This window comes from Halorubrum aethiopicum (assembly GCF_001542905.1).
Taxonomy (GTDB): Archaea; Halobacteriota; Halobacteria; order Halobacteriales; family Haloferacaceae; genus Halorubrum; species Halorubrum aethiopicum.
Genome location: NZ_LOAJ01000001.1, coordinates 2,747,903 through 2,859,535, shown reverse-complemented (window position 1 = coordinate 2,859,535; position 111,633 = coordinate 2,747,903). Strand labels below are relative to the sequence as shown.

At 70.2% G+C, this 111,633-nt stretch carries 107 protein-coding genes, 3 tRNA genes and 1 pseudogene; 58 read left to right on the top strand and 53 right to left on the bottom strand.

Features of this window, described 5'->3' with window-relative positions:
• Window positions 1-64: 64 nt before the first annotated feature.
• The 3 genes from AXA68_RS13670 to AXA68_RS13660 all read left to right on the top strand — a co-directional run bounded on the left by AXA68_RS13670 (window position 65) and on the right by AXA68_RS13660 (window position 2,547).
• Window positions 65-1,519, top strand: coding sequence for a sulfatase (locus tag AXA68_RS13670; RefSeq protein WP_066417862.1), 1,455 nt, complete (start codon window positions 65-67; stop codon window positions 1,517-1,519).
• Window positions 1,520-1,948 (top strand): GtrA family protein, encoded by a 429-nt coding sequence (locus AXA68_RS13665; protein WP_066417860.1) that lies wholly within the window; start codon window positions 1,520-1,522, stop codon window positions 1,946-1,948.
• Window positions 1,949-2,022: 74 nt separating this feature from the next.
• Entirely contained in the window at window positions 2,023-2,547 is a 525-nt protein-coding gene (locus AXA68_RS13660; RefSeq protein WP_232745139.1) for a YqaA family protein, read from the top strand.
• Between the two features lie 53 nt (window positions 2,548-2,600).
• Here the strand turns inward: AXA68_RS13660 and AXA68_RS13655 are convergent, their stop codons facing one another.
• A complete protein-coding gene (locus AXA68_RS13655; RefSeq protein WP_066417858.1) occupies window positions 2,601-2,981 on the bottom strand; it encodes a DUF7522 family protein in 381 nt (126 codons plus the stop codon).
• A gap of 125 nt (window positions 2,982-3,106) precedes the next feature.
• Between AXA68_RS13655 and aglJ the strand changes: the two genes are divergently transcribed.
• The 6 genes and pseudogenes from aglJ to purK all read left to right on the top strand — a co-directional run bounded on the left by aglJ (window position 3,107) and on the right by purK (window position 9,668).
• A complete protein-coding gene (gene aglJ / locus AXA68_RS13650; protein ID WP_080505264.1) occupies window positions 3,107-4,165 on the top strand; it encodes an S-layer glycoprotein N-glycosyltransferase AglJ in 1,059 nt (352 codons plus the stop codon).
• A 54-nt stretch (window positions 4,166-4,219) separates the two neighbouring features.
• Window positions 4,220-5,323 (top strand): annotated as a pseudogene (locus AXA68_RS13645) (AI-2E family transporter); the annotation flags it as partial.
• A 175-nt stretch (window positions 5,324-5,498) separates the two neighbouring features.
• Window positions 5,499-6,656 carry a cell division protein FtsZ gene (locus AXA68_RS13640; protein WP_066417856.1) on the top strand — a complete coding sequence of 386 codons (1,158 nt, stop codon included), beginning with the start codon at window positions 5,499-5,501 and terminating at the stop codon, window positions 6,654-6,656.
• 45 nt (window positions 6,657-6,701) lie between these two features.
• A complete protein-coding gene (locus AXA68_RS13635) occupies window positions 6,702-7,445 on the top strand; it encodes a hypothetical protein (protein ID WP_066417854.1) in 744 nt (247 codons plus the stop codon).
• Between the two features lie 64 nt (window positions 7,446-7,509).
• Entirely contained in the window at window positions 7,510-8,427 is a 918-nt protein-coding gene (locus tag AXA68_RS13630) for an NAD(P)-dependent oxidoreductase (RefSeq protein WP_066417846.1), read from the top strand.
• A 71-nt stretch (window positions 8,428-8,498) separates the two neighbouring features.
• A complete protein-coding gene (purK, locus tag AXA68_RS13625) occupies window positions 8,499-9,668 on the top strand; it encodes a 5-(carboxyamino)imidazole ribonucleotide synthase (RefSeq protein WP_066417837.1) in 1,170 nt (389 codons plus the stop codon).
• 34 nt (window positions 9,669-9,702) lie between these two features.
• Here the strand turns inward: purK and AXA68_RS13620 are convergent, their stop codons facing one another.
• Together AXA68_RS13620 and AXA68_RS13615 are read right to left on the bottom strand one after the other, a co-directional pair.
• A complete protein-coding gene (locus tag AXA68_RS13620; RefSeq protein WP_066417836.1) occupies window positions 9,703-11,424 on the bottom strand; it encodes a histidine kinase N-terminal 7TM domain-containing protein in 1,722 nt (573 codons plus the stop codon).
• A 176-nt stretch (window positions 11,425-11,600) separates the two neighbouring features.
• The gene (locus AXA68_RS13615; RefSeq protein ID WP_066417833.1) at window positions 11,601-13,142 is read right to left on the bottom strand and encodes a hypothetical protein; all 1,542 of its coding nucleotides are present in this window, start codon (window positions 13,140-13,142) and stop codon (window positions 11,601-11,603) included.
• 124 nt (window positions 13,143-13,266) lie between these two features.
• On the opposite strand from AXA68_RS13615, the gene ligA reads away from it, so the two are divergent.
• From ligA to AXA68_RS13560, 11 genes are all read left to right on the top strand, one after another.
• Complete coding sequence (gene ligA, locus AXA68_RS13610; protein WP_066417830.1) at window positions 13,267-15,159, top strand: ATP-dependent DNA ligase LigA; 1,893 nt, start codon at window positions 13,267-13,269, stop codon at window positions 15,157-15,159.
• A gap of 63 nt (window positions 15,160-15,222) precedes the next feature.
• Complete coding sequence (locus tag AXA68_RS13605; protein WP_066417827.1) at window positions 15,223-16,086, top strand: hypothetical protein; 864 nt, start codon at window positions 15,223-15,225, stop codon at window positions 16,084-16,086.
• 35 nt (window positions 16,087-16,121) lie between these two features.
• Complete coding sequence (locus AXA68_RS13600; protein WP_066417826.1) at window positions 16,122-16,853, top strand: MBL fold metallo-hydrolase; 732 nt, start codon at window positions 16,122-16,124, stop codon at window positions 16,851-16,853.
• A gap of 322 nt (window positions 16,854-17,175) precedes the next feature.
• Window positions 17,176-18,435: a BMP family lipoprotein gene (locus AXA68_RS13595; protein WP_066417823.1), complete on the top strand. Its 1,260-nt coding sequence runs from the start codon at window positions 17,176-17,178 to the stop codon at window positions 18,433-18,435.
• Between the two features lie 66 nt (window positions 18,436-18,501).
• Window positions 18,502-20,067: an ABC transporter ATP-binding protein gene (locus tag AXA68_RS13590; RefSeq protein WP_066417819.1), complete on the top strand. Its 1,566-nt coding sequence runs from the start codon at window positions 18,502-18,504 to the stop codon at window positions 20,065-20,067.
• Window positions 20,064-21,197, top strand: a complete 1,134-nt coding sequence (locus AXA68_RS13585; protein ID WP_080505262.1) for an ABC transporter permease — start codon at window positions 20,064-20,066, stop codon at window positions 21,195-21,197. Before AXA68_RS13590 ends, AXA68_RS13585 begins: the two co-directional genes overlap by 4 nt.
• Window positions 21,194-22,249, top strand: a complete 1,056-nt coding sequence (locus tag AXA68_RS13580) for an ABC transporter permease (RefSeq protein ID WP_066417817.1) — start codon at window positions 21,194-21,196, stop codon at window positions 22,247-22,249. The genes AXA68_RS13585 and AXA68_RS13580 overlap by 4 nt, the downstream gene beginning before the upstream one ends.
• A gap of 84 nt (window positions 22,250-22,333) precedes the next feature.
• Window positions 22,334-22,936, top strand: coding sequence for a GNAT family N-acetyltransferase (locus AXA68_RS13575; RefSeq protein ID WP_066417816.1), 603 nt, complete (start codon window positions 22,334-22,336; stop codon window positions 22,934-22,936).
• A gap of 57 nt (window positions 22,937-22,993) precedes the next feature.
• Window positions 22,994-23,395, top strand: coding sequence for a cytidine deaminase (cdd, locus tag AXA68_RS13570; protein ID WP_066417815.1), 402 nt, complete (start codon window positions 22,994-22,996; stop codon window positions 23,393-23,395).
• Between the two features lie 89 nt (window positions 23,396-23,484).
• The gene (locus AXA68_RS13565; protein ID WP_066417814.1) at window positions 23,485-24,327 is read left to right on the top strand and encodes a nucleoside phosphorylase; all 843 of its coding nucleotides are present in this window, start codon (window positions 23,485-23,487) and stop codon (window positions 24,325-24,327) included.
• Window positions 24,328-24,415: 88 nt separating this feature from the next.
• Window positions 24,416-25,597, top strand: a complete 1,182-nt coding sequence (locus tag AXA68_RS13560; RefSeq protein WP_066417812.1) for an NAD(P)/FAD-dependent oxidoreductase — start codon at window positions 24,416-24,418, stop codon at window positions 25,595-25,597.
• Window positions 25,598-26,306: 709 nt separating this feature from the next.
• On the opposite strand, the gene AXA68_RS13555 is transcribed toward AXA68_RS13560, so the two are convergent.
• Both AXA68_RS13555 and AXA68_RS13550 read right to left on the bottom strand, forming a co-directional pair.
• A complete protein-coding gene (locus AXA68_RS13555) occupies window positions 26,307-26,840 on the bottom strand; it encodes an Rrf2 family transcriptional regulator (protein WP_066417811.1) in 534 nt (177 codons plus the stop codon).
• A gap of 85 nt (window positions 26,841-26,925) precedes the next feature.
• Window positions 26,926-27,222: a hypothetical protein gene (locus AXA68_RS13550; RefSeq protein WP_066417810.1), complete on the bottom strand. Its 297-nt coding sequence runs from the start codon at window positions 27,220-27,222 to the stop codon at window positions 26,926-26,928.
• A 92-nt stretch (window positions 27,223-27,314) separates the two neighbouring features.
• On the opposite strand from AXA68_RS13550, the gene rocF reads away from it, so the two are divergent.
• Together rocF and AXA68_RS13540 are read left to right on the top strand one after the other, a co-directional pair.
• Window positions 27,315-28,220 (top strand): arginase, encoded by a 906-nt coding sequence (rocF, locus tag AXA68_RS13545; RefSeq protein ID WP_066417809.1) that lies wholly within the window; start codon window positions 27,315-27,317, stop codon window positions 28,218-28,220.
• 82 nt (window positions 28,221-28,302) lie between these two features.
• Window positions 28,303-29,391, top strand: a complete 1,089-nt coding sequence (locus AXA68_RS13540) for a sensor histidine kinase (RefSeq protein ID WP_066417807.1) — start codon at window positions 28,303-28,305, stop codon at window positions 29,389-29,391.
• 26 nt (window positions 29,392-29,417) lie between these two features.
• On the opposite strand, the gene aroA is transcribed toward AXA68_RS13540, so the two are convergent.
• On the bottom strand, window positions 29,418-30,755 hold the full coding sequence (aroA, locus tag AXA68_RS13535; protein WP_066417805.1) for a 3-phosphoshikimate 1-carboxyvinyltransferase: 1,338 nt from the start codon (window positions 30,753-30,755) through the stop codon (window positions 29,418-29,420).
• Between the two features lie 123 nt (window positions 30,756-30,878).
• Between aroA and AXA68_RS13530 the strand changes: the two genes are divergently transcribed.
• Window positions 30,879-32,012: a metal-dependent hydrolase gene (locus tag AXA68_RS13530; RefSeq protein WP_157884842.1), complete on the top strand. Its 1,134-nt coding sequence runs from the start codon at window positions 30,879-30,881 to the stop codon at window positions 32,010-32,012.
• Here AXA68_RS13530 and trmB read toward each other — a convergent pair.
• The gene (gene trmB, locus AXA68_RS13525) at window positions 31,970-33,022 is read right to left on the bottom strand and encodes an HTH-type sugar sensing transcriptional regulator TrmB (RefSeq protein ID WP_066417804.1); all 1,053 of its coding nucleotides are present in this window, start codon (window positions 33,020-33,022) and stop codon (window positions 31,970-31,972) included. The genes AXA68_RS13530 and trmB overlap by 43 nt on opposite strands.
• A 98-nt stretch (window positions 33,023-33,120) precedes the next feature.
• A complete protein-coding gene (locus AXA68_RS13520; RefSeq protein ID WP_080505261.1) occupies window positions 33,121-33,996 on the bottom strand; it encodes a proteasome assembly chaperone family protein in 876 nt (291 codons plus the stop codon).
• 140 nt (window positions 33,997-34,136) lie between these two features.
• Here AXA68_RS13520 and AXA68_RS13515 point away from each other — a divergent pair, with 140 nt between their 5' ends.
• From AXA68_RS13515 to AXA68_RS13505, 3 genes are all read left to right on the top strand, one after another.
• Window positions 34,137-34,910, top strand: coding sequence for a hypothetical protein (locus AXA68_RS13515; protein ID WP_066417799.1), 774 nt, complete (start codon window positions 34,137-34,139; stop codon window positions 34,908-34,910).
• A 79-nt stretch (window positions 34,911-34,989) separates the two neighbouring features.
• Complete coding sequence (locus tag AXA68_RS13510; protein WP_080505260.1) at window positions 34,990-36,123, top strand: mechanosensitive ion channel family protein; 1,134 nt, start codon at window positions 34,990-34,992, stop codon at window positions 36,121-36,123.
• A gap of 67 nt (window positions 36,124-36,190) precedes the next feature.
• A complete protein-coding gene (locus tag AXA68_RS13505) occupies window positions 36,191-37,756 on the top strand; it encodes an MATE family efflux transporter (RefSeq protein WP_232745121.1) in 1,566 nt (521 codons plus the stop codon).
• A gap of 28 nt (window positions 37,757-37,784) precedes the next feature.
• Here AXA68_RS13505 and AXA68_RS13500 read toward each other — a convergent pair whose 3' ends face one another.
• Both AXA68_RS13500 and AXA68_RS13495 read right to left on the bottom strand, forming a co-directional pair.
• Window positions 37,785-38,012, bottom strand: coding sequence for a DUF7385 family protein (locus tag AXA68_RS13500; protein ID WP_066418624.1), 228 nt, complete (start codon window positions 38,010-38,012; stop codon window positions 37,785-37,787).
• Window positions 38,013-38,107: 95 nt separating this feature from the next.
• Window positions 38,108-38,899 (bottom strand): DUF7117 family protein, encoded by a 792-nt coding sequence (locus AXA68_RS13495; RefSeq protein WP_066417797.1) that lies wholly within the window; start codon window positions 38,897-38,899, stop codon window positions 38,108-38,110.
• Between the two features lie 161 nt (window positions 38,900-39,060).
• Here AXA68_RS13495 and AXA68_RS13490 point away from each other — a divergent pair, with 161 nt between their 5' ends.
• From AXA68_RS13490 to AXA68_RS13480, 4 genes are all read left to right on the top strand, one after another.
• Window positions 39,061-40,371, top strand: a complete 1,311-nt coding sequence (locus AXA68_RS13490; protein WP_198530060.1) for a DUF7544 domain-containing protein — start codon at window positions 39,061-39,063, stop codon at window positions 40,369-40,371.
• A 162-nt stretch (window positions 40,372-40,533) separates the two neighbouring features.
• A complete protein-coding gene (locus AXA68_RS13485; protein WP_066417795.1) occupies window positions 40,534-42,786 on the top strand; it encodes an NADP-dependent malic enzyme in 2,253 nt (750 codons plus the stop codon).
• A gap of 301 nt (window positions 42,787-43,087) precedes the next feature.
• Window positions 43,088-43,630: a hypothetical protein gene (locus AXA68_RS16845; protein ID WP_157884841.1), complete on the top strand. Its 543-nt coding sequence runs from the start codon at window positions 43,088-43,090 to the stop codon at window positions 43,628-43,630.
• Window positions 43,631-43,810: 180 nt separating this feature from the next.
• A complete protein-coding gene (locus AXA68_RS13480; RefSeq protein WP_066417792.1) occupies window positions 43,811-44,629 on the top strand; it encodes a polysaccharide deacetylase family protein in 819 nt (272 codons plus the stop codon).
• Window positions 44,630-44,691: 62 nt separating this feature from the next.
• Here the strand turns inward: AXA68_RS13480 and AXA68_RS13475 are convergent, their stop codons facing one another.
• The gene (locus AXA68_RS13475) at window positions 44,692-46,119 is read right to left on the bottom strand and encodes an MATE family efflux transporter (RefSeq protein WP_066417790.1); all 1,428 of its coding nucleotides are present in this window, start codon (window positions 46,117-46,119) and stop codon (window positions 44,692-44,694) included.
• Window positions 46,120-46,332: 213 nt separating this feature from the next.
• Between AXA68_RS13475 and phoU the strand changes: the two genes are divergently transcribed.
• Both phoU and AXA68_RS13465 read left to right on the top strand, forming a co-directional pair.
• On the top strand, window positions 46,333-47,007 hold the full coding sequence (phoU, locus tag AXA68_RS13470; protein WP_066417788.1) for a phosphate signaling complex protein PhoU: 675 nt from the start codon (window positions 46,333-46,335) through the stop codon (window positions 47,005-47,007).
• Window positions 47,008-47,076: 69 nt separating this feature from the next.
• The gene (locus AXA68_RS13465; RefSeq protein WP_066417786.1) at window positions 47,077-47,472 is read left to right on the top strand and encodes a thioesterase family protein; all 396 of its coding nucleotides are present in this window, start codon (window positions 47,077-47,079) and stop codon (window positions 47,470-47,472) included.
• Window positions 47,473-47,997: 525 nt separating this feature from the next.
• On the opposite strand, the gene AXA68_RS13460 is transcribed toward AXA68_RS13465, so the two are convergent.
• The 3 genes from AXA68_RS13460 to AXA68_RS13450 all read right to left on the bottom strand — a co-directional run bounded on the left by AXA68_RS13460 (window position 47,998) and on the right by AXA68_RS13450 (window position 49,161).
• Window positions 47,998-48,276 (bottom strand): DUF7553 family protein, encoded by a 279-nt coding sequence (locus AXA68_RS13460; protein WP_066417785.1) that lies wholly within the window; start codon window positions 48,274-48,276, stop codon window positions 47,998-48,000.
• Between the two features lie 115 nt (window positions 48,277-48,391).
• On the bottom strand, window positions 48,392-48,925 hold the full coding sequence (locus AXA68_RS13455) for a cob(I)yrinic acid a,c-diamide adenosyltransferase (protein ID WP_066417782.1): 534 nt from the start codon (window positions 48,923-48,925) through the stop codon (window positions 48,392-48,394).
• Window positions 48,922-49,161, bottom strand: a complete 240-nt coding sequence (locus AXA68_RS13450) for a glutaredoxin family protein (RefSeq protein ID WP_066417779.1) — start codon at window positions 49,159-49,161, stop codon at window positions 48,922-48,924. The genes AXA68_RS13455 and AXA68_RS13450 overlap by 4 nt, the downstream gene beginning before the upstream one ends.
• 107 nt (window positions 49,162-49,268) lie before the next feature.
• Between AXA68_RS13450 and AXA68_RS13445 the strand changes: the two genes are divergently transcribed.
• Both AXA68_RS13445 and asd read left to right on the top strand, forming a co-directional pair.
• Window positions 49,269-49,343 (top strand) — tRNA-Val (locus AXA68_RS13445).
• 601 nt (window positions 49,344-49,944) lie between these two features.
• Complete coding sequence (gene asd, locus AXA68_RS13440) at window positions 49,945-50,988, top strand: aspartate-semialdehyde dehydrogenase (protein WP_066417777.1); 1,044 nt, start codon at window positions 49,945-49,947, stop codon at window positions 50,986-50,988.
• 458 nt (window positions 50,989-51,446) lie between these two features.
• Here asd and AXA68_RS13435 read toward each other — a convergent pair whose 3' ends face one another.
• Together AXA68_RS13435 and AXA68_RS13430 are read right to left on the bottom strand one after the other, a co-directional pair.
• The gene (locus tag AXA68_RS13435) at window positions 51,447-52,217 is read right to left on the bottom strand and encodes an SDR family NAD(P)-dependent oxidoreductase (protein ID WP_066417775.1); all 771 of its coding nucleotides are present in this window, start codon (window positions 52,215-52,217) and stop codon (window positions 51,447-51,449) included.
• Between the two features lie 79 nt (window positions 52,218-52,296).
• Window positions 52,297-54,294: a 3-hydroxyacyl-CoA dehydrogenase/enoyl-CoA hydratase family protein gene (locus AXA68_RS13430; protein WP_066417772.1), complete on the bottom strand. Its 1,998-nt coding sequence runs from the start codon at window positions 54,292-54,294 to the stop codon at window positions 52,297-52,299.
• A gap of 178 nt (window positions 54,295-54,472) precedes the next feature.
• Here AXA68_RS13430 and AXA68_RS13425 point away from each other — a divergent pair, with 178 nt between their 5' ends.
• Entirely contained in the window at window positions 54,473-55,069 is a 597-nt protein-coding gene (locus AXA68_RS13425; RefSeq protein ID WP_066417770.1) for a DNA-3-methyladenine glycosylase family protein, read from the top strand.
• Between the two features lie 2 nt (window positions 55,070-55,071).
• Here the strand turns inward: AXA68_RS13425 and AXA68_RS13420 are convergent, their stop codons facing one another.
• From AXA68_RS13420 to AXA68_RS13410, 3 genes are all read right to left on the bottom strand, one after another.
• Window positions 55,072-55,395 carry a DUF3784 domain-containing protein gene (locus AXA68_RS13420; RefSeq protein ID WP_066417769.1) on the bottom strand — a complete coding sequence of 108 codons (324 nt, stop codon included), beginning with the start codon at window positions 55,393-55,395 and terminating at the stop codon, window positions 55,072-55,074.
• Window positions 55,396-55,545: 150 nt separating this feature from the next.
• Window positions 55,546-55,962, bottom strand: coding sequence for a Rieske (2Fe-2S) protein (locus AXA68_RS13415; protein ID WP_066417766.1), 417 nt, complete (start codon window positions 55,960-55,962; stop codon window positions 55,546-55,548).
• A gap of 9 nt (window positions 55,963-55,971) precedes the next feature.
• Window positions 55,972-57,324: a putative ATP-dependent zinc protease gene (locus tag AXA68_RS13410; protein ID WP_198530059.1), complete on the bottom strand. Its 1,353-nt coding sequence runs from the start codon at window positions 57,322-57,324 to the stop codon at window positions 55,972-55,974.
• Window positions 57,325-57,444: 120 nt separating this feature from the next.
• Here AXA68_RS13410 and AXA68_RS13405 point away from each other — a divergent pair, with 120 nt between their 5' ends.
• Both AXA68_RS13405 and AXA68_RS13400 read left to right on the top strand, forming a co-directional pair.
• Window positions 57,445-58,464 (top strand): succinylglutamate desuccinylase/aspartoacylase family protein, encoded by a 1,020-nt coding sequence (locus tag AXA68_RS13405; protein WP_066417764.1) that lies wholly within the window; start codon window positions 57,445-57,447, stop codon window positions 58,462-58,464.
• 142 nt (window positions 58,465-58,606) lie between these two features.
• Window positions 58,607-59,434, top strand: coding sequence for a hypothetical protein (locus AXA68_RS13400; protein WP_066417762.1), 828 nt, complete (start codon window positions 58,607-58,609; stop codon window positions 59,432-59,434).
• A 36-nt stretch (window positions 59,435-59,470) separates the two neighbouring features.
• Here the strand turns inward: AXA68_RS13400 and AXA68_RS13395 are convergent, their stop codons facing one another.
• Window positions 59,471-59,947 (bottom strand): hypothetical protein, encoded by a 477-nt coding sequence (locus AXA68_RS13395; RefSeq protein ID WP_066417760.1) that lies wholly within the window; start codon window positions 59,945-59,947, stop codon window positions 59,471-59,473.
• A 130-nt stretch (window positions 59,948-60,077) separates the two neighbouring features.
• Between AXA68_RS13395 and AXA68_RS13390 the strand changes: the two genes are divergently transcribed.
• Together AXA68_RS13390 and AXA68_RS13385 are read left to right on the top strand one after the other, a co-directional pair.
• Window positions 60,078-60,929, top strand: coding sequence for a TatD family hydrolase (locus AXA68_RS13390; protein ID WP_066417757.1), 852 nt, complete (start codon window positions 60,078-60,080; stop codon window positions 60,927-60,929).
• 84 nt (window positions 60,930-61,013) lie between these two features.
• On the top strand, window positions 61,014-61,592 hold the full coding sequence (locus AXA68_RS13385; protein WP_066417755.1) for a DUF2150 family protein: 579 nt from the start codon (window positions 61,014-61,016) through the stop codon (window positions 61,590-61,592).
• 142 nt (window positions 61,593-61,734) lie between these two features.
• On the opposite strand, the gene AXA68_RS13380 is transcribed toward AXA68_RS13385, so the two are convergent.
• The 3 genes from AXA68_RS13380 to AXA68_RS13370 form a co-directional block, all read right to left on the bottom strand.
• Window positions 61,735-62,580 carry a DUF63 family protein gene (locus AXA68_RS13380; protein ID WP_066418621.1) on the bottom strand — a complete coding sequence of 282 codons (846 nt, stop codon included), beginning with the start codon at window positions 62,578-62,580 and terminating at the stop codon, window positions 61,735-61,737.
• Window positions 62,581-62,597: 17 nt separating this feature from the next.
• The gene (locus tag AXA68_RS13375; RefSeq protein WP_066417753.1) at window positions 62,598-63,047 is read right to left on the bottom strand and encodes a universal stress protein; all 450 of its coding nucleotides are present in this window, start codon (window positions 63,045-63,047) and stop codon (window positions 62,598-62,600) included.
• A gap of 91 nt (window positions 63,048-63,138) precedes the next feature.
• Window positions 63,139-64,068 (bottom strand): DNA adenine methylase, encoded by a 930-nt coding sequence (locus tag AXA68_RS13370; protein ID WP_066417751.1) that lies wholly within the window; start codon window positions 64,066-64,068, stop codon window positions 63,139-63,141.
• A gap of 96 nt (window positions 64,069-64,164) precedes the next feature.
• Here AXA68_RS13370 and AXA68_RS13365 point away from each other — a divergent pair, with 96 nt between their 5' ends.
• Both AXA68_RS13365 and AXA68_RS13360 read left to right on the top strand, forming a co-directional pair.
• Entirely contained in the window at window positions 64,165-64,422 is a 258-nt protein-coding gene (locus tag AXA68_RS13365) for a DUF5789 family protein (protein WP_066417745.1), read from the top strand.
• Window positions 64,419-64,604, top strand: coding sequence for a DUF7130 family rubredoxin-like protein (locus AXA68_RS13360; protein ID WP_066417743.1), 186 nt, complete (start codon window positions 64,419-64,421; stop codon window positions 64,602-64,604). The genes AXA68_RS13365 and AXA68_RS13360 overlap by 4 nt, the downstream gene beginning before the upstream one ends.
• 24 nt (window positions 64,605-64,628) lie before the next feature.
• Here the strand turns inward: AXA68_RS13360 and AXA68_RS13355 are convergent, their stop codons facing one another.
• The 7 genes from AXA68_RS13355 to AXA68_RS13325 form a co-directional block, all read right to left on the bottom strand.
• Entirely contained in the window at window positions 64,629-64,874 is a 246-nt protein-coding gene (locus AXA68_RS13355; RefSeq protein WP_066417742.1) for a hypothetical protein, read from the bottom strand.
• Window positions 64,871-66,862 (bottom strand): TRAP transporter permease, encoded by a 1,992-nt coding sequence (locus AXA68_RS13350; RefSeq protein ID WP_066417733.1) that lies wholly within the window; start codon window positions 66,860-66,862, stop codon window positions 64,871-64,873. The genes AXA68_RS13355 and AXA68_RS13350 overlap by 4 nt, the downstream gene beginning before the upstream one ends.
• A gap of 69 nt (window positions 66,863-66,931) precedes the next feature.
• The gene (locus AXA68_RS13345; protein WP_066417731.1) at window positions 66,932-68,077 is read right to left on the bottom strand and encodes a TAXI family TRAP transporter solute-binding subunit; all 1,146 of its coding nucleotides are present in this window, start codon (window positions 68,075-68,077) and stop codon (window positions 66,932-66,934) included.
• A gap of 255 nt (window positions 68,078-68,332) precedes the next feature.
• Window positions 68,333-68,761, bottom strand: coding sequence for a universal stress protein (locus AXA68_RS13340; protein ID WP_066417723.1), 429 nt, complete (start codon window positions 68,759-68,761; stop codon window positions 68,333-68,335).
• A gap of 63 nt (window positions 68,762-68,824) precedes the next feature.
• Window positions 68,825-69,646 carry a fumarylacetoacetate hydrolase family protein gene (locus tag AXA68_RS13335; protein ID WP_066417720.1) on the bottom strand — a complete coding sequence of 274 codons (822 nt, stop codon included), beginning with the start codon at window positions 69,644-69,646 and terminating at the stop codon, window positions 68,825-68,827.
• Complete coding sequence (locus tag AXA68_RS13330) at window positions 69,643-69,996, bottom strand: cupin domain-containing protein (protein ID WP_066417717.1); 354 nt, start codon at window positions 69,994-69,996, stop codon at window positions 69,643-69,645. Before AXA68_RS13330 ends, AXA68_RS13335 begins: the two co-directional genes overlap by 4 nt.
• 117 nt (window positions 69,997-70,113) lie before the next feature.
• Entirely contained in the window at window positions 70,114-71,415 is a 1,302-nt protein-coding gene (locus tag AXA68_RS13325) for a DUF362 domain-containing protein (RefSeq protein ID WP_066417716.1), read from the bottom strand.
• A gap of 370 nt (window positions 71,416-71,785) precedes the next feature.
• Here AXA68_RS13325 and AXA68_RS13320 point away from each other — a divergent pair, with 370 nt between their 5' ends.
• Window positions 71,786-72,463 carry a MogA/MoaB family molybdenum cofactor biosynthesis protein gene (locus AXA68_RS13320; protein WP_066417715.1) on the top strand — a complete coding sequence of 226 codons (678 nt, stop codon included), beginning with the start codon at window positions 71,786-71,788 and terminating at the stop codon, window positions 72,461-72,463.
• Window positions 72,464-72,489: 26 nt separating this feature from the next.
• Here the strand turns inward: AXA68_RS13320 and AXA68_RS13315 are convergent, their stop codons facing one another.
• Window positions 72,490-72,696, bottom strand: a complete 207-nt coding sequence (locus tag AXA68_RS13315; protein WP_066417712.1) for a hypothetical protein — start codon at window positions 72,694-72,696, stop codon at window positions 72,490-72,492.
• Between the two features lie 76 nt (window positions 72,697-72,772).
• A complete protein-coding gene (locus AXA68_RS13310; protein ID WP_066417707.1) occupies window positions 72,773-73,090 on the bottom strand; it encodes a BolA family protein in 318 nt (105 codons plus the stop codon).
• Between the two features lie 161 nt (window positions 73,091-73,251).
• Here AXA68_RS13310 and AXA68_RS13305 point away from each other — a divergent pair, with 161 nt between their 5' ends.
• On the top strand, window positions 73,252-75,603 hold the full coding sequence (locus AXA68_RS13305) for an amino acid permease (RefSeq protein WP_066417705.1): 2,352 nt from the start codon (window positions 73,252-73,254) through the stop codon (window positions 75,601-75,603).
• Between the two features lie 12 nt (window positions 75,604-75,615).
• Here AXA68_RS13305 and deoC read toward each other — a convergent pair whose 3' ends face one another.
• From deoC to AXA68_RS13290, 3 genes are all read right to left on the bottom strand, one after another.
• Window positions 75,616-76,254, bottom strand: coding sequence for a deoxyribose-phosphate aldolase (gene deoC / locus AXA68_RS13300; RefSeq protein ID WP_066417702.1), 639 nt, complete (start codon window positions 76,252-76,254; stop codon window positions 75,616-75,618).
• Window positions 76,255-76,340: 86 nt separating this feature from the next.
• Complete coding sequence (locus AXA68_RS13295) at window positions 76,341-77,261, bottom strand: DMT family transporter (protein ID WP_066417699.1); 921 nt, start codon at window positions 77,259-77,261, stop codon at window positions 76,341-76,343.
• A gap of 55 nt (window positions 77,262-77,316) precedes the next feature.
• A complete protein-coding gene (locus AXA68_RS13290; protein ID WP_066417696.1) occupies window positions 77,317-77,976 on the bottom strand; it encodes an ArsR/SmtB family transcription factor in 660 nt (219 codons plus the stop codon).
• Between the two features lie 136 nt (window positions 77,977-78,112).
• Between AXA68_RS13290 and gpmI the strand changes: the two genes are divergently transcribed.
• Both gpmI and AXA68_RS13280 read left to right on the top strand, forming a co-directional pair.
• On the top strand, window positions 78,113-79,690 hold the full coding sequence (gene gpmI, locus AXA68_RS13285) for a 2,3-bisphosphoglycerate-independent phosphoglycerate mutase (RefSeq protein WP_066417694.1): 1,578 nt from the start codon (window positions 78,113-78,115) through the stop codon (window positions 79,688-79,690).
• A gap of 70 nt (window positions 79,691-79,760) precedes the next feature.
• Window positions 79,761-80,948 carry a thiolase family protein gene (locus tag AXA68_RS13280; protein ID WP_066417692.1) on the top strand — a complete coding sequence of 396 codons (1,188 nt, stop codon included), beginning with the start codon at window positions 79,761-79,763 and terminating at the stop codon, window positions 80,946-80,948.
• 24 nt (window positions 80,949-80,972) lie between these two features.
• Here the strand turns inward: AXA68_RS13280 and AXA68_RS13275 are convergent, their stop codons facing one another.
• The 3 genes from AXA68_RS13275 to AXA68_RS13265 form a co-directional block, all read right to left on the bottom strand.
• Entirely contained in the window at window positions 80,973-82,013 is a 1,041-nt protein-coding gene (locus AXA68_RS13275) for a dipeptide epimerase (protein WP_066417691.1), read from the bottom strand.
• A complete protein-coding gene (locus AXA68_RS13270) occupies window positions 82,010-83,065 on the bottom strand; it encodes a DUF1611 domain-containing protein (protein ID WP_066417688.1) in 1,056 nt (351 codons plus the stop codon). Before AXA68_RS13270 ends, AXA68_RS13275 begins: the two co-directional genes overlap by 4 nt.
• 130 nt (window positions 83,066-83,195) lie before the next feature.
• Window positions 83,196-83,513: a DUF5785 family protein gene (locus AXA68_RS13265; protein ID WP_066417686.1), complete on the bottom strand. Its 318-nt coding sequence runs from the start codon at window positions 83,511-83,513 to the stop codon at window positions 83,196-83,198.
• A 177-nt stretch (window positions 83,514-83,690) separates the two neighbouring features.
• Here AXA68_RS13265 and AXA68_RS13260 point away from each other — a divergent pair, with 177 nt between their 5' ends.
• Both AXA68_RS13260 and AXA68_RS13255 read left to right on the top strand, forming a co-directional pair.
• The gene (locus AXA68_RS13260) at window positions 83,691-86,132 is read left to right on the top strand and encodes a methyl-accepting chemotaxis protein (RefSeq protein ID WP_080505259.1); all 2,442 of its coding nucleotides are present in this window, start codon (window positions 83,691-83,693) and stop codon (window positions 86,130-86,132) included.
• A 47-nt stretch (window positions 86,133-86,179) separates the two neighbouring features.
• Window positions 86,180-86,656: a hypothetical protein gene (locus AXA68_RS13255; RefSeq protein WP_066417684.1), complete on the top strand. Its 477-nt coding sequence runs from the start codon at window positions 86,180-86,182 to the stop codon at window positions 86,654-86,656.
• Between the two features lie 41 nt (window positions 86,657-86,697).
• On the opposite strand, the gene AXA68_RS13250 is transcribed toward AXA68_RS13255, so the two are convergent.
• The 3 genes from AXA68_RS13250 to AXA68_RS13240 all read right to left on the bottom strand — a co-directional run bounded on the left by AXA68_RS13250 (window position 86,698) and on the right by AXA68_RS13240 (window position 88,622).
• A complete protein-coding gene (locus AXA68_RS13250; protein ID WP_066417682.1) occupies window positions 86,698-87,198 on the bottom strand; it encodes a cupin domain-containing protein in 501 nt (166 codons plus the stop codon).
• Window positions 87,199-87,298: 100 nt separating this feature from the next.
• Window positions 87,299-87,373: transfer RNA gene (locus AXA68_RS13245), tRNA-Glu, on the bottom strand.
• Window positions 87,374-87,557: 184 nt separating this feature from the next.
• Window positions 87,558-88,622 carry a M20/M25/M40 family metallo-hydrolase gene (locus AXA68_RS13240; protein ID WP_066417679.1) on the bottom strand — a complete coding sequence of 355 codons (1,065 nt, stop codon included), beginning with the start codon at window positions 88,620-88,622 and terminating at the stop codon, window positions 87,558-87,560.
• A 132-nt stretch (window positions 88,623-88,754) separates the two neighbouring features.
• On the opposite strand from AXA68_RS13240, the gene AXA68_RS13235 reads away from it, so the two are divergent.
• From AXA68_RS13235 to AXA68_RS13225, 3 genes are all read left to right on the top strand, one after another.
• Window positions 88,755-89,063 (top strand): hypothetical protein, encoded by a 309-nt coding sequence (locus tag AXA68_RS13235; protein WP_157884840.1) that lies wholly within the window; start codon window positions 88,755-88,757, stop codon window positions 89,061-89,063.
• Window positions 89,064-89,162: 99 nt separating this feature from the next.
• Entirely contained in the window at window positions 89,163-90,122 is a 960-nt protein-coding gene (locus AXA68_RS13230) for a zinc-dependent metalloprotease (RefSeq protein WP_066417675.1), read from the top strand.
• Window positions 90,123-90,202: 80 nt separating this feature from the next.
• Window positions 90,203-90,733 (top strand): pyridoxamine 5'-phosphate oxidase family protein, encoded by a 531-nt coding sequence (locus AXA68_RS13225; RefSeq protein WP_232745119.1) that lies wholly within the window; start codon window positions 90,203-90,205, stop codon window positions 90,731-90,733.
• A gap of 6 nt (window positions 90,734-90,739) precedes the next feature.
• Here AXA68_RS13225 and tgtA read toward each other — a convergent pair whose 3' ends face one another.
• The 10 genes from tgtA to AXA68_RS13175 all read right to left on the bottom strand — a co-directional run bounded on the left by tgtA (window position 90,740) and on the right by AXA68_RS13175 (window position 100,604).
• Window positions 90,740-92,221 (bottom strand): tRNA guanosine(15) transglycosylase TgtA, encoded by a 1,482-nt coding sequence (gene tgtA, locus AXA68_RS13220; RefSeq protein WP_066417673.1) that lies wholly within the window; start codon window positions 92,219-92,221, stop codon window positions 90,740-90,742.
• An 83-nt stretch (window positions 92,222-92,304) separates the two neighbouring features.
• Entirely contained in the window at window positions 92,305-93,738 is a 1,434-nt protein-coding gene (gene arcD / locus AXA68_RS13215) for an arginine/ornithine antiporter ArcD (RefSeq protein ID WP_066417670.1), read from the bottom strand.
• Between the two features lie 224 nt (window positions 93,739-93,962).
• Complete coding sequence (locus AXA68_RS13210; RefSeq protein WP_066417668.1) at window positions 93,963-94,730, bottom strand: SIMPL domain-containing protein; 768 nt, start codon at window positions 94,728-94,730, stop codon at window positions 93,963-93,965.
• 123 nt (window positions 94,731-94,853) lie between these two features.
• Window positions 94,854-95,618: a Nif3-like dinuclear metal center hexameric protein gene (locus AXA68_RS13205; protein ID WP_066417666.1), complete on the bottom strand. Its 765-nt coding sequence runs from the start codon at window positions 95,616-95,618 to the stop codon at window positions 94,854-94,856.
• A 37-nt stretch (window positions 95,619-95,655) separates the two neighbouring features.
• Window positions 95,656-97,005 carry a glutamyl-tRNA reductase gene (gene hemA, locus AXA68_RS13200; RefSeq protein ID WP_066417664.1) on the bottom strand — a complete coding sequence of 450 codons (1,350 nt, stop codon included), beginning with the start codon at window positions 97,003-97,005 and terminating at the stop codon, window positions 95,656-95,658.
• Window positions 97,002-97,664, bottom strand: a complete 663-nt coding sequence (locus AXA68_RS13195; RefSeq protein WP_066417662.1) for a precorrin-2 dehydrogenase/sirohydrochlorin ferrochelatase family protein — start codon at window positions 97,662-97,664, stop codon at window positions 97,002-97,004. The genes hemA and AXA68_RS13195 overlap by 4 nt, the downstream gene beginning before the upstream one ends.
• A 26-nt stretch (window positions 97,665-97,690) precedes the next feature.
• Window positions 97,691-98,776, bottom strand: a complete 1,086-nt coding sequence (ahbB, locus tag AXA68_RS13190; protein ID WP_066417661.1) for a siroheme decarboxylase subunit beta — start codon at window positions 98,774-98,776, stop codon at window positions 97,691-97,693.
• A 111-nt stretch (window positions 98,777-98,887) separates the two neighbouring features.
• Window positions 98,888-99,355 carry a DUF7112 family protein gene (locus AXA68_RS13185; RefSeq protein WP_066417659.1) on the bottom strand — a complete coding sequence of 156 codons (468 nt, stop codon included), beginning with the start codon at window positions 99,353-99,355 and terminating at the stop codon, window positions 98,888-98,890.
• 9 nt (window positions 99,356-99,364) lie between these two features.
• Window positions 99,365-99,751, bottom strand: a complete 387-nt coding sequence (locus tag AXA68_RS13180) for a 30S ribosomal protein S6e (protein WP_066417652.1) — start codon at window positions 99,749-99,751, stop codon at window positions 99,365-99,367.
• Window positions 99,752-99,851: 100 nt separating this feature from the next.
• Window positions 99,852-100,604, bottom strand: coding sequence for a lipoyl protein ligase domain-containing protein (locus tag AXA68_RS13175; RefSeq protein ID WP_066417650.1), 753 nt, complete (start codon window positions 100,602-100,604; stop codon window positions 99,852-99,854).
• Window positions 100,605-100,708: 104 nt separating this feature from the next.
• Between AXA68_RS13175 and AXA68_RS13170 the strand changes: the two genes are divergently transcribed.
• The 7 genes from AXA68_RS13170 (at window position 100,709) to AXA68_RS13140 (ending at window position 106,389) form a co-directional block, all read left to right on the top strand.
• Complete coding sequence (locus tag AXA68_RS13170; RefSeq protein WP_066417646.1) at window positions 100,709-102,388, top strand: sensor histidine kinase; 1,680 nt, start codon at window positions 100,709-100,711, stop codon at window positions 102,386-102,388.
• Window positions 102,385-103,278 (top strand): hypothetical protein, encoded by an 894-nt coding sequence (locus AXA68_RS13165; protein ID WP_066417644.1) that lies wholly within the window; start codon window positions 102,385-102,387, stop codon window positions 103,276-103,278. The genes AXA68_RS13170 and AXA68_RS13165 overlap by 4 nt, the downstream gene beginning before the upstream one ends.
• A 226-nt stretch (window positions 103,279-103,504) precedes the next feature.
• Entirely contained in the window at window positions 103,505-103,963 is a 459-nt protein-coding gene (locus AXA68_RS13160; RefSeq protein WP_066417641.1) for a PaaI family thioesterase, read from the top strand.
• 64 nt (window positions 103,964-104,027) lie between these two features.
• Window positions 104,028-104,111, top strand: a tRNA-Ser gene (locus AXA68_RS13155).
• Window positions 104,112-104,358: 247 nt separating this feature from the next.
• Window positions 104,359-104,958, top strand: coding sequence for a superoxide dismutase (gene sod, locus AXA68_RS13150; protein WP_066417639.1), 600 nt, complete (start codon window positions 104,359-104,361; stop codon window positions 104,956-104,958).
• A 145-nt stretch (window positions 104,959-105,103) separates the two neighbouring features.
• A complete protein-coding gene (locus AXA68_RS13145; protein ID WP_066417636.1) occupies window positions 105,104-105,430 on the top strand; it encodes a DUF5827 family protein in 327 nt (108 codons plus the stop codon).
• Window positions 105,427-106,389, top strand: coding sequence for an ATPase (locus AXA68_RS13140; RefSeq protein ID WP_066417634.1), 963 nt, complete (start codon window positions 105,427-105,429; stop codon window positions 106,387-106,389). The genes AXA68_RS13145 and AXA68_RS13140 overlap by 4 nt, the downstream gene beginning before the upstream one ends.
• Before the next feature lie 14 nt (window positions 106,390-106,403).
• Here AXA68_RS13140 and aspS read toward each other — a convergent pair whose 3' ends face one another.
• Entirely contained in the window at window positions 106,404-107,708 is a 1,305-nt protein-coding gene (gene aspS, locus AXA68_RS13135) for an aspartate--tRNA(Asn) ligase (RefSeq protein WP_066417632.1), read from the bottom strand.
• 152 nt (window positions 107,709-107,860) lie between these two features.
• Entirely contained in the window at window positions 107,861-109,222 is a 1,362-nt protein-coding gene (larC, locus tag AXA68_RS13130) for a nickel pincer cofactor biosynthesis protein LarC (protein ID WP_066417630.1), read from the bottom strand.
• A gap of 307 nt (window positions 109,223-109,529) precedes the next feature.
• Between larC and malA the strand changes: the two genes are divergently transcribed.
• Entirely contained in the window at window positions 109,530-111,518 is a 1,989-nt protein-coding gene (malA, locus tag AXA68_RS13125) for an alpha-amylase MalA (protein ID WP_066417627.1), read from the top strand.
• Window positions 111,519-111,633 lie beyond the last annotated feature (115 nt).

Sequence of the window (111,633 nt, the reverse complement as noted above, 5' to 3'; positions counted from 1 at the left end):
GACCATGGTACAGCCATCGTGACCGCGTTCTCGACCGGAATCTCGACGGGGGTGTCATCGACCCGTGGGTGACCCCGACGTCTCGAACGTCGTCCTCGTCACGGTCGACTCGCTCCGGGCGGACGCGGTCGGAACGTACGACGAGACGCGATACACGCCGGTCATCGACTCGCTCGCCGACCGTGGAACCGTCTTCGATCACGCCTTCGCGACGGGCAACTGGACCCCCTTCTCGTTCCCGTCCATCCTGGCCTCGAAGGACGTGTTCACCGGCACCGGCGACATCGGCGTCGAGGGCGCGTCGACGCTCGCGGGGACGCTCGCCGACGCCGACCTCTCGACCGCCGGATTCAACGCCGCCAACGGCTTTCTCACCTCCCACTGGGGATACGACGACGGCTTCGACGAGTTCGAGCCGTTCGTCGCCAGCGTCGGGTCGAGCGTCTACAGCCGCTACCTCGCGACCCACCCGACCGTCGAGGCGTGGATCCAGCTCGCGACGTCGCCGCTCAGGCGGGCGGGGTCGTGGATCCGCGGCGAGACCGACGACCGGCCGTTCCTCGACACCTCCCGGATGTTCGACGTGGAACACGCCGCGACGGAGTTCATCGAGGGAGCCGACGGCCCCTTCTTCCTCTGGATCCACTACATGGACGCGCACACCCCGTACGTTCCGGCACCGAGGTACATCCGCGAGGTGTCCTCGAACTGGCTCGGGACCCACCGGATGCTCCACGCGCACACCCGGACGGGGCTCGGGCTGGACGTCGACGACCGGACCCTCGAGGAGCTCCGGACGCTGTATCAGGCCGCCGTCCGCCAGATCGACGCCAGCGTCGGCCGGGTCCTCGAGACGCTCTCGGCGGCGGGCGTCGACGACGACACCGCGGTCGTCCTCGCCGGCGACCACGGCGAGGAGTTCCAGGAGCACGGGCACCTCGCGCACTACCCGAAGCTGTACGACGAGCTGATCCGGGTCCCGCTCGTCGTCGACGTCCCCGGAGCGTCGGGCGGGCGGGTCGACCGGCAGGTCGGCCTCGACGCGATCCCGCCGACCGTGACCGATCTGCTGGGCGTCGACGCGCCGGCGGAGTGGACGGGGACGAGCCTCGCGCCGACCGCGATCGACGGCGAGGAGCCCCCCGACGAGCCCGTGGTCTCGGTCACCGTTCGCGACGAGGAGGTCACCGCACAGCCGATCCCCCGATCGCTCGAGGACGGGGAGCTGTACGTGAGCGTCCGCGACCGCGAGTGGACCTACATCGAGAACGTCGACGCCGGGACGACCGAGCTGTACCACCGCCCCTCGGACCCGCTCCAGGCGACCGACCGCTCCGTGGACCCGACCGAAGACGACCGGGCGGTCGTCGACCGGTTCGCCCCGCTCGCCGAGGCGCACGCCGAGGCGGTCCGCGCCGGCGGGCGCGGGGGGGACGGCGGGGACGGCACGGGCGAGGAGGGGGACGGGTCCGTGGACGAGGACCTCAACGCTCGTCTGGAGGCGCTGGGCTACCGATAGATGGTCCGGTCGCTCCTTCGCGGTCTCGTCTACGGGCCGCTCGCCGTCCAGCTCCGGCGCTTCGTCACGGTCGGGCTCGTCGCGTCCGCGGTCCAGATGGCGCTTTTATGGCTCTTCGTCGACGCCGCGGGACTGAACTACCTGCTCGGCGCGACGATCGCCATCGAGATCACGATCGTGTTCTCGTACGTCCTCAACAACGCCTGGACCTTCCGCGCCTCGCGGAACACCGGCCGGATCGGGTACCTCTCGGGGCTGCTCAAGACGAACCTGGTCCGCGGTACCGCGATCCCGATCCAGCTCGCCATCCTCTTCGCGCTCGTCGAGTGGGGGGAGATCATGTACCTCGTCGCGAACGCGGTCGCGATCTTCCTCAGCGGCCTCTACCGATACGTCCTTGATGCTCGATGGACGTGGGGTGACACGTGAGCTCCGTGACGCCGCTCGTCCCGCTCGTCTCGTCCCTCCCGCTCGCCTCGGCTCCCCCGCTCGCGGTCGACGGAGTGCTCTCGGCGTTCGGCGGGGGCTTCGAGTCGCTCGTCGAGTCGGCGACGGGCTGGCCCGGCATGGGCATCGTCTTCGTCTACTCGTTCCTGATCGCGTTCGCGCTCCCCGGCCCGAGCGAGGTCGTCCTCGTCGCGCCGATCGACCTCGGGCTCCCGCCGTGGGCGCACCTCGGGAGCATCATGCTCGTCAGCGCGACCGGGAAGGCGGTCGGCAGCCTGTTCGCGTTCCACATCGGCCAGGAGGTCAAGCGGTCCGGCCCGGTCGTCCGGTGGCTCCGGCGCTCGCGGTGGAACGTCATGGAGTGGTCGGAGAAGCGGTCGGTCGAGCTCGCCCAGCGGTACGGCTACGGCGGCCTCGCGATGGCGCTGTCGGTCCCCTTCTTCCCCGACACCATCTCGATATACGCGTTCGCGGTCCTCGAGCGCGACTACACCCGGTTCGCCGTGGCGACGTTCCTCGGGAGCCTCGGTCGGCTCGTCGTCACCGTCGCGTTCGTCGGCGGGCTTTTCACGGTGTTTTGAGCCGGCGCGGCCGAAGGCCTTCAACCGCCTTCAATCGGATCGAACGAGCGAACTCAGACCGGATCGAACGAGCGGAGGATCTCCGCGAGCGCGCTGGCGAGCTCCTCGAAGCGGTCGATCTCCATCGAGTCGGTCGTCACCCAGACGCCGTGGCCGTTGGCGATGACGCGGGTGAGGTAGCCGTTCTCGAACACCCGGACGGTGAAGAAGTAGTCGCCGAGCTGCGTGTTGGCGTACAGCGACTGCGCGTGGAAGCCGTGTCGCTCGCTCTCGGCGAACCCGACGAGGTCGGCGGTCCGGCTCAGGTCGCTGCGCAAGTAGAGCTGTTCGACCATCTCCTCGGTGAAGTACGTGAGGCTCCGGAGCTCGTCCCCCGTCGCGGTCCGAGCCGCGCTGAGCAGTTCCTCGGTGTGTTCTTCGAGTGCCTGTGACATGCTACCACGTATGTCGGAGGCATACATGAGAGTATGGGTCGTCCCGCCTTTTGCGACCGCGGGTCCGACCGCGTCTCGCGATCGGAGGGACAGAGTTTAGCGACTCGGCCGACATCGCCCGGACGATGAGCGACTTCGACGACGTCTGCGTCCTGTTGCCCACCTTCGAGGAGGCCGAGACGGTCGAGGCCGTCGTCTCCTCGTTCCGGGAGGCGGGACTCCGGGAGGTCCTCGTTATCGACGGCGGGTCGACGGACGGCACCCGCGAGCTCGCCCGCGAGGCCGGCGCACGCGTCGTCGTCCAGTCCGGCGAGGGCAAGGGCCAGGCGATCCGCGAGGCCGTCCGCGATCACGTCGATTCGCCCTACGTCCTGATGGCCGACGCCGACGACACCTACGACGCGGCGGACGCCGAGGCGATGTTGACGCCGCTCTTCGAGGGGGAGGCCGATCACGTCATCGGGAACCGCTTCGCGGACATGCGCCCCGGCGCGATGACGCGGCTGAACCGCATCGGCAACCGGATCATCAACGGGGCGTTCCGCGCGATCCACGGCGAGGACTACGAGGACATCCTCTCCGGGTACCGGGCGTTCACCCGCGAGTCGTTCCGCCGACTCAACCTGACCGCAGACGGGTTCGGCGTGGAGACCGAGATGGCCGTCGAGTGCGTGAAACAGCGGGTGGCGGTGGCGGTCGTCCCCGTCACCTACCGGCCGCGTCCCGACGGCTCCTCGACGAACCTCCACCCGGTCCGCGACGGCGGCGTGATCTTTCTCGAGTTGTACCGGAAGGCGAAGACCAACAACCCGCTCTTCTACTTCGGGAGCGTCGGCACGGTGTCGACCGCCGCCGGGATCCTCATGGCCGCGTTCGTCCTCTACCGGTGGATCGTCTTCGAGGTCGGCCACGAGATAGTCGCGGTCGCCGCGACCGGCGCGATCATCCTCGGCATGCAGCTGCTCGTGTTCGGCGTGCTCGCCGACATGATCCTCTCTCTCCACCGCGAGCAGCTTGACCGACAGGACCGCGTCGTCGAGGAGCGGCTGGCGTCGACGGACGAGGCGGGGAACGTAACGAGCGGTCGATCCGACGGGACCGACGACGGTCGATCCGACGGGACCGACGACGGTCGATCCGACGGGACCGACGACGGGCTCGCGGCGGAGTCGGCGGGAGACTGAAGCGAATCTCGAACCCTCCACATCGTTTATGTTCCGGGTCGAACACGTCCACGCATGGACGAGAAGCGTTTCGTCGTCGCCCTCTTCGGCCTCACGGTCGCCCTCATCGCCGGCTACATCGCCTACCGCTTCGTCGCCGCCCTCACGGTCGCCGTCTTCCTCTACTACTCCACCCGCCGGTTCTACCACGACCTCGAGCGGCTCCGGCTGCCCCCGCGGATCCGGGCGGTGACCGCGCTCTCGGTGATAGCGGTCCCGCTCATCCTGCTTTTGAGCTCCGCGGTGGTGCTTCTCGTCGTCGAGACGCGGCGGTTCCTCGAGGAGTTCCCGCTCGCGGAGACGCTCGGCGAGGGGAACCAGTGGGTAGAGCGCCTGACGGAGCTGTCGAACCTCTCTCTCGGGAACGTCGTCGAGGCGTACCGCTCCGGGCAGTTCGACCCGCTGATCGACTTCCTCCTCGACAACGCCGCGCTGTTGACGAACACGGTCTCCGGACTCCTCTTGAACCTCCTCATCACCGTCGTGGTCACCTACTACCTGCTCCTCGACGGCTCGAAGTTCCACGAGTGGGTGCTCCGCTTCGACGACGACGCGATCGTCCGCGAGTACTTCGAGGCCGCGGACGCGGAGCTCGAGGCGGTGTTGTACGGGAACCTGCTCAACGTCATCGCCATCTCGATCATCGCGATCGCGACGTACACCGGCTACAACGTGGTCGCGCCCGAGGCCGTCGCCGTTCCGTACCCGACGCTCGCGGGAGCGCTCACCGGCATCGCGAGCCTGATCCCCGTCATCGGCATGAAGATCGTCTACCTGCCGCTGGCGGCGGTGACGGCGGTTCCGACGGTCATGGGGGGTGACACCGGGCTGTTGGCGTACGTCGTCGGCTTCCTCCTCGTGGCGGTCGTCGTCGTCGACACGATCCCGGACATCGTGTTGCGGCCGTACTTCAGCGGGAAGACGACCCACGTCGGGCTGTTGATGCTCGCGTACATCTTCGGCCCGGTCGTGTTCGGCTTCCACGGCCTCTTTCTCGCGCCGATCGTGTTGGTGCTCGTGTTGACGTTCGGGGACACCGCGCTGCCCCGCCTGCTCGGCGTGGAGCCGGAGGACCCGGCGGAGCGGCTCCCCGACGGCCAGCGCCGCCTCGACGAGTTCGCGTGGACGGTCTCCGGCGACGACGCGTCGGACGCCCCGGACGCGTCCGGCTCGGCGGCCTCCGGCGCGTCGGATTCTCCCCGGGACGACGACGACTGGCCCGGCGTCCCCGGCGACCGCGACCGCCCCGCGGGCGGCCGAAGGTCATAAATCCCCGTTCGCCGACCGGGGACGTATGCGCGTACACGTCATCGGCCTCGGCGGGGCGGGCGGCCGGATCGCGGACCGGCTCGCGGCCGACCACGACGGGGATCCCTTCCTCCACGGCGTCTCCGCGTTCGACACGGACATGGCGGCGCTCGACTCGCTGGAGGCGCTCGGCGAGGAGCGCCGGTACCGGTTCGGGGACGCCGCCGGCGGCGACGGGCTCGACGGCGACCTCCACGCCGGCCGGGAGCTCGGCGAGGTCCACGCGAGCGAGCTCGGTCGCGCGCTCGACGACCAGCGCCCGTCGCTCGCCGAGGCGTTCCTCCTCGTCGTCGGGGTCGGCGGCGCGGCCGGCGGCGGCGCGGCCCCGGCGCTCGCCGCGGAGCTCGAGACGCTGTACGACGCGCCGGTGTACGCGGTCGCGGTCCTCCCGACGCCCGCCGAGAGCGACCCGAACGCGGAGACGGGGGCGACACCGAGGGACGGCGACGAGGGGGGCCCGAGCCCGCGACGGCCGCTCGCGGAGCGGAACGCGGCCCGGACGCTCGGGGCGCTCTCGGAGCGGACGGCCGCCGTCTTCCCCTTCGACACGGACGCGTGGCTCGGCGGCGGCGAGACGGTGGCGGACGCTCGCGACCGGCTGAACGGGGTCGTCGCCGACCGGATCGCGGCGCTGTTCGGGGCCGGCGAGGGCGACGAGGACGCCGTCACCCCCCAGCAGGTGCTCGACGCCAGCGACGTCGCCCGCGCGGTCGGCGACGACGGGGAGATCGCCGCGCTGGGCTACGCGACCCAGGCGGTCGAGTCCCCGAAGACGGAGTCGCGGTTCGGACTCGGGCTGTTCGGCTCCTCGGAGCCGGAGAAGGTGGACACGAGCGCCGCGGTGTCGGCCGTCGAGACGGTCATCCGGAAGGCGACCCGCGGGAAGAACACGGTCGAGGTCCCCGAGGGCCGCGCCGACCGGACCCTGCTCGTCGTCGGCGGGCCGCCCGCCTGGCTCAACCGGGAGGCGATCGCCGACGGGCGGCGGTGGCTCGCCGAGGAGACCGGCTCCGGCGCGATCTTGAGCGGGGACGCGCCGGTCCCCGACGGCGAGGCGGTGTTCGCGATCGTGTTGCGGTCGGGGATCGACGAGCCCGAGCGGATCCGCGAGATCCGCGCGTCGATCCCGGATCGAACCGAGTAGTTCCCGACCGAACCGGTTAACCCCGTTCGTCGCCCCCGTCGGGACGTGAGTTCCCCTTCCGAGACGGCCGGGCTCGGCATCGACCTCGACGTGTCCGACGCGGAGGCGGTGGCGGACCGGCGCGACGAGTTGGTCGCCGCGGTCCGCGACCACGCCGGTGGGATCGCCTACCGGCTCGCGAAGCTCCAGGGCGGCGACTACGGCCGGGAGACGCTGGAGACCGACGCCGGCGAGTGGACCGTCAAACACGAGGCCGGCGAGCTGGAGTTCCTGCTGTTCTCCCCGAAGCGCGGCTCGGACACCTACGTCGTCTCGACGAAACAGCCCCCCGATCCCGCGGGGCTGTCGGCCGCCCTCGAGGACTACCCGAACATGGTGGCCGCCTGGAACGCGTACGTCGACTCGCTGTCGGGCGTGCTCGACGGCGTCTCCGCGGAGTTCCCGGAGCCCGCCTCGACCGACGGGGTCGTCGCCGAGCGCGACCGGGTGCTCGACTCGATCCGCGAGACCTGCGGCGTCATCGCCGGCGAGGTGTACCGCTACGAGGGCGACGAGTACGGGACGTTCACCGCCCGCGTCGGCGGGGACCGCTGGGAGCTGAAGTGGGAGGAGGGATCGGTGTCGTACCTCCGCGTCGGCGGCTCCGGCGGGCTCTACCTCCTCTCGCAGTACGAGGCCCCCTCAGCGGCCGACGTGCGCGAGTACGCCGAGCCGTTCGCGGGCTTCGTCGAGGCGTACAACGAGTTCGTCGAGGAGCTGGAGAGCGACCTCGCGACCGTCTCGGTGTAGCGTCCGGCGAGGCGGAGACGGCCGCCGGGATCAGGTTTATGCGCCGTTCGACGACACGGGACGTATGGCGACAGCCACCGCCGGATTCGTCGGACTCGGTATCATGGGCCTGCCGATGGCGAAGAACCTCCTCGACGCGGGGTACGACGTCGTGGGACACAACCGCTCGGCCGAATCGGTCGGGGAGCTCGTCGCGTACGGGGGCGAGGACGGGGGATCGCCCGCGGGCGTCGCCGAGCGGAGCGACGTCGTCTTCCTCTGTCTCCCCGACTCGCCCGCGGTCGAGGACGTGGTGCTCGGCGAGGGCGACGAACCCGAGCCGGTCATCGACGGCGTGACTCCCGGAACCACTCTCATCGACCACTCGACCATCTCGCCGACGGTCGCGGAGGCGGTCGCGGAGCGGCTCGGCGAGGCGGGCGTCGACGTGCTCGACGCGCCGATCTCGGGCGGCGAGTCGGGCGCGATCGAGGGCACGCTCTCGATCATGGTCGGCGGCGACGAGGACGTCCTCGAGGAGTGGCGGGACGCCCTCGAGGTCATGGGCGAGACGGTGACGCACTGCGGGCCGAGCGGGGCGGGACAGACGACGAAGGCGTGTAACCAGATCGTCGTCTCCGCCCAGATGGTCGCGGTGAGCGAGGCGCTGGTGTTCGCCCACAACGCGGGCGCGGACCTCCAGGCGGTCGTGGACGCGATCAGCGGCGGCGCGGCGGGGTGTTGGACGCTGGACAACCGCGCCGAATCGATGATCCGCGGCGACTTCGATCCGGGCTTCTTCGCGGAGTACCAGTACAAGGACCTCCGGATCGCGACGGACGCCGGCGAGGCGTTCGGCTCGCCGATGCCCCAGACCGAACTCGCCCACGAGCTGTACAAGTCCATGGTCCAAAACGACATGGGCCGCGACGACAACTCGGGCGTGATGCAGGTGCTCGAGATGCTGGCGGGCGAGGAGGCGCGGGTTGACGACGGGAACTGAGATCCACGAACGTGGGTATCGATCGGCGTATTCAGGAATATTTATTCGTCGACGTGCGATATTCCGGGTAGATGTCGATCACCCTGCCCGGCCCGACCCTGGGCGTCGTCGGCGGCGGACAGCTCGGACGGATGCTCGCGGAGGCGGCCTCGCCGCTCGGCGTCGACGTGGTCGTCCTCGACCCCACACCGGAGTGTCCCGCCTCCGGGGTCGCCCGCGACCAGATCGTCGCCGACTTCGACGACCCCGAGGGGATCCGCGACCTCGCCGCGCGCGTCGACGCGCTCACCTTCGAGATCGAGCTCGCCGACCCCGACGTGCTGGCGGCGGCGGGCGCGGAACACGACGTGCCCGTCCAGCCGGACCCGGCGACACTCGAGACGATCCAGGACAAGCTGGTCCAGACGGAGGCGCTCGCGGACGCCGGGATCCCCGTGCCGGAGTTCGCCGCGGTCGCGACCGCCGAGGGGCTCGAGCGCGTCGTCGAGGAGTTCGGCGGCGTCATGCTCAAGGCCCGCCGCGGCGGCTACGACGGCCGCGGGAACGTCCCGGTCCACGAACCCGAGGAGGCGGCCGACGCGCTCGCGGACGTCGGCGGCGACGCGATGGCCGAGCGGTTCGTCGACTTCGAGCGCGAGATCGCCGTGATGGGACTGAAGGGGGCCGACGGCGCGACCCGGACCTACCCCGTGACGGAGACGGTCCACCGCGAGGAGATCCTCCGCGAGAGCGTGGCTCCCGCCCGCGCTGACGACGACGTGATCGCCCGCGCCGAGGCGGTCGCCGAGGACGTCCTCGACTTCCTCGACGGGCGCGGCGTCTACGGGATCGAGCTGTTCGAGACCCGCGAGGGCGACGTGCTCGTCAACGAGATCGCGCCGCGCCCGCACAACTCCGGTCACTGGACGATCGAGGGGACGCGGACCTCGCAGTTCGAGAACCACGTCCGCGCCGTGCTCGGCTGGCCGCTCGGCCCGACCGACCTCGTCGCGCCCGCGGTGACCGCGAACGTGCTCGGGGACACGGACGGGAGCCGGCCCGCGACCCTCCGCGGCGTCGAGACGGTCCTCGACGCACCGGACGCCTCGCTCCACTGGTACGGCAAAGAGGAGGCGCGCCCGCTCCGGAAGATGGGCCACCTGACGCTGACCGACGAGGGCGCGGAGCCGGAGTCGGCCGCCCGCGACGCGCTGTTGTCGCGGGCGCGGGAGTTTCGCGCCGGGCTGACGTTCCGCGAGTAGGCGGACGCCCGCGTTCGCCCGTCCGAACCGGCGGTCACGGCGGCTCGGGGGGCGTCCCGATCGCCTCCTCACCGTCTCCGGATCCGGCGAACTCGACGCCGACGACCTCGAACCGCGCGCCGCCACCCTCGCTCTCCGTCGCCTCGATCGACCAGCCGTGGGCCTCGACGACGTCGCGGACGATCGTCAGCCCGAACCCGGTCCCCGACTCGCGCGTCGTGAACCCGACGTCGAAGACGCTCTCGCGCTCGTCCGCGGGGATCCCGGGGCCGTCGTCCGCGAGGAAGAACCCGTCCGGAAGCCCGCCGACGGTCACGGTCACCGGCCCGTCGGCGTGGTCGCGGGCGTTCCGCAGGAGGTTGTCGAGGACCTGCCGGAGACGGGCGCGGTCGGCGAGCACGACCGCGTCGGCGACCGCTCCGTCGACGACCACCGCGAGGTCGTCGTCCGCGATGTCGGTCTCGACCGCCTCGAGCAGCTCTCGAAGCGGGACCGGCTCGAAGTCGGTCACGGTCTCGCCCCGCCTCGAGAGCTGTAACAGGTCCTCGAGGAACTCGGTCATGCGGTCGACGGTGTCGTGGATCCGCTCGAAGTGCTCCGGATCGCCCGTCTCGCTCGCGAGCTCGGCGTACCCGGAGACGACGGAGAGCGGGTTCCGGAGGTCGTGTGAGACGACCCCCGCGAAGGCGTCCAGCCGCTCGTTCCGCTCCTCGAGGGTCCGGCGCTGCTCCTCTATCGTGGTCACGTCGCCGATCAGGACGACCCGGCCGTACGTCTCGCCGCCCCGCTCCAGCGGCGACCGGCTCAGTCGGAGGAACCGCTCCCCGTCGGGGCCCTCCCGGGTCGCGAGGACGGCGTCGTCTTCGGCCTCGAGCCGGTCGTACTCCGGGAGCTTCGTCGAGACCGGCGCGCCGATCGCCGCCTCCCGCTCGCCGACGACGCTCTCCGCCGCCGGGTTGACGTCGACTATCGTCCCGTCGGCGTCGAGGACGACCACGCCGTCGTCCATCTCCGCGAGTACGACCCGCGAGGCGATGGGCGTCAGATCGAAGAGCCGGTAGCGGAACACGGCCACCCCGAAACACGCCGTCGAGAGCGACAGCGAGACGGGAGTCAGGTTCACGGCGGCCGTCCCGAACGGCGGCACGGAGAGGACCTCGAACACGTTCAACGCGAGCGGGACCAGCGCTCCGCCGATGAGCAGCCCCGCCTGCCGTCTGATCCGCTCGCCGGAGCGGAGCGCGTGCGCCACGACGAGCGCCGCCCCGGCGACGACCGCGACGTACGAGAAGGCGAGATGGAGGTGGTACGCCGGCCCGAGCGTCGTCTCCAGCCGCGTCAGCGACCCGGCCGTGACCAGTTCGGCGTCGACGAGGACCAGCGAGTACGGGTTCGCGAAGAGCAGCGCGACCAGCGCGGCGGGGATCGCCGCCAGCGTCGCGCCGACCGCCGGGGTGAGCCGGTCCCCCCGGCCGGTGTACGCCAGCGCGAACGCCAGCCACGCGGACGGGGTCGCGGCCGCGCCGACGTGTAACAGCCGGTAGGCGAACAGCTTCGCCTCGAGGCCGGTGCTCGCGATCTGGATCGCGTACGTCGCGGCCCACACCGCCGCCGAGAGACAGAGGACGACGAACGTCGTGACCGTGCGGTTCCGGCGCTCCGCGGGAACCGACAGGATCGCGTACCCCGCCCACAGCGACGCCACGAGCGCGGACAGAAAGAGCAGGAGAACGTACGGGGTCGACTGCCACGGCATGTGATCGTCTCTACCGGATCCTCTCCCGTTCGATACTTAAGTGGGCCGACCGCGCGGTCCCGCCGTCCCCTTCGGGGTTCGGTCGTCGTGTCGTCTCCGGCCGGCGTTCAGTCGCCGCGTCGTCTCCGGCCGGCGTTCAGCGGCCGCGTCGCCGTCGGTTCCCCGATCCGCCCGCCTCACCACTCGGAGAAGCCGCCGTGGATGAGGGTGTCCGCCTGTCGTTCGATGTACGCCCGCTGGGTGTCGTGGACCGCGTCGGCGAACGGTTCGCCCGCCGCGAGCCGCTCCCGGACGCCGGCGCGCTTCCAGTCGGCCGGAGTGACGCCGGCGTCGACCCGGTAGCGGAGGGGAGCGAGCCACGACTCCGCCTCCGACTCCGAACAGCCCGCGGTCCGGAGCCCGGCGGCCGCGTGGTCGAGGAGGTCCGCGTACATCGTCTCGGCATCCGTCGTGTGCTCGCCGTCGTAGCCGATCCACTCCATGTCGGCGTCGAGGCCGTCGGCGACCGCGGCGTAGAAGTTGTCCCGCGCCGTCTCCCACTCGAGCCCGATGACGGGGTGTTCACGGCGCGGCAGCGCCCCCATCAACCCCGCGAACGCGGCCTGGAACGCGATCGAGTCCCGGACGGTCGGCTGGGCGGGAACCGGGCGGAACTCGATCCGGGCGTTCGCGCTCGAGCGGCTCGCCCCCTCGAACACCGGGCGGACCCACCGCCAGTAGGTGCCGTGTTTCGTCCGGAAGGTGGCGAAGTCGTCGTCGAAGCGGTCGGTGCCGGACGGTTCGGGCATGGGGACGAGCGTCTCGTCGCCGGCGATCCGGTCGACGGCGGTCTCGACGTCGTGGAGGTCGCGCGGGAACCGGACCTTGTCGGCGTCGGTTCGGGCGTTGAGCACGGACTCGAACACGTGGACGCGGTTCTCGGTCGCGCCCTCGGTCAGGATCCGCTCCGCGTCCCAGCCGTCGTCGTAGAGGTCCGGCGGGAGCAGCGGCGAGTTCACGCCGAGGGCCAGGAGCGGTCCCGCGATCCGGAGCGCGTATCGGAAGTGAACCGGCAGCGTGTCGGCCTGGGCGACCTGGTAGTGCGGCTGGATCGAGGTGATGAGGCTCTCCGGCATCACCGTGTCGGCCTCCAGCGTGACGCCCGGGGCCGAAAGCGTCACGGGCGCGTCGTCGCCGGCGTTGGCCATCGCGTGGTAGCGGACGGCGTCGCTCATGTTCGCCGCGACGGTCACGCCGTCGAGGTCGACGCTGTCGGTGAGGTACTCGCGGGCGGTCTCGCCCGCCGGCGGGATGGTCCAGACGCCGTCGGAGACGAGCCGCATCCCCTCGACCTCGGCGGTGTTCTCCGCGGCCTCCAGCCGGGCGCGGACCTCCGCGAGCTGCGCGCGCAGGCCGTGATCCGAGAGGGGTTGCGGGCTCGTCGACATCTCCGCGTTGTGGAGCCCGAGCTCCTTCTCGAAGCCCATCAGCTCCAGGAGCCTGCGGGGCACGCGCATCAGGGCGTACTCGCCCGCGCGGGACTCCTCGCTCCAGCGGCCGTCGGCGACCGCGTAGAACTCGTACTCGAAGCCGACGATCGACTGGTGGTTGTCGAACGCCCCGTCGTGTAACCCCTGTTTGACGACCTCCGCCTCCTCCTCGGCGCGCGCGGCGAACGCCTCCGCGTCGACGGCCAGCGCCTCGTGAACCCCGTCGGCGAGGGTCGACTCGGTACTCATGCGATGGCCCGACGGCCTGCGGTTATAAAAGAGCCCCGACCCGGAGCGATCCGGTTCGCTTCCCGCTCGTCGGCCGCTCGTCCCGCATCGGCGCGTTTTTGCCCGCCGATCGCCGAGCCGGGGTATGGAGTTCGCCGCGTTCGCCGAGCGGATGGAGGAACTGGAGGCCGAGCCGGCCGACCTCGAGACGACGGCGATCGTCGCGGACCTGCTCGTCGACGCCGGCGACGACCTCGAGACCGTGACCCGCTTCCTGCTCGGGCGGACGTACCCCGCACACGACGACCGTACCCTCGATATCGGCCCCGCCTCGTGTCGGGAGGCCATCGCCCGCGCGGCCGGCCCGAACGTCACCGCCGACGACGTGGAGGCGCGGCTCGCCGAGCGCGGGGAGATCGGCGCGGTCGCCGCCGGCTTCGACTTCGGCGGCCAGCGGGGGCTCTCGGCGTTCGGCGGCGGGAGCGACCCGCCCTCGGTCGCGGAGGTGGACGGGACGCTCCGCGAGCTCGCGGCCGCGACGGGCGAGGGGAGCGAGTCCCGGAAGGTCGACGCGCTGTTCGGGCTGTTCAACCGGTGTGACCCGGCGGAGGCGAAGACGCTCGCGCGGCTGGTGCTCGGCGAGATGCGGGTCGGCGTCGGCGAGGGCACCGTGCGGGACGCGGTCGCCGAAGCGTTCCTCGCGGAGCCCGACGACACGGACGACGAGGCGGAGGACACGACGACCGCGCCCGCCGAAGGGGACGAGGAACCGGCGAACGCGGCCGATGAAGACGACGAGGACGACGCGGACGACGAGGATGACGCGGACGACGAGGACGCCGCGAATCGAGCGACCGACGAGGCGCGCGCGGCCGTCGAGCGCGCCCTCCAGGTGACGAACGACTACGGCCGGGTCGCGCGTCTCGCCCGCGAGGAGGGGCTCGAGGGGCTGAACGCCGAGCGGATCCGGGTCGGCAGGCCGGTCCAGGCGATGCTGGCGCAGGCGGGGACCGCGGCCGACGCGGTCGAGTCGTTCGGGGAGGTCGCCGTCGAGACGAAGTTCGACGGCGCGCGCGTCCAGGTCCACTACGCGCCGGGGCCCGACGGCTTCGGGCCGCGGCTCTACTCGCGGAACATGGACGACGTGACGGAGGCCCTTCCGGAGATCGTCGAGTACGTGGCGGACCGCGTCGACGCCCCGGTCGTCCTCGACGGGGAGGTCGTCGCCGTCGACGACGACGGCTCGCCGCTCCCGTTCCAGGAGGTGCTCCGCCGGTTCCGCCGGAAACACGACGTGGACCGGATGCGCGAGGCGGTGACCTGCCGGCTCCACGCGTTCGACTGCCTGCTCGCGGGCGGTGACACCGAGCGCGCGGACGCGGACGACGGCGACGACGCCCCCGAGGACCCCGAGGAGCTCCTCCAGCAGCCCCTTCGTGCCCGGCACGACCGGCTCGTCGAGGTCCTCCCCGACGCGGCGGCGGACCTGCGGGTCGTCGACGACGCGGCGGCGGTCGCCCGGATCGAGTCGGCGGCCCTCGAGGCGGGCCACGAGGGCGTCATGCTGAAGAACCCGGCGTCGGCGTACACGCCCGGCGACCGCGGGCGCGACTGGCTGAAACGGAAGCCGGACGTCGAGACGCTCGACGCGGTCGTCGTCGGCGCGGAGTGGGGCGAGGGTCGCCGCGCGGAGCTGTTCGGGACGTTCCTGCTCGCGGTCCGCGACGGCGACGGCTACGAGCCGATCGGGAAGGTCGCGACGGGCCTCTCCGACGAGGAGCTCGAGGAGCTCACGGAGCGGCTGGAGCCGCACGTCGTCGCCGAGTCGGGAACCGACCTCCGGATCCGGCCCGAGGTCGTCCTCGAGGTCGGCTACGAGGAGATCCAGACGTCCCCGACGTACGGCTCCGGCTACGCGCTCCGGTTCCCCCGGTTCGTCGGCGTCCGCGAGGACAAGTCCGTCGAGGACGTCGACGCCCTCGAACGGGTCGCGCGGCTCGCGGACGGCGGCAGCGAGGCCGGCGACGACGCCGAGTGAACCGGGCGGCAGCAGTACGGACCACGCGAAAGCCGCTTCCGGGTCGGTCCCGTAGCCGCCCGTATGCCCGATCCCCTCGGCGACGCGGCGCGGCGGCGGCTCACGGAGGCGGCGGCGAGCCGCCTCGCGGCGCGCGGATACGACGTCACCCGTCCGGGGACCCGAGCGGAGCCGCCGGCGGTCGCTGTGCGGGACGAGGAGCGCTTCGGGATCGAACCGCTCACCGACGCCGACGCGACGCCGACGACCGTCGCCTCCCGACTCGGGCACGCGCTCGAACGCGACCGTCGCGCCCTGTTCGTCGTCACGGACGACGGCGTCGCGTCCGCGGTTCGGTCGCTGCTCACGGACCCGCCGCTGCTCGTCGACGAGGCGGACGGCCGCCGGACGTTCCACGAGGGACCCGACCGGATCCCCGTCGACACCGGATCGATCCCCGGAGCCGCCAGGGGATACGCCTGCGTCCGCGTCGACGACCTCGACGGCCCCGACGGCGTCTCGCGGGGATCGGACGCCGACCCGACGTTCCGCTGGCGCGAGACGGACACGCCGGCGGGACCGGTCCCGTCCGTCGGCGGCGTCGACGCGGCGTCGACCGGTCCGGACGGTCGACCGAGCGTCCCGCGACTGGTCTGTGAGGTCGACGATCGGGTGGTGGCGGTGCTCGGCGGCGTGGAGAGCCTCCGAACCCCGCCGGCCGGAGCGTTCCCGTACGTCTACCGTCGAGACCCGGCGGACAAGCGGTTCCGCGTGCGTCGCGGCGACGACGGGACTGTCGTCGAGACCGCGAGCGGCTTCGCGGCGATGCGCGCCGCCGGGTTCGTGCCCGTCCCGATGCCGCTCGTCCCCGAACACGTCGTCGGTCCGGCGGCCGGCGTCGAGGGGGCGTGGGAGCTCGTCGTCGGCGACGGGGCCGAGGACGGATAGCCACGCTCAAGGGGAGACCGACCGGATCACGCGACATGACCGTCAGATACGACGACCTCGCCGTCGAGTGGCTCGGCTACGCGACCGCCCGCGTCTCCGCCGGCGGCCCGGTGGTGTACACGGACCCCGGTCGATACGGCGTCCTCGACGACTACTGGGCCCGCGACGGCGACGTCGTCCTCGTGACCCACGACCACCACTACGACCCCGCGGGGATCCGCTCCGTCGCCGACGCGGACGCGACGCTCGTGATCTACGAGGGCGTCGAGCCCGACCGGATCGGCCGCGACGTGGAGCCGATCGAGGCGCTCGCAGCCGACTACGACGTGGTCCGCGTCGACGACGAGGCCCGCGTCGATGTCGAGACCGACGACGGGACGGTCCCCGTCTGGACGGTGGCCGCGCACAACGAGCCGGACGGCCCCTGCGCGAGCGACGACGGGACGGTCCCGCACCCGGAGGGCTTCGGCTGCGGTTTCCTGTTCTCCGTCGGGGACCGGACCGTGCTCTGGCCCGGCGACGGCGACGCGCTCGACGCGCTCGCCGAACTCGACGTGAGCGTCCTCCTCGCGAACATCGGCGGCGGCGGGATCGTCTCCGACCGTCACGCCGCCGCGGACCTCGCCGAACGCATGGCTCCGGATCTCGTCGTGCCGATCCACTACGACGCCTTCGACGACCTGGAGGCGGACGCCGAGGCGTTCGCCGCCGACGTCGCCGCCCGATCGATCCCGGTCGCGCTCGACGAGCGGTCCGTCGACGGTTGAGCATCGCCCCCTAGAGGTGGGACCGTTCCGAGAGCGCCGCGAACGCCGCGTCGGTCGCGAAACGTTCGGCCGAACGGTACGTCCCGACGGGAACGTGAACCGCTCTGTGGGTTCGTGTAACGTTTCGTGTAATAACCATCACGGGTGCGTGTGGCGCGTCGGAGTCCGTGCTAAATGCCAACGTATCGCCCTCAGCCGACGGATGATGCCCGAAATCTGTGAGAAAGAAGTAGTTCACACGTTCCGTCCAGGACCGATCGTATCAGTAATCATGGCCAACGCTTATAATGGTACTCGAAAGAGAGTAAGTCGGAAAACGATCATGGTCGATACGAATACACGCGAAAGGTCTGAGGCCGACACGACGGGCGAGACGAGCGACGGGGTTCCGCGGCGACGGGACGTCCTGAGGACGGGGGCGGGGCTCGTCGGCGTGGCCGGGCTGGCTGGATGTTTGACCGACGACGGGGGCTCCGGATCCGGGTCGGATTCTGATTCCGGGTCCGATTCCGACTCTGACTCGGATTCCGACTCTGACTCGGATTCCGACTCCGGCTCGGGATCCGATACGAACTCCGAATCCGACTCGGGAGGGTCGGACGGCTCCGGTGGGACGACCAACGTCGCCATCGTCTCCAGTCCGGCCGGGTTCGGCGATCAGGCGTTCAACGACCTGGCGCTCCAGGGCCTGGAGTCGGCCGCCGAGGAGTACGATATCGAGATACAGCAGGTCGAGGAGACCAACCAGTCGAACTATCAGACCGTCCAGTCGCAGCTGGCCGAGAGCGGCGACCCGGACTACGACCTCATCGTCCTCGTCAGCTACAACCACACGCAGGCGCTCCAGACGAACGCCGAGGAGTACCCCGATCAGAACTGGATGCTGATCAACGCCTCCGTCGATCAGCCGAACGTCGCGGGGTACACGTGGGCGAACCACGAGATGTCCTTCCAGGCGGGCGTCCTGGCGGCGACGATGACCACGCGCGAACTCTCCCACGAGGGGAACACGCTCACTCCCGACGACAAGGTGATCGGCTTCGTCGGCGGCGTCGACGGGTCGCTCATCAACGCCTTCGAGCGGGCCTACCGAGCGGGCGCACAGTGGGTCGACGACGAGATGGAGGTCCGGGTCGGGTACATCGGCAACTACACCGACACCCAGACGGCCAACAACATCGCCACGTCGCAGTACGACGCGGGCGCGGACATCGTCTACCACGCCGCCGCCGCGGCCGGGCAGGGCGTCTTCCAGGCCGCACAGGACGCGAACCGCTTCGCCGTCGGGGTCGACGCGGACCAGTCCGTGACGCTCCCCGACTACAGCGACGTGATCATGGGGTCGGCGGTGAAGTACATCAACGAGGGGACCTACGAGGTCGCCGAGGCCGTCGTCCAGGATAACTGGTCGGCGGTTCAGGGCGCGAACGTGCTCGGTCTCGAGGAGGACGCCGTCAAGGTCGTCCTCGGCGACACCGTCGGCGACCAGCTCCCCGACGTCGTCACCCAGAACCTCGAGGAGAGCAAGCAGGGAATCATCGACGGCGACATTACGGTTCCGTGTAGCGCCGGCGGCTGCTGACCGAGGGCATGACTCCTCGTAGTATTTTCACCACGACCCCCGAGAACACTGTATGACGCACACGAAATGACGGACGACACGTACGCGGTCGAACTCACCAGCATCACGAAACGGTTCGGCGACGTCGTCGCCAACGATGCCGTCGACCTGGCCTTGGAGCGTGGGTCGGTCCACGCCGTGATCGGCGAGAACGGCGCGGGGAAGACGACGCTGATGAAGGTCCTGTACGGCCTGTACGATCCCGACGAGGGGACGGTGAACGTCGACGGGCAACCGCGGGCGTTCGACTCCCCGCGGGACGCCATCGGCACCGGGATCGGCATGATCCACCAGCACTTCCAGCTCGTGGACACCATGACGGTCCTCCAGAACATCGTCCTCGGTCACGAACCGTCGAAGCGCGGACTCGTCGACGACAGCAGTGCCCGCGAACGCGTCGCGGAGATCTGCGACACCTACGGCTTCTCGGTCGACGAGCACCTCGACACCAGAGTCGAGGAGCTCGGCTTGGGGATACAACAGCACGTCGAGATCGTCAAGAGCCTCTATCGCGGCGCGGAGACGCTCATCTTCGACGAGCCGACGGCGGTCCTGACGCCACAGGAGATCGAGGGCCTGTTCGACGTGATGGAGGAGCTCACCGCCGACGGCCGGTCGATCATCTTCATCACCCACAAGCTGGACGAGGCGATGGGAGCGGCCGACCGCATCACCGTCCTCAGGGATGGAGCGGCCGTCGGCACGGTCGAGGCCGACGGGACCACGCGGAACGAGCTCGCACGGATGATGGTCGGCCGCGAGGTGCTGTTCGACGTGGAGCCGCGGGACGGATCGCCGGGTGACGTGGCCCTCTCCGTCGACGGCCTCGCCGTCGAGGACGAACGTGGGCTCCGACAGGTCCGGGACGTGAGCCTCGCCGTTCGCGAGGGCGAGATCCTGGGCATCGCCGGCGTGGAAGGGAACGGCCAGCAGGAACTCATCGAGGCCGTCACCGGAATGCGCTACGCCGAGAACGGCACCGTCTCGCTGTTCGGCGAGGAGATCACGGAGGCGAGCCGCCGCGACCGGATCGAGTCCGGCATCGCGTACGTTCCGGGCGACCGGACGGTGGAGGGGCTGGTCCAGGAGTACAGCCTCGTCAGAAACGCGCTGTTGGGAAATCAGACCATCGAGCCGTACGCCGACGGGTCGTTCCTCGACTGGGGCGCGATCGGCGACCACGCCGACCGGATCATCGAGGAGTACGACGTTCGACCGCGGAACCCCGACGCGACCGCCGAGTCGCTCTCGGGCGGCAACCAGCAGAAGTTCATCGTCGGCAGGGAGCTCGAGCGTGACCTGTCGCTGCTCGTGACGGCGCACCCGACGCGGGGCGTCGACATCGGCTCCATCGAGTTCATCCACGAGCGGCTCCGCGAGATACGCGACGAGGGCGTCGCGACCGTGCTCGTCTCCTCGAAGCTCGACGAGATCAAACAGCTCTCCGACCGGATCGCGGTCATGTACGAGGGGGAGTTCGTCGACGTCGTCGATCCCGAGGACGTGACGGAGGAGGACCTGGGTCTCATGATGGCCGGGCAGACGCTGAGCGGACCAAATACCGTCGTCGTCGACACGGAGGAACACGCGTGAGCGACGCCGAGTCGTCCGGCGTCCGGGCGGTCGCCGACCGCATCGCCGACCGTATGCTCGCGGCGTCCGTCCTCGAACGTATCGCCATCGCGGTCGTCTCGACCACGCTCGCGTTCGTCATCGGCGCGGGCATCGTCGCCGTCGCGGGATACGACGCCGGCGAGTTCGTCTACTCGCTCGTCTACGGGGCGGTCGGGAGCCTCTCGAACGTCGCGTTCATGCTCCGGCAGTCGACCATGCTCATCCTGACCGGCGTCGCCGTCGCCGTCGCGTTCCGCGCCGGCGTGTTCAACATCGGCGTCCAGGGCCAGTTCGTCGTCGGCGGGTTCGCCGCGACCCTGACGATCCTGTTTCTGGCACCGCTGCTCCCGGCCGGCGTCGCCGTCGGCGTCGTTCTGATGGCGCTAGCCGCCGTGGCCGCCGTGGTCGCCGGCGGCGCGTACGCGGCGCTCCCCGGCGTGATGAAGGCGTACGCGGGCGCGAACGAGGTCATCACGACCATCATGTTGAACTTCATCGCCTCCGGCGTGGTCTACTTCCTGTTGGACGCATACCTCCGCCCGCCGAGCGCGGCGGCCCCGAACACCGAGCAGTTCCCGGCGTACGTGGACCTCCCCGGCTTCGCGTTCGGCAGCCCGTCGTTCTCGGTCATCGGGTTGGCCATCGCGCTGTTGACGGTCGTCGCGGTCTACGTGTTGATGGCTCGAACCGGGTTCGGCTACGACCTGGTCACGAGCGGATATCAGGAGCCCGCCGCGAAGTACTCCGGCGTCGATCCGAACCGGATGGTCGTCAGCACCATGACCATCTCCGGGATGGTCGCCGGCCTCGCCGGCGCGCTGTTCGCGGTGATGGTCCTCGGCTACTACAGCGACCCCAACACCTTCCCCACGTTCGGATTCGACGCCATCGCGGTGAGCCTCCTCGCAGCGAACAATCCGCTCGGGGTCGTCCCCGCCGGCCTGCTGTTCGGGGGACTCGACGCCGGCGGCCAGTACATCGGCTTCACGCTGGACGTGCCGAGCGAGCTGGTCGACGGGGTCATCGGTCTCATCGTCCTGTTCGTCGCGGCGCCGGAGCTGTTTCGCACGGCCGGCCGGTACACCAGCCTCGGAGGTGACGGCGAATGACCCGTCTCGGTGACCTGTTTGACGGCGGGCGCGTCCTCCCCGGCAGTCTCGTCGTCCTCGCGATCGCCCTGGCGGCGTTCCTCTTCGCCGACGTACCGGGGTCGGAGCTCGTGACGGTCGGAGCGCTCGAACGCGCGCTCCAGGCCGCGACGCCCATCGCGCTGGCCGCCATCGGCGGTCTCTACGCCGAGAAGAGCGGCGTGTTCAACATCGGCCTGGAAGGGTTCATGATATTCGGCGCGCTGCTCGGTGCCGTCTCGGCGTGGGTGACGTCCGGAAGCGACCCCGTCACGCAGGGCGACCTCTGGATCGGACTGGTGACGGCCGCGGTCGTCTGCGGGCTGATGGCGGTCGTCTTCGCCGTCCTGCTCATCCGATACGAGGCGGAGCAGATCGTCGCCGGCCTGGCGATGTGGTTCATCGGTCTCGGGTTCGGGCCGTTCATCGCCACCGTCGTCTGGGGTGGAGTCTCCAGCCCGTCGCTTCCGAACATCGACAACGTGGCGGTGCCGATCCTCTCCGAGGTTCCGGTCCTCGGTCGATTGTTTTTCGACGCCTCGCCGCTCGTGATCCTCACCATCGTCCTGACCGTCGTCGCCTGGGTCGTGCTGTTCCGCACCCGCTACGGCTACTGGGTTCAGGCCGCCGGCGAGAACCCCGAAGCGCTCGATACGGCCGGAGTCGACGTGAACCGTGTCCGCTACGTGACCGTGATCTTCTCGGGCGTCATGGCGGGTCTCGGCGGGGCCGTCCTGTCGATCGGCATCGGCAGCGGATTCACCGGGACCGGCGTCACGATGGTCGACGGCCGCGGCTGGATCGCTATCGTCGCGTACCTGTTCGGGAACTACAACCCGCTCGGTGCCTACGGCGCGTCGCTCCTGTTCGGCGCGATGGACATGCTCCAGATCCAGCTCCAGACCATCGGCATCTCGCTGCCCGGAAGCATCACCGGACTCTTCCCGTACGTCGCGGTGCTCGTCGTCCTCGCCGTGGTCGGGTACACGCGCGTGCCCGCCGCGGTCGGGGAGCCGTACGACGAGGGAGACTGAGGACGGTACCGGGAGGTTTTCCTCTCCCGACCGTCGACGATCGGCCGGCAAACCGTTTTTATCCCCGGCCGCGTAGGACGGCGTATGTACGTCCGCGACGCCAAGAACCGTGACGAGGCGTGGTTACTGGACGCGATCGAGCGGCTCGGGCTCGACGACGTCGCCTTCCGGTCACGGGACTACGTGATCGCGGTCGACGAGGAGACCGGCGACCGGGCCGGCTTCGGTCGGCTCCGACTCCACCGGGGCGAGGACGCGGAACGGATCGAGCTCACCGGGATCGGCGTCCTCCCGGAGTGGCGGGGTCGCGGCGTCGGAGCCCACGTCGTCGAGCGGCTGGTCGACACCGCGGCCGCCGAGGGGTTCGAGACGGTGTACGTGCTCACCGACCAGCCCGACTACCTGACGCAGTTCGGCTTCGAGACGGTCGACACCGACGCCCTCCCGGCGGCGCTCTCGGACCGGCTGACGGAGAAACGCGAGTTCCTCGGCGGCGGCGTGGTCGGCCTCCGCGTCGGCATCGACGACTTCGAGATGCCCGAGGAGCTGCGGGAGGCGTTCAAGAACGCGGACGCCGGCGGCTCCGACGACGGGGACGAGGGCGGATCGGAGGAGACCACCGAGTCCGCCGAGGACTTCGGGATAGACCCGGAGACGGCGACCTACAAGTACGACACCGGCCGGTGAGGTCGTCGCTCGAGCGTCGACCCGACCGCTTATCGGGTCGCCGGTCGAGGGTCGGACATGGACCTGATCGAGGCCGCCCGCGACGCCCTCGCCGACGCCCACGTCCCGTACTCCGAGTACCGCGTCGGGGCGGCGCTCCGCACCGCCGACGGCACCGTCTACACCGGCTGTAACATCGAGAACGCCAACTACTCCAACAGCCTCCACGCCGAGGAGGTGGCGCTCGCGGAGGCGGTGAAGAACGGCCACCGGGAGTTCGACCGGCTCGCCGTCGCCTCGGGCGTCCGCGACGGCGTCACGCCCTGCGGGATGTGCCGACAGAGCCTCGCCGAGTTCGCGGACGAGGACCTCCCCGTGGTCTGTGACGAGGGCGACGGCGAGACGAGCGAGTACACCCTCGGCGAGCTGCTCCCGAACACGATAAGCCAGGGGACGCTCGACGACGCGCGGAACCGCTGAGCTCGGCGCGCGACCGTCCGCACGGGCTCGCTCGGGGAGACGTTCCCGAGTCGGAACGCCTTTTAAACGCCTCGGCGAAGGTCGGGGACATGACCGACGAGGACGACGCGCCGGCGGCCGGCGGCAGCGAGGACCCGAACGACGAGGTCCAGTACCACCTCGAGGTCGCCGCGGGCGACGTCGCCGACGCCGTGCTCCTCCCCGGCAACCCCGAGCGGGTCGACAAGATCACCGCGCTGTGGGACGACCACGAGGAGGTCGCCGCCCACCGCGAGTACCGCACCGCGACCGGGAGCTACGACGACGCGCCGATCTCGGTGACCTCCACCGGGATCGGCTCGCCGTCCGCCGCCATCGCGGTCGAGGAACTGGCGCGCGTCGGCGTCGACACGTTCATCCGGGTCGGCTCCTGCGGCGCGATCCAGCCGGACATGGCCGTCGGCGACCTGGTGATCACGACCGGCGCGGTCCGCCAGGAGGGGACGAGCGACGAGTACGTCCGCGAGGACTACCCGGCGGCCGCCGACGGGGAGGTCGTCTCCGCGCTCGTCGCCGCCGCCGAGCGGCTCGGCTACGACTACCACGCCGGGATCACGATGAGCGCGGACTCGTTTTACGCCGGACAGGGTCGACCGGGCTTCGAGGGGTTCGAGGCCGCCGGCTCCGACGCGCTGGTCGCCGAACTCCGGGACGCGAACGTGAAGAACATCGAGATGGAGGCCTCCGCGATCCTGACGATCGCGAACGTGTACGGCCTGCGGGCGGGCGCGGTGTGTTCGGTGTACGCCAACCGGGTCACCGGCGAGTTCCGGACCGAGGGGGAGTCGCGGGCGGCCGAGACCGCGAGCCTCGCCGTGAAGCTGCTCGCGCGCATGGACGAGGTCAAACGCGAGGCCGGGGTCGACCGCTGGCACGCCGGGCTCTCGATCTGACGGACTGCGGGGCCGTCGGGATCCCGCGCCGGCGCGACGCGAGAGCGGTTCCAAAGCGTCTTTACCCGCGCACTGCGGATCGATATCCATGACAACTCAGGTCGTCGTCGTCGGCTCCGGCTACGCCGGTGCCGGGGCGGTGAAGGCGTTCGAGGACGAGGTCGGCGAGGGCGAGGCGGAGCTCACCTGGATCTCCGAACACGACTACCACCTCGTCTTACACGAGGTCCACCGCGCGATCCGGAACCCCGCCGTCGAGGACAGCATCACCATCCCCGTCGGCGAGATCATGTCCGAGGACGGCGAGTTCGTTCAGGGCCGCGTCGTCGACGTCGACACCGACGAGCAGGTCGTCGAGACCGACGGCGAGGAGACGGTCGAGTACGACTACCTGCTCCTGGCGATCGGCTCCACCACCGCCTTCTTCGGCATCGACGGCCTGAAGGAACACGCCTACCAGCTCAAGAGCCTCGCGGACGCGCAGGCGATCCACGACGACGTCCGCGAGGCCGCCGGCAACGCGACCCGCTCCGAGCCCGCCACCGTCGTCGTCGGCGGCGCGGGGCTCTCGGGGATCCAGACCGCCGGCGAGATCGCGGAGTACCGCGACAAACACCGCGCCCCGATAGACATCAAGCTCGTCGAGGGGTTAGACGAGGTGTTCCCCGGCAACGACCCGCAGATACAGGGTGCGCTCCGCCAGCGGCTCGTGGACGCGGACGTGGAGATCCTCACCGGCGACTTCATCTCGAAGGCCGACGAGGACGCGGTGTACCTCGGCGGCGGCGACGAGGAGGAGCCCGAGGAGCTGACGTACGACGTGTTGATCTGGACCGGCGGCATCACCGGTCAGGCGGAGCTCGACGCGGTCGAGATCGAGAAGGACGACCGCTCGAACCGGGTGTTCGCGGAGTCAGACTTCACCACGAGCGACGACCGCGTGTTCGCCATCGGCGACACCGCCCTGATCGACCAGGGCGGCGACGATGTCGCGCCGCCGACCGCGCAGGCCGCCTGGCAGGCCGCGGAGGTCGCCGGCGAGAACCTCGCGCGGGCCGCCCGCGGCGCGCCGCTCCAGTCGTGGCAACACGAGGACAAGGGCACCGTGATCTCCGTCGGCGAGGAGGCGGTCGCCCACGACGTGGTCGGCATGCCGATCAAGACGTTCGGCGGCACTCCGGCGAAACTCCTGAAGAAGGCGATCGCCTCGCGGTGGATCGCGAAGGTCTCCTCGACCGGCCGCGGCGTGAGCGCGTTCGGCGACATGTAAGACCACCTTTTTCTCGTCGGGTGCCCTCGCTCACTGCGTTCGCTTCGGGAACCGCTCCTCGAAAAACCTGGAGGGAAAAAGCCGACTGCGCCGTCTTCGACGGCTCCGTCGGTGAACCGCTCGCTTCGCTCGCGGATGCTCGATGCCCACCGTTCAATACAGCCGAAGGTGAGTGATCGCCGGAGCGGTGGCGCGCCTCCGAGCGAGCCATCGGCTCGCGAGGAGCCCGCGAGGGACGCGGCGACTGAAAGGAGCCGCGAGGCTGGGGAGGTGTGAGGTGCGGTGCTGTGCGGGTGGGACTCAAAGCCCCAGCCGGCTCCGGGAAGACGGCCGACGCAAGCAGCGTGGCGCTACGCGCCACGGGCAGCCGGCGGCGGAGCCGCCGGCGACACCGCAGCGAACGAAGTGAGCGAGGAGCACAGCGAGGCCCTCGACCGGAGCCGGCTGGGGCTTTGAAGGAGTTCACCGCGCCAGCAACGATCTCTTTTTCATTACCTCGATCACCGATGAAATACCCGTTCTATAAGCACTGTTTGGTGACCACCTGTTTCACGTCATATCGTGTCCGAAGAAGGGTATCTCAACGTAACTAACCCTTCTACCCTTCTCTCATCGACACCCAGACGCGCCGCTTTCGGGTCGTGAGAGAAACAGGTCCACTGACTCCCCTCCGTATCGATCGCGATCCTCGATGGTTTCGTACGACTCGTCAGTGCGCGGCTTCGCCGGCGGGCGCGTGCATGTCGTCGATGCGGAGGATGAGGACGTTCGCGGTGTCGTCCTTGCCGTCGACGGTGCCGTCGATGAGCAGCTTCGAGAGCGGGGTGGGACCGACGGTCACCGAGTCGCCCTCGTGGAAGCGGCGTACCGACCCCTGGACGTGGATCTCCGCGCGGCAGAGCTCCGGGTGGTGGACGCTCGAGAGGTCGATCCCGTCGACGTTCACGCCCTCGACGGTCTCGCCCTCGTGTTTGATCGGGACGTGTGCGGGCTCGTCCATCCGCTGGATGTCGAGCGCCTCGTAGGCGTTCGAGGTGGGTTTGTACCCGCCCTTCGGGCCGGGGACGCCCTCGACGAGCTGGAGCGCCTTCAGGCTCTGCATCTGGTTCCGGATGGTCCCCGGGTTGCGGTCGACCTCCTCGGCGATCGCTTCCCCCTTGACGGCGTCCTCCTCCTCCCCGTAGAGGTTGATGAGCGCCGAGAGGATGCTCTTCTGACTCGACGTGAGTTCGATCGATGACATGGGTGCGAGTAGATGGCGACCCCGCATAAAGGCGATGGAAGTCCCTTATAAGTTGATCGGCCGTGCGAGTCGCTCGGTCCCCGGCTCACCGGTAGAGCTGTCGATATCGAAAGTACGCCGCGGGGCTCGCCAGCACGGCGAGGAGCCCGACCGCGACGAGGACGAGTCCGACCTCGCCGAGGAGAACCAGCAGGCCGAACCCGGCGAAGGCGATCACCGACCCCGTGAACGCGACGGCGATCATCGCCCCGGCCGGACCGATCTCCTCCGGAGCGACCGGTCCCGGCTCGCGGTCGCCGCCGTTCGCGTTGTTCCCCTCCGTGCCGGACCCGTCCGCGTCGCTTCCGCCCGCGCCGGTCCCGTCCGCGTCGTTCCCGCCCATGTGCGGTCGTTCGACGGCGACGAGGAAACCGTGACGGATCGGACCGTTCACGGATCCACGCCTTTCAAGCGGCGGCGGGTTCCCCTACCGATATGACGAGAGTCAGAATCATCGGCGCGCCGACCGACTACGGAGCCAACCGACGCGGGGTCGACATGGGACCGTCGGCGATCCGCTACGGCGGCCTCGCCGACGAACTCGAGGGCGCGGGCGTCGAGGTCGTCGACGCGGGGGATCTCTCCGTCCCCCGCGCCGAGGAGCGGGACCCGGACACCGACGCCCCGACGGAGGGCGACGCGAAGTTCCTCCACGAGGTCGCGGACGTGTGTCGCCGGCTCGCCGACGAGGTGGACGAGACGCTCGCGGAGGGGGCGGTCCCGCTGGCGCTCGGCGGCGACCACTCGATCGCGATCGGCTCGCTCGTGGGAGCCGCCCGCGACGCCGACGTCGGCGCGGTGTGGTTCGACGCCCACGCCGACCTCAACACCCCGTCGACGACGCCCTCGGGCAACGTCCACGGGATGCCTCTCGCCGCGGCGCTCGGGATCGGCGAGTTCGCGGACACCGAGTGGGCGAACGCGGCGGGACTCGAGCCGGAGAACGTCGCCTTGGTCGGGCTGCGTTCCGTCGACGGCGCGGAGGTGGAGCTGCTGCGCGAGCACGGCTTCGCCGCCTACACGATGTCCGACATCGACGAGCGGGGGATCACGGACGTGACGGAGGACGCGCTCGACGCGGCCTCCGCGGGCGTCGACGGCGTCCACATCAGCCTCGACCTCGACTGGCTCGACCCCAAGGAGGCCCCCGGCGTGGGGACGCCAGTCCGCGGCGGGGTCACCTACCGGGAGGCCCACAGCGCGATGGAGATCGTCGACGACGCCGACTGCCTCCGGTCGATGGAGCTCGTCGAGGTGAACCCGACGCTCGACCAGCACAACGAGACGGCGGAGCTCGCGACCGAACTGGCCGCCAGCGCCTTCGGCAAGCGGGTGATCTAGCGGCGGTTCGGAGCCTCGTTTCGAGGGACCGAAACGATCCGATCCATCACGGTTATGTGTGTCTGACTCGGTGACAGGTTCCATGGACACGAGCCGTCTCACGGGCGCGCTCGTCATCAGCCTCACCGGCGCGGGGTTGGCGGCGATCGCGCTCCGCGGGTTCGCGACCGGCACGGCCGGGATCGCGGACGTCGTCGTCACCGGCCTGACGCTCCTCTTCGGGATCGCCTTCGCGGTCACCGGGCCGATAGGGTATCGAACCGACGTCGAGTCGCGACACCTGCTGCGGATCGCCGGCTGGAACGCCCTCGGCGTCGTCGCGACCTCCGCCGTCCTGGTGTTGGTGTACTCCTTTCAGGTCGCCGGCGGCGGGAGCGTGGTCGAACCCCTCGTTGCCGGAGCGCTCGTCGTCGCCGTCAGCGCGTTCGCACACGTCCTGATCGGCTTCAACGACGTGCGGCGGATCCGCGCCCGGCGGCTCGTGAAACAGCGACAGAAGGCCGCGGTGATGAACCGGTTCGTCCGCCACGACCTGCGACACGCCGCCCAGCTCCTGATCGGCTACGGCGAACGGCTCTCCGCCGCGGGCGACCCCGACGCCGACGGGGGCGATACGGGGACCGGTTCCGACCTCGACCTCGGCCGACGGATCGCGGATATCGGAGCCGACCTCGGCGACACGCAGTCCAAGATCCGCGTCTTCGACGACGTCCTCGAGCGGGACGACGAGCGAACGGCGGTCGACCTCGCGGCGGCGCTCGAGGACCGACGATCCGACTGGGAGGAGGAGTACCCGGACGGGACGCTCGAGACCGATCTCGACGAGGGGTGTACCGCGCTGGCGGGCGACCACGTCGACACGGCGCTCGCGGAGCTGATGGACAACGCGTTCGAACACGGCGGCGACCCGCCCGCGGTCGCCGTCCGCGGGGAGCGGACCGACGGCACGGTTCGGGTCGAGATCCTCGACGACGGCGACGGCTTCCCGGACGACGAGATGGCGCTCATCAACGAGGACCGGACCGAGACGCAGCTCCAACACAGCAGCGGGCTCGGGCTCTGGCTCGCGAAGTGGGTGATCGAACACTACGACGGGAGCCTCTCGATCGGCGACCGGGCCGACGGCGACGGCGGGGTCGTCACGGTTCGGCTGCCGGCGGCGGGCGGGTAGGCGGGGTCGTTCGGGTCCCGGTCCGGTCACTCCGCCCGGTCGACCGTCGCGCCGAGGTCGGCCATCGTCTCGAAGAACGTCGGGAACGAGACGTCGACGTGTTCCCCGCCGCGGATCGTCGTCGTGCCCTCCGCGGCGAGCGCGGCGACCGCGAGCGCCATCACGATCCGGTGGTCCGCCCGGCCGTCGACGGTCGCGCCGCGGAGGTCGCTCTCGGAGCCGTGGACCGTCAGCGTGTCCGGCTCCTCCGTGGTCTCCGCGCCCATCCTCGCCAGCTCCTCGGCCATCGCGGCCACCCGGTCGGTCTCCTTGTAGCGGACGTGCTCGCAGTTGGTGATCCGCGTGTCGCCGTCGGCGACCGCGCCGAGCGCCGCGATCGTCGGGAGCAGGTCGGGCGTGTCGCCGACGTCGACCTCGACGCCGGAGAGCGCGGACCGCTCGACCGTGATGACGCCCGACTCGCGGTCCCACTCGATCGCCGCGCCCATCCGCTCCGCGATCTCGACGATGGCGGCGTCGCCCTGCGCGCTCGGTCGAGCGCCCTCGATACGGACCGCGCCGTCGGGGTCGGCGGCGACCGCGCCCGCGGCGACGAGGTACGAGATCGACGAGAAGTCGCCGGGGACCGCGTACCGGCCGCCCTCCGGGGCGTACGTCTGTCCGCCGGGGACCGAGAACCCCGCCGCGCCGTCGGCGGTGTCGCTGCCCACCGGCTCGGCGTCGATCCCGAAGTCGGCGAGCAGTTCGAGCGTGATGTCGACGTAGGGGGCAGACTTGAGCTCCGTCGTCAGCGACACCTCGATCCCGTCGTCGGTGACCGCGCCGGCCATGAGCAGGGCGGTGACGTACTGCGAGGAGACGTCGCCGGGGATCGCCACCTCGCCGCCCGAGAGCGGCCCGAAGACGACGAGCGGGGCCTGTCCGTTCCCGCGGGTCGACTCGGCGCGGATGCCGAGATCGGTGAGGGCGTCGAGCAGCGGTCCCTGCGGGCGCGACCGGAGCGAGGAGTCCCCGGTGAGGACGGTGCCGCCGTCGCCGAGCGCGGCGGTGCCGGTCACGAGTCGGGTCGTCGTCCCCGAGTTCCCGCAGTCGATGACGTCGTCGGGGACCGCGGGCCGGCCGTCGAACCCCTCGACTTCGACCGCGTCGGTCTCAGCGCTCCACTCCGCGGGAGTCGGGTCGACGGCGCCGCCGAAGGCGGTCACGGCGCGGGCGGTCGCGCGCGTGTCCGCGGAGACGAGCGGCGAGGCCACCGTGGCGCCGTCGCTGTATCCCGCCGCGAGCAGCGCGCGGTGCGTGTAGCTCTTCGAGGGCGGCGCGCGAGCCGTCCCGTCGACCGCGGACCGGGTGACGTGAACGTCCATACCGCTCCATGTCGCGCGCGTCGGTAAGTGAATACCGAATGCGCCGTGCTCACACCCGGACCGGGGAACGCTCACACGCGACCTGCGAGCCGCTTATCTCCCTCGCCGCCCTACCGCGCGAACGTGTTCGTCGGTCACGCGCTGCTCGCGTTCGCCCTCGCGGCCCTCCTCGCGGACCGGCTGGGCTGGCCCGCGGAGCGCGCGCTGGCGCTCGGCGCGGTCGCCGGGGCGTTCGCCGCGCTCCCCGACGTCGACATGGCGTACGCGGCGGTCGCCATCGACTTCGGACGCCTCACCGCGGAGTCGCTGACGCGACCCAGCACGCTCTGGGACGCCACCCGCGACGTTCACCGCGCGGTGACCCACTCGCTCGTCGTGTCGGTGATCGCCGGGGGCGCGTTCGGGCTCTGGGCGGTCGCGTGGGACCGTCGACCCGCCGCTCGGACGGCCGGCTCCCTCCTCGCCGTCGGCGTCCTGGCCGCGCTGGTCCGGGTCGGCGCGTCCCTGAACGGCACGCTCGGGCTGGTCGTCCTCGGGACGTTCGCGGTCGGCGGGCTCGCCGTCGCGACGCTTGCCCGGCTGCGGACCGACCTCTCCGGGCGGGCCGTCGCCGCCGCGGCCGTCCTCGGACTGTGTTCGCACCCGTGGGGCGATCTGGTCACCGGCGAGCCGCCGCAGCTGTTCTACCCCCTCGGCGTCCGCGTCCTCGACGGCCGCGTGCTGCTCCACGGGGATCCGACGGTCCACCTCCTCGGCGCGTTCGCGCTCGAGTTGGCCGTCGTCTGGCTCGCGGCGGTCGCGGTCGCGACCGTGACCGGTCGGTCGTGGCGGGAGGCGATCGACCCGCGCGCCGCGGCCGGGCTGGCCTACGGGGTCGCGGCCGTCCTCATGGTGCCGCCGACGCTCGAGGTGTCGTACCACTTCGTGTTCTCGATCCTCGCGGTCGGCGTCGTCTGCGGCGGGATGTCGCTGACGCCCGGATCCGCGTCGATCCCGCGCCCCGTCTCGCTCTCGCGGCCGGACGCGTCCCGCCGCCGGCCCGCCGGCCCGCCGTCGGCGTTCGGGGGACCTTCTCGGCGCTCGCCGGGATCACGGCCGCGCTGGTGGGGTACGCGGCGGTGTACCTCGCGGAGGAGGCGTTCTCGTTCTCGACGGTGCTGGTCGGTATCCTCCCCGTCTGAGGCCGACGGTCGTCGCGCTCGGGGCGGTCCCGGTCAGATCTCCGGGGGCTCCTCGCGGCCGATCACGATCACCTGACCCTCGACGTCCTCCAGGGCGGCGACGCGGCCGCCGATCTCGACGCGGCCGTCGTCGGTCTCGACGACGAGCGAGGCGACCTCCTCCGTGTCCTCGAACGCGACGTCGACGACGCGCCCCCGGACCGTGACGGACCTGCCCGTCTCGATGTCGCGACCCTCGACGGTCGCGTAGAAGTCGTCGCCGTCGAACTCGCGAACGTCCTTGACCGCCCGCCGGATCGAGGCGTACCGCCGCGGGAAGGGGCGGGCCTTCCCGTCGGCCGCGAGCGTCTCCGCGGTCGTCCACAGGACCGTCCCGAAGAAGCCGGAGACGAGGAAGCCGAGCGCGGAGCGGTTGAAGATGACGCCGTACCGCTCGCGGTCGTCTCGGAGGGCGTCCTGGGTCGCGTACACGGAGTACTCCCCGTCGCCGACCGCGAGGACCGGCGTGGTGATACCCCTGCGCGCGCGAGCGGTGGTCGCGACCTCGAGGTAGTCGAACTCCGCGGGGTCCGGCGCGCGGGAGGCCGGCGTCACGAGGAGCTCGACGCTCACGCCGTTTTCCACCTTCTCTTCGAGATCCTCGCGGAACCGACGGAGGAGGTCGGGCGTGAGCGAGACGGCGAGCTCGTACTCCGCGCCGCGTATCACCTCCTCGAGGTAGCGCAGGATGGTCGAGCGGGACTTCACGAGCGACACCGCCTCCGTCTCGCGGGTCGGCGCGGTGTAGCGCGCCTCGAGCTCGTCGACCATCTCCGCGAACGACGAGCGGAGTTCGTCGAACGCGTCCTCCGGGTCGACCGCCACGATCTTCATCGGGCGCGACTCGCGGAGCTCGACGAGCCCGCGGTCCGCGAGGCTCCGCACCGTGTCGTACACCCGCGGCTGCGGGATGTCGGTCCGATCGGCAATGTCGCTCGCGGTCAACTCGCCGTGTTCCAACACCGCGAGGTACGCGTCGATCTCGTACTCTCCCAGGTTGAACCGGTCCCCGACGTGATCGAGCGTCGCCCGGAGATCGTCTGCCATGTTCGGTCCGACGGTCGCATCCGGTATAGCTTTTTACTATGAGTTGAGTTGTACGTGATTCTGGAGCCGGATACGTCGGCGACGGCGCGGATGCCGTCTCACATGTACATCCGGTCGTAGGTGCCCTCCGGTTCGCGCTCCTCGATCCGCTCGGCGAGGTCCTCGTAGTGGCGGCGTATCTCGGCCGCGAACGCCTCGAGGGGACCGGCGTCGACGTCGAGCCCGTAGAGGTCGGTCGCCGTCTCGACGAGCCTGACCGCCGCCTCCACGTCGGGGGCCTGCGCGTGGACGGGCGTGACGAACAGGCCGACGCCGAGCGGCGAGTCCATGCCCCGTTCGAGCAGCGCGGCGTTCACCCCGTCGAGGAAGCCGGACTCCATCGGCGGGACCTCCGCGTCTGCGAGCCGGCTCTCGCGGTAGTCGTCCGTGGCGACGTAGAACGTCCGGTGGGCGTCGGGGCCGTGGGGGATCGGAACCCCGGAGAGGACGGCGACCTCGTCGACGTCGTTGGCGGCCGTCCACTCGAGGACCGACGTCGCGAGCGACTCGCCGAGGACCGAGGGGACGAACTGCTCGGCGACGAGGACGGTCACGTCCACGTCGTCCGCGGAGTACAGCCGGGTGGGGTGGCGCGGCCGGCCCTTCTTGAAGGGGGTGATGGAGGGGAGCCCCTCGGCGGTGACGTGGCCTTTGACCTCCAACTCGAGGTGTTCGATCAGGTAGTCGACGGCGGTGAGCCCGGCGAGACCGTACGAGGAGAAGCCCGCGATGAGCGTCCCGCTCGGCGTCGACTCGTGGGTGACGCTGAACGTCGGCCGCCGCGCGAAGACCTCGTGGCTCGGGGCGGACGGGCCGCGGTCGAGCGGGGTGGCGTTGATGTCGTCGTCACGGCCGAGTGGAGCGTCGGAGTCGTCGTGCGGGGTGTCGGCGTCGCGGTCGTTCGGGGCGTCGTCGCGGTCGAGCGGATCGGACATACGGCCGGTTTCGATCGGACGGGTGTTATCGTTTCCCATGAGCCGCCTCGACGACGGTCGCTCACCGCGGGATCGTCCGGGTCCCCCGACCGCCCGGTCCCCACAAGACACTTGAAACGAAGGCGTGAACGCCCCTGTCGATGGATCGCCGCCGAGTAGCCCTCCTGCTCGTCGCCGTCGGGCTGTTGTGCCTCCCGGCACCGCAGTACCTCGGCCTGGCGGCGGAGGCCACGTCCCCGCCGGCACAGTCCTCACAGATATACGCGGCCGAGCCGATCGACCTCGGCAACGAGTCCGACCGGGAGCGCCTCGTCGACCGCCACGGCGACGCGGTCGCGCTCGCGGACTACCGGCTCACCGCCCGCCACGGCGACGAGTATCGGTCGGTCAACGCCACCCGCCGCGCGCTGGAGTCGGCGATGGCGACCGGGTCGGCGACGGCGTCCGACCCCGGCGCTCGCGCCGACCTCGAGGCGATCGACGCCGAGTACGCGTTCGTCCGCGACAGCGACGCGGGGACCGAGGGGTACTACCGGCTGACCGTCACGGAGGACGGCTCGACCGTCCGCGCCGAGCCCGTCTCGCTCGTCCCGGTCGCGGACGCGGTCGCCGAGGAGGCCCCCCGCTACGAGGAGCTCGACGCCGGAGAGCGACGGACGATCGACGAGGTGGTGAACGGCTCCACGGAGGCGGACCCGGGGTACCGCCCCGGCGCGAACGACCCCTACGTCGACCGGCTTCCCACGCCGATCTGGAGGGGAGACACGCTCTACAGCGTGTACGTCACCGGCCACGTCGACGACTTCGGTCCCGGGTTCGCCGGTTTCGTCGTCGGCCTGGGCGTCGCGTCGGTCGGCGTCGTCCTGGCGCTCGCCGGGAGCGGACTGTACGCCTACGACCGCTGGAGCGGCTGACGGAGACCGCGTCCGAGTCACGAGGACCGATCCGCCTCCCGGAGGAAACGCTTTTTCGCGTGGACGACGCGGTGGAGGTATGGCGCAACCGGCGGGCACCGCCCCGATCGTCGAGTGGTCCTCGTGGCTCGCCGCGATCCCCGGCGTGCGGCTGCTCGTCGTCGTCCTCTCGGTCGTCGCGGGCGCGGCGCTCGCGCGGATCATCGTGCGGGTCATCGGCCGGCCGGTGGCGCGACGGTTCTCGCGGCAGAGCGTCGCACAGACCGTCGTTCGCGGCGTTCGCGTCGGGACGATCGTGGCCGCGTTCCTCACCGGGCTCTGGGTCGTCGGGTTCCAGTTCACCGATCTGTTGATCGGGACCGCCGTCCTCTCGGCGGTGGTGGGTATCATCCTCGCGCCGCTGGTCGGGAACTTCATCAACGGCGTGTTCGTCCTCGCCGACCAGCCGTTCGAGATCGGCGACATGGTCGAGCTCGACGACGGGACCCAGGGGTTCGTCGAGGACATCACCATCCGGTACACGAAGATATTCACCGTCGACAACACGTTCCGGGTCGTCCCGAACGGCGCGATGCGCGAGCGCGACGTGACGAACTACTCCGCGGAGGACGAGCGCACCCGGCGGAGCATCGACGTGCTCGTCACCTACGAGTGCGACGTGACGGAGGCCCGCCGGCTCATCGAGCGCGCCGCCCGCGACTGCGACGCCGTCATCGACGGCGGCCCGGACATCCGGATCGGGGTGGCCCGCTACACCGCGAGCCCGGACTGCCGGATCCACGAGTTCGGCGACGACGGCGTGCTGTTGCGGCTCCGCTACTGGGTGAAGAAACCGTACAAGCTCGGGAAGGTCCAGTCGGACGTGAACATCCGGATCCGCGAGCGGCTCGCCGACGCCGACGTGGAGATGGCGTACCCGCACCGCCACCTCGTCTTCGACGACACCTCCGGCGTCGCCGAGGTCGGCGTCCGCGAGACGGTCGCCGGGGCCGACGCGACCGCCGGTTCCGACCCGTCCGCCGACTCCGAGTCGCCCGCCGACTCCGACGCAGCCGCCGGATCCGACGCGACGCCCGCCTCCGCGACCGAACCCGACCCGGTGACCGAGTCCGGGCCGGCCGGAGGTTCCGACTCGCCCGCCGAATCCGACCCGCCCGTCGATCCGGGATCCCCCGCCGATCCCGACTCGCCCGACGAACGCGAAGGGCCGTGAGACGCCCCGTCGGGCCCCGAGTTCCGCGATCGGAAGCCTGATACGTCGACTGAGCGGTTATCACACAGTGACCGACGAGCCCTCCACCCCGTCCGGAGACGTCCCTGACGACGACGGGTCCGCCGAGGACTCGATCACCGAGGGCGGCCTCCTCCGGCCGCTGTTCCGGCTCGCGTGGCCCATCGTCGTCATCCAGCTGCTTCAGGTGACGTACAACGTCGTCGACACGCTGTACCTCGGCCGGCTCTCGGCCGAGGCCGTCGGCGCGATCAGCCTCGCGTTCCCGCTCATCTTCCTGCTCATCGCGGTCGCGGGCGGGTTCACCACCGCCGGCGCGATCCTCGTCGCGCAGTACACGGGCGCGAAGGGCGACGAGTCGGCGGGGCTCGTCGCCGGCCAGACCATCGTCACGGTGGCGGTGCTCTCCGTGTTCATCGGGATCGGCGGCTACTTCTACACCCGCCCGGCGCTGGCGCTGCTGCCGAGCGACGCCGAGACCGCGGCGACCGTGATCCCGCTCGCGGCCGACTACATGGAGGTGATCTTCCTCGGGATCCCGCTGATGTTCGGCTTCTTCGTCTTCTCGGCGCTGATGCGGGGGTACGGCGACACCCGGACCCCGATGGCGGTGATGTTCGTCTCCGTGCTCCTGAACGTCCTCCTCGACCCGTTCCTGATCTTCGGGTTCGCGGACAACCCGCTCTTCGGCTGGCTCGCGTCGCTGCCGGGGGCCGGGGCGCTCGAATCGGTCGCCCTCGACCCGATCGCGCTCGAGGCGTCGCTTCTCGCGGCGACGGGCTTCGCCGGGTACGGCGTCGAGGGTGCCGCGCTGGCGACGATCCTCTCTCGGGGGGTCGCCACCGGGATCGGGATCTGGGCGCTGTTCGCGACCGACCTCGGCCCCGACGTGGGCCTCGCGGACCTGCGGCCGGACCTCGCGTTCATCGGGGACATCTCTCGATTGGGGTTGCCCTCCAGCGTCGAGCAGACGACGAGCGCGCTGGCGATGATCACGCTCACCGCGATGGTCGTGACGTTCTCGCCGCCCGTGGTCGCCGCCTACGGGCTCGGCAACCGGCTCATCTCGCTCGTGTTCCTCCCGGCGATGGGGCTCGGCCGCGCCATCGACACGATGGTCGGACAGAACCTCGGGGCGGACCGCGCCGACCGCGCGGGCCGCGCCGTGCGGGTCGCGGCGACGACCGGGGCCGGCGTGATGTTCCTCGTCGCCGTGGTCGCGGCGACGTTCACCGAGCCGATCGTCTCCGTCTTCCTCGGCGACGTTCCCGACGCGCCGGCGACCGTCTCCTACGCCGCCGAGTACGTCCGGATCCGGTCCGTGGAGTTCGCCTTCATCGGCGTCTCGCAGGTGATCCTCGGGGCGTTCCGCGGGGCGGGGAACACGAAGACCGCGATGGTGATCTCCGTGCTCACGCTCTGGGTCGGCCGCGTCGCCAGCGTGGGCTACCTCGTGTTCGTCGCGGGGTGGGGCGCGACCGGCGTCTGGGTCGGGATGGCGCTCGGGAACGTCCTCGGCGCGGTCGTCGGCGTGGCGTGGTTCTCCCGCGGGACGTGGGCGAACCGGTACATCGAGGAGCCCGCACCCGGCGTCGATTCGGTCGGGGAGGACTGATCGGGCTCAGCGCCGGCGGAGACGGAACTCAGTGCCGGAACACGTGGATCGCGTCGTCGTCGCGCACGAGACAGAAGCGGGCCCCGTCGTTCTCGGGGAATCGGGTCGCGGTTCGACCGGTCGTGAAGAGCCGGTCGAACGGCTCCTCGCAGGCCGGACACGCCACGTCCTTCCGGCTCTCCCAGAGGCTCGTGTCGCCGGTGTCCCGGAGCTGTTTCAGCGCGTGTCGGTGCTCGTGGACGTCGAATCCGGGCATGGTCGGCGGTTCGAGTCCGGGCATTTGAACGTACGCCCGAGAGTATCAGGCGTGAGAGGAGGTCGACGGGACCGCGCGCCGGGAGGACGGGCGCGCTACGCCTCGGCCGCGTCGAGGCGGTCGCGGGCGCGGTCGAGGGACGCGTCGTCTCCGGTCCGAACGTAGTCGCCGAGGGCGTTCGCCGCCTCGACGAGGGCGTCGGCGGTCTCCGGCGCGACGTCGCCGCCGAGCGCCTCGACGCGTTTCGTCCGGTCGCGGAGGCGTTCGAGGACCTCGCGTGCCGGCGGGACGCGCCCCGCCGGGTCACCGTCGGCGTCGGCGACCGTCACCGACGGCTCGTCGCCGTCCGACCCGTCCCGCGCCAGCGCGTCGAGGAACGTCGACAGGTCCTCGCGGTACTCGTCGACGGCGCGGGCGGCGGCCATTCCCCGAGCCTCGCGAACGGTCTCGGGAACGGCGGTCGTCGTCGGTCGATCGCCCTCCGCCGCGCCGGCGAGCAGCGCGAGGAGGTACTCCCGGTCCGCGTCCGTCGGGTCGCGCAGGCGGTCGTGGACGTCGACCGCCTCGAGCAGTTCGCGCGCCGCGAGGTACGTGGCGTCCAGTCGCCGGAGCTCGCCGCCGCGGATGAACCCCCGCTTGCGGACGTACTCGCGGAGGTCGCGTTTCAGCTCGTCGACGCCCTCCGCCGGGAGCGTCCCGCGCGCCTCGCCGAACCGGGCGCGGTGGGCGCTCAAATCGAGGGAGACGGGCGTGTCGGTGTGGACCGCGCGGTCCGCGGTCCCGACGCTCTTGAGGCTCCCGCAGTCGGGACACTCGACGCTCCCGGTCTCGTAGTACGACCAGCGGCACCCGCAGTCGCGACACTCGCGTTCGCCGCGGACCTTCATGGCCGGGCGTTGGTCGGCTCCGGGGTAAAGTACTGCGGCTCGGCGGCGCCGAGCCGGACCGGAAGCACGGAGATCGGGTGGCGGCGTGGGGACGAAACCCCGCGCGGACCACGGACCCGCGTGAAGATGATATATATGGGAGGCCCGTGAAACGGCCGGACATGAGTTGGAGCGCCGTCGACGCCGTGGACGACGCGGTCGAGGCCACCCGTAGGTTCCTGTTCCCGTTCAGCCTCGTTCGCTGGGCGAAGCTCGCCCTCCTCGTCCTCCTGATGGGAGGTGGCGTACGCACGAACGTCTCGGTCCCCTTCTTCCCGAACCCCGAGTTCGCGACCGGTCCGGGAGGGCCGGTAGGGGAGCCGACGGAGGGCCCGAGCGGCGAACCGCTCTTCGGACCGAACGGGCTCCAGGGGGACGTCGGGCTCGAAGCGGTCGACGCGAACCTCCTCGTCGCGATCGCGGCGGTCATCGTCGTCGTCGCGGTCGCGGTCTCGGTCGCGTCGATATCGCTGCGCCTGGTCTTCTACGACGCGCTCCGCACGAACGAGGTTCGGCTCTGGAGACCGTTCGTCGAGCGTCTGCGACAGGCGCTCGGGCTGTTCGTCTTCTCGACGCTGATCAGCCTGCTGCTGGCGATCCCCGTCGTCGTCGCCGTGTTGACCGAGGTGGACGTCGGCTGGGGGCCCGCGGACGCGCTGGGGTCGGCCGTCGCCGGGCTCTCGACGTGGGGGATCGGCGCGCTCGTGGCGCTCACGGTCCTGCTCGCCGTCGTCGTGCTCTTCGTGCTCCGGTTCACCTACGAGTTCGTCGTTCCGGTGATGGTCCTCCGCGACGAGGGCGTCCTCGCGGGGTGGGGGCGGTTCCTCCCGACGCTCCGCGAGTCGTGGGTCGAGTTCCTCCTGTATCTCGTCGTCCACTTCTTCCTGGGCGTCGGCATCTCCGTGGCCGAGAGCTTCGTCTTCCTCTTCGTCGGCGGGCTCGTCGCGGTGTTCGCCGGCGTCGTCGTGCTGATCGCCGGCGGACTCCTGGGCGGGTTGCCGGCGGTGACCGGGACGACCGCCGGACTCGCGGTGCTCGCGGTCGTCGTCGTCGTCGCGCTGCTCGCGCTCCTGATCCTGCTTCTCCCCGTCCGGCTCCTCACCCGGACCTACCTGATCGCCTACGAGGTCTCGACGCTCGGCGGCATCGACCCGGACCTCGCGATGCTGGATCGGGAGATCGACCCGAACGCGTCGGGCGGGTCGAGCGGCGACGACGAGTCGGGCGGTGGCGGTGAGTCGGGCGGTGGCGGTGAGTCGGGCGGTGACAGCGAATCGGGAAGTGGCGGCGGACCGGGAGGTGACGAGGGACCGGACGGAACGGGCGATGACGACGGGTCCGCGGGTTCGGGGGAGTCGGACCTGTGGGAGTCCCCCGACGAGGGGCGAGACCCCGAGGACCGGTCCGACGACCTCTTCGGAACGGACCGGTGATCGCGCCGATCGCGAGCGGATCGACGCGTCCGGTCGGGATCGGTTCGAACGCGGTCCGGAGGACCCGGTCGACCGATGATGTCACCGATGTTAGACGCGTGTCGAAAGCAACTCTCGACGGGTACGGATAGCTTTTTACTCCGTTCCCGAAAGGGGGTACCCATGGGATTGGACGACGACGCACGCGAGTATCACCGGTCGGAGCCGCCGGGGAAGATCGAGATATCGACGACGAAGCCCACGAACACCCAGCGGGACCTCTCGCTGGCGTACTCTCCGGGAGTCGCCGCGCCGTGTCGCGACATCGCCGCCGACCCGGAGTCCGTCTTCGAGTACACGGCGAAGGGGAACATGGTGGCCGTCGTCTCGAACGGCTCCGCCGTCCTCGGACTCGGCGACATCGGCGCGGCCGCGTCGAAGCCGGTCATGGAGGGGAAAGGCGTCCTGTTCAAGCGGTTCGCCGACATCGACGTCTTCGACATCGAGCTGGACATCGAGGAGGTCGACCCGTTCTGTACCGCGGTCTCCGCGATGGAGCCCACCTTCGGCGGGATCAACCTCGAGGACATCAAGGCGCCCGAGTGCTTCGAGATCGAGGAACGCCTCCGCGAGGAGATGGACGTCCCCGTCTTCCACGACGACCAGCACGGGACCGCGATCATCTCCGGCGCGGCGCTGATGAACGCGGCGGACATCGTCGACAAGGACCTCTCCGACCTCGAGATCGTCTTCTCGGGGGCGGGCGCGTCCGCCATCGCGACCGCGCGGTTTTACGTCTCGCTCGGCGCGAAACGCGAGAACATCACGATGTGTGACTCCTCCGGGATCATCACGGAGGCGCGGGCGGACGCCGGCGAGGTCAACGAGTACAAACGGGAGTTCGCGAGCGACGTCGAGGGCGGCGACCTCGCGGACGCGATGGCGGGCGCGGACGTGTTCGTCGGCCTCTCGGTCGGCGGGATCGTCTCCCAGGAGATGGTCCGGTCGATGGCGTCCGATCCGATCCTCTTCGCGATGGCGAACCCGGACCCGGAGATCACCTACGAGGACGCCAAGGCCGCCCGCGACGACACCGTGATCATGGCGACGGGCCGGTCCGACTACCCGAACATGGTGAACAACGTCCTCGGGTTCCCGTTCCTCTTCCGCGGCGCGCTCGACGTGCGCGCGACCGAGATCAACGAGGAGATGAAACGCGCCGCCGCTGAGGCGCTCGCGGAGCTTGCTCGGAAGGACGTCCCCGACGCCGTCGTGAAGGCGTACGGCGACGACCCGCTCCAGTTCGGCCCCGACTACGTCATCCCGAAGCCGCTCGACCCCCGCGTGCTCTTCGAGGTCGCGCCCGCGGTCGCGCAGGCGGCCATGGTCTCCGGCTCCGCGCGGACCGATATCGACCTCGAGCGGTACCGCGAGCGCCTCGAGGCGCGGCTCGGCAAGTCCCGCGAGATGATGCGGGTCGTGTTGAACAAGGCGAAAAGCGACCCGAAGCGGATCGCGCTCGCCGAGGGGACGGACGAGAAGATGATCCGGGCAGCCTACCAGCTCTCCGAACAGGGGATCGCCGAGCCGGTGTTGCTCGGCGACGCCGACGAGATCGCCCGGACGGCGGACGAGCTCGGGCTCTCGTTCCGGCCGGAGATCGTGGACCCCGACGAGCGGGACGTCACGGCGTACGGCGACCGGCTCCACGAGCTCCGGAAGCGGAAGGGGATCACCCGGCGCGAGGCGAACGAGCTCGTCCGACGGGACACGAACTACCTCGGGAGCGTCATGGTGAAGGCGGGCGACGCCGACGCGATGTTGACCGGGCTCACCCACCACTACCCGTCGGCGCTCCGGCCGCCGCTTCAGGTGATCGGCTCCGCGGCCGACACCGACACCGTCGCCGGCGTCTACATGCTGACGTTCAAGAACCGCGTGGTGTTCTGTGCGGACACGACCGTCAACCAGGACCCCGACCGGGAGACGCTCGCGGAGATCACCCGCCACACCGCCGACCTCGCCCGGCGGTTCAACGTCGAACCGCGCGCGGCGGTCCTCTCGTACTCGAACTTCGGGAGCGTCGACAACGAGGGTACCCGGAAGCCGCGGGAGGCGGTCGAGCTCCTCCACGAGGACCCCGAGGTCGACTTCCCGGTCGACGGGGAGATGCAGGCGGACACCGCCGTCGTCGACGAGATCCTCAACGGGACCTACGAGTTCTCCGAGCTCGACGAGGCCGCGAACGTGCTCGTGTTCCCGAACCTCGAGGCCGGCAATATCGGGTACAAGCTGCTCCAGCGGCTCGGCGGCGCGGAGGCCATCGGCCCCATGCTGGTCGGCATGGACGAGCCGGTCCACGTCCTCCAGCGCGGCGACGAGGTGAAAGACATCGTCAACCTCGCCGGCGTCGCGGTCGTCGACGCACAGGAGTGAACTGAGCGGTCGGGGTCCTCCCCGAAGAGCTCCGTGAGGACGCCTGGAGGCACGATTCCGTCGGCCCGTCGAGCGGACATCGAAGGTGGTTGCGTCGAAATCCGTACTTGCTGATGCGTTTCAACACCCTGCTGAGTACAGGACGCAGATCTCGCACAGAACGTAGGACTTCAGCTGTTCCAGATCGGTCAGTACAGTAAACTAATGATGTAATCTGGCCGTGAGCCGCCGCTCTCTTCGATCGCAGGGGACGCCCGGACAGGCAGTAGGTACTTGTCAGGGGCGGCTCACATAATAGGGTATGACCCCCAAAAAAGAGGCAGATTCGGACTTTGACGTGACACGGGAAAGTGCCGAGTTCGTCGCAGACAACGCATTTCGATTGCTACGACTTGACCTAATTCTCATCGGCATTTATCTGACAGTTGGTGGATACCTAAGCAGTCTCAATCCAACGCTTCAACAGGCAATCGGGTCAAGCTGGTATCTGGTAGCTTCTGTCGTTCTACTACTTATGTCGATAGTTGCGGGCTATCTGACCTACGAATCTGCGGGCCGTATTGCGGCTATCAATATGTACGACGATCCTGAACAGGTTTACCAGAAATATACAAGCACCCAACGGCTTGTGTTCAATCTGAGATATTCTGTTTTGCTTGCACTACTATCAGGACTTGCCTTCGGATTCGGTGTGATGGACGGGATTTCTCCTAACGGATTTTCACTCGGAGAAGCGTGGCAATTCACCTTTGGACTTCTTGTCCTGACTGCTCTACCGATAATTGCGGCCCATCTTGGAATTCGGGTGTTCAGACGGCTTCGGTCTTTCCGCACCACCAACTAATGAGAGCAACCGCGATTGATATGTAAGCCAACTATATCAGCTAATTCAGTACACGCTTTGAGAAAACAACGCAGTTCCCGGTGCTGACTACGTCCTCTACGTCTCGTACGCAAGACCTATCGTTTCGGGAAGATTTCAACCGCCTCGAAGATTTATGCCTCCCGCCGAAGAGTACGCGGTATGTCACACAGCGTCTGTCTCACGTACGACTTCGACGCCGTTTCCGGCTGGACGAGCGCCGGGATGCCGGAGTACCGCTCGTGGGGCGTGTACGGCGCCGAGACCTGCGTCCCGCGGCTGCTCGACCTCCACGACCGGACCGGCGTCCCCTCGACGTGGTTCGTTCCGGGACACACGATAGAGAGCTTTCCAGAGGCCTGCGGCGCGATCTACGACCGCGGCCACGAGATCCAACATCACGGCTGGAGCCACGATCCGCTCCCCTCCTTCGGCTCCCGGGAGGCCGAGCGACGCGACTTCGTCCGCGGCATCGAGGCGATAGAGGAGTTGACCGGCGAGACGCCGACCGGCTTCCGGAACCCCGCCGGCGGCTTCTCGGAACACACCGTCGACCTGCTCCGGGAGTTCGGCTTCGAGTGGGACTCGAGCGGTACCGAGCGCGACCTCCGGCCGTACTACCTCCGCGAACCGGGAACCGTCGAGCCCGATCGGCCGTACCGTCGCGGCGAGCGGACCGACATCGTCACGGTCCCGGTCCCGTGGCACCGCGACGACTGGCTTCAACTGTTCCCCGTGGCCTCCGACCCGCAGTTCGTCTCCTACGGCCACGAGCCGGACGTGTTCCACCGGTGGCGGACGGAGCTGGACTGGATGCGCGACCACGTCGAGGAGGGCGTCCTGACGCTGCTTTTACACCCGCAGTGTGCCGGCCGCGCCCCGTTCGTCGCCGAACTCGAGTCGTTCGTCGAGGACGTGACCGATCTCGACGACACGGCGTTCGCCGACGTCTCGACCGTCGCGGCGTCGTTCTCGTCGTAGGGAGCGTTCTCCTCGGAGGAGGCGTTCGGAGAGTGTGGCGACCGCACAACGGGACGACCCCCTCAGTCGCTTCCCGCGCCCGACCGGTAGCGCCGGCTGACGACCTTCCAGCGGCCGGACCGGAACAGCCCGTAGTTGATCAGCCCCGGAACGAACGGCTCCAGGATCAGCGCCAGGTAGAGCCCGACGACGCCGAGCGGCGTGACGAGCCCGAGGAGCGCCGCGGGGAGCGCGAAGGCGTACCGGCCGAGCAGCGAGGCGACGAAGGGCCAGCGGGTGTCGCCCGCGCCCACGAGCGCGCCCGAGGCCGTTCCGTCGAGGCCGAGTCCGACGGCGCTCACGGCGGCGACACCGATGAACGCCGCGGTCGCGGCGACCTCCTCGGGCCCGGAGACGAACAGCTCCGCGAGCGGCGACGCGAGCAGGATCACGACCGCAGCGAGGGCCACGTAGATCACCATCGCGAGCCGGATGATCTCCGCCCCGTAGGCCCCGGCCTCCTCCTCCTCGTCGGCCCCGAGCCGCTGGCCGACGAGCGAGCTCGACGCCAGCGACATCCCCCAGTTGACGCTGTTTATCATCGCGCGGACCCGCCGGGCGACCTCGAGGGCCGTGACGACCACCGGCCCGAACGAGGAGGCGACCCACAGGAGCGGGAAGACCACGAGCCCCTGTGCGAGCCGCCGGCCGATCTCCGGGGCGGAGACCTCGAGCAGCTGTCGGACGATCGCCGCGTCCACGACCGAGCCGGTGACGGCGATCGGGACGGGACTGGGTTCCATCCCCAGGCTCCCGTACGAGCGGCCGAGCATCCCCCAGCCGAGCACGACCGTCACCGCGCCGGTCGAGAGCGTCGTCCCCAGCGCGACGCCGGCGACGCCCATGTCGAGCCCGAAGATGAACAGGGCGCTGAGCACGACGTTGAGCACCGCGCCCCCCGTCCGGGCGACCATCTCGGTGAACGTGTCGCCGACGCCGGTGTACGTCCGGCTGGCGATGAGGTTCAGCGTCTCGAAGAGCACGGCGGGCGTGACGTACAGCAGGTACACCGTCCCGTACCGCAGCGGGTCGGGCCCGGCCCCGAGGACGCCGATCAGCTCGGGCGCGAACCCCACGAAGAGCGCCATGACCGGCAGCGACATCGCCGCCGCGAGCAGCGCGCTCTGCGTGACCACGCGCGAGGCGCGCTCCGTCCGACCGCCCCCGTAGTTCTGCGAGACGAGGCTCACCGTCCCGCCGGCGAGGCCGAGCCCCAGCAGGACGACGATGCTCCAGTAGCCGAGCGCGAACGCCAGCCCGGCCGTCCCGGCGGTGCCGATGGCGATCCCGACCATCGCCAGGTCCGCGGTCTGTTTGGACATGATCGCGAACCCGGTCACCACGCGCGGCCAGGCGAGATCGAGCGTGGGGCGGAACCGCTCGGCGTCGATGATCCCCCAGCGATCGAGGAGCCGTCCGAGGGCGTCGACCGGGTCGCGAGGGATCGGCATGCCCGATACAGCGTCGGACGGCACTTCCCTCTGGCGGCTTCCCGAGTCGGTTGCCGGGGAAACGGTGAGCGGCCCGTCCGACCCGATCGCGTCGCCCGTCATGGGGTGTGATTCCGGCTCGCCGACCGCCCGGCGGCGCGGGTGACCGTGCGATCGCCGTCGGGCGATCGCCGACGTGTTTTTAACCGTTCGGCGTGGTCTTCGACCGAGACGATGCCACGGGAACAGTATCAGACGAAACTGGAGAACCTCCGCGACGACGTGCTCTACATGAGCGAGCTCGTCGCCGACCGGCTCCGGATGGGCCTCGACGCTCTCGAGCGGCGGGACGCCGAACTCGGCGAGCGCGTGATCACGGGCGACGCCGAGGTCAACGAGCTCTATCTGGAGTTAGAACAGCAGTGTACGGACCTCATCGCGCTTCAACAGCCGGTCGCCGGCGACCTCCGATTCATCGCGGCCTCGTTCAAGATCATCACCGACCTCGAGCGGATCGCCGACCTCGCGACCAACCTCGGCGAGTACGCCGGCGAGGCGGAACGCGAGGTGTTCCCGGACGTCGACGTCCAGCGGATCGGCGACGACACCCTGGAGATGCTCGACGTCGCGATGGCCGCCTACGCCGAGTCCGACCCGAGCCGGTGTCACGAGGTCGCCGAGATGGACGACGACCTCGACGCCGCCTGCGAGGCGGCGAGCGACCTCGTCGTCCGCGACCTGATAGAGCAGGACCACCTCGACGAGGAGGCCGACGTTGAGGCGACGATGGCGAACGTCTCGCGGCTGCTGTTGACGATCCGCGACCTCGAGCGCGTGGGCGATCACGCGGTCAACATCGCCGCCCGCGCGCTGTACATGATCGAGAACGACGACGAGCTGCTGTACTGACTCCCGGTCGCGAGGGGCCTCCCCGCCGGGATCCGACGCGTACATACCGCGGCCCGAAGAGAACCCGACATGAGCACGTACACCACGGAGATCCCCGTTCGATTCCGCGACATCGACGCGATGGGACACGTCAACAACGCCGTGTACGCGACGTACCTCGAACAGGCTCGGACGGACTACTTCCGGGACGTCCTCTCGGCGGACCTCTCGGGCGTAGCGACCGTCCTCGCGTCGGTGTCGATCCAGTTCCGGCGGCCGGTCGAACTCGGAGACGGGACGGTGGCCGTCGAGGTCGACGTGCCCGAACTCGGCGAGTCGAGCGTGCCGATGACCTACGAGGTCCGGACCGGAGGAGACGTGGTCGCCGAGGCGGAGTCGGTCCAGGTCGCCGTCGACGACGAGGGATCCTCGCGGCCGATCCCGGAGACGTATCGAGAGGCGATCGAGGCGTATCACGGCCTGTAGACGGGTGTTTCGCTCCGAGGAAACATGAGGCTGGTCACGAGAGATCTCTCGCGTTCGTGATTAAACGATCGTGAGCGTCGACGTGCTTATAGAACGGTGTTTTGTGGGAGAATCGGATGGATAGAAGAGGATCGTTGCTGGCGCGGTGACTACCGCCGAAGCCCCAGCCGGCTCCGGTCGAGGGCCTCGCTGCGGTCCTCGTCGCTCACTGCGTTCGCTCCTGCGGTCCTTGCGTCGGCCGTCTTCCCGGAGCCGGCTGCCCCTTCGAGTCCCACCCCGCCCCGCACGGTCCCGCACCTCACGCCTCCCCAGCCTCGCTCGCGGGCTCCTCGTGCCCCTCCAGGGCACTCGGAGGCGCAGGGCGAGAGCGAAGCTCTCGCTTGAAGCCGGCGGCTCCGCCGCCGGCGACGCCACCGCGACCATGGATCGCTCACCCCTTCGTCTACACTGACCGAAACGGAAACGGATCTACGGCTGACGGGAGTTAACGAGCCAAAACGAGAGACCGCCCGTGTCCGCTCCGGACTATTCGGCCGGCTGCTCGTCGCGCTTGCGGTACGCCTCGACGCGCTCGCGCGCCGACTTCACGGCTTCGCGAGCCTCGCCCTCGGCGCGCTCCTCGAGTGCTTTGAGGTCGGTCTGGAGCTTCTCCAGCCGCGACGGCTCCGGCTCCTCCTCGGGCTCGTCGCCGACGAGCTTCGAGACCCGCTCCTGGAGCGGCGCGAGTTCCTCTTTGACGCCCGCCTTCGCGTGTTCGGCCGCTCGACCCAGGTAGTACCGTGCGTCCTCGAAGTGCTTGCTCATATCTGTCCTTTGGTCGAGGACGAATATATGCTTTGTGGAGATCGCGTGCGAGGATGTCTCTCGCGTCTCGAGAGGTGGATCCGACGCCCGGCGCGCGTCGACGGCGATGATTCGCTCAGTACGACGGCGACTCCTCGGGCTCGCCGTCGCGCGCGTTCGCCACCCGTCCGAGGGTGAAACACAGGTCCGAGAGTCGGTTGAGATAGGTGACGGTCGTCTCGTTTATCGGCTCCGAGGCCGCGAGTTCGACCGTCCGCCGCTCGGCCCGGCGGACCACCGTTCGGGCGTGGTGGAGCGCCGCGCCCGCGGGACCGCCGCCGGGCAGCACGAACGACCGTAGCGGCTCCAGCTCCTCGTCGAACGCGTCGATCCACTCCTCCACCCGCTCGACGTGGTCCGATTCGACGGACGGGTCGTCGGGGTCCGGATCGGGGTTCGCGAGATCGGCCTGGACCACGTGGAGGTGGTTCTGGACCGCCTCGAGCATCTCGTCGAGGTCGTCGTGGCCGGTGGGGCGGACGGTCCCGATCAGCGCGTTCGCCTCGTCGACGGTGCCGTACGCCTCGATCCGGTGGCTGGACTTCGACACCCGACTCATGTCGCGTAAGTCCGTCTCGCCGTCGTCGCCGCGGCCGGTGTAGATCGTCATGCGAGCGTTCGCTCGACGTACTCCAGAACGTTCGCGCTCTCGGCCATCGTCACGCCGCGCTCGTCGTCGACGAGGACCGGGACGCCGCGCTGTCCGCTCACGCGTTTGACCTCGTCGCGGTCGGAGTGTAACGCCTCGACCCACGTCGTCTCGTACTCGATGCCGGCGTCGGCGAGCGCGTCGTGGACCTTCTCACACCACGGGCATCCCTCGAGGGCGTACAGTCGGATGGACATGGGCGGATCGTGGACCCGCGCGGGCAAGAAGGTACGTGTCCGGTACGGCTCGAACGTGAGCGACAAAGCAACCCTTAAGTCCCGAGGTCGGGAACGGTGGACCGTACGGGTCGGTGGTCTAGTCCGGTTATGACGGCTCCTTCACACGGAGCAGGTCGGCGGTTCGAATCCGCCCCGACCCATGCTTTTGCCGATACTTTCTGAAGTAGACAATCCCCGTTACGTCTTGCGATTAGGGGATCGATCTACTTTCAACCATATTCGGTTACCGTGTTCGGAGCAATCCTGCCCCTCGGTCAATTCATCCCAAACCTGCTGTGGAACCGTTACGTCGGAGAACTGTGCTTCGAGGAGGTCAAGTCGGTCGATGAGTGCGAGGTTCAAAGCGGGGACGTGTCCGAGACGACTAGCCCGCTATTCGGCATATTCGAGGTCTTCAACTAAAACGAACAGAGCAGGCGCTGGAGAGTCTCGAAATGTCGCCCGCGACACTAACGACCGGTCTCATCTCCGGCGGCGTGCCGCGTCGACCGGGAAACCCTCGTGGCGGGCGGTCGCCTGCGCGGCGACGGGCGGGTCGCTTCCGCGACCGGATGTCACGTGCCTGGGTTCTCCGCGCGGTCATCGCTCCCAGCCGGGAGTACTCGGGCGGGGACTGAGGGCACGCGACCGGTCGTAGACGACGGACGGTGTTAAACCGTCGGTCGTCGCCGCCGCGCCGCCCGCCGCCCCGGCGGACGCGTATCCGAACGCACTTATGCGACTGTCTCTCAGGGTCACCCAATGACTGTACGAGTCGGTATCCTCGGTGCGACCGGTGCGGTCGGTCAGCGATTCATCCAACTGCTCGATAGCCACCCGACGTTCGAACTGGCGGCCGTGACGGCGAGCCCCGAGAGCGCGGGACTGACGTACCGCGAGGCCGCGAAGTGGCGCGTCGACACGCCGATCCCCGACGACGTCGCCGAAATGGAGGTCGTCGCGACCGAGCCGGCGGCGATCGCCGACGCCGACGTCGACCTGCTCTTCTCCTCGCTCCCCTCCTCGGTCGCCGCCGAGGTCGAGCCGCCGTTCCTCGAGGAGGGGTACGTCGTCTCCTCGAACTCCTCGAACGACCGGATGGCCGAAGACGTCCCGCTCACGATCCCCGAGATCAACCCGGACCACCTCGGACTGATCGACGTCCAGCGCGACGAGCGCGGCTGGGACGGCGCGTTGGTGAAGAACCCGAACTGCTCGACGATCACGATGGTGCCCACGCTGGCGGCGCTCGACGAGTTCGGGCTGGAGGCGGTCCACGTCTCGACGCTCCAGGCGGTCTCCGGCGCGGGCTACTCCGGCGTCACGTCGATGGAGATCCTCGACAACGCCATCCCGCACATCGGCGGCGAGGAGGACAAGATGGAGACGGAGTCGCGCAAGCTGCTCGGCTCGTTCGACGGCGCGGAACTCAGCCTCCACGACGCCGACGTGGCCGCCTCCTGTAACCGGATCCCCACCCTCGACGGCCACCTCGAGAACGTGTTCGCCGACCTGGCCGAGAGCCCCGAGCCGGAGGCGGTCCGCGAGGCCATGCGCGGGTTCGAGAGCGCGGACCTGCCGAGTTCGCCGGATCAGCTGATCAAGGTGTTCGGCCCCGACGAGCCGGACCGCCCGCAGCCCCGCCTCGACCGGACGTACGCCGACGGGATGGGGATCGTCGCCGGCGGCGTCGAGTCGACGACGAAGGGGGTCCAGTACAACTGTCTCGCACACAACACGATCCGCGGCGCGGCCGGCGCGTCGATCCTGAACGGCGAGCTGCTCGTCGAGGAAGGCTACGTCTGATCCGGGAACGGAATCCGACGACTCTACGCCGACCCAGCGGCCGTGCGGTCAGTACAGGCGAAGCAACGAACGATCGCCGGAGCGGTGGCGCGCCTGCGAGCGGTCGTCCTTGACGACCGCGAGTCAGCCCGCGAGGGACGCTGCGAACGAAGTGAGCAGCGAGGCTGGGGAGGCGTGAGGTGCGGTGGCTGTGCGGTGGGGATGGGACTCAAAGGGGCAGCCGTGAGGGCGAAGGCGGCCGAAGTAAGCACCGCAGCGAGCGAAGCGAGCGAGGAGCACAGCGAGGCCCCCGAGTCCTCACGGCTGGGGCTTTGGTGATGTTCACCGCCCCAGCAACGATCTCTTTCTTATCACCCCGATCACTAACGAAACGGCCGTTCTATTAGCACTTCGCGTAGCCCGACCTCCCATTCCGTGACGTGTCGAAACGACTGCGCTTGGACGGCGATCGTACTCGCTCAATCCGCCGCCTGCCCGCCGTCGACCGGGATCGTGACGCCGGTGACGTAGGAGGCGTCCGAAGAACAGAGGAACGCGATCACGCCGGCCATCTCCTCCGGATCCGCGCTCCGCCCCATCGGCACCTCGCTCATCGTCGACGTGTCGAAGGGGAGCGTGGACGGATCGACGCCGCCCCGCATGTTCTCGGCGATGTTCGTGTCGGTCGGACCCGGCGCGATGGCGTTGACCCGGACGCCCCGGCCCGCGTACTCCAGTGCGACCGTCTTCGTCAGCCCGACGAGGCCGTGTTTGCTCGCCGAGTAACTGGAGAGCCCGCCCATTCCAACGAGCCCGGCCTCCGAGGCAACGTTGACGATGACGCCGCTCCCCTCCTCTTCCATCACGTCGAGTTCGGCTCGCATACACGCCCAGACGCCCTTGAGGTTGACGTCCATCAGCGTGTCCCACTGCTCCTCCGTGACGTCGGTGACCTCGGCGAACCCGGTGAGGATGCCCGCGTTGTTGACCGCGAGGTCGAGGCTCCCGTACGTCTCGATGGCGACGTCGACCATGCGCTCGACCGACTCGACGTCCGAGACGTCGACCTCGACGAACGTCGCGTTCCCGCCGTCGGCCGCTATCGACTCGGCCGTCTCCCTCCCGGTCTCCTCGACCACGTCCGCGACGACGACGTCGGCACCCTCCTCCGCGAGGCGGCGGGCCGTCGCCCGTCCGATCCCGGAGCCCGCTCCCGTGACGACCGCCGTCTTCCCGTCCACTCCGTTCATGTTCGCGTGGGCGTTGGATGTCAACCGGAATATAGCTTCTTCCCCCGGCGATCGATCGCTCCGGGCGGCGGACGCGCCCCTACTTCCCCTCGAACTCCGGCTCCTCGTCGCCCATGAACGCCGTGACCCCCTCCATGAGGTCGTCGGTGTTCATCACGTGGCCGAAGCCCATCGCCTCCACCTCCAGTCCGGCGTCGGCGTCGGTGCGTCCGGCGTGGATCGCCCGCTTCGTGTACTTCTGGGCGATCGGCGGGCCGCCGGCGAGCTGCTCGGCGAGCTCGCGGGCGCGGTCGTCGAGCTCGTCGTTCCCGACGACCTCGTTCACGAAGCCGTAGTCGGCCATCGTCTCGGCGTCGTAGCGGTCGGCGGTGAGGATGATCTCCTTCGCGCGCCCCTCGCCGACGATCCGGGCGAGCCGCTGGGTGCCGCCCCACCCGGGGAGCAGTCCGAGGTTCAGCTCCGGCTGGCCGAGCTCCGAGCGCTCGGAGGCGACCCGCAGGTCCGCCGCGGTCGCAAGCTCCATCCCGCCGCCGAGACAGTAGCCGTCGATCGCGGCGACGACGGGTTTGTCCGACGCCTCGAGCTTCCCGAACGTCTCCTGTCCCTGCCGGGAGAGCTCCACGGCGTGGATCGGGTCCGCGCCGCCCGCGGCCATGCTCTGGACGTCCGCGCCCGCGGAGAACGCCCGATCGCCCGCGCCCGACAGGAGGATCGCCCGCACGTCGTCGTCGCCGTCGAGACGGTCGATCGCGGCCGCGAGCTCGTCGAGCACCTCGTCGCTTATCGTGTTCATCCGGTGGGGACGGTCGATCTCGACGTGGCCGACCCGGCCGTCGACCGCGACGTTCAACACCTCGAACTCGGCCGCGCCGCTCTCCCCGTCCGCGTCGCTCCCCGCGGCCGCGCCGCTCCCGCCGCGGAACCCGCCCGCTTCGGCGGCCTCGCGAAGATGGTCGGTCGCCTCGTAGCGCGCCTCGCCGGTCGCCTCGTGGAGGGTGTCGAGCGTCTCGACCAGTTCCTCGATCCCCTCGTCGTCCGCCAGTTTGGCAGGTCCGTCGGGGAAGCCCGCGCCGAGCTTCACGGCCTCGTCGATGTCGGCGACGTCGGCCACGTCGTCGCCGATCAGCCCGGCGACCTCGTTGGCCATCACGGCGAGCAGCCGTCGCCGAACCTCCTCGTCGACCGCGTCGGTCGGGATCTGCGCGCCCTCGCCGTCCTCGTAGTCGTAGAACCCCTTCCCGGTCTTTTTGCCCAGGTTCCCCTCTTCGACCTTCTCCGCCAGGAGCGGGCAGGGACGGTACGCCTCGCCGAGGGCCTCGTACATGTACTCCAACACGTGGTATCCCACGTCGATGCCGACCTGATCGGCGAGCTCGAACGACCCCATCGGCAGGCCCATGTCGAACTTCGTCGTGGAGTCGACGGTCTCGATCGTCGCGTCGCCGGACTCGACGATCCACGCCGCCTCGTTCATCAGCGGCACGAGGACGCGATTGACGATGAAGCCCGGGCTGTCCTTGCGGACGCGCACGGGCGTCTTCCCCATCTCCTCGGCGAGCCCCTCGATCAGCTCGAGGGTCTCCTCGTCGGTGTGGGCCCCGGAGATGACCTCGACGAGGTCCATCCTGACCGGCGGATTGAAGAAGTGCATCCCGCAGAAGCGCTCGGGCCGGTCCGTGACCTCCGAGAGCTCGGTGATCGAGAGGCTCGAGGTGTTCGTGACGAGGACGGCCTCCTCCGGGACGTGCTCGACCACCTCGTCGTACACGTCCTTCTTGATGGCCATCTTCTCGGGGACGACCTCGATCACCACGTCGGCGTCGGCGAGCGCGTCTTCGAGGTCGACGAACGTCTCGACGCGGTCGAGCGCCGCCTCCGCCTCGCCGTCGCCGATCCGGTCCTTCTCGGCGAGCTTGCCGAGCGACCACTCGATCTGGTCGTAGCCGTCCCGAACCAGCTCCTCTTCGATGTCGCGGAGCGCGACCTCGTAGCCGGCGAGCGCGGCGACCTCGGCGATGCCGTGTCCCATGTTTCCGGCCCCGAGTACCGCGATCCGCTGAACGTCTTCGAGTCGCATACGGGAAGGTCGCAAGCGCTCCGGTTCAACGTTTCCATTTCCCAAACGAAAAACCAGAGTAGAGTTTATTTCGTGGGTGAACGGGTAGTCGGAGACGGGCGGGTGGCCGGGCGGTCGGCTCGCCGGCGCCGGCCGCGACCGGAAACGTACACGTGTCTCCGCGCCCAACGTCGGGTCGATGGACGACCGAATCGCGGCGACCCTACGCGAGGACCCGACGATGGCCGCGCTCGTCGACCGCCACGGCCGGCTCGCCGTCGAGCCCGCCGACGACGAGTTCGCTCGCCTCTGTACCTCGATCGTGAACCAGCAGCTCTCGACCGCCTCCGCGGCGGCGATCCACGAGCGGTTCCTCGGCGTCCTCGGCGGCGATCCGACCCCCGACCGCGTGCTGGCCGCCGACGAGGACGCCCTCCGCGACGCCGGGCTCAGCCGCACGAAGGTCGAGTACCTGCGATCGGCCGCGACGGCGTTCCGCGACGGGGAGCGCGACCTCACCCGGGAGGGGCTCGCCGACGTCGACGACGACGCGGTCGTCGAGGCGCTCACGGAGATCCGCGGCGTCGGCGAGTGGACCGCCCGGATGTACCTCATCTTCGCGCTCGGCCGCGAGGACGTGCTGCCGCTCGGCGACCTCGCGGTGCGGAAGGGGATAGAGCGGGTGTACAACGACGGTGAGGAACTGTCGCGAACGGAGATGCGCGAGATCGCCGAGGCCTGGCGACCCTACCGGAGCTACGGGACGCGGTACGTCTGGGCGGAGTACGAGTCGTAGCCTCAGGCGGCCTTCGCCGGCGCGTACGTGTGGAACCGGTAGATCAGTCGGGCGACCGCGAAAACCACCGCGGCCGCGTACACCGCCGGGAGGAACGCCGGGGGGTCGACGAGCGCGACGACGACGCCGATCGCGATCCCCGCCAGTCCGATCCGGAGGACGGTGTTTCCCGCGGTCTCCGCGACGACCTCGTCGGGGACGGACGATGTCCCGTCGTACCCCGCGAGCAGGAACGTCCACCCGCGGAACCTGATCAGCCAGCCGGCGACCGCGACGAGGCATCCGACCGCGATCCACTCGACCGAAGGGGAGGGCAGTCCGAGCATGTTTCACGGTTCGTCGCTCTCCCCCATAAGTTTGCGGCCGGACGATCCCTCCGGTCGAGTCGACACGGATCGGTGGTTCGCCGACCCCTCCGACGGGACCGTCGACGAGGGGCGTCCTCGGGGGACCCGGCTCAACGAACGCCTCCCGGTTCAAAGCGAGAGGTGCGACGTCGACCCCGGCCCCTCGTCGTCGTCGGTTCCCCCCTCGTGGAGGAACGTGTACCGGTCGTCGGCCAGGTGGATCTCGCCGTCCTCGACCGCGAGGTCGACGCCGGGGAGCGTCGTTCCGGCCGCCGGGCCGTCGTCGCACTCGCCGGAGCAGGTATCGAAGTGCGACCCGTGCCGCGGACAGACGATCGCGTCGTCCCGGATCGCCGCGCCGTCGCCGACGTCGAGGGACTGGCTCTCGTGCGGGCAGGTGTTGCTCCACGCGCGAACCCCGGGATCCTCGTCACAGCGGACGAGGATCAGCTCCGTCTCGTTCGCGAACGGGTCCTTCGCGGTGAAGCGATACGACCCGTTCTCGGGGACCGCCTCGAGGTCGACGATCCGCGTTCCGTCGGCCATCGGCTCCCGCTACTCCTCCTCGAGGATCTCGCCCGACTCGCCGCGCTCCGTCTCGTCCGTGTCCGCGCGCTTGCGGACGTTGACGCGGTAGTCGGAGAGGATGTCGCGGCCGAGAAGCAGCGGGTACTCCATGTGCCCGCGGTCCTCGACGCTCGCGGTGACGGTGTGTTGGTTGCCGCCGATCCCGATCACGAGGTCGACGACGGGGCGGGCCTTCCCGCCCTTCACGCTGCCCGACTTCACCCGCGTCATGCTCTTTATCGGTCCCGCGCCGATCTCCGCTGCGAGCGAGGTGTCGATGCTGGTCCGGGTCGCGCCCGTGTCCGACTTCGCGAACGCCTGGACCGAGCCGGAGGTGCCCGTGGCGACGACCTCCTCGATGTAGCCGATGACGGGCTGTTCGCTCGGACGCGACTTCGGCTTCGGCGCACACGAGGGACGGGAGTCGTCGAGCGTGCCCGCGAGCCGGGCCACGTCCGCGTCGTCGACCTCGCCGTCGACGGTCTCGATCGCCAGCTTGGCGATGTGCGGAGCGGGGCTCGTGCCGGTCGCCTGGAAGAGGCCCTTGAACCCCGCGGTGGGGTTGACCTCGAGGACGTACCAGCCGTCGTACCCCTCGACGAGATCGACGCCGGCGTAGTCGAGCCCCATCACCTCCGCGGCGTACAGGGCGGTGTCGGCGGCCTCCTCGGGCATGTCGTCGGTGGCGTCCTCGACCGCGCCGCCGAGCGCGACGTTGGTCCGCCAGTCGCCCTCGGGCGCGTAGCGGTACATCGACCCGACGATCTCGTCGCCGACGACGTACACCCGCAGGTCCCGGTGTTTCTCGTCGTCGCGGTCGATGAGCTGCTGGAGGAACGCCTGGCGGTTGCCCACCTTCGGGTTCACCCGCTCCGTGAGGTCGACCTTCCAGGTGCCGCCGCCGTGGGTGCCGATCGCGGTCTTGTACACGCCCACCTCGCCGAAGCGCTCGCGGTCCTCGTTGAGTCGGTCGTTCGAGAGCGCGAGCAGGGCGTCGGGCACGCGGATGTTCCAGTCGGCGAGCGTCGCCGCGGTCGCGAACTTGTGGATCGACGCGAGCACCGCGTCCGGCTCGTTGAGCATCGGCCGGATCCGCTCGAAGGTCGTCGCGAGCCCGAGGAGCTCGGCGGGCTGGTCGGTGTTCGACAACAGCAGCCGGTTCGCGATCACGTCGACGGCGGGCTCGACCGCCACGTCGCCGTCCTCGACGCTTATCGCCGCGTTCTCCTCGCGGAGCCACACCGGCTCGTGCCCGAGGTCCTCGACCGCGTTACAGATCGCCTTCGTCTCCTTGCTGTTGTGTAGCGACAGCACGCCCACCCGTACCGGATCCGTGGTCATGGAGGTGAGTGTGACGGCCGGGATGAAAACTGGTCCGATCGTTTCACACGATTAAAACCAGTCTGACACGTTCGTACCCCGTGCGTCACGTATATACCCGACCCCCGGTTCGCGTGTGACATGGGAAACGACCGGGCGTTCACGTACAACGGCGGCGCGGTCCCGCCCGGCGAGACGCAGAACATCCGTTACGGTATCAGCGAGACGTACCTCGGCGACCCCGTCCGCATCCCGGTGACGATCGTCAACGGCGAGCGCGACGGCCCGACCGCGTTCCTCTCCGCGGCCTCGCACGGCGACGAGCTCAACGGGATCGAGGTCGTCCGGGAGGTCGCCCACGAGTGGGACCTCTCTGACCTCCGGGGCACGCTCGTCTGTCTGCCCGTGCTCAACGTGCCCGGCTTCCTCGCCCAACAGCGGTACCTCCCCGTCTACGACCGGGACCTGAACCGGTCGTTCCCGGGGAAGCCGGGGTCGACGAGCTCGAAGCGGATGGCCCACCGGATCTACTCGAACTTCATCGAGCCGTGCGACTTCGGGATCGACTTCCACACCTCGACGCGTGGACGCACGAACATGCTCCACGCCCGCGGCGACATGACCGACGAGGGGGTGTACCGCCTCGCGATGGCGTTCGGCTCGAGCGTGATAATCGACAGCGACGGTCCGAGCGGAACCCTCCGCGGGGAGGCGACCGCGGACGGGATCCCGACGGTCACCGTCGAGATGGGCGAGGCCCACCGGTTCCAGCGGCACCTCATCGACGACGCGCTCGCCGGCGTCCGGTCGGCGTTCGCGGAGTACGGAATGCTGGAGACGGAGTCCGTCCGCTGGCCCGGCTGGCGCACGGTGGTCGCGGGATCCGGAGAGAAGACGTGGCTCCGCGCCGACTCCGGCGGCATCGTCGACACCCACTACGAGAGCGGCTCGCTGGTTCGGGAGGGCGAGCGGATCGCGACGATCACCAACCCGTTCAAGGAGGACGCCGTCGGCGTGAAAGCGCCCTTCACCGGGCTGTTGATCGGCGTCCTCGAGAACCCCGTCGTCTACCCCGGAAACCCCCTCTGTCACCTGGTCGAGGTCGACGAGTCGACGGAGCGAGTCCTCGAGTCCCGGGAGTCGTCGGCGTCCCCGCGTTGACCGCCGGTCGGCGGTCCTCGGCCGCGGGCCCTCCCGGGTCCCGCGCCGGTCCGACGAAACGATCGGTATTACCCGCTGGGCTACGAAGGGACACGCGAAACGTAATGACCGGACCCATCGGGAACCTCGGAGGGGAGCGCCGATGAACCCCAACCGGGTCGATTTCGTCGTCGATCTGGCGTACGGCCTCATGATATTCGTCGCCGTCGTCCTCTTCTCGGTCGTCGGCAACCGGGTCGGCATCGCCTTCGGGCTCGGCGTGCTCGTCTCCTACGCCATCCACGTCTTCTGGAAGATGGCCCGGTTCGATCCCGAGTGGATGACGGAGGAGGTCACGGAGAACGTCGAGGAGACGCTGCGGGCCGAGGTCGACGCGGTCATCGAACGGCTCGAGGAGGTGAACGATCGCGTCGACCGTCGGCCCCGCGCCGACGAGGTCGAGGAGGCGGTCGACGAGAGCGTCGGCAAGGTCTCGGAGGACGTCGAGAAGACGGTAGAAGAGAAGGTCGGCGAGGTGACGAAGGACGTCGAGGAAACCGTCGAGAGGGTCTCGGAGGACGTCGAGCGCACCGTCGAGGAGACGGTAGGCGAGACGGTCGAGGAGACCGTGGAAAAGACCGTCGAAGAGCAAGTCGGTGAGACCGTCGAAAAGCAGGTCGGTGAGACCGTCGAAAAGCAGGTCGGTGAGACCGTCGAAAAGCAGGTCGGTGAGACCGTCGAGGAGACCGTCGAGGGAACCGTCGAGGAAACCGTAGAGGAGACGGTCGAGGAGACGATGGAGGAAACCGTAGAAGAGACCGTCGAGAAAACCGTGGAGGAGACCGTCGAGGAGACGGTAGGCGACACCGTCGAGGAGACCGTCGAGAAGCGGATCGAGGAGGTCGTCGACGAGGACGCCGTCGAGAACGAGGATGGTACCGAAGCCGACGGGAACGCCGGCGGAACGGACGACGGCGACGAAGACAAGTGACGAGAGGGGCGGCTCCGCCGTCCCTCCCGTCCCCGCTCAGTCCCGGTCGCGGACGCCGACCGCGACCGCCGCGACGACCGACAGGAACCCGGCGAGGAAGCCGACCGGCTGAACCACCAGTCGCTGGAGGACGACCGCGCCCGGCTCGCGCTCGACCGACCGGGTCCAGAACTCGTACCGTGTTCCCTCGTGAGCGACGACGATCAGTCCGTTCCCGAGCGTGGGGCCCGACGGGTACGACAGCGACCCGGCCCGCTCGTCCGGGTCCTCCACCGTGAACCCGCCGTCGGGCGACTCGCGGGCCCGATCGAAGGCGTCGCGCGCGTCGGCGTCGAGGTCGTCGCGGTCGCGCACGTCGGCCTCGTCGTAGGGGGGCGTCTCGGGCCCGACCGGCTGGACCGCGTGGGCGTACGCGGTCGTCGGCTCCGCGACCGGCACGGGGAGGTACAGCGGGTTCGCCATCAGCAGGCCGCCGAGCGCGAGGAGGACGAGGACGGTGACGCGACGGGACATGGGACCGCTATCGGCGGGGCGCGACAAGAGGGTTTCCGCCGGGAGCGCCGTCGGTCGCGGTCGCGGTCGGCCGGGTCCGTGACGGTGCCCGCACGGAACGCCTATCCGATCCGGGGACGCGATCCGAGACGTGACCGACGACCTCGACACGCCGGTGCTCGACAACCACCTCCACCTCGACCCCCGGCACGGCCGCGGCATCGACGCAGTCGACGACTTCGTCCGTCTCGGCGGCACCCACCTCCTCGTCGTAAACAAACCCTCGTGGCTCCTCGGCGTCGACGTCGAGGAGCCGGACGACTTCCGGGCGGTCTTCGAGGAGACGGTCGACGTCGTCGACGACGCGACGGAGGCACTGCCCGGCCGCGCGTGGCCCGTCCTCGGCGTCCATCCGGGGCTCGTGAGCCGGCTGGTCGACGACCGCGGGTTCGCGCCCGAGGAGGCGCGCGACCTGATGTCCGGGGGGATCGACGTCGCGAGCGAGTTCGTCGAGGCCGGCCGCGCGCTGGCGCTCAAGTCGGGGCGGCCCCACTACGACGTGAGCGACGCGGTGTGGGAGGCCTCGAACGCGGTGACCCGCCACGCGTTCGAGCGGGCCGCCGGGATCGGTTGCGCCGTCCAGCTTCACACGGAGGCGAGCGAGGACCTCACGGACCTCGCGAACGCCGCCGAGTCGGTCGGGCTCGACCCGAACAGGGTGGTGAAACACTACGCGGCCGGGCGGCTCGCGGGCCCGACCCCGAGCGTGATGAGCGAGAAGGACCGGCTGAAACGCGCCGCGGAGTCGGGCGAGCCGTTCCTGATGGAGACGGACTTCGTCGACGACCCCGACAGGCCGGGGATGGTGCTCGGCCCGAAGACCGTCCCGCGCCGGGTCCGCTGGCTGCTCGAGTCCGGGTACGAGGAGGCCGTGCGGCGCGCGCACGTCGAGACGCCCGCCGCGGTGTACGGGATCGACACCGAGGCGACGCTGGAGGAATGAGACGGATTCTCAGCCGGGTGTGACGGCGTCTCTCGGGGGCACAGATAAGAAAGGCCTTTGAGTCGTCCGGGTGAGGTATGGGGTATGACCGAGGACGAGGCGGTGGAGACGTTCTACTCCGAGGAGCGCTGGCAGAACTGGCTCGACAGGCTCGCCGACGAGGAGCTCGACCCCGAAAACGAGGACTCCGCGCGGCTGCTCTTGAACCTCCAGGACGACGCCGCGATCGCGATCGCGAAGATCCTCGCGGCGCTGGAGGAGGACCGCATCGACGAGGACCGCGCGGTCGAGGAGATCCGGGACGTGAGCGACATCGTCCTCGCGGAGGTCTCCTTCGACGACGAGGACAAGACCATGCTCATCGACGGCGTCCAGACCTCGCTCGTCCCCGTCTTCTACGCCGCCGAGGAGTTCGTCGTCGGCGGCGTCGTCGAGGGCGACGTCGACGAGTTCGTCCACGCCGCGGCCGACGCCGAGGCCGACGAGGACCTCGACGCCGCCTTGGGATACGTGGTCCAGGCCGGCACTCGGGTCATCGACGGCGAGCGGCTCGACATGGAGCTCGTCGAGGAACTGGAGTACGGGCTCGTCTCCGAGTGGGTCAACGGGCTCGACTCGCTCCAGTCCGCCATCGAGGACCCCGAGGTCGTCGAGGAGGACTGAGCCGCCGCCGTTCCCTGCCGCGCGTCCGACCCCGCCCGATCCCGTCCTCCGATTCGTTCTCCGAATCCTGTTCTCCGCTCCGCCCGAACCCCTCCCCGACTCGTTCTCGGAGACTCCGCCCGCCGTCGCTCGGTCTCCGCTCTCAGGCCGTCACGGTGAACAGAAGCAGGTTGTGGACGGCCGGACCGAGTCCGACCGCGGCGACGAAGCCGAGGAGGAGCAGCCCCTCCGACGGCTCCTCGCGGACGTACGGCACGAAGAGGTACACCACGGCGCTCGCGACCGCCAGCTTGACGAGGAGGAACAGCCACCCCTCGCCGAGCACCGGCACCGCCGGTACCCAGTCCAGTTCGAGGATGACCCGCGAGAGGGGACTTCGCTCGCCGAAGCCGAGCTGCGTCACCCCGACCGCGGTCGAGAGGCCGTCGAGTGCGTGCCCGTACACGGCGAGCGCGCCGACCCCGCCGGTGACGGCGACGCCCGGCTCGACTCGACCGAGCGCCCGCCGGACGACCGCCGCGACCGGGACGGAAGCGACCGCCGCGACCGCCGACCAGTACGCGCCCGGCCCGGAGACGCCGCCCGCGACCGCGGCGGCGACGACGGGAGCGAGGACGAGCGTTCCCGCGGCCGCGAGGAGGGCCGGGACGCGTCCAGCGTCGTCCGCGACCGCGTCGGCGACCAGCCAGGTCGCGCCCGCGAGCGTCGCGACCGTGAGGTACACCGTCGGCGACCCGCCGAACGGCGCGAGGACGCCGGGGAGTGTCCCCACGACGTACAGCACGTGGAGCGCGGAGCCGAGGGCGATCCACGGGGTCAACGCGAGCACGTGTGCGGCGGCGACCCGCGGTCGGCGGCGGCGAAGCGCGACCGCGACCCCGCCGCCCGCGACGAGGGCGACGAGGAGGTACGGGAGCGGGGGCAGCGTCGTCCCCGCCGGGAGAAAGGGGAGATCGCCGAGCGTCGCGGGGGTCGGAGCCGTGGCCACGGGGGGAAGCGCCGGGGTCACACCGAGAGGACCGGCTGGCTCGCGTACAACAGGACGTACTCCGCGGCCTTCTCGAGCACCTGCCCGGGCTCGCCGGTGACCGGCTCGCGGGGGACGACGATGAAGTCGGACTCGATCTCCTCTGCGGTGTCGAGGACGACGCTTCCGGGATGGACCGTCTTCACCTCGGTGGAGAACCCGTACGCCATGGAGTTGCTGTGACCGACGCCGGCCGCCTCGGCGCGCTCCGCGACCGACTCCGTGAACGCCGCGGTGTCCTCTGCGACGTCGCGCTCGTCTATCGAGCCGGACTCCAACGCCCGGACGACCTCCTCGTCGAGGACGTACAGCGCGTGGACGCTCGCGCCGTACTCGCTCGCGATCCCGATCGCGTAATCGACGGCCTCGTGGGACGCCTCGCTGCCGTCGACGGGCGCGAGAACGAGGTCGATGTCGAGCTTCGTCATACCCGACTCGACGGCGGGGGAGGTCAAAAAGCCCGTCGGATGGCGGGTCCCGGACGGCTCGCCGGCTCTCGACGGTTCGCCGGGCGACGGCTCAGCCGTCCTCGAACGTCGACAGCGGGCGCTGGCCGGCGTCGCGGCGGTCGGCTTCGGGCACGTTCGTCGCGATCACCTCGTCGACCGCCTCCCGGCCGTCGCCGTCGCTGTTGATCGCGCGGGTCGCGTCCACGGTGTCGACGTGAAAGCCCGCCTCCGCGTACCGGTCGTACGTCACCCCGCTGTTCGAGACGATGACGCTCACCCCCCGGTCGTCGAGGGTCGTCGCGGTCTCGATCAGCCGCTCCTGGTCCTCACGATCGAACCCGTCCGCGCTGTAGGCGGTGAAGTCGGCGGTCGGGCTCATCGGTTCGTACGGGGGATCGAAGTACACCAAGTCGCCGGGGTCGGCGGCCTCGAGGACGTACTCGAAGTCGCGGTCGGAGATCTCGACGCTCTCGAGCGCCTCGCTCGCCCGGCGGATCCGGTCGCGTTTGACCCAGTCCGGGTCCGCGTACCGACCGATCGGGACGTTGAAGCCGCCGTCGGCGTTCTCGCGGTAGAGGCCGTTGTAGCAGGTCCGGTTCAGGTACACGAAGAGTGCGGCCTCCTCGAGGGGGTCGTACTCGCCCGTGTACGGCCGGTCGTTGAACCGGGCGCGCTGTTGGTAGTAGTAGCTCTCCACCTCGCGGCCGCGCTGGGTCGTCTCCGCGTACGGGAGGTCCGGGTCGGGGTCCGCCTCGGGGTCCGCGAACGACTCCAGCCGCTCGATGAGGCGGTCCGGCTCGTCGCGGACCCGCTCGTACAGCGAGACGAGCCGCGGGTTCGCGTCGTTGATCGTGCCCGCGTCGGGCTCGAGGTCGAAGAAGAGCGCGCCGCCGCCCACGAAGGGCTCGTGGTACCGGCCGTACGACTCCGGGAACCGCGCGTACAGCGCGTCGAGGAGCTGCCGTTTCCCGCCGGCCCACTTGAGGATCGGCTCGGCCATGCGATGTCGACGGTGGGCCGCCGTCGGAAATAAACGTCCCGGGAGCGCTCCGCGGAGGAGATACGTTCATATCGTCCGGGAGCGTCCCGGACGGATATGACACGAACGATCAGGTTAAACCGGATCGATGGAGTGATCTCGGAGTTCGAGTATCCAGTCGGGCCCGCGGCGGTCGCGACGGCGTGTGACGACGTGACGATCCGACTCGCGGACGGCGAGGTCAACCTCGGCGAGACGGTGAGCGAATCGACCGCGACCGAGTTCGCCTCGGCCGAGGAGCTCGGAACGGAGCTGATGAGCCTGCTGCCGCGACGCGCGGTCGGCGAACCCTTCCAGTCCGACGGGGACGCGTGAGCACCGCCGGCCGGAGTCCGGAGGGTCCCGTCCGTCGGGTGGTCGACGTCACCGGGACGCGATACGCGATGTGGCGGTGCGTGGCCTGTGGCGAGATGGGACGGCTCCGACGAACGCTTCCGTCGGCGTGTCCGGGCTGTACCGCCGGAACGGAGTCGCTGTTCTACTGGGCGGAAGACTGAGATCCGGGACGGTTCGTCCCGTCCTCAGATCGTCACGGTGTTGTCGGCGATGAAGTAGATGTACGCCCACCAGACGTAGCCGGCGGCGAGCACGATCGCCGTGAGCACCTCGAGGACCGTCACGTAGGTGTCCCCGTGCGTCTCGCGGAACTGCTGGATCAACTCGATCCGCCGCCACAGGGGCATGAGCGGCTCCGGGATGATCTCCTCGAGACCGCCGACGTTTGACGTGTCGACCTGGTCCTCCGTGGAGTCCTTCGTCGAGCTCATTGGTTCACCCCCGACCCGAACGGCAGGGTCATTCCGCGCACCATCACCTTCTCGCCGACGAAGACGGCGACGAAGACGGCGATCCCGGCGAGCTTCACGGCCAGCATCGGGTACGTCATGACCAGGACGCCGACGACGGACAGCCCGACCCGAGCGAGCGTGAGCCGTCCGACGGACATCTCGAACGGGTAGTTCAACCCGTAGATGATCGTGATAGCGCCCATCATCACGAGCGCCCCGAGGAACAGCGTGTTCGCCCCCGGCGACATCGAGATCAGTCCCGGGTTGTAGACGAACGCGACGGGCAACACGAAAAGCGGCGCGGCGATCTTCAGGGCGGCCCCGCAGGTCCGCCAGAAGTTCGCCTCCGCTATCCCGGCCGCGACCACCGCCGCGGTGGCCACCGGTGGCGTGATCCCGGCGAGGATCGCCGCGTAGAACATCGTGTAGTGGGCCGTCTCGCGGGCGATCCCGAAGTCCGAGACGAACGTCGGAACGATGAGGATGGCCACGATGACGTAGGCGGCGACCGTCGGCATGCCGACGCCCATCACGATCGCGACCGCCATCCCGAGCAGCACGGCGAAGAGCAGGACGCCGCCGGAGAGGTTGATCAACAGGAGCGCGATCTTCGCGGGGACGCCGGTCGTCGAGAAGAGGTTCACGACGCCGCTCACCACCACGAGGATGATCGCGATCGGCGCGAGGATGATGGCTCCGCGGCGGAACCCGTGTATCGTGTTCTTGACCTGGCTCACGAACTCCGTGACGGCGGTCGTCTCCGAGCCGTCGACGAGCCGCTGTACCGACGGCATCAGGACGCCGGTGAGCACCATCGCGATGACGGTGTATAGAGCCGACGTCATCACCGTGTACTGGGCGAATCCGAGGTAGTAGATCAGGATGCCGAACGGGATCCCGAAGCGAAGCCCCTCGAAGACCTTCTGGCTCGAGGTCATCTCCTCGTCGAAGAACTCGGAGAACTCCATGTCCTGGTCGCTCGCGTCGCTGATCGCGGTGTAGTGGACCGCAATGGCGATGGACGCGACCAGGATGGCCGCGGGAACGATCCCGGCGACGACGATGTTGAGGTACGCGACGCCGAGGTACGACGCCATCACGAACGCGGACGCGCCCATGACCGGCGGAAGCACCTGTCCGGACGTCGAGGCGACCGCCTCGATGGCGGCCGCCCGGTGGCCGGCCATTCCGCTCTCCTTCATCGTCGGGATGGTGAACGATCCGGTCATCGCGGCGTTCGCGGTGTAGGAACCGTTGATCGAGCCGATGACCGCCGAGGAGAGGACGGCGGTCTGTGCCACGCCCGACCGGATCCGACCGGCCGCGACGATGGCGAGCCGGAGGATCAGGTCGAACGCGCCGTACGCGAACAGCAGCCCCGCGTACAGCAGGAACGGCGCGATCCACGACGCGGTCAGCTGGGTCAGCGACCCGTAGAAGCCGTACAGGTCGGTGACGAGCGCCTGAAGAAGCGTCAGCTCGCTCATCCCGGCGTGTCCGAGGACGCCGGGAACGCTGTCCCCGAAGATCGCGTACACCATCACGCCGATGACGAGCCCCAAGAACAGGTTTCCGAACTCGCGCCAGGTGAGGTACAGAAGCGAGACGATCACCAGCCGCGCGAGCATGTACTCGTGGGGCGTGGCGAACCCCTGTCGGAGGAGGTAGACGGTGTCGAAGTTGCTGAAGAAGTACGCGGAGGCCGTGATCAACACGCCGGCGGCCGGGAGCAGGACCAAGGCATCGATCCAGCTGCCCTCCTCGAGCGACTCCTTCGTTTCGTTGAGCGCGTACACCGTCATGATGCCGCCGACGAAGATCACGCCGTACTTTACCGGCGACCACGTCTGCGTGTGTATCCAGCCGAGCGCTATCGCCCAGAAGAGGACGGCGGCGAGCGTGACGGTAATGTCAAGGCCGCGAAGCCAACTCGACGGTCCGGTCGTGTGTTCCGCTTGTGTTTCCATTTGTTGTATCGTATAGAAATGTAGTGTCGTTCGTCGGCTACGCGATCGAAGCGGGGAGGCCGACGGGGGTTACGCGCTCTCGCCTTCCTGGAGGCTGTCGTCCCACGCGTCGTTGTCCTGGTAGTACTGTACCGCGCCGGGGTGGACCGGGATCCGCTCCTGGGCGTACCCGAGCATGTCGGCGGTCGACTCGTAGTCGTTGAACTGGGCCTCGCCCTCGTTCACGACGTCGTTGTGCTCGTCGACGACGCGGCACAGCTCGTAGACGGCGTCGGGGTTGGCCTCGGGGTTGAACGCGTAGAGCACCTCGAGGTCCCAGGTGAACACCTCGTCGGTCCCGATGTCCGCGTTCGCGATGGGCCAATCGTCGTAGCTCGTGGTGGTCGTTCCGGCACCCGCGAACGACTCCGCGGACTCGATGAGCGCGTCCGTGGGCTCGACGTAGTTGAGGTCGACGCGCGAGGCCATCTCCTGGACGAAGCCGGTGTACCGCACGCCGGGCGTCCCGTACGCGATGCTGGCGTCGATCGTTCCCTCCTCCATCGCGCCGGGCGCGTCGCCGACGCCCATGTCCTGGATGTTCATCTGGTCGTAGACGTCCGCGGTCGGGTCCTGTGACCAGACGTCGAGCGTCGTCGCGCGCGTCGAGTACCCCGGCTCGGCGGGGTAGACGTTCGCGCCCGCGAGGTCGTCGAACGTCTCGATGTCCGTGTCGGCGCGGGCGACGATGTAGATGCTGTACGGGAACGCCGAGAAGCCGTACTGGGGGATCCGCGACACCGGCTGCTCGCCGAACTGGCCCGTCTCGTCGAGCGCCTTGTTGAGCGAGTTGTTGTCGGTGATGCCGGCGTTGAACTGCTCTTGGGCCATCCGATAGATGGTCCCGATGTATCCGGGGCTCTCGATCGTCGAGTACTCCAGGGTGTCGCTCTCCTGGCTGACGGCCCGCTCGACCGCCAGTCCGACGTCCTGAGTCCCGCCGGCGGACGTCCCGACGCGGAGTTCCAGGCTCGTCTCGCTCGATCCGTCGCCGGAGCCGTCGTCCCCGCTGGACCCGTCGCCGGAGCCGTCGCCGCTCGATCCGTCGCCGGAGCCGTCGCCGCTCGATCCGTCGCCGCCACCGCCGCCGCCACCGCTACAGCCGGCGAGCCCGGTTACACCCGCCGCAGCCGTACCGTACAGGAACTTTCGTCGGTTAACGTCTTTGTCAGCCATGTTCGAATGTGATGATCACATCGATACATAATAAGGTATCTGTTTGTTCCAAAAACTATTGATTAATCAATAACATGTACCTGTAATCAAGTCGCCACTCCCCCGGCGGTCGGGTCCCGGCTCACGCGATCGCGTGATCCGATCGATCAGCGTTCCGGTCCGGAAGTGGGGGATCGTCGGCGTGGAAGGGGAGGGAACACACCGATCGTGCGGAACGTGTCGAGGGGCCGGACCGTTCGTGTCAGGGTAGAAACGCTATTCGGTGAGCGAGACGGTCACGGGGCAGTCGGCCGACAGCATCACCGACTGGGTGGTGCTCCCGAACAGGACCTTTCCGGTCGGGCTCCGCCTTCGGCCGCCCATCACGATCCCGTCGGCGTCGATCTCGTCGGCCACGGCGAGGATGCGCTTCGTCACGTCGCCGTGCTCGCGGCGCTTCGAGACCGTCACCCCGGCCGACTCGAGGTGGTCGACGACCGCGTCCACGCTCTCGGGGAAGTTCGTCTCGTCCCAGACGTCCTCGGATTTCACCTGTCCGCCCTCTCCCGTGACGTCGAACTCCTCGAAGACGTTCACGACGATCGCCTCCACCTCCTCGGCGGCGCTCGGAAGCGCGCTCACGGCCTCCGCGGCGGCCATCGCTCGGTCGGTGTCGTCGCCGACGGGAATCAGCACTCGGTACATACCGCTACATCGCGAGGGTTTCCGTATAAAGGTTCTGCGACGCCGGGTCGGCCGTCCGCGGCGCTACCGCGTCACCGGCGCGTCGACCGATCCGATGGACTCCACGACCGCGCGCACGTCGTCGCCGGGTTCGATGGGCGCGGCTCCGGGCGTTCCGGTGCTGAAGAGGTCGCCTGGCTCGAGCGTCATCACGCCCGAGTGGAACGAGACGATCTCGGCGGGGGGAAACAGCATGTTCCGGATCTCGTTTTCGGACTCGACTTCGCCGTTCACCTCGGTCCGCACGGACAGCGACGACAGCTCGAGCGGCTCCTCGGGCACGACGATGGCCGGGCCGGGAACGAGGAACGTGTCGAAGCTCTTCGCACGCGTGAGGAACCGCGGGTTCCGCTGGAGCACGTCCTCGGCGGTCATGTCGATCACCGGCAGGTAGCCGGCGACGACGTCGTCGACGTCGGCCTCCGCGACGTTCCGGCACGTCCGACCCATCACGACGCCGAGTTCCGCCTCCGCCGTCACCCGGTCGCTCCGGTCGGTCGGCGGCAGCCGGATCGGGCCGCCGGGCCCGGTGAGGACCGTCGAGGGCTTCATGAAGCTCGCCGGCTCCTCCGGCCGGTCCTCGTCGAGGTCGCCCGCGTGCTCCTCGTAGTTCAGCCCGATCCCCCAGAGCTTGCCGAACCGCTCCAGGGGCGCGGCGAACGTCAGGTCCGCCGCCGGGACCCGGTCGGCGGTCGCGTCGTCGACGTCGCCGAGCGTCCCGTCGGCCGCCCGCGGCAGCGCCTCGCGGACGCTCCCGAGGTCGGGCTCGACCGACGCGAGCGGGACGAACCCCTCGTCGTCGCCGAGCAGCGCCTCCCCCGTCGACGTGCGTGCGAGGTACTTCATTCTCCCTCCTCCCGGTCCGTCCAGAAGTCGAAGGACCGACCCGGCGCGAACACGTCGAGACCGACCGCGCGCTCGTCGCCCGTGTTCTCGACCCGGTGCGCCTCGTTCGACTCGAGCAACACCGAGTCGTTCTTCCGGAGGGTGACCGAGTCGTCCTCCGTCGCCACGGTGAGCTCGCCCTCGAGGCAGAGACACACCTGCTCGTTCTCGTGGTCGTGCATCGGCGAGCTGTGTCCCGGCGGCTTCTCGAACCACTCGAAGGAGAACTGCTCGCTTCCCGCCATCGCGACGCGACGCCAGCCCTCGTCCGGCTCGTACGTCTCGGCCTCGTCGAAGGCGACCGGTTTCATCGCGACTCCCCCGTCGGTACATCCGCGGTATCACGCGGCTTTCGAACCATGCTAGGCCCGAACACGACGTGAGCCATAACGTTTACCGTCCCGGCGGACTGGCCGCGCTCGGCGGGCTCAGGACCCCGGGAGCTGCGCCGTCCCGTCCTCGAATCCGACCTCGACGTCGCGTTCCCGCACCGTCGCCGCCTCGGGGAGGTCGTCGACGACCGCCTCGGAGACGTGGAGCTCGCCGAGGTCCTCGGTGTTCCGGATCCAGACGATCCGCACCGTCTCGGGATCGTACCCGCCGAGCGCGGCCAGCGCGGTCCGCAGCGCGAACTCGTCGTCGGGCGCGACCACCGGGAGCTTCGACTTCGCGAGCGACCCGCTCGTGAGCGCGTTGGCGTACGTCTTCTTCACGTCCAGCTGGTCGATCGCCGCCCGCCGGGTGAGGTCCGCGAGGCCGATCCCGTTGCCGTTCCCCTTCGTCGCCTCGGTGAGCCCGCGCACGTAGATGAGGTCGATGTCGGGCGTCTCCGGGTCGGGCGCGTTGAGGACCCGGTAGCGCCCGATCACGTTCGTGTCCATCCCCGCCCCCGAGATCTCCTTTCCGATCTCGTCGACGACGAGCAGGTCGATCTCCTCGACGGGCAGCGTCGCCATCTCCTCGTAGGCGCGTTCCAGGAGCTCCGGCTCCCGGTCGAGGAACGACCCCGCCGGGACGGCCTTGACGTGGGAGAGCTCCTCCTCGAAGTTCTCGACGAGGGCGATCCCCCCGAGCAGCGGCACCGCCTCCTCGATGACGTCGAGCGCGGCCGTCAGCGTCTCGACGTACCCCTCCGCGATGGCCGTCGAGTGGAACGACTTCGCGCCGCGCTGTTTGCCGAGGCCGACGACGGTCATCTTCGCAAGCCCGCTCTCTATCGGCCCGCTGAAGTTGGTGTGTGCCTTCACGCGGTTCACCACGACGACCGCGTCGGCCGAGAGCGCCGCCGTCGAGAAGTACACCGGCGCGTCCGTGTCGCCGACGGTCACGGTCTCCAGCGCCTCCGCGTCCATCCGGGCGTCGATGGGGGCACCGACGCCCTCCTCGTCCATCCCGAGCGCTCCGAGCACCTCCCGTTGGCCCTCCGGGGTCGCCCCGCCGTGGCTCCCCATCGCGGGCACGACGACGGGATCGTACCCCTTCGCCTCCGCCCAGTCGACGGCCGCGGCGGCGACCTCGTCGATCCGGTCTATCCCCCGGCTGCCGACGCCGATCGCGACGGTGTCGCCCGGCTCCAAGTCGGCGTCGTCGAGCCGGTCGAGCTCCGATCTGGCCGTGCCGACCGGATCCGCGAGCGTCTCGCTCGGCGGCTCGTACCGGATCCGCGCGAACGTCGGGAGCGGCTGTGCGTCGATGAGATGGTCGACGTCGCTGCGGTCGGGAAACTCCATGCGTGGGGGGTCGTGACGGAGGGTCATATACTGATCGAGGACCTCTCGAAATTCGCCCAGGGTGCCGCTCGTTCACACGTCGATCTCGGAACGGGCGAAGCAGCGACCGATCTCCCCTCCGGTGGCGACGAGGCCGGGGAGGCGTGAGGTGCGGAGCGGTGCTGTGTGGGGCGGGACTCAAAGGCTGGGGCTTTGGAGACGGTCTCCGCGCCGGCAACGATCGTTGATCATCCTATCCACGCTACCAACAGGCCGATTTTGATGACTGGTTCGCCCGCGGGTTCGTACAATCCCATTCGTGATGGGAACTCTCTGACTCCTCCCGCCGGCGACGAGTGGTGTTTTCACGCACCCGGACGAACGGGCGACCATGACCGAGGGTGCCGATCATCACGACGACGCGGACCACGGCGGCCACGACCACCATCACGATCACGACGCGGACCATCCCGATCACGATGCGGACCACGGCGGACACGACCACGACCACCACGCCCACGACGCGGAGTCGGTCGCCGTCGCGGTCGTCACGGTCTCCTCCTCCCGGTCGCTTTCCGAGGACGCCTCCGGCGACCTGATCGTCGAGGCGTTCGAGGACGCGGGCCACGAGATCGCCGTTCGCGAACTCGTCGACGACGACTTCGACGGCGTTCAGGGCACGGTCGACCGCCTCGCGCGGCGCGATGACACGGACGCCATCGTGACGACCGGCGGGACGGGCGTGACCCCCGACGACGTCACGCCCGAGGCGGTCGACCCGCTCTTCGAGAAGGACCTCCCCGGCTTCGGCGAGCTGTTCCGGCAGCTCTCGACCGAGGAGGTCGGCACGCGGACGGTCGGCTCGCGCGCCACGGGCGGGATCGTCGACGGAACCGTCGTCTGTTGTCTCCCCGGCTCGGAGAACGCGGTCCGGCTCGGCGTCGAGGAGATCATCCTCCCCGAGATCGGCCATCTCGCGGGACTGGCCGACCGGGGTGCGGAACCATCGGACGGCGACGGCGACGCGGAGGCGCCGGACGGCGACGACGTTGACGACGACGAGGAGTGAGCCGCCCGTCGACCCCGATCCGCGGGTCAGTCCTCCTTCCGGCCCGCGGCCCACCCACCGAGCGCGATCAGCCCGCCGTTCATCACGAGAAAGGCGACGACGATGACCCCGAATTCGGGATCGATCCGGCTCGCGCGGAGGTACACCCCGCCGAGAAACAGCAGGACGAAGAGCGTCACGACCGGCCAGGAGGCGTCGGCGAGCCGGTCGAGCGCGGAGGGCGACGGCGACATGACCGTGACGACGACCGCGGGGGCCGAAAACCCCTCGGCCGATCTGCTCGATCTGCTCGATCGACCCTACTCGACCCTACTCCACCGGAAGCAGCCCGGCCGACCGGAGGTCGTCCTCGAGGCCTCCGTCGCCGTGTTCGGCGTACGCCTCGGGCGTGTACGTCTTGATCTCCAGCGCGTGGACCGAGCGAGTCATGTGATCGCCGACGGCGTCGTACACGCGCTGGTGCTGGTCGACGAGCGACTCGCCCTCGAAGGCGGGCGAGACGACGACCGCCGCGAAGTGGGCGTCCTCGTCCTCGTCGTCGTGGATCCGCGGGGTCGTGACCCGCGCGACCGACTCCGGGATCCCCGACTCGATCAGCTCCTCGACCCGTGCCGTGTCGATGGTCATGGCTCGTGTTCCGACGCGGACGGGCAAAAACGGACCGGGAGCGTCCCGAGGACGAACGAACCGCCTAAATCCCTAGCCGAGAGAGTATGCCCCATGACCCCGCGTAGTTCGAAGCGAGTCGTGTCGATCGTCGACGACGACGTCACGACGGAGGGGCGCTCGTGAGCGGCGACGAGGAGCTCGCGAAGGACCTCGGCCCACTCGCGGCGCTCACGATCGGGATCGGCACCATGATCGGTGCCGGCATCTTCGTGCTGCCCGGAACCGCGGTCGCACGGGCCGGGCCGCTCGCGGCGGCGACGTTCGTCCTCGGCGGCGTGATAGCCTTATTCACCGCGCTTTCGGCCTCCGAACTCGGCACGGCGATGCCCAAGTCCGGCGGCGCGTACTTCTACGTCAACCGGGCGCTCGGGCCGCTGTTCGGCTCGGTCGCCGGCTGGGCGAACTGGCTCGGGCTCGCGTTCGCCTCGGCGTTCTACATGTACGGCTTCGGCGAGTACGTCAACGCGCTCGTCGGCCTCGGGCCGGTGGGCGTCGGGCCGCTCACGCTGGAGGCCGCACAGGTGATCGGGCTCGCCGGCGCGCTGCTTTTCATCGCCGTCAACTACTTCGGCGCGAAGGAGACCGGCGGCCTCCAGATCGTCATCGTCATGTCGCTTCTGGGTATCCTCGCCGTCTTCACCGTCGTCGGTCTGTTGAACGCCGAGATGGAGTCGCTGCGGCCGATCGCGCCGCCGGGCACGCCGGGTGAGGTGCTTCCCGTCACCGGGATCATCTTCGTCTCGTATCTGGGGTTCGTTCAGATCACCTCCGTCGCCGAGGAGATCAAGAACCCCGGCCGGAACCTCCCGCTCGCGGTGCTCGGGTCGGTCGTCACCGTCACCGTCGTCTACGCGCTGTTCCTCGTCGTGTTGCTCGCGGCGGTGCCGAACGAGCTCGTCGCGAACAACGAGACCGCGGTCGTCGACGCCGCGAGGCTCCTGTTCGGCAACTACGAGGTGTTCGGCTACTCGCTCGGCGCGGTCGGTGCCGGCATGCTCCTGATCGGCGGCCTGCTCGCGACCGCCTCGTCGGCGAACGCGTCGATCCTCTCGTCGTCGCGGATCAACTTCGCGATGGGTAGAGAGAAGATCGTCACGCCGACGCTCAACGAGATCCACGGCCGATTCGGCACGCCGTACAAGTCGATCGCGCTCACCGGCGGGCTCATCCTCGTGTTCCTCGTCGCCGGCGGCGTCGAGTCGCTGTCGACGATGGGATCGGTTCTCCACCTCGTCGTCTACGGCCTGCTCAACCTCGCGCTCATCGTGATGCGCGAGTCCGGCGTCGAGGGGTACGACCCGGACTTCGAGGTTCCTCTCTACCCGATCGTCCCGCTCGTCGGCGCGGTCTCCTCGTTCGCGCTGATCGTCTACATCGATCCGACGATCATCCTGATCTCGTTCGGCCTCGTCGCCTTCGCCGTGCTCTGGTACCTGGCGTACGCCCGCGGTCGGGTGGAGTCGCGGGGCGTGCTCGGGTCGTGGGTGCTCGACCGCTCGGAGGAACTGCCGAAGCCGGCGGTGTCGGCGGCCACCTCGCTCCAACCCAGCGGCGGCAACTACCGGGTGATGGTGCCGATCGCGAACCCGCGCACGGAGGAGCACCTGATCACGCTCGCGTCGGCGATCGCCAAGCGACACGACGGCACCGTCGTCGCCGTCAACATCGCGAACGTGCCCGACCAGACCTCGCTGGAGGCGGCCCGCGACCGGGGCGCACACGACGCGGCCCACGACCTGCTCGACCAGGCCAAAGAGGACGCGGAGACGTTCGGCGTCGACGTGGAGACCCACGTCGTCCTCTCACACCGCGTGTTCGAGGAGGTGTTCGACGCCGCCCGGACCTACGGCGCAGACCTCACCGTGATGGGCTGGGGCGAGGACTCCCACGGCGCGCCCGGCCGGGCCGAATCGGCGATCGACGAGCTCGCCCACTCGCTGCCGTGCGACTTCCTCGTGTTCCGCGACCGCGGGCTCGACGCCTCCCGGATCCTGATCCCGACCGCCGGCGGCCCCGACTCGGAGCTGTCGGCCGCGGTCGCCCGGACCCTCCAGATCGAGTTCGACTCCGAGGTCACGCTGCTCCACGTCGCCGACGACCGGGCGGCCGGCGAGGCGTTCCTCACGTCGTGGGCGGCGGACAACGGCCTCGAGGACGCGGAGCTCCGCGTCGAGTCGGGCGACGTTCAAGAGCGGATCGCGGAGGCGGCCCGCGACGCGACGCTGCTCGTTATCGGCGCGACCGAGAAGGGGCTGCTCTCGCGGCTGGTCCGCGGCTCGCTCGTGCTCGACGTGCTCTACGACGTCGAGTGTTCGGTCCTCATCGCCGAGAAACGCCACGACCGCGGCCTCCTCGGCCGGCTGTTCGGGTCCGGAGCGCGGGAACGGGACGACTCGTACGCGGAGGTCGGCGTCGAGACCGAGCCGGCGACGCCCTCGATCGAGGAAGCTGACGGGGACGGCGACCGCTGACCGCCGCGTCGCTCACTCCGGCGCGCCCTCGAGGATCGCGACCCCCGAGGAGGCACCGATCCGCTCCGCGCCGGCCTCGACCATCGCCATCGCCTCCTCGTAGGATCCGACGCCGCCGGAGGCCTTCACCGGGAGGTACTCGCTCATCAGCTCCACGTCGGGGACCGTCGCGCCGCCGTCCGCGAACCCGGTCGAGGTCTTCACCATGTCGGCGTCGGCGTCGACGGCGGCCTCGCAGGCCCGGCGCTTCTCCGCGTCGGTCAGGAGCGCGGTCTCGATGATCACCTTCACGGGTACCGGAACGGCCGCGACGACCTCGGCGAGTTCGGCCGCGACCGCGTCGTCCTCGCCGGCCTTCAGCCGGCCGACGTTGATCACGAGGTCGATCTCGTCGGCCCCGTCGTTCCAGGCGTTCACCGCCTCGTCGCGTTTGGTCTCCATCGACGACTGTCCGTGCGGGAACCCGACGACGGTCGCGATCGCGTTGGGCTCCGCGTCGTGGTCGGCCGCCTCGGCGAGGTAACACGGCGGGATACAGACGTTCATGCCGTACTCCGTGGCCTCCTCGAGGACCGTCTCGACGTCCGCGGGCGTCGTCGTCGGGCCGAGCACGGTGTGGTCGATCCGGGCGGCGAGCTCCGTGCGGTTCATACCCCCGACTCACGCGGACGCGACAAAGGCCTGCCGGGTCGGTTCGGGGAACGTCGCGGCAGGTCCCACCCGCCCGCTCGCTCCGCCTACGCCACCACGCCCCGTCGACGGAGCTCGTCGCGGATCGCCGCCCGCTTGACGAGCAGGAAGCCGCAACAGATGAGCAGGAACCCGGCGACCGTGTTCGGGGTGAGCCCCTCGTCCAACACGATCCAGCCGGAGAGCGCCGCGAAGACGGGTGCGACGTAGGAGACGAGGTTGATCTCGATCGGTCCGAGCCGGTCGAGCAGTCGGAAGTAGATGAGGTAGCCGAGCCCGCTCGCGAACACCGCGAGGTAGCCGAGCGAGAGGAGCGCGTCGGTCGTCCAGACGACCGCCGCCATCGACTCGCCGAGCCCGACCGCGACGACGTGCATGATCGCCGCGCCGAACAGCATCGACCACGCCTCCATGGTCTCGATCTCCATGCCCACGTCGAGCGCGCGCGTGAGCACGGAGCCGAGCGCGAACGACGCGGCCGCGAGGAACACGAGGAACTTCGCGACGGTGCCGCCCGCCGCGAGGTTCGAGGGATCGGGAGCGGCCAGCACGCCCGCGCCGGCGAGCCCGACGAGCAGGCCGACGACGCCGAGGAGCGTCAGGCGCTCGGAGGGGAGGAACGCCCGCGCGAACACCGTCGTCAACACCGGGGAGAGGCCGACGGTGACCGACGCGACCGCGCTCGTCACCTCGGGGTCGGTCTGGCCGACGAACAGGAAGGCGTGGTAGGCGGCGATGAGGAGCACCGAGCCGACGGCCACGAGCTTCCACTCGCCGCGGCCGCGCGGAACCGGGTCGTCGACGACGTAGGCCGCGTACGCGAGCATGACGACGCCCGCGAGGTCGTACCGGAGGGCGGCGAAGAGCACCGGCGGGAAGTACGCCAACCCGGCGTTGATCGCCATGAACGCCGAACCCCACACCGCGGCGAGGAGCAGGAACAACGAGAGGTTTCGGTAACGGCTCACGTCGGTACTGCGCCGGCCGCCGGTCAAAAGCTTCCGAAAGCGGCCGCCGCGGCCGTCACCGGATCCGGAACCGCTCGCCGTCGCGGGTGACGACGCCGACGTCGGCGAGCCGCCAGAGGGCGTCGACGACGGCGTCCTCGGGCGCGCCGACCTCGTCGACGACCGCCTCGACGGAGCCGTCGGTCTCGGCCAGCGCGGCGAGCACCGCGGCGTAGAACCGGCTGTCCGCCTCGGTGCCGAGCCGCTCGTCGATCTCCGCGAGCGCGTCCTCGACCCGGCCGTGGACCCACCGCTTGGCCACCGACAGCTCCCGATCGAGTTCGCGGAGCCGCCCGTACTCGGCGGCGAGGTCCGCGATCTCGTCGCCGAGCTCGTCCCCGTCGGGGGCCTCGATCGAGAGGTGCGGACAGCGTCCGGACATGTCGAGGCTGTTGCTGGCGGGATACGCGCTCTTCGCGCCGAACCCGTACGGGGAGACGCTCACCTCGAGCCGCAGGCTCCGGGTGATCCGGAAGTACTTCCGCCGCTGGTCGTCCGTCGTCGACTCGATCAGCCCGGCCTCCTCGAGCTTGCGGAGGTGGTCGATGACGGCCTTCGGGCTCACGCCGAGGTACTCCGAGATCTCCGTGACGTAACAGGGTTTCTCGGCGAGCAGCCGGAGGATGCGTCGCCGGTTCTCGTTTCCGAGGAGATCGAGCAGTACCGCGGAGTCCATTAACGTGTGGTTAGCGTCGGACGGATAAAAGGTTGGCTTCCCGCGATCGAGCGGTCGTTGCGGGGTCGCCGTAGGGTCGCCGACTCCGGACGCTCCGGAGCGAAGGGTAATTACCTCGCGGCGGGGAGGGAGAGGTATGCGAACTGCGCTCGTCGTACTCGACGGCTGGGGTCTCGGTCGCGACTCGCCACACCGGACCGGCCTCGAGCCGGACGACCCCGACGTTCCGGACACGCAGGGGCGCGACGCGGTCGCGGCCGCCGACACGCCGACGTTCGACGCGGCGGCCGACCGGGGGGCGTACGGGTCGCTCGTCGTCCACGGCCGGCGGGTGGGGCTCCCCGACGGGCAGATGGGGAACTCCGAGGTCGGCCACCTCAATATCGGCGCGGGTCGGGTCATCAAGCAGGCGTACACCCGCATCGCGGACGCGCTCGCCGAGGGGACGTTCGCCGACAACGACGCGCTCGCGTCGGCGTTCGAGCGCGTCGCGTCGACCGGCGGCCGGGTCCACTTCATGGGGCTCGTCTCCGACGGCGGCGTCCACTCGCACGTCTCGCACCTGGAGGCGCTGATCGACGCGGCCGCCGAGGCGGGCGTCCCGGCGACGACCCACGCGTTCACCGACGGCCGCGACACCGCCCCGGAGATCGCGGACGAGTTCCTCGAGTCGGTCGAGGAGCACGCCGCGGCGCGCGGGACCGGCGCGGTCGCGACCGTCACCGGCCGGTACCACGCGATGGACCGCGACGAGAACTGGGAGCGGACGAGACGCGCCTACGACGCGATCGTGAACCGCGAGGCACCTCACGAGGCCGAGTCGGCCGTCGCGGCCGCCCGCGAGGCGCACGCCCGCGGCGAGACCGACGAGTTCGTCGAGCCGACGCTCGTCGCCGGCGGGCCCGCGCTCGCCGACGGCGACGCGGTCGTCTTCTTCAACTTCCGCGCGGACCGGGCGCGCCAGCTGGTGCGGATGCTCACCGACACCGAACCGGCGTGGGGCTTCGATCTGGACCAGCCCGACGTCGAGCTGGTGACGATGACGGAGTACGACGAAACGTTCGAGTTCCCGGTGGCGTTCCCGCCGCGGATCCCGACGAACACGGTCGGCGAGGTCGTCTCCGAGGCCGGCGGCACCCAGCTCCGGATCGCCGAGTCGGAGAAGTACCCGCACGTCACCTACTTCCTCAACGGCGGCCGGGAGGTGGAGTTCCCCGGCGAACTGCGCTCCATCGTCGAGAGCCCGGACGTGGCGACCTACGACTTACGGCCCGAGATGTCGGCGCGGGAAGTCACCGACGAGGCCGTCGAGACGATCGCGTCCGACGACCCCGACCTGTTGGTGTTGAACTACGCGAACCCGGACATGGTGGGACACACCGGCGACTTCGAGGCGGCCGTCGAGGCGGTCGAGGCCGTCGATCGGCAGCTCTCCCGGCTGCTCGCCGCCGTCGCCGACGCCGGCGGCCACGCGGTCGTCACCGCCGACCACGGCAACGCCGACGACATGGGCACGCTCGAGGACCCCCACACCGCACACACCTACAACCCGGTCCCGTTCGTCTACCTGACGCCCGACGGCGACGGCGGCGGCCGCGCGATCCGGGCGGGCGGGTCGCTGTGTGACGTCGCCCCGACCGTGCTGGAGGTCATGGGGATCGACCGTCCGGCGGAGATGACCGGCGAGAGCCTGCTCGCCGATCCCGAAGAATAAACGGTAAACTCTAGAACGATTCCTTCGGGTTCCACGCCAATTTAAGCCGGTCACGGGCCTCGGTGCCGGTATGACCGACGCCACGACGCCGGTGATCGCGGCCGCGTACCGAACGCCACAGGGGAGAGACGGGGGGGTCTTCGCGGACGTCCGCAGCGAGGACCTCTCGGTCCGGCTCGTCGACCACCTCCTCGCGGAGACGGGGCTCTCGAGCGACCACGTCGACGACCTGATGTGGGGGGTCGCCCAGCAGCGGACCGAACAGGACAACAACGTCGCGCGCGTCATCGCGCTCCTCTCCGAACTCGGCGAGTCGGTGCCCGCGACCTCGATCAACCGGTGGTGCGCCTCCTCGATGCAGGCTATCATCTCCGCGGCCGACGCGGTCGCCGCGGGCAACCGCGACTGTGTCGTCGCCGGCGGCGTCGAGAACATGAGCCGCGTCCCGATGGACGGCGACTCCTACCAGCACCTCCACCCGGAGCTGTCGGAGCGGTACAACGTCTTCCAGCTCCAGATGGGGATGACCGCGGAGAAGGTCGCCGAGAAGTACGGCGTGAGCCGCGAGGCGCAGGACGAGTACGCCGCCCGGAGCCACCGGCGCGCCGCCGAGGCGACGGAGTCGAGCCGCTTCGACGACGAGATCGTTCCCGTCGAGACCGGCGTTGCGTCGGAGACGCAACGAGCAGACGGCGAAGCCGTCGACGACGAGGGACTGATCGAGGAGGACGAGGGGATCCGCCCGGACACGACCCCCGAGAAGCTCGCGGAGCTGCCGCCGGCGTTCACGGGCGACGGGACCGTCACCGCCGGGAACGCCTCGCAGATCTCCGACGGGGCGGCGCTGACGCTCGTGACGAGTCGCGCGTTCGCCGAGGACCACGGGCTGGACGTGCTCGCGGAGGTGGGGACGAACGCGGTCGCCGGCGTCGACCCCACGGTGATGGGGATCGGCCCGATCCCCGCGACCCGGAACCTGCTCGAGCGGGCGGGGACGACGGTCGACGACTACGACCTCGTCGAGCTCAACGAGGCGTTCGCCTCCCAGTGTGAGTACGCCCGCCGGGAGCTCGGGATCGACGAGGAGATCTACAACGTCAACGGCGGCGCGATCGCGATCGGTCACCCGCTCGGGGCCTCCGGCGCGCGCCTTCCCGTCACTCTGCTCCACGAGATGGCGAAGCGCGACGCGGAGCGCGGCCTCGCGACGCTGTGTGTCGGGTTCGGCCAGGGGGCCGCGATCGAGTTCCTGCGTTAGCTCGCCGCACCGCCTCCGTACCGCTCAGCGCTCGATTGCGCCGGTCCCGGCGCGGTCGACGCCGTCGAGCGGGATCGCGCCGCCCGTGAGGTCCGGCCCGTCGAAGGGGTCCTCGGCGAGCAGAAGCGAGCCGTCGAGGTCGGCGTAATCCAGAAGCGGCGCGAGGTGGGTCGCGGCCGCGATGGAGGCGTTGGACTCGACCATACAGCCGAGCATCACCTCGAGGCCGTGCGAGCGCGCGGTCGCGATCGCCCGCCGCGCCTCCAGGAGTCCGCCCGTCTTCATCAGCTTCAGGTTCGCGATGTCACACCGGTCGGCGATCCGCGGGATGTCGGCGGCGGTGACGCAGGACTCGTCGGCGGCGATCGGCAGCGCCGAGCGCTCGTAGGCGAACTTCAGGCCCTCCGGGTCCTCGGCGGGCACGGGCTGCTCGATGAACTCCACGCCCAGCTCCGCGAGCCACTCGCTCTTCTCGACCGTCTCGCGGGGCGTCCACGCCTCGTTGGCGTCGACGCGGATCGTCGCGTTGGGCGCGGCCTCCCGGACCGTCTCGACGATCTCGCGGTCGCGGTCGCCGCCGAGTTTCACCTTCAGGATCGGGTAGCCGGCGTCGGCGGCGTCCGCGGCCTTCTCGCGGATCCGCTCCGTGGTGTCGATCCCGACGGTGAAGGAGGTGTCCGGCGTCGCCGTCGCGTCGAGGCCCCACAGCCGGTAGAGGGGGACGCCGAGCCGCTTCGCGGCCAGGTCGTGGAGCGCGATCGAGACCGCACAGCGGGCGGCCGGGTTGTCCTGAACGACCTCCCGCATCCGCGACTCGATCGTCGTCAGCGCGTGGGGGTCCCCGACCTCCTCGACGACCGAGAGGAGGCCGGGCAACACCGCCTCGACCGTGTCCGCGGTCTCGCCGTAGTGTCGCGCGGGGGCCGCGCCGCCGACGCCCGTCGCCCCCGCGTCGTCGGTCACGCGGACGATCAGGTTCTCGGCCTCGGTCTGGGTGCCCCGCGAGATCGTGAACGGCTCGTCGAGCTCCATCGACACCCGCTCGAAGGCGGCCTCGAGGCTCATCCCTCGAGCACCTCGTCGACGATCCCGTCGACGATCCGGTCGGCCCCGTGTCGGACGGGGTCGGCCGCGGGAACGCCCACCTCCTCGCCGAACGCGTCGACGACCGCGCCGGCCTCGTCGTCGTCGGCCACGTCCTTCGTGTTGACCGCGCCGGCGACGACCTCGGTCTCGTGGACCGGCTCCGCGAGGTCCTCGTAGAGGTCGACGTAGTCGGCGAACGGCGGGAGCTCGAAGGACTCGTAGCCGTGGATCGCCTCGCGGCCGGCGGCGTGACAGAGCACGAGCCCGTCGGCCATCGACCCGTGGAGGATCCCGCAGGTGACCGCGGAGTAGGCCGGGTGGACGATGGTCCCCTGGCCCTCGACGACGAGCAGGTCGTGGTCGTCGCCGATCTCGAGGAGCATCTCCTCGACCGCGCCGGCGGTGAAATCGGAGATCACGCGGTCGATGGGGTTCCCCCAGCCCGCGATCATGATCCCGGTCTGGCCGGTGGGGACGAACGCGGCGTCGATCCCGCGCTCGCGGGCGGCCTCGACGATCTCCAGGGAGGCGGTCATCTTTCCGACCGAGCAGTCCGTCCCGACCGTGAGCACCACGTCGGCGTCGACGTCGGCGGAGCGGCCGGTCGCGACGCCGAGGTCCGCCGGCGGCTCGCGCACGTCCCGCAGTTCGACGCCGTGTTCGGCCGCCAGCTCCGCGAACTCCTCGTCCTCGTTGAGGAAGTAGTGGAGCCCGCTCACGACGTCACAGCCCGCCGCGATCGCGGCGCGCACGTCGTCGCGCCAGGAGTCGTCGAACCCGCCTCCGATCGGCGCGATTCCGATGTAGAGCGCGTCTATCCCACCTTCGGCCGCGGCGAGCGCCTCCTCGAAGGAGTCGACGATCGGCGCGTCGGGCAGCGTGGGGTCGTGGTCGGCGACGCGGTCGCCGGCGCGGTCGCGGTCGAGGACAGCCTCGATCGCCTGGTCGCCGTAGCGCATCACGCCGAGGGCGGTCTTCGCTTCGTCCGGGAACTTCTCGTGGGCGAGAACGACTATCCGTTCGCTGCTCATACCCGTCGGTCACCGCGGGGTGGCTTAAATGGGACGGAGCCGGATCGCGAGCGCCGACCCGAGTGAAGCCGCCGTCGAATCGACGAGTCGCCGGGACGCCGAGTCGCCGACGTTCGATGAGCTGCCGACGTTATGCCGAGCCGCCGACGAACTGATCCGCGCCCTCGTAGAACCAGTAGCCGTTCTCGCGCATCGCCCGGCCGAGCTCCTGGTGGAACTCGACGAAGTCCGCGAACTCCTCCTTCTCGACGCCCTCGAAGATCTCCTCGACGGAGACGACCGTCTCGTAGTCGATCCGGATCGGGTGGTCGCCGTACGCCTCGACGTAGTCGGCCGCCGAGAGCGGGAAGTCCTCCTCCTCGTCGACCTTCTTCGCGAGCACCGCGTGGCCGTACTGCCGCATGCCCTCGCTCCCCTCCTCGCCGTCGGGGTCGTGTGGCCAGTCCATACCTTCGGTTCGCCGGGGGTGCGGATAGTGGTTACGGAGCCGGCGGGACCCCGTCGTTCCGACCCGGACGCTCGCTCGGTGGCGAGGAGACCGACGCGGGCGGGATCGAACACTCCGAATATTAGTTCTGATAACCAACCGCGTGCGTTTATATCCCCCTGTGAGAACCGCGGTACAATGTCAACCGACGACGGAGCGGGCCTCGCTCGACGCCTCTACGACCGCCTTCGCGGTCGGTACCTCTTCAAGATCGCGGGCGTGATACTGGTCGTCTCCGCGGTGTTGCTCGGCGCGGGCGCGCTGACGTTCGATCAAGTTCAAGCCAGCGTCGAATCCGACGCGCGGAACACGCTTCTCTCCTCGGCGGAACGCGAGGCGCAGGGGATCGAGGGCTTCATCGAGGAGGGCGAGGGTCACGCGGCGCGGATCTCCGACACGCGCCGGATCCGAACGTCGAACGAACACACCATTCGACAGGAGCTCCTCAGCAACGAGCGGGCCCTCCCCGAGTACGTCGTCGACGTCCACTACTACGACCTCACGACCGACGAGATCCTGGTGAGCACCTCGCCGATGAAGGAGGGAACCATCCACACGCTCTCCGACCGGCCGTGGGCGGTCAGCACCGGCGCCTTCGGAAGCCACCAGGTCGCTCGATCGTTCGAGCCGTACGCCGTCGAGGGCGAGAAGCGGCTCGGCTTCGTCAGTCCGGTCACCACCGACACGGACAAGGCGATCGTGGTCACGGCGGACCTCTCACAGCGAGGTGATCTGCTGACGCCGCCGGTCGACGGTTCGAGCATGGAGATCGTCTCGACGCGGACGGGCCGGGTCGCGCTCGCCGGCGACGACGAGGCGATCCTGAACGAGTACTTCCTCATCGAGGAGCTCTCACACCTGCGTTCCGACGTGACCGAGCCGCGGGTCGACGAGGTCTCCGACGCTCAACAGGAGGTCGTCGACGCCGACCGACTCGTCGCGGCCACCGTGCCCGTCGAGGGCAAGCCGTGGGCGGTCGTCGTCGCCGCGCCCGAGGAGGCGGTGTACGGGACCGTCGGCGACGTCACGCGGAGCGTCCTGCTGTTGATCGGGATCGCCGTTCTGGGCCTGTTCGCCGTCGGACTACTGATCTCGCGGGACGTGAACGGCTCAGTCGACGAGCTCCGCGGGTACGCGAAAGCGATCGAGTCGGGGGACCTCGACGTCGACGTCGACCGGTCGCGGGTCGACGAGTTCGGCGACCTGTCCGCGATCATCGATCGCATCCGGCGGACGCTGCGCGAGCAGATCGCGGCCGCCGAGGAGTCCGCCGGGGAGGCGGCCGCCGCACGCGAGGAGGCGGAGGCACTCTCGACGCATCTCGAGACGAAGGCGGACGAGTACGGCGAGACGATCGACGCGGTCGCCGAGGGCGACCTCACCCGACGGCTCGATCCCGAAAGCGAGAGCGAGGCGATGGCGGAGATCGCGGCGTCGCTGAACGAGATGCTCGACCGCGTGGAGGCGCTCGTCGTCTCGATCCAGGACGCCGCGGGGACGGTCGACGAGCGGAGCGCCGAGGTGACGGCCTCCTCCGAGGAGGTGGAGTCGACGAGCGTCGACGTCGCCGAGAGCGTCGAGGAGATCTCCGTCGGTACCGAGCGCCAGGAGGAGCACCTCTCGACCGCGGCCGCAGAGCTCAACGACCTCTCGGCGACCGTCGAGGAGATCGCCTCCTCGACCGACGAGCTGGCGCGGCGGTCGGCGACGGCGGCGACCGCCGGCGAGGACGGTCGCGAGCGGGCGAACGAGGCGATCGACCACATGGACCGGATCGACTCGGAGATGGGACGCACCGTCGAGGAGATGAGGGCGCTTCGCGAGGAGGTCGAGCGGATCGGCGAGGTGGTCGGACTGATCGACGACATCGCGGAACAGACCAACATCCTCGCGCTCAACGCCTCGATCGAGGCCGCGCGCGCCGGCGAGGCCGGCGAGGGGTTCGCGGTCGTCGCCCGCGAGGTGAAGGATCTCGCCGAGGAGACCGCGGAGGCGACGACGGAGGTCGAAGCGCTCATCGAGGGCGTCGAGGAGTCGACCCACTCCGTCGCCGACGACATGTTCGCGATGGAAGAGGACGTCGAGCGGGGTCGCGACGTGGTCGACGAGACGGTCGACACGCTGGAGACGATAGTCGAGGACGTCTCCGAGGTCAACGCCGGGATCCAGTCGATCAACGACGCGACCGACGACCAGGCCGACTCCACCCAGGAGGCGGTCTCGATGATCGACGAGGTCTCCGAGGTGAGCGTCGAGACCGCGAGCGAGGCGCAGAACGTCTCCGCGGCGGCCGAAGAACAGACCGCGGCGCTGGCGCAGATCACGACGAGCGCCGAGTCGCTCTCGACGCGCGCCGACGAGCTCCGCACGCTGGCCGAGGAGTTCGAGACGCGCGAGGTCGACGAGGACGGCTTCGCGTTCGAGGCCGACGCCGCGACCGACGTCGACGACCCCTCGGCGACGCCGGCCACTGGAACGCCCTCGGGGTCCGCCGTCGAGACCGACGGCGGCGACGCCTTCCGACCGGGCGAGGCGTTCCGGGACGAGGGCGACGACGCGGTCGGGTCCGAGGACGACTGACCCGACGCCGCACAAGACACTTCTCGGGTCCCGTCCACCTTCCGCGCATGCGACGCAGAGCCCTCCTCGCGGTCGCGGCAGCGAGTACGACCGTGCCGCTCGCCGGCTGTCCGACGCCCCCGTGGGGTGAGGTCCCCGAGACCGTCGACGGGGCCGAGGTGACGGTCCGCCACGAGCACACGGGCGCGTTCGACCCGGGCGAACCCGCCCACCGGGACGCAGCCGTCCTGCTCCGCGCGCTCGACGCCGACCCGCCGCGTCTCACCGTCAGGGGACAGCTGCTCGACGGCGCGCGCGAGTGCTACCGGATCGACCTCGTCGAGGCGGATCTGACCCGCTCCCGTCTCCTGATCCGGCTGGCGACGGAGGACGACCCCGACTGGGAGGGCGACGCGTGCCCGGACGTCGCGCAAGCGCACCCCTACGAGGTCGCGGTCGCGTTCAGGGAGGCTCCGGTCCCCGACCGGGTCGAGGTCCGACACGGCGACGAGACGGTGCTCGAGGAGGCGGTCGAGACCGGCTGAGGTCGGGACGGATGCGGTTCCCGTCGGACTGACGTTCCGGCTCAGGGAACCGTCCCGTCCATCGACCCGCGATACCAGCGGCCGGTCTCGAACCCGCACTCGACGCACCGGGCGACGACGACCTCCTTCCCGTCGTCGTCGATCCGGTTCAGGTCCGTGTCGGTCTCGGCGTCGCACTCCTCGCAGTACCGGAGTTTCGGCTGGAACCCGTACTCCAGCGGCGCGCCGATCGCGAGGGCTCGAACCCGTTCGTTCCCGTGGTTCCAGCCGCGCTGGAACTCCTCGCGGCCGAAGCGGACGATCTCGTTCGGACCGACCTCGACCGGGCCGTCCTCGGTCTCGAAGGTCGCCGTGCCCGAGAGGACACAGAAGACCTCCTCCTGTACCTCGTGGCTGTGGTACGCGAACGCGAAGCTGTCGCCCGGTTCGAGCTCGTAGTAGTTGATCGCGACGTCGGTGAGCCCGAGCGGCTCGGTGAGCTTCCGCATCACCGCGGCGGGCTGTACGTCGTTCTCCACGTCGTCGATGCGGACTCGGTTCACGTCGCTCCCTTCGAAGCCACCCGTGAAAACGGTGCGGTGCGCGTGATGCCGGGCCGGCGGCTGGTTGGTGAGAGCGTCGGAGGAATGCGACGGGGTTGGATGCTCCGGCAGGGATTTGAACCCTGGTCCTTGCCGTGAGAGGGCAAGATGATTGGCCGGACTACACCACCAGAGCGTGCGTCCGCGTTCCGTCGCGTTTCCGGGTAGGGCGTTCCACACTAAAACGGTTCCGTTTCGACCGCGCCGTGTCTCGGTTTGTCGCGGTCGGGTCGGCCGTTCTGTCGCGGTCGGGTCGGCCGTTCGCGGTCGCTCTCGCCCGCGACGATCGACCCTGATCGCGGCGATCGACCGCGGCCGCGTCAGAGATCGACCGCGAACGAGTCGACGCCGGCGGCCCCGTCGGCGACCCTCGAAAGTAAGTCCGCGACGCGATCCAGGTCCTCGAGGTCGACGACCTCGACGGGCGTGTGCATGTATCGGTTCGGGATCGAGACGGTGAGCGACGGGACCCCGCCGCGGGCGGTGTAGAACGCGTCGGCGTCCGTGCCGGTCCGCGTCCCCGCCGCCTGGAGCTGGACGTCGATCCCGGCGTCGGCCGCGGCGTCGCGCGCGAGGTCGACGAGGACCGGGTGGTTCGCGCTGCCGCGGCCGATCACCGGCCCGTCGCCGAGTTCGACGGGGCCGCGGCGCTCGGCGTCGACGTCGGGGTTGTCGGTGGCGTGGGTGACGTCGACGGCGACGAACGCGTCGACCGCCTCGAGGTCGTGACCGACCATTCGCGCCCCTTGGAGTCCCACCTCCTCTTGAACGGTCGAGACGGCGTAGACGGTGGCGTCGACGTCGGCCGCGGCGGCGCGGCGCAGCGCCTCCGCGGCGACCCAGATCCCGGCCCGGTTGTCGACTCCGCGCGCGGCGATCCGGGAGCCGACGAGCTCCGCGGTTCCGCTCGAGAACGTGACCGGGTCGCCCACGGAGACGTGCTCGCGGGCCTCCTCGGCGTCGGCCGCCCCCACGTCGACGAACTGCCCCTCGATCGCCTCGTACTCGTCGGCGTCGCGGTCGCGGAGGTGGATCGCGGTCTGTCCGACGACGCCCCGGACGGGCTCGTCGGCGTGGACCGTCACGTGCTGGCCCTTGGAGACGGTACGGTCGGAACCGCCGACCGGGGCGATCCGGAGGAAGCCCTCCTCCAGCACGTCGCGGACGATGAACCCGATCTCGTCGGCGTGACCCGCCACGGCGACCGTCGGCGCGTCCGGGTCGCCCTCGTGGACGGCGACGGCGTTGCCGTACGCGTCCGTGGTGACGTCGTCGGCGAACGCCGAGACGTACTCGACCCAGACGCGCTGGGCCGCCGTCTCGAACCCGGAGGGGCTCGGCGTCGCGAGCAGGTCGTCGAGGAACGCGCGGCGGGACTCGTCCATGCGTCCCCGTTCGTGTCGGAGAAAAAGAACCTCGCGGTCCCGCCGCGGATCGGCACCCGCGGCGACAGCGGCCGAGCGTTCCCCGTGCGGATCGACGCCACGATTAAGCGCTCGGCGCGAGAACGGCCGAGCATGAGCGACACGTCGTTCACGCTGCTCGAGATCCACCTGGAGGAAGGGGCGGTCCGCATCGGGGAGTACGGGCTCCTCGGGGGCGGAAAGCCGGACGGGAACGCCGACGAGGAGGAGGCGGACGACGCGGGATCCGCCGACGCGGCCGACGCCGGCGGCGGGATCCTCGGGTGCGGACTCTCGTCGACGTCGATCCTGGGTGGGATGGCGGTCGTCGCGCTTCTGGCGGCTCTGGGGGTCGCCGCCGCGCGCGTGCTCGGCGACGCGGACCTCGAGGACGCGGCGGACATCGACGACCTCGGCGCGTAACGGTTCCGTCTCCGTCACGCCCCGTCTCCGTCACTTCCCCGTTCACGTCACCCTCCGCACCGACACAAGGGACTTGAGGCCGGCACGCCTCCCGATCGTATGAACATCCTCCGAAGCCTCCGGGCGGTCTCCGAGGCGTCCGGGTCCGGCGTCGTCGACTGGGCGAAAGCCGGGGAGGCCGCGAAGGCGAGCACGGAGCCGGGGGCGCTCGAGTTGACCCCCGACGACCGACGGGGCTACGCGACGGACGTGCGGGACGCGCGCGACCGCCTCCGGGAGGTCGCCGGCGTCGACTTCGCCGTCCCGGACGCGGTCGAGGTCCAGAACCGCCACCACTGGATCGACGCGAACCTCGAGACGTTCCGGAACGTGATGGAGCCGATCGAGGCGGCGGCGACCCCGGCGATGCCCGGGCTCTCGCGGGTCGTCAACACCGGCTCCATGGCGTTCGCGCTCGGCTTCCTCGCGCGGAACGTGCTCGGCCAGTACGACCCGCTGTTGCTCGCCGACGAGCCCGACGCCGACCACGGCCTCTACTTCGTCCACCCGAACGTCGTCGCGGTCGCCGCCGATCTCGACGTGGCGTACCCGCGGTTCCGCCGGTGGATCGCCTTCCACGAGGTGACCCACGCGGCGGAGTTCGGCGCGGCCCCGTGGCTGTCGGGATACCTGGAGTCGCGCGTCGAGCGCGGGATCGACGGGCTGAGCGCGAGCGGGCTCGACCCCGACGCGTTCGCGGAGCTCCAGACCGCCATGACCGCGGTCGAGGGGTACGCGGAGCTGTTGATGGACCGCGCGTTCGACGACGAGTACGCCGACCTCCGCCGGAAGATCGACGCCCGGCGGGGCGGCGGCGGGCCGATGACGCGGCTCGCGCGCCGCCTCCTCGGACTCGGGCTCAAGCGTCGGCAGTACGAGCGCGGGGCCGCCTTCTTCGAGCGGGTCGCGGACGAACGCGGACCGTCCGCCGCGAGCGCGGTGTGGGAGCGCCCGGAGCACCTCCCGACGAACGGTGAACTCGACGATCCGGTGGCGTGGCTGGCGCGGGTCGACCCGTGAGTCCCCGAGTTCCGCTCCCTCCCGTCCCGAACCCGCGATACGGACGGTGGTTTTAGGCCGGTTCCGCCCGAACCGTTCGCATGAACCTCACCGGCCCGTGGGACCGGGCGCGCGTCGACGAGTTCCTCGCGGACGCGCGGATCCCGGTCCGCGTCGGCTGTCGGACGCCCGCGGGCGATCCCTGGATGGTGTCGCTGTGGTTTCGGTGGGACGGGGCGGTCCACTGTGCGACCGGCGCGGACGCCGACGTGGTGGGCTTCCTCGAGGCCGACGACCGCGTCTCCTTCGAAATATCGACGAACGACCCGCCCTACAGGGGCGTCCGCGGTCGGGGGCGGGCGACGGTGACCGACGACGACGAGAAGCGGCTCCTCCGGGCCCTTCTCGAGCGATACCTCGGCGGGACCGACAACGACCTCGCGGAGCGGCTCCTGCGACCGGAGCGCGAGGAGGTCCACGTCCGGATCGAGCCGGAGCGGCTCCACTCGTGGGACTTCACGGACCGGATGCCGGCTCGAACGGGGCCGAACGACTCGGACCCCAACGATTCGGCCTCCCACGGCTCGGAACCCAACGACTCGGGACCCAACGACTCGAACCCGGCCGAATGAGGACGCCTACCGGCCGAGGTCCCGGAGGTCGTCGACGGCGACGCGGTCGGGAACCCGCTCGAGGACCGTCTCCGCCCACCCGTCGTGGCCGAGCGTGATCGCGGTCTCCGGGTTGGCCTCGGCGAGCCGGCGGACGCCCTCGGCGGCGGCCGTCTGGGCCGCGGTGTCGACGCGCTCGGGGATCTCGGCCGTGAGCGGGTACGTCTCCGAGAGCGCCCGCGGGAAGGGACCGAACGGCGGTTTCACCCGCCAGACCGCGTCGTGGTCGTGGTTCGAGGGGGGTTTTGACTCCGTCAGAAGCAGGTCGGCGGGCGTCTCGAGGCGCGCCAGCCGGTCGTGGTGGCGGCCGACCTCCGGGCGGCGCGCGGCCTCGTGGGAGGTGTAGAAGAACGTATCCTTCGAGGCGGGATCGGTCGCCTCGAGCTGCGCCGCGTGATCGAGGAGGGCGCGGTAGCCGTCGAGCATCGCCGGGTGCCCGCGGGCGCGTCGGTCGACGAGTTCCATGAGGCTCCCCTCGCGGACCGCGGCCTTGATCCGGCGGATCTCCTCGAAGGTGACGTGGAGGTTGTGTTCGGCGAGCAGCCGTTCCGCTCGGTCGTCGTCGCCCTCGCGGAGATCCGCGGGCGCGTGCTCGGCACAGACGGGACACGAACACGGGAAGTACGTCATCTCCTCGAGGTGTTCGGTCCCCGACACCGTGAGGTAGCGGCCGTCGCGCGCCATCAGCGCGTAGGCGGCGGAGTCGAACAGATCACAGCCCATGGCGACCGCGAGCGCGAGCATCATCGGGTGACCCGCGCCGAAGAGGTGGACCGGACAGTCCGGGTCGAGCCCGCGTTTCGCGGCCGTCACCGCCTCGACGACGTCGGCGTAGCGATAGGCGTTCATCAGCGGGACCATCGCGCCCACCGGGAACACGTCGAGGTCGGTCCCCGCCGCGTGCCGGCCGGCCGCCTCCCGGAGGTCCGGGTACGTCGACCCCTGGACGGGCGCGTTGACGAGCATCTCGCCCGTGTCGGCCGCCTCGGCGTCAGCGAGGGCCTGCCGGGTCGTCCCGAGTTCGCGCTCGGCGCGGTCGCGGTCGACGTCCGGCGGCGTGGGCACGTCGACGGGCGTCGCCACGTCGCTGCCGATCCGGCGCTGGAACTCGAGGATCTCCGCGGTCGTGACGTCGATGTCGCCGTACTCGGCGAGCTGAAAGGAGCCGGAGTCGGTCATGATCGCGCCGTCGAACCCCAAAAAGTCGTGGAGCCCCGCCTCGAGCACCTGATCCCTGATCCGGTCGGTGCTCCGGATGATGTAGGAGTTCGTGATCAGCATCTCCGCGCCGAACTCGCTCCGGAGCCGCTCGGGCTCGACCGTGAGCACGTTGGGGTTGACGACGGGCAGGAGCGCCGGCGTCTCGACGGTCACGCCGGCGCGGGGGACCTCGAGCCGACCGATCCGCCCGGCGGCGTCGTGGTCCCGGATCTCGAAGTGGTCGCGCATACCCCGAGTGCGGGCAGCCGGGCGGTAAGGGTTGCGTTCGGCCGGGAGCGGCGAACGCGTCCCGTTTCCGGTTCGAAACCGGTTCAGTCGGCGGCCGCCGGCGTCGGTCGCTCGGCGACGTCGAGCGAGCGCCCGGTCACGGCGACGGCGAACAGCGCGAGCGGCGAGAGGAACGCGAAGAGGTAGTAGGGGGCGTACTCCAGCGTCGGAACGCCGGTCACGCTCGTCATGAAGACGGCCCCGGCGTGCCACGGGAACAGCGCGCCGGTCGGCGTCCCCGCGGCCTCGACCGCCCGCGAGAGCTGGTCGCTGTCGAGCCCGAACTCCTCGTAGGTGTTCCGGAGGGTCACGCCCGGGAGGACGATGCTCATGTACTGCTGGGCGGTGAGCGCGTTGATCAGGATCGCCCCGACCCCCGTCCCGGCGACCAGCGCTCCGGGGCTCCGCACCGCGGTCGTGAACTCGTGGGCGATGACCGCCAGCACGCCGGTGCGCTCCAGGATCCCGCCGAGCGACAGCGCCGCGACCACGACCGTGATCGTCCAGGCGGAGCCGGTGAGGCCGCCGGTCGCGAGCAGTTCGTTTACCAGGTCGGAGCCGGACTCCGGCGCGGTGCCGTACATGAACACCTCCCAGGCGGCGACGAAGCCGGCCCCTTGGACGAGGACCGTCGTCGCCGCGCCGGCGAAGACGCCGGCGACGAGCGTCGGGAGCGCGGGATACCCGCGGAGCGCCAGTCCGAACGTGACGACGAGCGGGAGGAACGCGAGCACGGAGATGGCGTACGTCTCGCCGAGCGCCCCCTGGATCTCCGCGATGCGTCCCGCGGGGATCGCGCCCTCGGTCCGGAGGCCGAGCGCGACGAACCCGAGGACGGCGAGGCCGAAGGCGGCGACCGTGCCGTCGCGCATCCGCCGGATGTGCGCGTAGAGATCGGTGTTGGTGACGCCCGCCGCGAGGTTCGTCGTGTCCGACAGCGGCGACTGCTTGTCGCCGGCGTACGCCCCCGAGAGGACCGCGCCCACGGTCATCGGTGCGGGGACGCCGAGACCCGCGCCGATCCCGACGAACGCGACGCCGAGGGTCCCGACGGTGGTCCACGACGAGCCGATGGCGAACGCGACGACGCCGGCGAGGACGGCCGCCGCCGGGAGGAACGTCGTCGGCGTGAGCGTCCCGAGCCCGTAGTACATCAGCCCGGGGATCGTGCCGGCGCTCACCCACGTCGCGATCAGCCCGTAGATGGTGAAGATGATGAGAAGCGCCTGGAGCCCCATCAGGAGGCCGTTCGCGACCCCCTCGAACAGCTCGTCCCAGTCGTACCCGAGCCACAGACCGAACGCGCCGACGAAGACGATACCCCACAGAAGCGGCGGGTGCGGATCCAACCCGAGCACCGCCGACCCGATACCGAGAAACGCCACGACCGCGAGGACCGGGACCAGCGCCGCCGCGAACGACGGACGCCGCTCCGGATCGAGGTCCTCGATCGTCGTGGGCGTGAACGATCGTGTCATCGACGCCGAGTATGCTTTTGGAGCATAAATACTCGATGAATTATGTCCAGTAGGTATGTACCGCGGTACCGAGAGACACGTCAGCGAACGCCTCCGCTACTCGGCTCGCCGCATCGTCTCGCCACGTCGTCTCACTGTATCGTCTCGCCACGTCGTCTCGCCGCATCGCCTCACGCCGATCCGATTCGGGATCGCCCGCGAAAAGAAACGTCGGTCGGCCTTCCCTACGCCTGCTGTGCGCCGAACACGACCCGGACCGAGACGGTCACGTCGACGTCGCCGACCTCGATCCCGGTTCGGGGCGCGCCGCCGGCGTCGCCCGTCTCGGCGGCGAAGGCCGCGGTCGCGTACGGGCTGGTCCGGACGTTCGTCGTCGAGACGGTGTAGACGCCGGTCACCTCGAGGTCGGCGTTGGCGGCGAGGGTGTCGGCCTCGGCGTGGGCGTTGTCCATCGCGTCGCCGAGTGCCTCCTCGCGGAGCTCGTCGGCGCGCTCGTCCGAGAGCCCGAACCGGACCTGCTGGACCCCGTCCGCGCCGGCGTCGACCGCGACGTCGATGACCTCGCCCACCGCGTCCACGTCGTCGACGGTCACGGCGTAGACGTGGACGCCGACGTACTCGCTGCGGTCCGCGTCCGGACGAGTGTCACGCGTCTGATGGATGTCGTAGTGCTCCGTGCGGACGTCGTCCTCGCTCAGTCCCCAGTCGTAGAGCGCGCTCCGGAGCGCGTCGTCGCTCTCGGCGAGGTCGGTGCGAACGGTTCCCGCGTCGTCCGCGGTCGACTCGACCGCGAGCAGCACGGTCGCGCGGTCGGGCTCCGCGGACGCCTCGCCCTGTGCGGCCACCTCGATGGACCGCTCGAGGTCGTTCGTCTCCGTCGTCTCCGGCGATCTCGTGTCGTCGGCCAGGGTACCCGATACGCCCGCACAGCCGGCCAGGAGGACGAGGAGCGCTACCCCGATCCCGGCGACGAGTCGTCTCTGTCGTGCCATACCGCCCAGGACGGCGGGAGCGGGCTATAACGTAGCGAATACACAAAGAACCGTTTGTCCGATCCGATCGGCCACCCGGTGGTCGGCCGTCGACCCTCCCGGCGTCTCGCTTCGAGCGTCTCCTCAGAGGCCCGTCGGGTGGCTCACGTACGTCGTCTCCAGGCCCCACTCCTCGGCGAGCGACTGGAGCGAGCGAACGCCGAACGTCTCCGTCGCGTAGTGTCCGGCGAGAAAGACCGTGACCCCCGCTTCCCGCGCGTCGTGGTACACCTGCTGTTTCCCCTCGCCGGTGACGAGCGCGTCCGCGCCCGCCGCGGCCGCCTCGTCGAGCCAGTCGGCCCCGGAGCCGGTGACGACCGCGACCCGCTCGATCCGGTCCGGGCCGAACTCGAGGACGCGGGTCCCGTTCGTGGCCCCCTCGAACCCGTCGAGGCGGTCGCGGATCGTCTCGGGCGGGAGCGGCTCGCCCGTTCCGCCGATCGTTCCGATCGTGACCGGGCCGAGCGTCCCGAACGGCTCCCGTTCCGAGAGCCCGATCGCGTCGGCGACGCCGGCGGCGTTCCCTAGCTCTTGGTGCCCGTCGAGCGGGAGGTGTGAGACGTACAACGCGAGGTCGTTCTCCGCGAGCGCGGCGATCCGGTCGTACGTCCGCCCCGTCACGTGGTCGATCCCGCCCCAGGAGACCCCGTGGTGGGTGACGAGGACGTCGGACCCGGCGTCGGCCGCCGCCTCGATCGTCGCCGTCGCGGCGTCGACCGCGAACGCGACGCGCTCGACCGACCCCGTCTCCGGGCCGACCTGGAGGCCGTTCGCGCTGGCGTCGATGTCGGCGTACGCGTCGGTGTCGAGCCGGTCGTCCAGCCGGTCGACGAAGCTCTGAAGCTCCATGCGCGTCCGTACGGACTCCGGGAGAAAAGCGTTCCCGTCAGTCGTCGAGCTCCTCGGTCGCGGAGTCGGGGATCGTGTCGAACGGCGCGCCGGCGGGGGCTTCGATGTCCTCTCCCGACCCGCCGCCCGGCGTCTCCGGCGGGGCGTCGAACTCGGGGTCGAACAGCTCCAGCGCCGTCCGGATCGTCTCCCAGTCGTCCTCGCCGGCGGCGTCCCGGAGCGACCGCGTCGGGGCCGCGAGCAGCTGGCCGACCAGCGCGTCCGCCATCGCCTCGACCGTCTCGCGCTGGTCGTCGGTCAGCCCGCCCTGCGCCTCGAGCTTCGTGAGCGCGCGGTCGAGCTCGCGGGCCTTGACCCGGTCCGCGCCGGCGTACATCGCTGAGATGGCGTCGTCGGCGCGCTTCCGCTTGTACGACCGGAGGATCCGGTCGAGCTCCTCGTCGATGATCGACTCCACCTCGCGGGCCTCCGTCTCCCGCCGCTCGCGGGTCTCGCGGGTGACGTCCTCCAGGTCGTCGATGTCGTACACCGAGACGCCCGCGACGTCGCCGGCCTCGGAGTCGACGTCGCGCGGCTGCGCGATGTCGATACAGACGACCCGGTCCGCGCCCGCGAAGGCCGTCGCGTCGAGCACGGGATCCGGGCTCCCGGTCGCCGTGATCACGAGATCCGCGTCGGGGACCACGGCGGGGAGGTCGCTCAGGTGGACGACCGACGAGTCGGTGTCGACCTCCTCGGCGACGTACCGCGCGTTCGGCACCGTCCGGTTCGCGACGACGATCTCCGAGACCGTCGTGGCGTCGAGCGTGCGGGCCGCGAGCGTGCCCATCTCTCCCGCGCCGACGACGACCGCGGTGCCGTCGGTCAGGTCGATCTCGCCGGCCGCGAGCCTGACCGCCGCGGAGCCGAGCGAGACGACCCCCTCGTTTATCGACGTCTCCGTGCGGGCGCGCTCGCCGACGTGGAGCGCCTTGGTGACGGCGTCCTCGAGGACCGGGCCGATCCCGCCGGCCGAGCGCGACTCCTCGTAGGCCTCCCGCATCTGGCCGATGATCTGGTCCTCGCCGAGCACGAGCGACTCGAGCCCGGCGGCGACGCGCATCAGGTGTTCCAGACTCCCCTCGTGGTCGAGCCGGCGGACCGCCGCGCCGCGGACCGACGGCGCGAACGACTCGAGCGCCTCCCGACCCTCGACCGTCCGGTCGGTGACGACGTACGCCTCCGAGCGGTTACACGTCCGGATCGCGAACGCCTCCTCGACCCCGTCGCGCGCGAGGAGGTCCGAGACGGTCGCCCGGACGCTCTCGCCGCCGGCGGCGTCGATCTCGTCTATCGTCGCATCGCCGTGGGCGACGCTCACGCCCGTGATGGCACCCGGCTCCCTCATCGGTCGACGACCTCCTCGATCACGTTGTCTGCCTCGGTCCGAGCCTTGGATCTCCCCTTTTGTAAACCCTTCCAAACCCCCTCGGATCGCACGACGCGACGGATCGCCTCCCGGCGCGTTTCGGGGTCGACGCCCGCCGCCGAGAGCTCCTCGCGTAGCTCTCCGGAGAGTTCGGCCATCGCGCCCGCCCCCTCGATCTCCGAGCCGATCCGCTCGCGGAGCGCCTTCGAGAGCGCGGGGCTTCGCCCGCCCGTGGAGACCGCCACCCGGACCGGCCCGTCCGCGACGGTCGCCGGGACGACGACGCTCCCCGGATCGCGACCGCCGGAGACGTCCGTGCGGTTGACGAGGCGACCCGCGTCGAGCGCCGCCGCCTCCGCCGCCGCGTTCACCGCCCGGTCGTCGGTCGCGGCGACCACGAGCGCGGGGGCGACGCGGTCGATCCACTCCGGCACCGAGTCGGCGTCGGGGGCCGCCCGGACCAGGTCGATCGGGGAGTCGCCCTCGGTAGCCGCCTCGACCAGCCGGTCGTCGAACGCCGGACTGACGACGACGACGCGCCCCTCCCCGGCGAAGTTCAGGGCCTTCCGCCGGCCGACCGCGCCGCCGCCGACGACGAGGACCGTCTCCCCGGAGAGGTCGTGGTACAGCGGTATCATGGTGTGAGAGTCGTCGCCACGGCGTATCAGGCCGTGTTGCTGTCGGCGCGCTCCTCGATCCGGATCCCGGTCTTCTTCAAGATCCGGGTCGAGAACAGCGTGTCCCAGTCGTCGGGGCCGACGTCCCAGTAGTCGGCCATCGTCTCCTTTACCTCCGCCACGCGGCGTTCGCTCTCGGCCTCCGTCCGGCCGTGCGTCATCGCGAAGAAGTTGTACTCCCAGACGCCCGCGTGCCGGGGACGCTGGTAGCAGTGGGTGACGAAGTCCAGCTCCGCGACCGCGGGGCCGACCTCCGCTAAGACCTCCTCGGGCACGTCCCAGACGGTCATCCCGTTCTCCGTGTACCCGAGCGCGTAGTGGTTGGGGATGACGCCGACCCGCCGCACCTTCCCCTCGAGCCGGAACCGCTCTATCGTCTCCACCACCCAGTCGACGTCGGCGTTGAGCGCGGCCGCCACGTCCGCGTACGGCGTCTCCGTCACCGGCAGCCCGCCCTGGATCTCGACGACGAGGTCCCGCTCGTCGGGCGAGAGCGTCGAGCGACCGGACGGCTCGACGTCGGGGGCCAGCCCCGAGAGGTCCACGTCGCCGTCGGCGACCGGCCCGTCGACGAGGAACTTCGCGCCGACGTGGAACTCCCGCAGCTTGGGGAGGTTGTACGTCTCCTGGCCGGTGGCCGCCTCGATCTCCGCGAGCACCTCCTCGACCCGGTCGCTCCCGTCCTTGTCGGGGTCGGGATGGTCGGCGACGCTCACGACGAACCACATGTTGAGGTGGGGGTGCTCCCGCTCGTAGTTGTGCGCGACCGCGGTGAAGTCGTTGACCGTCTCCGCGACCTCCTCGTACCGGTCCTCGGGCGCGTGCATCGCGACGAGCGAGGCCGCGCCGCCGATCTCCTCGGCGTTGACGAGCGCGCCGAACCGCGAGAGCACGCCCGACTCGTCGAGCTCCCGGACGCGCTCGCAGAGCTCGGGGCCGGTGACCGCCAGTCCGTGGTCGCGAAGCGCGGCCGCGGCGGGCTCGAACGGGCGCGCGGTCACGGGGAATCCCCCCTGAAACGCGTTGATGATCGCCCGGTCGAGCGCCGTCAGATCCGCGTCGACCTCCTTCATGCGCGGGGATCGGGGGCGCGAGAGAATAAGGGATCCGGCCCGTCGCCGGTCGGGACCGCGAGGTCGCGTGTCGGTCGTCGCACGACCGGTCGCGTCCCCGGCGATCGCGTCTCAGCCGTCCAGATCGCGCGCGATGTCCGAAAGCGAGGAGCGGGGACCGCGGTTCGCGTCGTACACCGCGCGCTCGCCGGGGATCCGAAGCCCGTACAGCTCGCCGGGAACCACGACGTCGAGGACGACGCTCTCGCCCGGTTCGCGGTCGTTGGCGTCGAGCCACGCGGAGAGCCGGTTCTCGCCCGCGCCGGGATCGCGCGCGAGGCGGCGGTTGTCGTACGCGCCGCGGATCAGTCGTCCCGTCGCGTCCGCGAGGACCCGCGCGTGGTACTCCTCGCGGTCGATGACGACCCGGACTAGGTCCCCGTCAGCGAGCCCGAGCGACGTACAGGAGCCGGACTCGACGCGACCTGACAGGTCGGCGTCGTCGGGGATCCGGACGCAGGGACGCCGGGTGCCGCCGCTGCGGGCGAGCGTCACGCGGACGGACGCGACGCTCCCGTCGTCGGAGGGAACGCGGGGCATGAAGGGGGATTACTCGTCGTCGTCCTCGAACGCGGCGGCGACGTCGCCCTCGCCGTCGACGACGGAGACGTTGATCTGGGCCACGTCGTCGGCGATCTCGCGACCGCGGACGGTGATCCGCTTGCGCTCGCCCTCGCGGGACGGCTTGAACCCGACGCCGCCCTCCAACAGCAGTTCCTTCAGGCGGGTTCCGGAGACGTCCTCGCGCATCGGCCGGCCCGTCTCGTCCGAGCCGCCGGTGATCTCGACGGTGTGGTCCGGGAGTCCGACGGCGTCGCCGCCGATCTCGTCGCCCACGTCTCGACCGAGGAATCGGTTCGCGTCCTGTCCGTCGACCTCTCGCTGGAACGTCTCGCCGGTCTCGGGGTCGGCGACGACGACTTTGAATTCGGCCATGCGCGGACCGAGACGCCCGCGAATAAAAAGCACGTCGAAAGCCCGACACGCCCGGAGCACGGGGAACCGTCGTCTCGCCGCGGTCGCGGGCCGTTTCGGCTCACCAGGGCTCCGGGCCGACCCGATCGACCTGCGGAAGACCGGCGTCCGTTCGGTCGATCAGCGCCCCCTCGACGGCCCGCGCGACTCGTTCGGCGTCGCTCGGCCCTCCGGCCTCCGCGACGCTGCCGACCGACTCCGGGTCGAACGGAACGCCGAGGGCGTCGTACACCGGTTCGAGGACGGTCGCCAGCGCGGTCGCGTCGGCTCGCGAGACCACGAGACAGCCCGCGACGAGCGCCGCGTCGGTGCGGACCCGCTGGGCGATCCCCGCCAGCTTCCCGCCCTCCGACTTTCCGCCTTCCGACTTTCCACCCTCCGACCTCCCGCCGTCGCCGACGCGCAGGGAGTGGTCGCCCGGGCAGAACGACCGGTGCGGCTCGCCCGTCGAGACGGCCGCCCCGACGCCCTCGAGCGCCGATCGCACCGCGCGGGCGACCGTCGCGTACCGCTCGTCGATGCGCCCGCGGTCCCCGTCGAGCGCGACCGAGAACGCGAACGCGAGGGTCCCTCCCGTGTACGCTGCCGCCCGCCCCCCTACGTCGCGCTCGTACGGGGTGAACCCGGCCGCTTCGGCGGCCCGGCGAGCCCGGTCGTATCCCGACTCCCGCGCGTCGCGCCGACCGAACGCGACCTGCCTGGGAGGCGTCCAGACACGCACGCCGGGACGGCCGTCGGCCGCGTCCGCGAGGAGTCGAGCCGTGTGCTCGCGGTCGGCCCGGACGGTCCTCCCCCGTCCGCGAAGCACCCGCATGGCTCCCGCGAGGGGGCGAGCGGTCAAACCCCTTGCGTCCGGAGACGGTCGCTGCGGGGAATGGCGCAAAGGTTTTGCCGGTCCTGCGGTTCGTTCCGGTATCGATGAGCGACCCGTCCGCGCTGCCGGTCCAGGCGTACCTCCTCGCCTGTCTGCTCGCCGGAGCCGTCGGGATCCTGCTCGGTCGCGTCGCGTGGACGGAGCGCGAGGAGGCGGGGGGACTCGAGGTCTCGCTCTACCTGGGGTGTGCCGGCGTCGTCGCGGTCCTGTACGCCGTCAGGATCGCGAGCCCGAACCCTCTGGTGATGATCGGAGCGCTCCAAGCCGCGACGCCGTTCCTCGCCGCGATGCCCGTCCTCTGGGTCGCGTTCGCGTTCGCGTACGCCGGCCGCGACGAGTGGCGGACGGAGCGACGGCTCGTCGCGCTCTCGACGCCGTCGTTCCTCTGGGTCCTCCTGGCGTGGTCGAGCGGGACGCACGGGCTGGCGCGACGCGCCTTCGAGCCGGTGGTCGAGGGACCGTTCACGCTCGTGGAGACCGGGCTCGGCCCGGCGGGGATCGCCTTCCTCCTGTACGCGTACGGACTGTACGTCGCGGGGATCCTCGTGATCGTCGACCTCTACCGTCGAACCGGGAACCGCTACCGGCTCCAGACGTTCGTCGCCCTCCTCGGAACGTTGTTCCCGCTTCTCGCCGGGGTCGCGACCGTCGTCGACTTCGGGAGCTACCCGACGGTCGACTGGACCCCGGCGGCGTTCGTCGTCCACGGGGTGTTCCTGTACGGCGTGGTGTTCTGGCTCGGCACCCTCGACGCCGCGGTCGTCGCGCGGGACACGGCGGTCGAGGTCATGCAGGACCCCGTGATCGTGGCCGGCTCCGACGGGCGGATCCGCGATCTCAACCCCGCCGCGGAGCGGATCCTCCCCGACGACGCGGTCGGTGAGTCGCTGTCGACGGCGTTTCCCGGTCTGGAGTCGGGCGACGAACACCCGATCACCATCGACGGTCGCCAGTTCGACATCCAGGAGGACCCGATCACCGACCCTCGGGGGACGGACCGCGGCCACGTCTTCCTCCTCCGGGACGTGACCGCGCGGGAGCGCCGACAGTCGGCGCTCGAGCGCCGAGAGAGGCAGCTCGAGCGACAGAACGAGCGCCTGGAGGACTTCGCGGGCGTCGTCAGCCACGACCTCCGGAACCCCCTGGCCGCCGCGAGCGCGGCCGTCGAGCTGGCGAGACACGCCGACGGCGACCGTGACGACGCGTTGGAGCGGGCCGCGGACGCCCACGAACGGATGGACGACCTGATCGAGGGGCTCCTCTCGCTCGCGACCGCGGGGAAGGCGGTCGACGCCGTCGAGCCGGTCTCGATCGAGGCGGCGGTCCGTACCGTCTGGTCGCGCCTCGAGACCGGGTCGGCGACCCTGGTGGTCGAGGGCGCGGACGAGACGGTGAGAGCCGACGGCGACCGGCTCCGACAGCTCGTCGGCAACCTGTTCCGCAACGCCGTGGAGCACGCCGGCGAGAACGTGACCGTTCGCGTTCGGACGGAACGGACCGACGACGGCGTCGCCCTCCGGATCGCCGACGACGGGCCGGGGATCCCGCCGGAGGAACGGGACCGCGTCTTCGAGCGAGGGGTCTCGCTCGCCGACGGCACGGGCCTCGGGCTCGCGATCGTCGGCGACATCGCCGACGCACACGGCTGGTCCGTCCGGGTCGTCGACGAGGCGGCCGCCGGCGCGTGCTTCGAGATATCCGGGATCGAGGTCGTCTCCGAGTGACCGCGACGGTTCGGATCCCGGCCGAAATCCTCTCTCGATACCGTCGATTCTCGCGGTTCAACTCCCCGTATCCCGCACACGACGCGGCGCGCGCGATCGACCTCTATCCGTCCGGCGGGGACGGCGTCTCGCCCGTCTCCGGCGTCGTCCGGGAGACGCACACCGTCGGCTGTCCGGACCGATCGTACGCCGCCTCGGAGGACCACCTGATCGTCGTCGAACTCGGCGAGGAGTGGTGTCGGCGGACCGGAACGGAACCGGGCACTGTCGCGCGCGTCCTTCACGTGGCCCCGAGCGTGGAGCCGGGCGATCGGGTGGAGGTCGGCGACTCCCTCGGACCGATGACGCGCTCCGGCTTCTTCGGCCGGTGGGTCGACGACCACGTTCATCTCGGGTTCCGCACGCCGGGGACGGACGCGCGTCGCGCGAGCGGGTCGCTCCCGGTCGACGTGGACGCGAGCGTCGCGGCCGTTTCCTGGAACGGTACCGGAACCGTCGTCGCTCGCGGGCCGAGTCACGTCGTTCTGGACGCGCCGACGCACCCCGACCCGGGCGAGCGGTTCGCGGCGATCGCGAGCGACGGCGGCGTTCCGCTGGACGGCGGGCTGGCCCACTACGCGGGCGGCGGCGCGTTCGCCGCCGTCGACGCCGGCCGGGCCGTCTCGCTGTGGGGAACGCGGGTCGGAGTTGCCGGCGACCGCGGGATCGAGTGGAACCCGATCGACGTGACCGCGAACGGGGACCGCGTCACCGGGCTGTCGCTGTTCGCGGCCCGCGACCGCGACTACGGCGCGAAGGTGGTCTGTCCGGACCACGAGTTCGCGGTCGGCGACCGCGTCTCCGTCGACGTCGTGCCGAGCGACGACCCGATCCGGCTCGGCGTCGGGTGAGCCCTCGACCGTCGGCCGACGAGGTGGAGCGTCCACTCGCGAGGAGATCATCGGGCGAACAGCCGGCGCTCGCGGTCGTGCTCCGCGGCGGTGCGCCGGGCTCCCGCCTCGGCCGCCGCGGGCGGTTCGTCAACTCACGGAGGGTCTGCCGCGGGATCGGGTATGAACCGCCGGGTCGCTCGGGCGGATCCCCTGGATACAAACGGGTCGGCGGCGATCCCGGGGTATGGACGAGGGAGAGGTCTCGGAGATGGATCCGCTTCCCGCGGAGGCGGTGTCGCTCATCGAACGCCGGATCGAGGAGGAGCACGGCTACCTCTCGTGGCTCAACACGTCGGTCGACGTGGTCGAGCGCGGGCGGATGGTGCTGTCGATCCCGTTCGACCGGAAGCTGACGAACGCGGACGGCCGGACGATCCACGGCGGCGTCGCGGCGACGCTCATCGACACGGCGGGCGGGCTCGCCCAGCGGACCGCCTTCGAGGACCCGCTCTCGGGCGACGTGGCGACAGTGAACCTCAACACGAACTACCTCCGGCCCGCGAACGGCGACCTCGAGGCGGAGGCGACGGTCGTTCGCTCCGGCGGCTCCATCGGCGTCAGCGAGATGTCGGTGACGAGCACGACCGAGAACGGCTCCTCGGAGGTCGTCGTCGGACAGGGGTCGTTCCGGCTCTTCCGGTGACCGGTCGGCGGAACCGCCCGACACCGACACCCCTTAGTCGGGGGGTCACGACACGTGAAATCGGGGTGGGATGGCAGAGTGGCCCATTGCGCCGGTCTTGAAAACCGGTAGCCTCACGGCTTCCTGGGTTCGAATCCCAGTCCCACCGTCCGAGTGCGGCGGGGTCTTGCTGTCTGTCGTTTCCGAAAATGAAGGTAACTGATAGTAGTTACATTCATCGGGTGGACTGGTCGATCCGCGGTCGTCCGCGGGATCCTCCCTTTCGGCCTGAACCGCGAGCGCAGCGCTCTCGTTCGTCGATGTCCGGTAACACTCGCGTCCGGTGACGTGTGGTATCAGGTGCCGCATTATCTTTAACAGGTTTCCTGTCCATGTTGGAGACAGGTGATACAAGCATGAGCTACGAACTCGATCCGCTTCCGTACGAGTACGACGCGCTGGAACCGCACATCTCCGAGCAGGTGCTCGAATGGCACCACGACACCCACCACCAGGGGTACGTAAACGGCTGGAACTCGGCCGAGGAGACGCTCGAGGCCAACCGCGAGGAGGGCGACTTCTCCTCGTCGGGCGGCGCGATCCGCAACGTGACCCACAACTCCTCGGGGCACATCCTCCACGACCTGTTCTGGCAGAACATGTCGCCGGAGGGCGGCGACGAGCCCACCGGGGCGCTCGCCGACCGCATTGAACAGGACTTCGGCTCCTACGAGGCCTGGAAGGGCGAGTTCGAGGCCGCGGCCTCCGCAGCGGGCGGCTGGGCGCTGTTAGTCTACGACACGTTCTCGAACCAACTCCGCAACGTCGTGGTCGACAAACACGACCAGGGCGCGATCTGGGGCGGTCACCCGATCCTCGCGCTCGACGTCTGGGAACACTCCTACTACCACGACTACGGCCCGGCCCGCGGCGAGTTCGTCGACAACTTCTTCGAGGTCGTCGACTGGGAGGAGCCGGCCGCCCGCTACGAACAGGCCGTCGAGCTGTTCGAGTAACCGGTCAGCCCGCGCGAGATCCGCGCGTCGAACCCCGACGTTTTTTCGAGCCGCCACGGTCGCCAGCGACGGCCGTCCGCCCCGATCTCGTCGAGCAGGTCGCACATCGCCAGCGTTTACGGACCCGCACGCGTAGCCGGCGGACATGCCGAGACCGAAAGCCGCCTTCGAGGAGACGTTCCCGTGTGACTTCTACGAGCCGGCCGAGCTGTTCGAGCCGGACCTGCTGTACACGATCCCGGAGATCGGGCGGCTGCTTCAGGGGCTCGAGCCCGACGCCGAGATCGACGCCGACACCGAGGCCGTGCTGATCGACTGGGCGATCCCGTGGGTGATGGTCCACGCCGGCGACATGGTCGTCGCCGAGCCGCCGACCGACGACAGTCCCGGCTACTACGGGCTCGCCGAGGACGCCGGCGAGGATGACGGAGAGGCCGCCGCCGAGGCCGACGCGGCCGCCGACGAATCGTGACCGCGAACGCACGCGGCGGAGAGCCGCCGACGCTGCTCGTCGCCGGCGGCGCACGCGTCGACGCCGGGAAGACCACGTTCTCGACGGGGCTGATCGCGACGCTCGCTCGGCGGGCCGGCGACGCGGTCGGCGTGAAACCCCGCGCCGGCAACGACTACTGGTTCGACCACGACGACGTCCGGATCGCCGCCGGATCCGGGCGACTGTACGGGAAGGACGCGCGAAAGCTCGCGGCCGCGAGCACGCGCCCGCTGGGCGCGTCTTCCGGCGACACCGACGGCAACGCGGCCAGCAGCGACGACTCGGCCGCCCGCGGCGCGGTCACGCCGGAGTCGATCAACCCGCTCCACCGCCTGTGGCTCCCGACGCCCGAGGGGACCGGAATGTTGGGGGAGTCGGACCGAACCTTCCTCTGTGACCGTGTCACGGCCCCCGCAGCCGACGGGGGCGGCTCGCGGTTCGTGCTCAACGGCGCGGCCGCGGACGCGGGGCTGATCCCGGACCGGCTCCGGGACCGGCTCCCGATCGCCGACGCGGTCCGCGTCGACGACGTGGACGCCCTCGACGCGGTGACCGCCGAGGCGTATCTCCCCGCGTTCGAGACGCTCGCGGATCGCGTCGAGGACGCGACCGTCCCGGTCGTGGTGGAGTCCTACGGGGACGTCGCCGCGCCGCTGTCGGTCGAGTACGACGCGGTCGCCGTCGTCGAACCCGGCAGGGCGCGGATCTACGCCGCCGACCGGTACCGCAAGGCCCGAGAGGTCGCCTCCGGGAGCCCGCGGGAGGGCAGCCTCGAGGAGCACACGGGAACGGTGACTGAGATGATCGAGCCGCTCGCGACGACTCGGCTGCCTGCGTTGTCCGGCGAGGAACGCGGCGATCCCGAGATCGTCGCGGACCGATACGAGCCGGCGTACGAGGAGCTCCTCGGGGCGGCAGCGACCGAAAGAGAGGGATAGACGGGTTCCGGCGTTTACGGCTCCAGCCGGTTCGGGTCGCGCGGGAACATGATCGCCTCCTTGATGTTGTCGAGACCGGCGACCTGCTGGACGAGCCGGTCGATCCCGAGCCCGTACCCGCCGTGCGGGGGCGTCCCGAAGCTCAGCGCCTCGATGTAGAACTCGAAGTTCGCCTGCTCGACGCCCTCCTCCTCCATCACTTCGACCATGCGTTCCACGTCGTGTTCGCGCTGGCCGCCCGAGGAGAGCTCCTGGCCCTCGTAGATGAGGTCGAACTTCCGGGAGGCGATCTCGTCGCCCTCAACGTCCTGCATGTAGTAGAACTTCTCGTCGGGGTAGCCGACGACGAAGAAGGCGGGATGTCCCTGCTCCGCGAAGTGTTCGCCGAGGAGCTTCTCGCCCTTCGTGTCGAGGTCGGTCGGATCGTCCGGGAAGTGGCCGAACTCCGTCTCGAGGAGGTCGAGCGCCTCCTCGAAGGTGATCCGCGGGAAGTCGTCTTCCGGGACCGTCAGGTCCACGTCGAGGAGGTCGAGTTCGCGCTCCGCGTTCTCGGCGACCGCCCGGATCGCGTGCCGGAGCGACTCCTCTTGAACGTCCATAACGTCGTTGTGGTCCTCGATGTACGCCAGTTCGACGTCGAACATCGCGATCTCGGAGACGTGTCGGGAGGTCGCGAAGTCCTCCGCGCGGAACGCGGTGCCGGTCTCGTAGACCGCCTCGTAGCCGGCGGCCATCAGGATCTGCTTGTACAGCTGCGGGCTCTGCGAGAGGAACGCGTCGCGGTCGTAGTAGAGGATCGGGAACAGCTCCGCGCCGCCCTCCGCGCCGCCCTTCGAGATCAGGGGGGTCTTGATGTCGACGAACCCCTCCTCGTCGAACCACTCCTCCATCGCGGTCATCAGCTTCGAGCGCAGCGAGAACACCGCGAGCGTCTCGGGCTTCCGGAGGTCGAGCGCCCGGTTGTCGAGCCGGGTCGAGAGGTCGACGTCGACGTCCTTCGAGATCTCGAGGGGAAGCGGCGAGTCCGCCTCGTCGAGCACCTCGTAGGCCGTCGGCGCGAGTTCGACCCCGCCGGGGGCCTGGTCGCTCTCGAGCGGCTCGCCGACGACCCGGACGACGTCCTCGGAGTTCGCGTCCTGGACGGCCTCGAACAGCTCCGGCTCCCGCTCCTCCTTGAAGACGACCTGGATGAGTCCCTCGCGGTCGCGCACGATGAGGAACACCAGGCCGCCGAGGTCCCGGATCTCGTGGACGTGGCCCGCGATCGCGACCTCGTCCGCCTCCGGGTCGACCTCCGACGTGTGAATACGCTCGATCATAGGGTGACTTACCTCCGAGTGGCCGGGCGTCGGTCATAGGCCTGTCGTCTTTCCGTCGAGGTTCCGGCGTCCTCGCGTCGGTCACCCGGTCGTACTCGCGGATCCGGAAGCCCCCCGCGGGCTCACCCGTCCGCACCGCCGACCCCTCCGGCTCACTCGTCCGCGTCGCCGTCGGCGAGGTCGCCGCGGACGCGCGACTCCGCGCGGCGGAGCACCTCGCGGACGGGGAGGTCCGTCTCGGCGGCGACCGCGGCCGCCTCGTCGTACTCGGCGCTCACGTCGTAGACGTCGCCGTCGGCGGTCGAGGCCACCTTCACCGCCACCTCGTGGTCGACCCCATCGACCGAGACGATCGCGGTCTCGAAGGCGCGCTCGGCGATCCAGCGGTGGCTCGCGCCCGCCTGTCGCACGCCCAGCGTGCCGGTCTCCCGGGCGAGCCGCTCCGCGACCGCGGCCGCGTCCGCCGGCTTACAGATCGCTTTCACGAGGTGGCCCGGGCGCGACTTCTTCATCGTCGTCGGCAGGATCGTCACGTCGCGAGCGCCGGCCGCCGAGAGCGACTCCTGGAGGCCGCCGAGCACCTCCGGCGTGGCGTCGTCGAGGTTGGTCTCCAGAACCGCGATGTCGTCGCCGACGAGCCCGCCGGATCCGGTGCCGTGCCCGTGCGCCTCCGCCGTGACGGTCTCTGCCCCGCCGTCGCCGACCACCGCCCGGAGCACGTTCGGGTGGCGATCGAGGGTCACGTCGCCCGCGCCGTACCCCGCGCCGTCGACGCGGAGCTCCGGCAGCGCGTCGACGCCCTCGGCGACGGCCCCGAGGATCGCCGCTCCGGTCGGCGTCAGGAGCTCGCGGTCGACCGGGCCGCCGACGAGCGTGAGGCCGGCGCGTTCGGCGATCTCGACGACCGCCGGGGCCGGGACCGGGTAAACGCCGTGCGCCATCTCGACCTCGCCGCCGCCCGCCGCCAGGGGCGTCGTGACCACGCGGTCGGCGTCGAGGTCGTCGAGGAGCAGCGCCGCGCCGACAACGTCGGCGACGGCGTCGTCCGCGCCCACCTCGTGGAAGGCCGTCTCCTCGAGGTCGGTTCCGTGCGTCGACGCCTCGGCGCGGCCGAGCAGTTCGAAGGCATCGAGCGCGGTCGCCTCGACCGCCGCGGGGAGGTCCATCGACTCGACGACCTCGACGACCTCCGGATAGGTCCGGTGGACGCCGGCCCCCTCGGCATGGGTGTGCTCGTGGTCGTGGTCGTGAGAGTGGTCGTGAGAGTGTGAGTGGTCGTGGTCGTGCCCGTGAGAGTGATCGCCGTCGCCGTCGTCGCCGCCGTCGTTCTCGAGGAGCACGTCGACCGTCGTCGCCCGGATCCCGTTTTTCGTCGTCTCGCCGACCTCGTAGCGGACGGGGAGCCGTTCCTCGACCGGCCGGAGCACCGCGGCGTCGGCACCGGCCGCGATCAGCGCGGCACAGATCATGTCGCCGGCCGCGCCGGTCCGACCGTCGAAAGCGAGCGTGCGCATGCGAACACGCACGCAGCCGACGGATAAAGAGCCGTCCCACTCGGACGCCCCGATCCGCGCGCCCGGTCGACGTCTCCCCGACCGCGGGTCGGACTCGGGGGGAGGGCTCACTCGGGGTTCGGGAGGGATCGGCGGCCACTACACGGGATATCAATCAGATACCGAGAACGATCCGGGACGAGGGAACGTCGACGACACGCCGGGAGAGGTCACTCTGGCCGCGTCCGTCTGTCAGGGACGTTCAGTATGTCCGATCGCTGTGGTTTCCGAACACCTAAGCCCGAAGTGGCCGAGTCGGGAAGTAACGATGGACCACCCAGGCCCGCCGCAGTTCGCCGCCGTCGGCGACGCGGTACAGTTAGCGCCACGCGACCCCGACCCCGAGGCCACCTACCGGTGGACGGTCACCGAGGCACCGATCGCGAGCGAGGCGACCGTCGGCGACGGGGCGGTCGAGGAGTTCGTTCCGGACACGCCCGGCCGGTACCGGATCACGCTGGAGACGCCCGCGGAACGCCATCACCTGACGGTCCGGGCCTTCCCGAGCGACCACAGACCCACCGGCGAGGGAGCCGGCGGGGCCGGGATCGCCGGCCGGAGCGGCTACAGCGGGGAGAGCGGCTACGGCGGACGGAGCGGATCCGCCCGCGGGAGCGGCGGCGAAAGCGGTCTCGTCTCCGGGTCCGGTTCGGGCGCGCGAGAGCAGTCCCCGGAGCACGAGGACGGCAGACCGCGGGTGCGCCTCGACGCCGAGATCGAGGGCGAGGAGGCGGTCGTCCGCGCGACCCCGACACCGCACCCGGACTCGTCGCGGGACGCGAGCGACCTCGGCGTGGAGTTCCTCCTCGACGACCGCGACGGCGTGACCCGCGGCGACGTGACCGTCGGCGAGCGCGAGCTCCGGATCCCGCTCGTGGCGATCGACGAGCGGGTCCGCGTCCACGGCGTCGCCGTCGGCGCGAGCTACAGCGTCGCCGACGCGGTGAGCGTCGACCGGCTCGGCGACGGCGACGACGTCGGCGTCACTCGGCTCAACGACCCGCCGGCGTGGGCGACGGACGCCACGCTCTATGAGATCTACGTCCGCGGCTACGCGGCCGACGACGACGAGGCCGAGACCACCTTCGAGGCGCTCGAGAAGCGGCTCGACTACCTCGAGGAGCTCGGCGTGGACACGCTGTGGCTCACGCCGGTGCTCCAACACGACGGCGCGCCCCACGGCTACAACATCACGGACTTCTTCTCCATCGCCGACGACCTCGGCGACCGCGAGGACTACGAGGCGTTCGTCGACGCGGCCCACGACCGGGGGATGAAGGTGCTCTTCGACCTCGTGTTGAACCACTCCGCGCGCGACCACGAGTGGTTCCAGGACGCCTACCGGAACCCGGACTCGCCGTACCGCGACCGCTACGAGTGGCAGGAGTCGGGCGAGCCGGGCACCTACTTCGACTGGGAGCTCATCGCCAACTTCGATTTCACCAGCCTCGAGGTCCGCCGGCACCTCCTCGACGCCGCCGACACGTGGGCCGCGGTCGCCGACGGCTTCCGGTGTGACATGGCGTGGGCGGTCCCCGAGTCGTTCTGGAAGGAACTCAGGGAGCGGCTCAAAGCCCGGGACTCGGAGTTCCTGCTGCTCGACGAGACCATCCCCTACATCGCCGACTTCCACGAGGGGATGTTCGACGTCCACTTCGACACCACGCTGTACTTCACCCTCCGGCAGGTCGGGCGCGGCCACGAGCCGGCCGACTCGGTCCTCGACGCGATAGAGGGCCGGGCGCGCTCCGGCTTCCCGGACCACGCCGCGTTCATGCTCTATCTGGAGAACCACGACGAGACGCGGTACCTCGTCGAGTGCGGCGACGACGCCGCGAAGGCCGCCGCCGGCGCGCTGTTCACCCTCCCGGGGATCCCGATGCTCTACGGCGGCCAGGAGCTGGGCCAGCGCGGCAACCGCGACCCGCTCGCGTGGGACCACGCCCGCGAGGAGATCCGCGACCACTACGACGACCTGCTCGCGCTCCGCGAGGCGCATCCGGTCCTCGGATCAGCCGGCGACCTCGGCCGCGTCGACTACGAGACGGCGGGGACGGCCGACCCCGACGACGTCGTGGCCTTCACGCGCGAGAGCGAGGCGGCGAGCTACGTCGTGCTGCTCAACTTCGGCTCCGAGGCCGCCGTGGTCGGGGTCGACGAGACCGTCGACGCGACCGACCTCGTCTCCGGCGAGTCGCGGGCGGCGGCCGAGGGACTGACCGTCGAGGACGTCGGGGTCTTCGCGGTCGCGGACTGACCGATCGACCCGGCCGGCGGACGCCGCCTCGCCGACCGACGTGTCCCGGCTCCCCGGCGAAAACGCACGGTGACGACGGGGTTTTAAACGCGGAGACTATACCATGCGATAAGAT

What these genes read in the sequence shown, in the direction of transcription:
- AXA68_RS13665 (WP_066417860.1), top strand. Translation starts at nt 1,520, where the DNA reads ATGGTCCGGTCGCTCCTTCGCGGTCTCGTCTACGGGCCGCTCGCCGTC.
- AXA68_RS13655 (WP_066417858.1), bottom strand. Translation starts at nt 2,981, where the DNA reads ATGTCACAGGCACTCGAAGAACACACCGAGGAACTGCTCAGCGCGGCT.
- aglJ (WP_080505264.1), top strand. Translation starts at nt 3,107, where the DNA reads ATGAGCGACTTCGACGACGTCTGCGTCCTGTTGCCCACCTTCGAGGAG.
- AXA68_RS13640 (WP_066417856.1), top strand. Translation starts at nt 5,499, where the DNA reads ATGCGCGTACACGTCATCGGCCTCGGCGGGGCGGGCGGCCGGATCGCG.
- AXA68_RS13630 (WP_066417846.1), top strand. Translation starts at nt 7,510, where the DNA reads ATGGCGACAGCCACCGCCGGATTCGTCGGACTCGGTATCATGGGCCTG.
- purK (WP_066417837.1), top strand. Translation starts at nt 8,499, where the DNA reads ATGTCGATCACCCTGCCCGGCCCGACCCTGGGCGTCGTCGGCGGCGGA.
- AXA68_RS13620 (WP_066417836.1), bottom strand. Translation starts at nt 11,424, where the DNA reads ATGCCGTGGCAGTCGACCCCGTACGTTCTCCTGCTCTTTCTGTCCGCG.
- AXA68_RS13615 (WP_066417833.1), bottom strand. Translation starts at nt 13,142, where the DNA reads ATGAGTACCGAGTCGACCCTCGCCGACGGGGTTCACGAGGCGCTGGCC.
- ligA (WP_066417830.1), top strand. Translation starts at nt 13,267, where the DNA reads ATGGAGTTCGCCGCGTTCGCCGAGCGGATGGAGGAACTGGAGGCCGAG.
- AXA68_RS13605 (WP_066417827.1), top strand. Translation starts at nt 15,223, where the DNA reads ATGCCCGATCCCCTCGGCGACGCGGCGCGGCGGCGGCTCACGGAGGCG.
- AXA68_RS13600 (WP_066417826.1), top strand. Translation starts at nt 16,122, where the DNA reads ATGACCGTCAGATACGACGACCTCGCCGTCGAGTGGCTCGGCTACGCG.
- AXA68_RS13595 (WP_066417823.1), top strand. Translation starts at nt 17,176, where the DNA reads ATGGTCGATACGAATACACGCGAAAGGTCTGAGGCCGACACGACGGGC.
- AXA68_RS13590 (WP_066417819.1), top strand. Translation starts at nt 18,502, where the DNA reads ATGACGGACGACACGTACGCGGTCGAACTCACCAGCATCACGAAACGG.
- AXA68_RS13580 (WP_066417817.1), top strand. Translation starts at nt 21,194, where the DNA reads ATGACCCGTCTCGGTGACCTGTTTGACGGCGGGCGCGTCCTCCCCGGC.
- AXA68_RS13575 (WP_066417816.1), top strand. Translation starts at nt 22,334, where the DNA reads ATGTACGTCCGCGACGCCAAGAACCGTGACGAGGCGTGGTTACTGGAC.
- cdd (WP_066417815.1), top strand. Translation starts at nt 22,994, where the DNA reads ATGGACCTGATCGAGGCCGCCCGCGACGCCCTCGCCGACGCCCACGTC.
- AXA68_RS13565 (WP_066417814.1), top strand. Translation starts at nt 23,485, where the DNA reads ATGACCGACGAGGACGACGCGCCGGCGGCCGGCGGCAGCGAGGACCCG.
- AXA68_RS13560 (WP_066417812.1), top strand. Translation starts at nt 24,416, where the DNA reads ATGACAACTCAGGTCGTCGTCGTCGGCTCCGGCTACGCCGGTGCCGGG.
- AXA68_RS13555 (WP_066417811.1), bottom strand. Translation starts at nt 26,840, where the DNA reads ATGTCATCGATCGAACTCACGTCGAGTCAGAAGAGCATCCTCTCGGCG.
- AXA68_RS13550 (WP_066417810.1), bottom strand. Translation starts at nt 27,222, where the DNA reads ATGGGCGGGAACGACGCGGACGGGACCGGCGCGGGCGGAAGCGACGCG.
- rocF (WP_066417809.1), top strand. Translation starts at nt 27,315, where the DNA reads ATGACGAGAGTCAGAATCATCGGCGCGCCGACCGACTACGGAGCCAAC.
- AXA68_RS13540 (WP_066417807.1), top strand. Translation starts at nt 28,303, where the DNA reads ATGGACACGAGCCGTCTCACGGGCGCGCTCGTCATCAGCCTCACCGGC.
- aroA (WP_066417805.1), bottom strand. Translation starts at nt 30,755, where the DNA reads ATGGACGTTCACGTCACCCGGTCCGCGGTCGACGGGACGGCTCGCGCG.
- trmB (WP_066417804.1), bottom strand. Translation starts at nt 33,022, where the DNA reads ATGGCAGACGATCTCCGGGCGACGCTCGATCACGTCGGGGACCGGTTC.
- AXA68_RS13520 (WP_080505261.1), bottom strand. Translation starts at nt 33,996, where the DNA reads ATGTCCGATCCGCTCGACCGCGACGACGCCCCGAACGACCGCGACGCC.
- AXA68_RS13515 (WP_066417799.1), top strand. Translation starts at nt 34,137, where the DNA reads ATGGATCGCCGCCGAGTAGCCCTCCTGCTCGTCGCCGTCGGGCTGTTG.
- AXA68_RS13510 (WP_080505260.1), top strand. Translation starts at nt 34,990, where the DNA reads ATGGCGCAACCGGCGGGCACCGCCCCGATCGTCGAGTGGTCCTCGTGG.
- AXA68_RS13500 (WP_066418624.1), bottom strand. Translation starts at nt 38,012, where the DNA reads ATGCCCGGATTCGACGTCCACGAGCACCGACACGCGCTGAAACAGCTC.
- AXA68_RS13495 (WP_066417797.1), bottom strand. Translation starts at nt 38,899, where the DNA reads ATGAAGGTCCGCGGCGAACGCGAGTGTCGCGACTGCGGGTGCCGCTGG.
- AXA68_RS13490 (WP_198530060.1), top strand. Translation starts at nt 39,061, where the DNA reads ATGAGTTGGAGCGCCGTCGACGCCGTGGACGACGCGGTCGAGGCCACC.
- AXA68_RS13485 (WP_066417795.1), top strand. Translation starts at nt 40,534, where the DNA reads ATGGGATTGGACGACGACGCACGCGAGTATCACCGGTCGGAGCCGCCG.
- AXA68_RS16845 (WP_157884841.1), top strand. Translation starts at nt 43,088, where the DNA reads ATGACCCCCAAAAAAGAGGCAGATTCGGACTTTGACGTGACACGGGAA.
- AXA68_RS13480 (WP_066417792.1), top strand. Translation starts at nt 43,811, where the DNA reads ATGTCACACAGCGTCTGTCTCACGTACGACTTCGACGCCGTTTCCGGC.
- AXA68_RS13475 (WP_066417790.1), bottom strand. Translation starts at nt 46,119, where the DNA reads ATGCCGATCCCTCGCGACCCGGTCGACGCCCTCGGACGGCTCCTCGAT.
- phoU (WP_066417788.1), top strand. Translation starts at nt 46,333, where the DNA reads ATGCCACGGGAACAGTATCAGACGAAACTGGAGAACCTCCGCGACGAC.
- AXA68_RS13465 (WP_066417786.1), top strand. Translation starts at nt 47,077, where the DNA reads ATGAGCACGTACACCACGGAGATCCCCGTTCGATTCCGCGACATCGAC.
- AXA68_RS13460 (WP_066417785.1), bottom strand. Translation starts at nt 48,276, where the DNA reads ATGAGCAAGCACTTCGAGGACGCACGGTACTACCTGGGTCGAGCGGCC.
- AXA68_RS13455 (WP_066417782.1), bottom strand. Translation starts at nt 48,925, where the DNA reads ATGACGATCTACACCGGCCGCGGCGACGACGGCGAGACGGACTTACGC.
- AXA68_RS13450 (WP_066417779.1), bottom strand. Translation starts at nt 49,161, where the DNA reads ATGTCCATCCGACTGTACGCCCTCGAGGGATGCCCGTGGTGTGAGAAG.
- asd (WP_066417777.1), top strand. Translation starts at nt 49,945, where the DNA reads ATGACTGTACGAGTCGGTATCCTCGGTGCGACCGGTGCGGTCGGTCAG.
- AXA68_RS13435 (WP_066417775.1), bottom strand. Translation starts at nt 52,217, where the DNA reads ATGAACGGAGTGGACGGGAAGACGGCGGTCGTCACGGGAGCGGGCTCC.
- AXA68_RS13430 (WP_066417772.1), bottom strand. Translation starts at nt 54,294, where the DNA reads ATGCGACTCGAAGACGTTCAGCGGATCGCGGTACTCGGGGCCGGAAAC.
- AXA68_RS13425 (WP_066417770.1), top strand. Translation starts at nt 54,473, where the DNA reads ATGGACGACCGAATCGCGGCGACCCTACGCGAGGACCCGACGATGGCC.
- AXA68_RS13420 (WP_066417769.1), bottom strand. Translation starts at nt 55,395, where the DNA reads ATGCTCGGACTGCCCTCCCCTTCGGTCGAGTGGATCGCGGTCGGATGC.
- AXA68_RS13415 (WP_066417766.1), bottom strand. Translation starts at nt 55,962, where the DNA reads ATGGCCGACGGAACGCGGATCGTCGACCTCGAGGCGGTCCCCGAGAAC.
- AXA68_RS13410 (WP_198530059.1), bottom strand. Translation starts at nt 57,324, where the DNA reads ATGACCACGGATCCGGTACGGGTGGGCGTGCTGTCGCTACACAACAGC.
- AXA68_RS13405 (WP_066417764.1), top strand. Translation starts at nt 57,445, where the DNA reads ATGGGAAACGACCGGGCGTTCACGTACAACGGCGGCGCGGTCCCGCCC.
- AXA68_RS13400 (WP_066417762.1), top strand. Translation starts at nt 58,607, where the DNA reads ATGAACCCCAACCGGGTCGATTTCGTCGTCGATCTGGCGTACGGCCTC.
- AXA68_RS13395 (WP_066417760.1), bottom strand. Translation starts at nt 59,947, where the DNA reads ATGTCCCGTCGCGTCACCGTCCTCGTCCTCCTCGCGCTCGGCGGCCTG.
- AXA68_RS13385 (WP_066417755.1), top strand. Translation starts at nt 61,014, where the DNA reads ATGACCGAGGACGAGGCGGTGGAGACGTTCTACTCCGAGGAGCGCTGG.
- AXA68_RS13375 (WP_066417753.1), bottom strand. Translation starts at nt 63,047, where the DNA reads ATGACGAAGCTCGACATCGACCTCGTTCTCGCGCCCGTCGACGGCAGC.
- AXA68_RS13370 (WP_066417751.1), bottom strand. Translation starts at nt 64,068, where the DNA reads ATGGCCGAGCCGATCCTCAAGTGGGCCGGCGGGAAACGGCAGCTCCTC.
- AXA68_RS13365 (WP_066417745.1), top strand. Translation starts at nt 64,165, where the DNA reads ATGACACGAACGATCAGGTTAAACCGGATCGATGGAGTGATCTCGGAG.
- AXA68_RS13355 (WP_066417742.1), bottom strand. Translation starts at nt 64,874, where the DNA reads ATGAGCTCGACGAAGGACTCCACGGAGGACCAGGTCGACACGTCAAAC.
- AXA68_RS13350 (WP_066417733.1), bottom strand. Translation starts at nt 66,862, where the DNA reads ATGGAAACACAAGCGGAACACACGACCGGACCGTCGAGTTGGCTTCGC.
- AXA68_RS13345 (WP_066417731.1), bottom strand. Translation starts at nt 68,077, where the DNA reads ATGGCTGACAAAGACGTTAACCGACGAAAGTTCCTGTACGGTACGGCT.
- AXA68_RS13340 (WP_066417723.1), bottom strand. Translation starts at nt 68,761, where the DNA reads ATGTACCGAGTGCTGATTCCCGTCGGCGACGACACCGACCGAGCGATG.
- AXA68_RS13335 (WP_066417720.1), bottom strand. Translation starts at nt 69,646, where the DNA reads ATGAAGTACCTCGCACGCACGTCGACGGGGGAGGCGCTGCTCGGCGAC.
- AXA68_RS13330 (WP_066417717.1), bottom strand. Translation starts at nt 69,996, where the DNA reads ATGAAACCGGTCGCCTTCGACGAGGCCGAGACGTACGAGCCGGACGAG.
- AXA68_RS13325 (WP_066417716.1), bottom strand. Translation starts at nt 71,415, where the DNA reads ATGGAGTTTCCCGACCGCAGCGACGTCGACCATCTCATCGACGCACAG.
- AXA68_RS13320 (WP_066417715.1), top strand. Translation starts at nt 71,786, where the DNA reads ATGACCGAGGGTGCCGATCATCACGACGACGCGGACCACGGCGGCCAC.
- AXA68_RS13315 (WP_066417712.1), bottom strand. Translation starts at nt 72,696, where the DNA reads ATGTCGCCGTCGCCCTCCGCGCTCGACCGGCTCGCCGACGCCTCCTGG.
- AXA68_RS13310 (WP_066417707.1), bottom strand. Translation starts at nt 73,090, where the DNA reads ATGACCATCGACACGGCACGGGTCGAGGAGCTGATCGAGTCGGGGATC.
- deoC (WP_066417702.1), bottom strand. Translation starts at nt 76,254, where the DNA reads ATGAACCGCACGGAGCTCGCCGCCCGGATCGACCACACCGTGCTCGGC.
- AXA68_RS13290 (WP_066417696.1), bottom strand. Translation starts at nt 77,976, where the DNA reads ATGGACTCCGCGGTACTGCTCGATCTCCTCGGAAACGAGAACCGGCGA.
- gpmI (WP_066417694.1), top strand. Translation starts at nt 78,113, where the DNA reads ATGCGAACTGCGCTCGTCGTACTCGACGGCTGGGGTCTCGGTCGCGAC.
- AXA68_RS13280 (WP_066417692.1), top strand. Translation starts at nt 79,761, where the DNA reads ATGACCGACGCCACGACGCCGGTGATCGCGGCCGCGTACCGAACGCCA.
- AXA68_RS13275 (WP_066417691.1), bottom strand. Translation starts at nt 82,013, where the DNA reads ATGAGCCTCGAGGCCGCCTTCGAGCGGGTGTCGATGGAGCTCGACGAG.
- AXA68_RS13270 (WP_066417688.1), bottom strand. Translation starts at nt 83,065, where the DNA reads ATGAGCAGCGAACGGATAGTCGTTCTCGCCCACGAGAAGTTCCCGGAC.
- AXA68_RS13265 (WP_066417686.1), bottom strand. Translation starts at nt 83,513, where the DNA reads ATGGACTGGCCACACGACCCCGACGGCGAGGAGGGGAGCGAGGGCATG.
- AXA68_RS13260 (WP_080505259.1), top strand. Translation starts at nt 83,691, where the DNA reads ATGTCAACCGACGACGGAGCGGGCCTCGCTCGACGCCTCTACGACCGC.
- AXA68_RS13255 (WP_066417684.1), top strand. Translation starts at nt 86,180, where the DNA reads ATGCGACGCAGAGCCCTCCTCGCGGTCGCGGCAGCGAGTACGACCGTG.
- AXA68_RS13240 (WP_066417679.1), bottom strand. Translation starts at nt 88,622, where the DNA reads ATGGACGAGTCCCGCCGCGCGTTCCTCGACGACCTGCTCGCGACGCCG.
- AXA68_RS13235 (WP_157884840.1), top strand. Translation starts at nt 88,755, where the DNA reads ATGAGCGACACGTCGTTCACGCTGCTCGAGATCCACCTGGAGGAAGGG.
- AXA68_RS13230 (WP_066417675.1), top strand. Translation starts at nt 89,163, where the DNA reads ATGAACATCCTCCGAAGCCTCCGGGCGGTCTCCGAGGCGTCCGGGTCC.
- AXA68_RS13225 (WP_232745119.1), top strand. Translation starts at nt 90,203, where the DNA reads ATGAACCTCACCGGCCCGTGGGACCGGGCGCGCGTCGACGAGTTCCTC.
- tgtA (WP_066417673.1), bottom strand. Translation starts at nt 92,221, where the DNA reads ATGCGCGACCACTTCGAGATCCGGGACCACGACGCCGCCGGGCGGATC.
- arcD (WP_066417670.1), bottom strand. Translation starts at nt 93,738, where the DNA reads ATGACACGATCGTTCACGCCCACGACGATCGAGGACCTCGATCCGGAG.
- AXA68_RS13210 (WP_066417668.1), bottom strand. Translation starts at nt 94,730, where the DNA reads ATGGCACGACAGAGACGACTCGTCGCCGGGATCGGGGTAGCGCTCCTC.
- AXA68_RS13205 (WP_066417666.1), bottom strand. Translation starts at nt 95,618, where the DNA reads ATGGAGCTTCAGAGCTTCGTCGACCGGCTGGACGACCGGCTCGACACC.
- hemA (WP_066417664.1), bottom strand. Translation starts at nt 97,005, where the DNA reads ATGAGGGAGCCGGGTGCCATCACGGGCGTGAGCGTCGCCCACGGCGAT.
- AXA68_RS13195 (WP_066417662.1), bottom strand. Translation starts at nt 97,664, where the DNA reads ATGATACCGCTGTACCACGACCTCTCCGGGGAGACGGTCCTCGTCGTC.
- ahbB (WP_066417661.1), bottom strand. Translation starts at nt 98,776, where the DNA reads ATGAAGGAGGTCGACGCGGATCTGACGGCGCTCGACCGGGCGATCATC.
- AXA68_RS13185 (WP_066417659.1), bottom strand. Translation starts at nt 99,355, where the DNA reads ATGCCCCGCGTTCCCTCCGACGACGGGAGCGTCGCGTCCGTCCGCGTG.
- AXA68_RS13180 (WP_066417652.1), bottom strand. Translation starts at nt 99,751, where the DNA reads ATGGCCGAATTCAAAGTCGTCGTCGCCGACCCCGAGACCGGCGAGACG.
- AXA68_RS13175 (WP_066417650.1), bottom strand. Translation starts at nt 100,604, where the DNA reads ATGCGGGTGCTTCGCGGACGGGGGAGGACCGTCCGGGCCGACCGCGAG.
- AXA68_RS13170 (WP_066417646.1), top strand. Translation starts at nt 100,709, where the DNA reads ATGAGCGACCCGTCCGCGCTGCCGGTCCAGGCGTACCTCCTCGCCTGT.
- AXA68_RS13160 (WP_066417641.1), top strand. Translation starts at nt 103,505, where the DNA reads ATGGACGAGGGAGAGGTCTCGGAGATGGATCCGCTTCCCGCGGAGGCG.
- sod (WP_066417639.1), top strand. Translation starts at nt 104,359, where the DNA reads ATGAGCTACGAACTCGATCCGCTTCCGTACGAGTACGACGCGCTGGAA.
- AXA68_RS13145 (WP_066417636.1), top strand. Translation starts at nt 105,104, where the DNA reads ATGCCGAGACCGAAAGCCGCCTTCGAGGAGACGTTCCCGTGTGACTTC.
- aspS (WP_066417632.1), bottom strand. Translation starts at nt 107,708, where the DNA reads ATGATCGAGCGTATTCACACGTCGGAGGTCGACCCGGAGGCGGACGAG.
- larC (WP_066417630.1), bottom strand. Translation starts at nt 109,222, where the DNA reads ATGCGCACGCTCGCTTTCGACGGTCGGACCGGCGCGGCCGGCGACATG.
- malA (WP_066417627.1), top strand. Translation starts at nt 109,530, where the DNA reads ATGGACCACCCAGGCCCGCCGCAGTTCGCCGCCGTCGGCGACGCGGTA.